At 30.8% G+C, this 112,574-nt stretch carries 130 protein-coding genes, 9 tRNA genes, 3 rRNA genes, 1 other RNA gene, 2 pseudogenes and 2 CRISPR repeat arrays (2 of these 147 running past the window's edge); of the genes and pseudogenes, 81 read left to right on the top strand and 64 right to left on the bottom strand.

The annotated features are described in order from the left end of the window. The 4 genes in view from KMP69_RS03585 to KMP69_RS03570 are tightly spaced (at most 1 nt apart) and all read right to left on the bottom strand, a layout consistent with a single transcriptional unit that may run on beyond the window. Nucleotides 1-110, bottom strand: partial view of an SPOUT family RNA methylase gene (locus KMP69_RS03585; protein WP_214400570.1) — the beginning only. 943 nt of this gene lie to the left of the window's left edge; only the first 110 of its 1,053 coding nucleotides appear in the window; its start codon is at nt 108-110; the stop codon falls past the left edge of the window. Next, nucleotides 73-1,245 (bottom strand): oligosaccharide repeat unit polymerase family protein, encoded by a 1,173-nt coding sequence (locus KMP69_RS03580; protein WP_214400569.1) that lies wholly within the window; start codon nt 1,243-1,245, stop codon nt 73-75. Before KMP69_RS03580 ends, KMP69_RS03585 begins: the two co-directional genes overlap by 38 nt. After that, nucleotides 1,206-2,264, bottom strand: a complete 1,059-nt coding sequence (locus tag KMP69_RS03575; RefSeq protein WP_214400568.1) for an oligosaccharide repeat unit polymerase family protein — start codon at nt 2,262-2,264, stop codon at nt 1,206-1,208. Before KMP69_RS03575 ends, KMP69_RS03580 begins: the two co-directional genes overlap by 40 nt. Nucleotide 2,265: 1 nt before the next feature. Then, nucleotides 2,266-3,027: a TrmB family transcriptional regulator sugar-binding domain-containing protein gene (locus tag KMP69_RS03570; protein WP_214400567.1), complete on the bottom strand. Its 762-nt coding sequence runs from the start codon at nt 3,025-3,027 to the stop codon at nt 2,266-2,268. A gap of 119 nt (nt 3,028-3,146) precedes the next feature. On the opposite strand from KMP69_RS03570, the gene KMP69_RS03565 reads away from it, so the two are divergent. Then, nucleotides 3,147-3,860, top strand: coding sequence for a PHP domain-containing protein (locus KMP69_RS03565; RefSeq protein ID WP_214400566.1), 714 nt, complete (start codon nt 3,147-3,149; stop codon nt 3,858-3,860). Between the two features lie 3 nt (nt 3,861-3,863). Here the strand turns inward: KMP69_RS03565 and KMP69_RS03560 are convergent, their stop codons facing one another. Both KMP69_RS03560 and KMP69_RS03555 read right to left on the bottom strand, forming a co-directional pair. Next, nucleotides 3,864-4,436, bottom strand: coding sequence for a zinc ribbon domain-containing protein (locus tag KMP69_RS03560; RefSeq protein WP_214400565.1), 573 nt, complete (start codon nt 4,434-4,436; stop codon nt 3,864-3,866). A 53-nt stretch (nt 4,437-4,489) separates the two neighbouring features. Then, a complete protein-coding gene (locus KMP69_RS03555) occupies nt 4,490-4,972 on the bottom strand; it encodes a hypothetical protein (RefSeq protein WP_214400564.1) in 483 nt (160 codons plus the stop codon). A 120-nt stretch (nt 4,973-5,092) separates the two neighbouring features. Here KMP69_RS03555 and KMP69_RS03550 point away from each other — a divergent pair, with 120 nt between their 5' ends. The 3 genes from KMP69_RS03550 to KMP69_RS03540 all read left to right on the top strand — a co-directional run bounded on the left by KMP69_RS03550 (nt 5,093) and on the right by KMP69_RS03540 (nt 7,946). Further along, entirely contained in the window at nt 5,093-6,265 is a 1,173-nt protein-coding gene (locus KMP69_RS03550; protein WP_214400563.1) for an RNA ligase, read from the top strand. A 114-nt stretch (nt 6,266-6,379) separates the two neighbouring features. Further along, a complete protein-coding gene (locus tag KMP69_RS03545) occupies nt 6,380-7,156 on the top strand; it encodes an ABC transporter permease (RefSeq protein ID WP_214400562.1) in 777 nt (258 codons plus the stop codon). Between the two features lie 10 nt (nt 7,157-7,166). Further along, nucleotides 7,167-7,946: an ABC transporter ATP-binding protein gene (locus KMP69_RS03540; protein WP_214400561.1), complete on the top strand. Its 780-nt coding sequence runs from the start codon at nt 7,167-7,169 to the stop codon at nt 7,944-7,946. A gap of 4 nt (nt 7,947-7,950) precedes the next feature. Here KMP69_RS03540 and hisF read toward each other — a convergent pair whose 3' ends face one another. From hisF to KMP69_RS03510, 6 genes are read right to left on the bottom strand one after another with little or no spacing between them, the layout of a single operon-like run. After that, the gene (gene hisF, locus KMP69_RS03535) at nt 7,951-8,769 is read right to left on the bottom strand and encodes an imidazole glycerol phosphate synthase subunit HisF (RefSeq protein ID WP_214400560.1); all 819 of its coding nucleotides are present in this window, start codon (nt 8,767-8,769) and stop codon (nt 7,951-7,953) included. Nucleotides 8,770-8,781: 12 nt separating this feature from the next. Beyond that, on the bottom strand, nt 8,782-9,567 hold the full coding sequence (locus KMP69_RS03530; protein WP_214400559.1) for a MinD/ParA family ATP-binding protein: 786 nt from the start codon (nt 9,565-9,567) through the stop codon (nt 8,782-8,784). 23 nt (nt 9,568-9,590) lie between these two features. Continuing rightward, nucleotides 9,591-11,720 carry a hypothetical protein gene (locus KMP69_RS03525; RefSeq protein ID WP_214400558.1) on the bottom strand — a complete coding sequence of 710 codons (2,130 nt, stop codon included), beginning with the start codon at nt 11,718-11,720 and terminating at the stop codon, nt 9,591-9,593. A 5-nt stretch (nt 11,721-11,725) separates the two neighbouring features. After that, a complete protein-coding gene (mptD, locus tag KMP69_RS03520; protein ID WP_214400557.1) occupies nt 11,726-12,103 on the bottom strand; it encodes a dihydroneopterin aldolase in 378 nt (125 codons plus the stop codon). A gap of 1 nt (nt 12,104) precedes the next feature. After that, nucleotides 12,105-13,040, bottom strand: coding sequence for a quinolinate synthase (gene nadA / locus KMP69_RS03515; RefSeq protein ID WP_214400556.1), 936 nt, complete (start codon nt 13,038-13,040; stop codon nt 12,105-12,107). Nucleotides 13,041-13,053: 13 nt separating this feature from the next. Continuing rightward, nucleotides 13,054-13,956, bottom strand: coding sequence for a carbohydrate kinase family protein (locus tag KMP69_RS03510; RefSeq protein WP_214400555.1), 903 nt, complete (start codon nt 13,954-13,956; stop codon nt 13,054-13,056). A 155-nt stretch (nt 13,957-14,111) separates the two neighbouring features. On the opposite strand from KMP69_RS03510, the gene KMP69_RS03505 reads away from it, so the two are divergent. Genes KMP69_RS03505 through KMP69_RS03495 form a run of 3 tightly spaced genes read left to right on the top strand, consistent with a single transcriptional unit; the run spans nt 14,112 to nt 15,237 of the window. Continuing rightward, on the top strand, nt 14,112-14,501 hold the full coding sequence (locus KMP69_RS03505; protein ID WP_214400554.1) for a DUF2111 domain-containing protein: 390 nt from the start codon (nt 14,112-14,114) through the stop codon (nt 14,499-14,501). Nucleotides 14,502-14,525: 24 nt separating this feature from the next. Then, a complete protein-coding gene (locus KMP69_RS03500; RefSeq protein ID WP_214400553.1) occupies nt 14,526-14,981 on the top strand; it encodes a methanogenesis marker 5 protein in 456 nt (151 codons plus the stop codon). A gap of 49 nt (nt 14,982-15,030) precedes the next feature. Next, nucleotides 15,031-15,237, top strand: a complete 207-nt coding sequence (locus KMP69_RS03495; protein ID WP_214400552.1) for a DUF6485 family protein — start codon at nt 15,031-15,033, stop codon at nt 15,235-15,237. 117 nt (nt 15,238-15,354) lie between these two features. On the opposite strand, the pseudogene KMP69_RS08115 reads toward KMP69_RS03495, so the two are convergent. After that, nucleotides 15,355-15,502: pseudogene (locus tag KMP69_RS08115) on the bottom strand (ATP-binding protein); the annotation flags it as partial. A gap of 370 nt (nt 15,503-15,872) precedes the next feature. Here KMP69_RS08115 and KMP69_RS03490 point away from each other — a divergent pair. Together KMP69_RS03490 and cas2 are read left to right on the top strand one after the other, a co-directional pair. Further along, nucleotides 15,873-17,483, top strand: coding sequence for a bifunctional N(6)-L-threonylcarbamoyladenine synthase/serine/threonine protein kinase (locus tag KMP69_RS03490; RefSeq protein ID WP_214400551.1), 1,611 nt, complete (start codon nt 15,873-15,875; stop codon nt 17,481-17,483). A 415-nt stretch (nt 17,484-17,898) separates the two neighbouring features. Beyond that, a CRISPR array of direct repeats spans nt 17,899-19,372; the repeat unit is 32 nt; unit sequence GTCTAAAATCAGACCCCTAAGGGGATGGAAAT. Nucleotides 19,373-19,723: 351 nt separating this feature from the next. Beyond that, nucleotides 19,724-19,981 (top strand): CRISPR-associated endonuclease Cas2, encoded by a 258-nt coding sequence (gene cas2, locus KMP69_RS03485; RefSeq protein ID WP_214400550.1) that lies wholly within the window; start codon nt 19,724-19,726, stop codon nt 19,979-19,981. Here the strand turns inward: cas2 and cas1b are convergent. Genes cas1b through KMP69_RS03455 form a run of 6 tightly spaced genes read right to left on the bottom strand, consistent with a single transcriptional unit; the run spans nt 19,978 to nt 27,767 of the window. Beyond that, on the bottom strand, nt 19,978-20,946 hold the full coding sequence (gene cas1b / locus KMP69_RS03480; protein ID WP_214400549.1) for a type I-B CRISPR-associated endonuclease Cas1b: 969 nt from the start codon (nt 20,944-20,946) through the stop codon (nt 19,978-19,980). The genes cas2 and cas1b overlap by 4 nt on opposite strands. A 12-nt stretch (nt 20,947-20,958) precedes the next feature. Then, complete coding sequence (gene cas4 / locus KMP69_RS03475; RefSeq protein ID WP_214400548.1) at nt 20,959-21,477, bottom strand: CRISPR-associated protein Cas4; 519 nt, start codon at nt 21,475-21,477, stop codon at nt 20,959-20,961. 22 nt (nt 21,478-21,499) lie between these two features. Further along, entirely contained in the window at nt 21,500-23,491 is a 1,992-nt protein-coding gene (gene cas3, locus KMP69_RS03470) for a type I-D CRISPR-associated helicase Cas3' (protein ID WP_214400547.1), read from the bottom strand. An 18-nt stretch (nt 23,492-23,509) separates the two neighbouring features. After that, the gene (locus tag KMP69_RS03465; RefSeq protein WP_214400546.1) at nt 23,510-24,142 is read right to left on the bottom strand and encodes a type I-D CRISPR-associated protein Cas5/Csc1; all 633 of its coding nucleotides are present in this window, start codon (nt 24,140-24,142) and stop codon (nt 23,510-23,512) included. 1 nt (nt 24,143) lies between these two features. Beyond that, nucleotides 24,144-25,187 (bottom strand): type I-D CRISPR-associated protein Cas7/Csc2, encoded by a 1,044-nt coding sequence (cas7d, locus tag KMP69_RS03460; protein ID WP_250543631.1) that lies wholly within the window; start codon nt 25,185-25,187, stop codon nt 24,144-24,146. 15 nt (nt 25,188-25,202) lie between these two features. Further along, nucleotides 25,203-27,767: a hypothetical protein gene (locus KMP69_RS03455; RefSeq protein ID WP_214400544.1), complete on the bottom strand. Its 2,565-nt coding sequence runs from the start codon at nt 27,765-27,767 to the stop codon at nt 25,203-25,205. 165 nt (nt 27,768-27,932) lie between these two features. Between KMP69_RS03455 and csa3 the strand changes: the two genes are divergently transcribed. Beyond that, complete coding sequence (csa3, locus tag KMP69_RS03450) at nt 27,933-28,538, top strand: CRISPR-associated CARF protein Csa3 (protein WP_214400543.1); 606 nt, start codon at nt 27,933-27,935, stop codon at nt 28,536-28,538. Here the strand turns inward: csa3 and cas6 are convergent, their stop codons facing one another. Then, on the bottom strand, nt 28,539-29,255 hold the full coding sequence (gene cas6, locus KMP69_RS03445) for a CRISPR-associated endoribonuclease Cas6 (protein ID WP_214400542.1): 717 nt from the start codon (nt 29,253-29,255) through the stop codon (nt 28,539-28,541). A 79-nt stretch (nt 29,256-29,334) separates the two neighbouring features. Between cas6 and KMP69_RS03440 the strand changes: the two genes are divergently transcribed. Then, nucleotides 29,335-30,357: a phosphatase PAP2 family protein gene (locus tag KMP69_RS03440; protein WP_214400541.1), complete on the top strand. Its 1,023-nt coding sequence runs from the start codon at nt 29,335-29,337 to the stop codon at nt 30,355-30,357. A gap of 8 nt (nt 30,358-30,365) precedes the next feature. On the opposite strand, the gene KMP69_RS03435 is transcribed toward KMP69_RS03440, so the two are convergent. From KMP69_RS03435 to ftsZ, 4 genes are all read right to left on the bottom strand, one after another. Further along, entirely contained in the window at nt 30,366-30,872 is a 507-nt protein-coding gene (locus tag KMP69_RS03435) for a 50S ribosomal protein L11 (protein ID WP_214400540.1), read from the bottom strand. Between the two features lie 97 nt (nt 30,873-30,969). Continuing rightward, nucleotides 30,970-31,413, bottom strand: a complete 444-nt coding sequence (locus KMP69_RS03430; protein ID WP_214400539.1) for a transcription elongation factor Spt5 — start codon at nt 31,411-31,413, stop codon at nt 30,970-30,972. A gap of 111 nt (nt 31,414-31,524) precedes the next feature. Then, a complete protein-coding gene (locus KMP69_RS03425) occupies nt 31,525-31,755 on the bottom strand; it encodes a protein translocase SEC61 complex subunit gamma (protein ID WP_214400538.1) in 231 nt (76 codons plus the stop codon). A 10-nt stretch (nt 31,756-31,765) separates the two neighbouring features. Next, nucleotides 31,766-32,860, bottom strand: coding sequence for a cell division protein FtsZ (ftsZ, locus tag KMP69_RS03420; protein WP_214400537.1), 1,095 nt, complete (start codon nt 32,858-32,860; stop codon nt 31,766-31,768). A 206-nt stretch (nt 32,861-33,066) separates the two neighbouring features. Here ftsZ and KMP69_RS03415 point away from each other — a divergent pair, with 206 nt between their 5' ends. Further along, on the top strand, nt 33,067-34,176 hold the full coding sequence (locus KMP69_RS03415) for a DNA topoisomerase IV subunit A (protein ID WP_214400536.1): 1,110 nt from the start codon (nt 33,067-33,069) through the stop codon (nt 34,174-34,176). 157 nt (nt 34,177-34,333) lie between these two features. Here KMP69_RS03415 and KMP69_RS03410 read toward each other — a convergent pair. Continuing rightward, a tRNA-Ser gene (locus KMP69_RS03410) sits at nt 34,334-34,423 on the bottom strand. Nucleotides 34,424-34,543: 120 nt separating this feature from the next. Here KMP69_RS03410 and KMP69_RS03405 point away from each other — a divergent pair. Both KMP69_RS03405 and KMP69_RS03400 read left to right on the top strand, forming a co-directional pair. Continuing rightward, nucleotides 34,544-35,542 carry a TIGR00341 family protein gene (locus KMP69_RS03405; protein ID WP_214400535.1) on the top strand — a complete coding sequence of 333 codons (999 nt, stop codon included), beginning with the start codon at nt 34,544-34,546 and terminating at the stop codon, nt 35,540-35,542. A 94-nt stretch (nt 35,543-35,636) separates the two neighbouring features. Further along, nucleotides 35,637-36,566: a selenocysteine-specific translation elongation factor gene (locus tag KMP69_RS03400; RefSeq protein ID WP_214400534.1), complete on the top strand. Its 930-nt coding sequence runs from the start codon at nt 35,637-35,639 to the stop codon at nt 36,564-36,566. 178 nt (nt 36,567-36,744) lie between these two features. On the opposite strand, the gene KMP69_RS03395 is transcribed toward KMP69_RS03400, so the two are convergent. Next, nucleotides 36,745-36,823, bottom strand: a tRNA-Met gene (locus KMP69_RS03395). Nucleotides 36,824-36,974: 151 nt separating this feature from the next. On the opposite strand from KMP69_RS03395, the gene KMP69_RS03390 reads away from it, so the two are divergent. Then, nucleotides 36,975-38,240, top strand: coding sequence for a UbiD family decarboxylase (locus KMP69_RS03390; protein WP_214400533.1), 1,266 nt, complete (start codon nt 36,975-36,977; stop codon nt 38,238-38,240). Here KMP69_RS03390 and KMP69_RS03385 read toward each other — a convergent pair. Further along, a complete protein-coding gene (locus KMP69_RS03385) occupies nt 38,224-38,913 on the bottom strand; it encodes a segregation and condensation protein A (protein WP_214400532.1) in 690 nt (229 codons plus the stop codon). The genes KMP69_RS03390 and KMP69_RS03385 overlap by 17 nt on opposite strands. Before the next feature lie 476 nt (nt 38,914-39,389). Beyond that, a CRISPR array of direct repeats spans nt 39,390-40,732; the repeat unit is 32 nt; unit sequence GTCTAAAATCAGACCCCTAAGGGGATGGAAAC. A 329-nt stretch (nt 40,733-41,061) separates the two neighbouring features. On the opposite strand from KMP69_RS03385, the gene lysS reads away from it, so the two are divergent. From lysS to KMP69_RS03340, 9 genes are all read left to right on the top strand, one after another. Continuing rightward, nucleotides 41,062-42,654: a lysine--tRNA ligase gene (gene lysS, locus KMP69_RS03380; RefSeq protein WP_214400531.1), complete on the top strand. Its 1,593-nt coding sequence runs from the start codon at nt 41,062-41,064 to the stop codon at nt 42,652-42,654. Nucleotides 42,655-42,724: 70 nt separating this feature from the next. After that, a complete protein-coding gene (locus tag KMP69_RS03375; protein ID WP_214400530.1) occupies nt 42,725-42,925 on the top strand; it encodes a hypothetical protein in 201 nt (66 codons plus the stop codon). Then, nucleotides 42,903-43,286 (top strand): type II toxin-antitoxin system VapC family toxin, encoded by a 384-nt coding sequence (locus KMP69_RS03370; protein WP_214400529.1) that lies wholly within the window; start codon nt 42,903-42,905, stop codon nt 43,284-43,286. Before KMP69_RS03375 ends, KMP69_RS03370 begins: the two co-directional genes overlap by 23 nt. A 25-nt stretch (nt 43,287-43,311) precedes the next feature. After that, complete coding sequence (locus KMP69_RS03365; protein ID WP_214400528.1) at nt 43,312-44,097, top strand: hypothetical protein; 786 nt, start codon at nt 43,312-43,314, stop codon at nt 44,095-44,097. Between the two features lie 23 nt (nt 44,098-44,120). Then, on the top strand, nt 44,121-44,942 hold the full coding sequence (locus KMP69_RS03360; protein WP_214400527.1) for a 2-oxoacid:ferredoxin oxidoreductase subunit beta: 822 nt from the start codon (nt 44,121-44,123) through the stop codon (nt 44,940-44,942). Between the two features lie 129 nt (nt 44,943-45,071). Beyond that, nucleotides 45,072-45,608 (top strand): 2-oxoacid:ferredoxin oxidoreductase subunit gamma, encoded by a 537-nt coding sequence (locus KMP69_RS03355; RefSeq protein WP_214400526.1) that lies wholly within the window; start codon nt 45,072-45,074, stop codon nt 45,606-45,608. 9 nt (nt 45,609-45,617) lie between these two features. Continuing rightward, the gene (locus KMP69_RS03350; RefSeq protein WP_214400525.1) at nt 45,618-46,628 is read left to right on the top strand and encodes a histone deacetylase family protein; all 1,011 of its coding nucleotides are present in this window, start codon (nt 45,618-45,620) and stop codon (nt 46,626-46,628) included. A 29-nt stretch (nt 46,629-46,657) separates the two neighbouring features. Further along, on the top strand, nt 46,658-46,828 hold the full coding sequence (locus KMP69_RS03345) for a 4Fe-4S binding protein (RefSeq protein ID WP_214400524.1): 171 nt from the start codon (nt 46,658-46,660) through the stop codon (nt 46,826-46,828). A 2-nt stretch (nt 46,829-46,830) separates the two neighbouring features. Beyond that, nucleotides 46,831-48,006 carry an NAD(P)/FAD-dependent oxidoreductase gene (locus tag KMP69_RS03340; protein WP_214400740.1) on the top strand — a complete coding sequence of 392 codons (1,176 nt, stop codon included), beginning with the start codon at nt 46,831-46,833 and terminating at the stop codon, nt 48,004-48,006. A gap of 3 nt (nt 48,007-48,009) precedes the next feature. Here KMP69_RS03340 and KMP69_RS03335 read toward each other — a convergent pair whose 3' ends face one another. After that, nucleotides 48,010-48,447 (bottom strand): universal stress protein, encoded by a 438-nt coding sequence (locus KMP69_RS03335; protein ID WP_214400523.1) that lies wholly within the window; start codon nt 48,445-48,447, stop codon nt 48,010-48,012. A 143-nt stretch (nt 48,448-48,590) separates the two neighbouring features. Then, nucleotides 48,591-49,190, bottom strand: coding sequence for a ZPR1 zinc finger domain-containing protein (locus KMP69_RS03330; RefSeq protein ID WP_214400522.1), 600 nt, complete (start codon nt 49,188-49,190; stop codon nt 48,591-48,593). A 170-nt stretch (nt 49,191-49,360) separates the two neighbouring features. On the opposite strand from KMP69_RS03330, the gene KMP69_RS03325 reads away from it, so the two are divergent. The 19 genes from KMP69_RS03325 to KMP69_RS03235 are packed head-to-tail and all read left to right on the top strand — an operon-like array spanning nt 49,361 to nt 59,586. Beyond that, nucleotides 49,361-49,999, top strand: coding sequence for a helix-turn-helix domain-containing protein (locus tag KMP69_RS03325; RefSeq protein WP_214400521.1), 639 nt, complete (start codon nt 49,361-49,363; stop codon nt 49,997-49,999). Nucleotides 50,000-50,003: 4 nt separating this feature from the next. Beyond that, on the top strand, nt 50,004-50,270 hold the full coding sequence (ehaA, locus tag KMP69_RS03320; RefSeq protein ID WP_250543630.1) for an energy-converting NiFe hydrogenase A subunit EhaA: 267 nt from the start codon (nt 50,004-50,006) through the stop codon (nt 50,268-50,270). After that, nucleotides 50,270-50,764, top strand: coding sequence for a hypothetical protein (locus KMP69_RS03315; RefSeq protein WP_214400520.1), 495 nt, complete (start codon nt 50,270-50,272; stop codon nt 50,762-50,764). Before ehaA ends, KMP69_RS03315 begins: the two co-directional genes overlap by 1 nt. Beyond that, entirely contained in the window at nt 50,764-51,009 is a 246-nt protein-coding gene (locus KMP69_RS03310; protein ID WP_214400519.1) for a DUF2109 domain-containing protein, read from the top strand. The genes KMP69_RS03315 and KMP69_RS03310 overlap by 1 nt, the downstream gene beginning before the upstream one ends. 16 nt (nt 51,010-51,025) lie before the next feature. After that, the gene (locus tag KMP69_RS03305; RefSeq protein WP_214400518.1) at nt 51,026-51,304 is read left to right on the top strand and encodes a DUF2108 domain-containing protein; all 279 of its coding nucleotides are present in this window, start codon (nt 51,026-51,028) and stop codon (nt 51,302-51,304) included. 12 nt (nt 51,305-51,316) lie between these two features. Then, a complete protein-coding gene (locus KMP69_RS03300; protein WP_214400517.1) occupies nt 51,317-51,586 on the top strand; it encodes an EhaE family protein in 270 nt (89 codons plus the stop codon). Nucleotides 51,587-51,605: 19 nt separating this feature from the next. Next, complete coding sequence (locus tag KMP69_RS03295; RefSeq protein WP_214400516.1) at nt 51,606-52,067, top strand: EhaF family protein; 462 nt, start codon at nt 51,606-51,608, stop codon at nt 52,065-52,067. A 9-nt stretch (nt 52,068-52,076) separates the two neighbouring features. Then, nucleotides 52,077-52,772 (top strand): EhaG family protein, encoded by a 696-nt coding sequence (locus tag KMP69_RS03290; protein WP_214400515.1) that lies wholly within the window; start codon nt 52,077-52,079, stop codon nt 52,770-52,772. After that, nucleotides 52,769-53,425 (top strand): proton-conducting transporter transmembrane domain-containing protein, encoded by a 657-nt coding sequence (locus tag KMP69_RS03285; protein ID WP_214400514.1) that lies wholly within the window; start codon nt 52,769-52,771, stop codon nt 53,423-53,425. Before KMP69_RS03290 ends, KMP69_RS03285 begins: the two co-directional genes overlap by 4 nt. 9 nt (nt 53,426-53,434) lie before the next feature. Then, nucleotides 53,435-53,635, top strand: coding sequence for a hypothetical protein (locus tag KMP69_RS03280; protein ID WP_214400513.1), 201 nt, complete (start codon nt 53,435-53,437; stop codon nt 53,633-53,635). 32 nt (nt 53,636-53,667) lie between these two features. Beyond that, entirely contained in the window at nt 53,668-54,546 is an 879-nt protein-coding gene (locus tag KMP69_RS03275; RefSeq protein ID WP_214400512.1) for a respiratory chain complex I subunit 1 family protein, read from the top strand. Nucleotide 54,547: 1 nt separating this feature from the next. Next, entirely contained in the window at nt 54,548-54,793 is a 246-nt protein-coding gene (locus KMP69_RS03270; protein WP_214400511.1) for a hypothetical protein, read from the top strand. A gap of 12 nt (nt 54,794-54,805) precedes the next feature. Beyond that, nucleotides 54,806-55,096 (top strand): energy-converting hydrogenase subunit EhaL family protein, encoded by a 291-nt coding sequence (locus KMP69_RS03265; RefSeq protein WP_214400510.1) that lies wholly within the window; start codon nt 54,806-54,808, stop codon nt 55,094-55,096. Between the two features lie 17 nt (nt 55,097-55,113). Beyond that, nucleotides 55,114-55,527, top strand: a complete 414-nt coding sequence (locus KMP69_RS03260) for a DUF1959 domain-containing protein (RefSeq protein WP_214400509.1) — start codon at nt 55,114-55,116, stop codon at nt 55,525-55,527. Nucleotides 55,528-55,529: 2 nt separating this feature from the next. Beyond that, nucleotides 55,530-55,976, top strand: coding sequence for an NADH-quinone oxidoreductase subunit B family protein (locus tag KMP69_RS03255; protein ID WP_214400508.1), 447 nt, complete (start codon nt 55,530-55,532; stop codon nt 55,974-55,976). A 22-nt stretch (nt 55,977-55,998) separates the two neighbouring features. Next, nucleotides 55,999-57,129, top strand: a complete 1,131-nt coding sequence (locus tag KMP69_RS03250; protein ID WP_214400507.1) for a hydrogenase large subunit — start codon at nt 55,999-56,001, stop codon at nt 57,127-57,129. Nucleotides 57,130-57,139: 10 nt separating this feature from the next. Next, on the top strand, nt 57,140-58,357 hold the full coding sequence (locus KMP69_RS03245) for a 4Fe-4S binding protein (RefSeq protein WP_214400506.1): 1,218 nt from the start codon (nt 57,140-57,142) through the stop codon (nt 58,355-58,357). Further along, nucleotides 58,335-58,826, top strand: coding sequence for a 4Fe-4S binding protein (locus KMP69_RS03240; RefSeq protein ID WP_214400505.1), 492 nt, complete (start codon nt 58,335-58,337; stop codon nt 58,824-58,826). Before KMP69_RS03245 ends, KMP69_RS03240 begins: the two co-directional genes overlap by 23 nt. A 58-nt stretch (nt 58,827-58,884) precedes the next feature. Continuing rightward, nucleotides 58,885-59,586: a 4Fe-4S binding protein gene (locus tag KMP69_RS03235; RefSeq protein ID WP_214400738.1), complete on the top strand. Its 702-nt coding sequence runs from the start codon at nt 58,885-58,887 to the stop codon at nt 59,584-59,586. A 9-nt stretch (nt 59,587-59,595) separates the two neighbouring features. On the opposite strand, the gene KMP69_RS08220 is transcribed toward KMP69_RS03235, so the two are convergent. Together KMP69_RS08220 and cfbD are read right to left on the bottom strand one after the other, a co-directional pair. Then, entirely contained in the window at nt 59,596-62,658 is a 3,063-nt protein-coding gene (locus KMP69_RS08220) for a replication factor C small subunit (protein ID WP_214400504.1), read from the bottom strand. Nucleotides 62,659-62,737: 79 nt separating this feature from the next. Then, entirely contained in the window at nt 62,738-63,799 is a 1,062-nt protein-coding gene (cfbD, locus tag KMP69_RS03225) for a Ni-sirohydrochlorin a,c-diamide reductive cyclase catalytic subunit (protein ID WP_214400503.1), read from the bottom strand. 100 nt (nt 63,800-63,899) lie between these two features. Here cfbD and endA point away from each other — a divergent pair, with 100 nt between their 5' ends. The 14 genes from endA to cobS all read left to right on the top strand — a co-directional run bounded on the left by endA (nt 63,900) and on the right by cobS (nt 75,411). Beyond that, nucleotides 63,900-64,424, top strand: a complete 525-nt coding sequence (gene endA, locus KMP69_RS03220; RefSeq protein WP_214400502.1) for a tRNA-intron lyase — start codon at nt 63,900-63,902, stop codon at nt 64,422-64,424. A 27-nt stretch (nt 64,425-64,451) separates the two neighbouring features. Next, nucleotides 64,452-65,489 (top strand): L-sulfolactate dehydrogenase, encoded by a 1,038-nt coding sequence (gene comC, locus KMP69_RS03215; RefSeq protein WP_214400501.1) that lies wholly within the window; start codon nt 64,452-64,454, stop codon nt 65,487-65,489. Nucleotides 65,490-65,509: 20 nt separating this feature from the next. Beyond that, nucleotides 65,510-65,974 carry a CBS domain-containing protein gene (locus KMP69_RS03210; protein WP_214400500.1) on the top strand — a complete coding sequence of 155 codons (465 nt, stop codon included), beginning with the start codon at nt 65,510-65,512 and terminating at the stop codon, nt 65,972-65,974. A gap of 109 nt (nt 65,975-66,083) precedes the next feature. Further along, nucleotides 66,084-67,082, top strand: a complete 999-nt coding sequence (locus KMP69_RS03205) for a beta-ribofuranosylaminobenzene 5'-phosphate synthase (protein ID WP_214400737.1) — start codon at nt 66,084-66,086, stop codon at nt 67,080-67,082. 4 nt (nt 67,083-67,086) lie between these two features. After that, entirely contained in the window at nt 67,087-68,808 is a 1,722-nt protein-coding gene (locus KMP69_RS03200) for a tetratricopeptide repeat protein (RefSeq protein ID WP_250543628.1), read from the top strand. Nucleotides 68,809-68,846: 38 nt separating this feature from the next. Beyond that, nucleotides 68,847-70,352 (top strand): ATP-binding protein, encoded by a 1,506-nt coding sequence (locus tag KMP69_RS03195; RefSeq protein ID WP_214400499.1) that lies wholly within the window; start codon nt 68,847-68,849, stop codon nt 70,350-70,352. 15 nt (nt 70,353-70,367) lie between these two features. After that, nucleotides 70,368-70,748: a phosphoribosyl-AMP cyclohydrolase gene (gene hisI, locus KMP69_RS03190; RefSeq protein WP_214400498.1), complete on the top strand. Its 381-nt coding sequence runs from the start codon at nt 70,368-70,370 to the stop codon at nt 70,746-70,748. Between the two features lie 20 nt (nt 70,749-70,768). Then, nucleotides 70,769-71,848, top strand: coding sequence for a 5-amino-6-(D-ribitylamino)uracil--L-tyrosine 4-hydroxyphenyl transferase CofH (gene cofH, locus KMP69_RS03185; protein ID WP_214400497.1), 1,080 nt, complete (start codon nt 70,769-70,771; stop codon nt 71,846-71,848). A gap of 14 nt (nt 71,849-71,862) precedes the next feature. Then, nucleotides 71,863-72,351, top strand: coding sequence for an RNA-binding protein (locus KMP69_RS03180; RefSeq protein WP_214400496.1), 489 nt, complete (start codon nt 71,863-71,865; stop codon nt 72,349-72,351). Nucleotide 72,352: 1 nt separating this feature from the next. After that, a complete protein-coding gene (locus KMP69_RS03175) occupies nt 72,353-73,093 on the top strand; it encodes a hypothetical protein (RefSeq protein ID WP_214400495.1) in 741 nt (246 codons plus the stop codon). A 112-nt stretch (nt 73,094-73,205) separates the two neighbouring features. Continuing rightward, on the top strand, nt 73,206-73,418 hold the full coding sequence (locus tag KMP69_RS03170) for an RNA chaperone Hfq (RefSeq protein ID WP_214400494.1): 213 nt from the start codon (nt 73,206-73,208) through the stop codon (nt 73,416-73,418). A 208-nt stretch (nt 73,419-73,626) separates the two neighbouring features. Then, on the top strand, nt 73,627-73,929 hold the full coding sequence (locus KMP69_RS03165) for an energy-converting hydrogenase B subunit P (protein ID WP_214400493.1): 303 nt from the start codon (nt 73,627-73,629) through the stop codon (nt 73,927-73,929). 3 nt (nt 73,930-73,932) lie between these two features. Then, nucleotides 73,933-74,631, top strand: coding sequence for a TIGR02253 family HAD-type hydrolase (locus KMP69_RS03160; protein WP_214400492.1), 699 nt, complete (start codon nt 73,933-73,935; stop codon nt 74,629-74,631). 24 nt (nt 74,632-74,655) lie between these two features. After that, nucleotides 74,656-75,411, top strand: a complete 756-nt coding sequence (gene cobS / locus KMP69_RS03155; protein ID WP_214400491.1) for an adenosylcobinamide-GDP ribazoletransferase — start codon at nt 74,656-74,658, stop codon at nt 75,409-75,411. A gap of 308 nt (nt 75,412-75,719) precedes the next feature. Here the strand turns inward: cobS and KMP69_RS03150 are convergent, their stop codons facing one another. Genes KMP69_RS03150 through KMP69_RS03130 form a run of 5 tightly spaced genes read right to left on the bottom strand, consistent with a single transcriptional unit; the run spans nt 75,720 to nt 80,757 of the window. Further along, complete coding sequence (locus KMP69_RS03150; RefSeq protein ID WP_214400490.1) at nt 75,720-76,724, bottom strand: sn-glycerol-1-phosphate dehydrogenase; 1,005 nt, start codon at nt 76,722-76,724, stop codon at nt 75,720-75,722. 22 nt (nt 76,725-76,746) lie between these two features. Further along, nucleotides 76,747-79,017, bottom strand: coding sequence for a carbamoyltransferase HypF (gene hypF, locus KMP69_RS03145; protein ID WP_214400489.1), 2,271 nt, complete (start codon nt 79,015-79,017; stop codon nt 76,747-76,749). 44 nt (nt 79,018-79,061) lie between these two features. Then, on the bottom strand, nt 79,062-79,421 hold the full coding sequence (locus KMP69_RS03140; protein WP_214400488.1) for a molybdenum cofactor biosynthesis protein MoaE: 360 nt from the start codon (nt 79,419-79,421) through the stop codon (nt 79,062-79,064). Nucleotides 79,422-79,441: 20 nt separating this feature from the next. Next, the gene (hisB, locus tag KMP69_RS03135; RefSeq protein ID WP_214400487.1) at nt 79,442-80,023 is read right to left on the bottom strand and encodes an imidazoleglycerol-phosphate dehydratase HisB; all 582 of its coding nucleotides are present in this window, start codon (nt 80,021-80,023) and stop codon (nt 79,442-79,444) included. A 47-nt stretch (nt 80,024-80,070) separates the two neighbouring features. Further along, the gene (locus tag KMP69_RS03130; RefSeq protein ID WP_214400486.1) at nt 80,071-80,757 is read right to left on the bottom strand and encodes a fibrillarin-like rRNA/tRNA 2'-O-methyltransferase; all 687 of its coding nucleotides are present in this window, start codon (nt 80,755-80,757) and stop codon (nt 80,071-80,073) included. Between the two features lie 82 nt (nt 80,758-80,839). Here KMP69_RS03130 and KMP69_RS03125 point away from each other — a divergent pair, with 82 nt between their 5' ends. Then, on the top strand, nt 80,840-81,376 hold the full coding sequence (locus KMP69_RS03125; RefSeq protein ID WP_214400485.1) for a hypothetical protein: 537 nt from the start codon (nt 80,840-80,842) through the stop codon (nt 81,374-81,376). A gap of 12 nt (nt 81,377-81,388) precedes the next feature. On the opposite strand, the gene rnpB is transcribed toward KMP69_RS03125, so the two are convergent. From rnpB to KMP69_RS03100, 5 genes are all read right to left on the bottom strand, one after another. Then, an RNA gene (gene rnpB / locus KMP69_RS03120) (RNase P RNA component) lies at nt 81,389-81,644 on the bottom strand. 61 nt (nt 81,645-81,705) lie between these two features. Beyond that, a 5S ribosomal RNA gene (gene rrf / locus KMP69_RS03115) occupies nt 81,706-81,820 on the bottom strand. 69 nt (nt 81,821-81,889) lie between these two features. Next, nucleotides 81,890-84,844 (bottom strand): 23S ribosomal RNA (locus KMP69_RS03110). A 97-nt stretch (nt 84,845-84,941) separates the two neighbouring features. Then, nucleotides 84,942-85,014 (bottom strand) — tRNA-Ala (locus KMP69_RS03105). A gap of 70 nt (nt 85,015-85,084) precedes the next feature. After that, nucleotides 85,085-86,541: ribosomal RNA gene (locus tag KMP69_RS03100) — 16S ribosomal RNA — on the bottom strand. Together the 16S, 23S and 5S rRNA genes with 1 tRNA gene alongside form the textbook arrangement of a ribosomal RNA operon. 274 nt (nt 86,542-86,815) lie before the next feature. On the opposite strand from KMP69_RS03100, the gene KMP69_RS03095 reads away from it, so the two are divergent. The 3 genes from KMP69_RS03095 (at nt 86,816) to KMP69_RS03085 (ending at nt 87,477) form a co-directional block, all read left to right on the top strand. Beyond that, nucleotides 86,816-86,986: a hypothetical protein gene (locus tag KMP69_RS03095; RefSeq protein ID WP_214400484.1), complete on the top strand. Its 171-nt coding sequence runs from the start codon at nt 86,816-86,818 to the stop codon at nt 86,984-86,986. A 48-nt stretch (nt 86,987-87,034) separates the two neighbouring features. Then, a complete protein-coding gene (locus tag KMP69_RS03090) occupies nt 87,035-87,208 on the top strand; it encodes a hypothetical protein (protein ID WP_214400483.1) in 174 nt (57 codons plus the stop codon). 113 nt (nt 87,209-87,321) lie between these two features. Further along, entirely contained in the window at nt 87,322-87,477 is a 156-nt protein-coding gene (locus KMP69_RS03085; RefSeq protein ID WP_250543627.1) for a hypothetical protein, read from the top strand. Here KMP69_RS03085 and KMP69_RS03080 read toward each other — a convergent pair. From KMP69_RS03080 to KMP69_RS03040, 10 genes are all read right to left on the bottom strand, one after another. Next, nucleotides 87,454-87,984 carry a hypothetical protein gene (locus KMP69_RS03080; protein ID WP_214400481.1) on the bottom strand — a complete coding sequence of 177 codons (531 nt, stop codon included), beginning with the start codon at nt 87,982-87,984 and terminating at the stop codon, nt 87,454-87,456. The two genes, KMP69_RS03085 and KMP69_RS03080, sit on opposite strands and share 24 nt — an antisense overlap. Nucleotides 87,985-87,986: 2 nt before the next feature. After that, nucleotides 87,987-88,436 carry a hypothetical protein gene (locus tag KMP69_RS03075; protein WP_250543626.1) on the bottom strand — a complete coding sequence of 150 codons (450 nt, stop codon included), beginning with the start codon at nt 88,434-88,436 and terminating at the stop codon, nt 87,987-87,989. 102 nt (nt 88,437-88,538) lie between these two features. Continuing rightward, nucleotides 88,539-88,997 (bottom strand): hypothetical protein, encoded by a 459-nt coding sequence (locus KMP69_RS03070; RefSeq protein ID WP_250543625.1) that lies wholly within the window; start codon nt 88,995-88,997, stop codon nt 88,539-88,541. Between the two features lie 4 nt (nt 88,998-89,001). Further along, nucleotides 89,002-90,426: a hypothetical protein gene (locus KMP69_RS03065; protein WP_214400480.1), complete on the bottom strand. Its 1,425-nt coding sequence runs from the start codon at nt 90,424-90,426 to the stop codon at nt 89,002-89,004. Continuing rightward, nucleotides 90,423-90,761, bottom strand: a complete 339-nt coding sequence (locus tag KMP69_RS03060) for a hypothetical protein (RefSeq protein ID WP_214400479.1) — start codon at nt 90,759-90,761, stop codon at nt 90,423-90,425. The genes KMP69_RS03065 and KMP69_RS03060 overlap by 4 nt, the downstream gene beginning before the upstream one ends. A 125-nt stretch (nt 90,762-90,886) precedes the next feature. Beyond that, complete coding sequence (locus KMP69_RS03055; protein WP_250543624.1) at nt 90,887-91,828, bottom strand: hypothetical protein; 942 nt, start codon at nt 91,826-91,828, stop codon at nt 90,887-90,889. Nucleotides 91,829-91,837: 9 nt separating this feature from the next. Then, a complete protein-coding gene (locus tag KMP69_RS03050; RefSeq protein WP_214400478.1) occupies nt 91,838-92,068 on the bottom strand; it encodes a hypothetical protein in 231 nt (76 codons plus the stop codon). A 23-nt stretch (nt 92,069-92,091) separates the two neighbouring features. After that, the gene (locus KMP69_RS03045) at nt 92,092-92,946 is read right to left on the bottom strand and encodes a hypothetical protein (protein WP_214400477.1); all 855 of its coding nucleotides are present in this window, start codon (nt 92,944-92,946) and stop codon (nt 92,092-92,094) included. Nucleotides 92,947-92,956: 10 nt separating this feature from the next. Further along, complete coding sequence (locus KMP69_RS08175) at nt 92,957-93,079, bottom strand: hypothetical protein (RefSeq protein WP_256441011.1); 123 nt, start codon at nt 93,077-93,079, stop codon at nt 92,957-92,959. Nucleotides 93,080-93,233: 154 nt separating this feature from the next. Beyond that, a complete protein-coding gene (locus tag KMP69_RS03040; protein ID WP_214400476.1) occupies nt 93,234-93,449 on the bottom strand; it encodes a hypothetical protein in 216 nt (71 codons plus the stop codon). A 226-nt stretch (nt 93,450-93,675) separates the two neighbouring features. On the opposite strand from KMP69_RS03040, the gene KMP69_RS03035 reads away from it, so the two are divergent. Genes KMP69_RS03035 through KMP69_RS03015 form a run of 5 tightly spaced genes read left to right on the top strand, consistent with a single transcriptional unit; the run spans nt 93,676 to nt 95,956 of the window. Continuing rightward, nucleotides 93,676-94,314: a hypothetical protein gene (locus tag KMP69_RS03035; protein ID WP_214400475.1), complete on the top strand. Its 639-nt coding sequence runs from the start codon at nt 93,676-93,678 to the stop codon at nt 94,312-94,314. 1 nt (nt 94,315) lies between these two features. Then, nucleotides 94,316-94,561 carry a hypothetical protein gene (locus tag KMP69_RS03030; RefSeq protein ID WP_214400474.1) on the top strand — a complete coding sequence of 82 codons (246 nt, stop codon included), beginning with the start codon at nt 94,316-94,318 and terminating at the stop codon, nt 94,559-94,561. Between the two features lie 6 nt (nt 94,562-94,567). After that, nucleotides 94,568-95,167: a type IV secretory system conjugative DNA transfer family protein gene (locus tag KMP69_RS03025; protein ID WP_214400473.1), complete on the top strand. Its 600-nt coding sequence runs from the start codon at nt 94,568-94,570 to the stop codon at nt 95,165-95,167. Nucleotide 95,168: 1 nt separating this feature from the next. Continuing rightward, on the top strand, nt 95,169-95,618 hold the full coding sequence (locus KMP69_RS03020) for a hypothetical protein (protein WP_214400472.1): 450 nt from the start codon (nt 95,169-95,171) through the stop codon (nt 95,616-95,618). 8 nt (nt 95,619-95,626) lie between these two features. Beyond that, nucleotides 95,627-95,956 (top strand): hypothetical protein, encoded by a 330-nt coding sequence (locus KMP69_RS03015; RefSeq protein WP_214400471.1) that lies wholly within the window; start codon nt 95,627-95,629, stop codon nt 95,954-95,956. Nucleotides 95,957-96,534: 578 nt separating this feature from the next. On the opposite strand, the gene KMP69_RS03010 is transcribed toward KMP69_RS03015, so the two are convergent. Continuing rightward, complete coding sequence (locus KMP69_RS03010) at nt 96,535-96,900, bottom strand: winged helix-turn-helix transcriptional regulator (RefSeq protein WP_250543623.1); 366 nt, start codon at nt 96,898-96,900, stop codon at nt 96,535-96,537. 175 nt (nt 96,901-97,075) lie between these two features. Here KMP69_RS03010 and KMP69_RS03005 point away from each other — a divergent pair, with 175 nt between their 5' ends. From KMP69_RS03005 to KMP69_RS02980, 6 genes are all read left to right on the top strand, one after another. Beyond that, entirely contained in the window at nt 97,076-97,228 is a 153-nt protein-coding gene (locus KMP69_RS03005; RefSeq protein WP_214400469.1) for a DUF2080 family transposase-associated protein, read from the top strand. Between the two features lie 2 nt (nt 97,229-97,230). Further along, nucleotides 97,231-97,533: a hypothetical protein gene (locus KMP69_RS03000; protein ID WP_214400468.1), complete on the top strand. Its 303-nt coding sequence runs from the start codon at nt 97,231-97,233 to the stop codon at nt 97,531-97,533. Continuing rightward, nucleotides 97,530-99,701: an ATP-binding protein gene (locus tag KMP69_RS02995; protein WP_214400467.1), complete on the top strand. Its 2,172-nt coding sequence runs from the start codon at nt 97,530-97,532 to the stop codon at nt 99,699-99,701. Before KMP69_RS03000 ends, KMP69_RS02995 begins: the two co-directional genes overlap by 4 nt. Nucleotides 99,702-99,717: 16 nt before the next feature. Continuing rightward, nucleotides 99,718-99,912 (top strand): hypothetical protein, encoded by a 195-nt coding sequence (locus tag KMP69_RS02990; protein ID WP_214400466.1) that lies wholly within the window; start codon nt 99,718-99,720, stop codon nt 99,910-99,912. Between the two features lie 70 nt (nt 99,913-99,982). Beyond that, entirely contained in the window at nt 99,983-100,261 is a 279-nt protein-coding gene (locus tag KMP69_RS02985; protein WP_214400465.1) for a hypothetical protein, read from the top strand. A 33-nt stretch (nt 100,262-100,294) separates the two neighbouring features. Continuing rightward, nucleotides 100,295-101,269: a tyrosine-type recombinase/integrase gene (locus tag KMP69_RS02980; protein ID WP_214400464.1), complete on the top strand. Its 975-nt coding sequence runs from the start codon at nt 100,295-100,297 to the stop codon at nt 101,267-101,269. 79 nt (nt 101,270-101,348) lie between these two features. Here KMP69_RS02980 and KMP69_RS02975 read toward each other — a convergent pair. The 7 genes from KMP69_RS02975 to KMP69_RS02945 form a co-directional block, all read right to left on the bottom strand. Then, nucleotides 101,349-101,420, bottom strand: a tRNA-His gene (locus tag KMP69_RS02975). Nucleotides 101,421-101,431: 11 nt separating this feature from the next. Further along, a tRNA-Leu gene (locus KMP69_RS02970) sits at nt 101,432-101,519 on the bottom strand. Nucleotides 101,520-101,566: 47 nt separating this feature from the next. After that, a tRNA-Glu gene (locus KMP69_RS02965) sits at nt 101,567-101,641 on the bottom strand. 8 nt (nt 101,642-101,649) lie between these two features. Then, nucleotides 101,650-101,724, bottom strand: a tRNA-Ile gene (locus tag KMP69_RS02960). A gap of 33 nt (nt 101,725-101,757) precedes the next feature. Beyond that, a tRNA-Asn gene (locus KMP69_RS02955) sits at nt 101,758-101,833 on the bottom strand. Between the two features lie 8 nt (nt 101,834-101,841). After that, nucleotides 101,842-101,918 (bottom strand) — tRNA-Phe (locus tag KMP69_RS02950). Between the two features lie 99 nt (nt 101,919-102,017). Further along, a complete protein-coding gene (locus KMP69_RS02945) occupies nt 102,018-102,401 on the bottom strand; it encodes a CBS domain-containing protein (protein ID WP_214400463.1) in 384 nt (127 codons plus the stop codon). A 221-nt stretch (nt 102,402-102,622) separates the two neighbouring features. On the opposite strand from KMP69_RS02945, the gene radA reads away from it, so the two are divergent. The 4 genes from radA to KMP69_RS02925 all read left to right on the top strand — a co-directional run bounded on the left by radA (nt 102,623) and on the right by KMP69_RS02925 (nt 105,475). Continuing rightward, nucleotides 102,623-103,585, top strand: coding sequence for a DNA repair and recombination protein RadA (gene radA / locus KMP69_RS02940; RefSeq protein WP_214400462.1), 963 nt, complete (start codon nt 102,623-102,625; stop codon nt 103,583-103,585). A gap of 543 nt (nt 103,586-104,128) precedes the next feature. Further along, nucleotides 104,129-104,782, top strand: a complete 654-nt coding sequence (locus tag KMP69_RS02935; RefSeq protein WP_214400461.1) for a metal-dependent hydrolase — start codon at nt 104,129-104,131, stop codon at nt 104,780-104,782. 163 nt (nt 104,783-104,945) lie between these two features. After that, nucleotides 104,946-105,263: a hypothetical protein gene (locus KMP69_RS02930; RefSeq protein WP_214400460.1), complete on the top strand. Its 318-nt coding sequence runs from the start codon at nt 104,946-104,948 to the stop codon at nt 105,261-105,263. An 8-nt stretch (nt 105,264-105,271) separates the two neighbouring features. Next, entirely contained in the window at nt 105,272-105,475 is a 204-nt protein-coding gene (locus KMP69_RS02925) for a hypothetical protein (RefSeq protein WP_214400459.1), read from the top strand. A 4-nt stretch (nt 105,476-105,479) separates the two neighbouring features. Here KMP69_RS02925 and KMP69_RS02920 read toward each other — a convergent pair. Next, nucleotides 105,480-106,116, bottom strand: a pseudogene (locus KMP69_RS02920) (NAAT family transporter). A gap of 35 nt (nt 106,117-106,151) precedes the next feature. Then, nucleotides 106,152-107,243 (bottom strand): site-2 protease family protein, encoded by a 1,092-nt coding sequence (locus KMP69_RS02915; RefSeq protein ID WP_214400458.1) that lies wholly within the window; start codon nt 107,241-107,243, stop codon nt 106,152-106,154. A gap of 136 nt (nt 107,244-107,379) precedes the next feature. On the opposite strand from KMP69_RS02915, the gene cfbA reads away from it, so the two are divergent. Together cfbA and KMP69_RS02905 are read left to right on the top strand one after the other, a co-directional pair. Then, nucleotides 107,380-107,814: a sirohydrochlorin nickelochelatase gene (gene cfbA / locus KMP69_RS02910; RefSeq protein WP_214400457.1), complete on the top strand. Its 435-nt coding sequence runs from the start codon at nt 107,380-107,382 to the stop codon at nt 107,812-107,814. A gap of 124 nt (nt 107,815-107,938) precedes the next feature. Beyond that, nucleotides 107,939-108,754: a pantoate kinase gene (locus tag KMP69_RS02905; RefSeq protein WP_214400456.1), complete on the top strand. Its 816-nt coding sequence runs from the start codon at nt 107,939-107,941 to the stop codon at nt 108,752-108,754. Here the strand turns inward: KMP69_RS02905 and KMP69_RS02900 are convergent. Together KMP69_RS02900 and KMP69_RS02895 are read right to left on the bottom strand one after the other, a co-directional pair. After that, a complete protein-coding gene (locus KMP69_RS02900; RefSeq protein WP_214400455.1) occupies nt 108,751-109,386 on the bottom strand; it encodes an METTL5 family protein in 636 nt (211 codons plus the stop codon). The genes KMP69_RS02905 and KMP69_RS02900 overlap by 4 nt on opposite strands. Before the next feature lie 68 nt (nt 109,387-109,454). Continuing rightward, nucleotides 109,455-109,898, bottom strand: a complete 444-nt coding sequence (locus tag KMP69_RS02895) for an Hsp20/alpha crystallin family protein (protein WP_214400454.1) — start codon at nt 109,896-109,898, stop codon at nt 109,455-109,457. A gap of 180 nt (nt 109,899-110,078) precedes the next feature. On the opposite strand from KMP69_RS02895, the gene ftsY reads away from it, so the two are divergent. Beyond that, on the top strand, nt 110,079-111,284 hold the full coding sequence (ftsY, locus tag KMP69_RS02890; RefSeq protein WP_214400453.1) for a signal recognition particle-docking protein FtsY: 1,206 nt from the start codon (nt 110,079-110,081) through the stop codon (nt 111,282-111,284). A 6-nt stretch (nt 111,285-111,290) separates the two neighbouring features. Here the strand turns inward: ftsY and KMP69_RS02885 are convergent, their stop codons facing one another. After that, nucleotides 111,291-111,569, bottom strand: a complete 279-nt coding sequence (locus tag KMP69_RS02885) for a cation:proton antiporter (protein ID WP_250543622.1) — start codon at nt 111,567-111,569, stop codon at nt 111,291-111,293. A 74-nt stretch (nt 111,570-111,643) separates the two neighbouring features. Between KMP69_RS02885 and tmk the strand changes: the two genes are divergently transcribed. Both tmk and KMP69_RS02875 read left to right on the top strand, forming a co-directional pair. Then, nucleotides 111,644-112,204 carry a dTMP kinase gene (gene tmk / locus KMP69_RS02880; protein WP_214400451.1) on the top strand — a complete coding sequence of 187 codons (561 nt, stop codon included), beginning with the start codon at nt 111,644-111,646 and terminating at the stop codon, nt 112,202-112,204. 137 nt (nt 112,205-112,341) lie between these two features. Continuing rightward, nucleotides 112,342-112,574: the 5' portion of a CBS domain-containing protein gene (locus KMP69_RS02875; protein ID WP_214400450.1), read on the top strand. 352 nt of this gene lie beyond the right edge of the window; only the first 233 of its 585 coding nucleotides appear in the window; it begins with the start codon at nt 112,342-112,344; its stop codon lies beyond the right edge, outside the window.

Raw genomic sequence — 112,574 nt, 5'->3', positions numbered from 1 at the left:
TGATAACCATCTGGTGACACAATATAGTTAAAGTTTTCAACATAATCTTTTAATCTATTTACAACAATATTTTCAAAGCCTCTCTGAGTTTTTATTATATACTTTACCATCAAAATCCACCTCTAATGAATTTAAATATATTAAGAAAAGTAAAACAATCAAAAAGCCATAGTTAATTCCTACTTCACAGTAAGTTAATAGTATCGAGGCATAAATGGCATAGAGTTTTTTATCTCCATTATATATATACTTTGAAACATAACCTAAAAATATAGCAAATAAAAAACTAAATATTCCAAAGTCTAAGAATACACTACCAAACATTAATGTTGTTATATTATGATTATAACCAAAAAGTATTTGTCCTATATACCTCTCTCCGTTAGGAGTTAATATTATATTATATCCTAAACCAAACAATGAACTAATATCCAAAATTTTATTAAATACAGTCAAATCAAAGTATGCTCTATAACATAATAAATTTAAAAAACCTATTTTCCAATGTTGATTTGAATTTAAAATTACAATAAAGCCAACGATATTTAAGATTAAAAATAGCCCTAAAAATATCAAAATAAGATGTTTTAAATTTATTTTATTTTTGTATTTGTAAATTATATATGAAACAGTGAGCATTAAAATTCCAGCTTTATATCCTAAGAGAGTTAATAAAATAAAACCTACTGCAAAATAAAAAATATTTTCAATGCCCGAATATATTAATAAGCCAGTTGATATTAATCTCAATGGCTCAGAGTTTATAGCCATCCTTATATTATAATTTAGTAATGGAATCCCTTTATATTTTAAAACAATTAAAATAAAAGATAAAATCCCTCCTAAGAATACTAAATTATTAAAAAACTTACTATTTTGATATTTTACAAATAACTTAACTATTAAGATTATAATCATTAAATAAATAAGTGTAAAAAGTATTGAGTGAGTTATAGCAAAAGAACCATAGCCAGATAATACTAAAAAAGACAATAAAGATAAATTTTTAATAATATTTTTATTTATATTTATATTTATTAATTTTATATCTACAAAAAATGGCAAAGAAAAGGATATTAAAAAAATCCCAACAACTAACAAAATTTTTAAAAAGTTGTAAATTCCTATTTTATTTAAATATGGTAATGCCAATAAAATTATTGCCAAATGCCCAAAAACTACTATAAAAACTGGATGAAATAAATCTATCTCTTTAAGAATCTTTTTAATGTTGCGTAAATACATAGTAATACACCAAAGACATAATAGATTATAACATCTAAATCTAAGATTCCACTCTCAACTGCTATCAATGTATATGCAAAGACTACTCCATAAATACCTAAATAAACTCCTCTTTTATGCTTTGCCAACATATATAAATATCCTAAATATATCCCTAAAAAACCAAAGTAAGGAATAATAGATAATGTTCCAAAATCTGCTACTACACTACCAACAATAGTTGGAGTTATACTCACTCCATAAATTCCTAATATATTGGCTATAACAGTCCTTGGACCATTACATAACCCAAAATATGAAAATATTGCCGCATAGTGTAAATATCCATCTAAAACTCCATTAAAATGATTAAATAATATATCATAAACGGACATAGTTAATTCAATTCTTGAAAGTATTGGATTTCCACCAGCATCAAGGAAATACATCCTTAAAATAGACATTATTACCAATAAAATGAATATAATTCCAAAGTATTTTATAATATCCTTAGTTTCTATTAAATTTTTGTAGTATAAGACAGCAATCGTTGATAAGAGTAGAACTAAAACATTTGTTCTATAACCTAACAAAGCAATAGGAATTGATAAAATTAAAGTATAGAGTATAACTTTTTTTACTCTCTTTTTTTCTATATTATAGTATGATAGAATCAAAGCCCAGCCAATAAATATTAAGTGAGATAAGGTTGTGAAATAAACATTTAAATGGTATCTAACTATTGGATTAAAAAGAGGAATATCATTAATCCAAATTATGTCAGCCAAAATCGATATTAAACCAATAAACACAAATAACAACCCTATATAAAGCCAAATATTTTTTTTGTTAAAATTATTTATTCCCTCATTTATATTATTTTCATTAAATATCCTAAAATATAATCTTTTGCCAACTATAAAGGACATATAAAAAAATATCGCAGAGAATAAAAACACTAAGGATGAATATAAAGAAATATCTGAAAAAATTAGATAAATACAACATAATATTAAAAATAAATGGTTCAATTCTATCATATTATCCCAAAGTAATTACTGGATATTTATTACTAATGTTATCTATATTTGAATTATTTATTACGATATAAACTACTAAGTTGGAAGTAGAGACATTTGAAGTGTTAATAATCTTATCAAGATTTTTTAGGGTTTTTAAATTAATTCCTTCACTTAATAAAACTCCATTATCTAAAAAATTTATGGATAAACCTTTATTTATATCAACAAATAGTTTATTTCTAATATTTACTATCTCAGTTGGTGTATATTCCTTAGTGTCTGCTCCAAACATACCATTTATATAAACATATGTTATATTCAAATCTTTAAAATTATTGTTTATCTGTTTTTGAATATAGTTGGCAATATCTTTGAACGATTTTCCATTTGTATGATTAACCTTATAAATAATTACAGCATTACCTAACGGTTTTAAAATTATCTTCTTTGCAGAAATATCCTCTTTATATGCATTAACTCCTCCAATAGTTATCGTTGTATTTTGATATATAGCGTATAATGTCCCACCAGATGCTTTATAAATTTCAATAGTTCCATTAAACGGTTTTCCATATCTCCATTTTCCTATAACTTCAGCATATAAAGGAATATTTTTATTTAATATGTTTTCACAAACCCACGCACATTTATACATCTGACTACCATCAAACACATATTTATTATTTTCATTACTTAAAGTAAAATATTTATATGCTAAAGCTCCTGCAGTTATTAATATTGACAATATTACTACAATTTCTAATATTCCTAATTTTCTCATAAGATTTCACCATTTATTATTAAAAAAGTTTATTAAAATGTAAATATTTTGCTTAGTATATTATAACTATAAATAAATAACCATTCACATTTACTTAAACAATAATTAAAGTGGTTTAAATGAAAGTAGATTTGCACATTCACAGTATAGAAAGTAAATGTTCTTTAAATCCTAAAAGATTACTACAAAAAGTGTGTATAAAGAAAAATATTCTTCCAGCGATTTGTGATCACAATAAACTAACTAAAACTAATTTTTCAATTCCTGGGGAAGAAATTGCTACAAATAGAGGGGAATTTATAGGCTTATTTCTAAATGAAGAAATTCCTTCAAATTTAGATTTATATGAGGCATTAGATAGAGTTAGAGAGCAGGGAGGCTTAATATATATCCCACATCCTTTTGATATTCATAGAAGTAAAAGTTTAGTTAAATTTAAAGTTTTAGAAGAAAAGGAATTTTTAAAGTATATTGACATTGTTGAGGTTTTTAATAGTAGATGCCGTAGTTTAGAGCCAAACATAAAGGCGTTAGAATTTGCTAAAAAACATAAGTTTTCAATAGGTTTTGGAAGTGATGCTCATTTTATTTGGGAAGTTGGCAACGCATACACGATATTTGATGAGATAAATATAGAGGATATAAGTAATATTTCTCCAAAAGAATTTCTAAATTTATTAAATAAAAAAACTAAAGACCTTTTGAAATCTAACTTTAATTTATATGCAAATCCTTGGAAAACAAAATATCACTTTGGAACGTTGGGAAGTAAATATAATATTACATTGTATAGCAAAATTCTAAAAAAGATTAGAAGGCGTTTAAATATATAATAATTATGGTTTTTTCTTTAATCTATAACCACAGTATGGACAAACGATCCAATCGGGTTGAATAGGTCTTTTACAATTAGGACATCTTAAAATTTCTTCTTCCTCTTCTTTTAATTTAGTTCCACAGTGCGCACAAAATTTCCATGAATCTGAAATGTAATTGTTACAGTTTTTACATCTTTCTATTTCTTCTTCAAATACCATACTTTTAATTTCAGCTCCGCAGTTAGTACAGTAATTCCAACCCAAATCTATTGGAGAGTTGCAAGAAGTACATAATGGAATAAATGTTGAAAATTTGGTACCTAATGCCTTTTTAATTTTTTCTAAAGTGATCATTGCTTCTCTTCTTAAAATCTCATCAGGATCGTATTCCATTATTTGATTTAATAGTGTAATTATTTCATTTAATGTTACTTTATCATAGACATCTAAATATACAATAGCCTCTGGTCGATTTTCAGCAATATCTTGTAATTTTCTTAAGGTAACTAACTTTGTTGCAGGAACTGTACTTCTTAATCCTGAAACTATACTCATTTTTTCTTCGTCAGTTAATGGGATTACTCTAACCATTCTCTTCACCACAAAATTTAATATATTACTGAGATTTTATTTATACCATTATATTACTTTTGTACATATAACTTGTCATTTACCCAAAGATCTCCTAATGATTTAAGTTTAGGATAACAATATAAAACCCCTGTATTTAGATCCTTTTCAGATAAATTTAAAAGTCCAGATAACTCAGCATCTTTTCTTTTTATTTTAAACTTATAGTAAGGTTGTAGTCGTCCCCTTCCAGCATAGTAACAAATAATTTGTACCTCATCAACATCTGTATTTTTAAAAACATAGTAAGTTATTATTCCAATGTCCCTTTTACTATCTGCGTCTAAATCATAGCCATTATATTTAATATTTGTTTTTATTTGATATACTATTGCCGTTTTAACTCCATTTATAGTTCTATTCTCAATCTTTATTACATTGTAATTTTTATACAAAACGTCTGGATATTTTAGTGGGAACAAGATTACACACCCACACATTACTAATAAACTAGTTAATATTAAAATTATTATAGTTAATATTCTATATACCTTCATTTTAACCCCACTTACTATCAATATTATTTAAAGTATAACTATTTATTAAATTTTGTAATTTCCAGTTATAAATAGATTTACCTATGATTATTAAAATAGTAATGTAGGGAGCTGATATCTATGCAAGTTACAACATACGACTTAAAAAAAATATCTGAAAAACTTGGATTATCTTTAAAAGATATAAATAAAGCATTTAAAAAGAAAATTTTAAGAGAAGGAGAATATAGAGATACAAGAACCCTATTATTTAAAAAGAACTTTAAACATATAGAAAAAGGGACTGTAATATTCTTAAACGAGAATCTTGATATAGTTAGAGGTTACCCTAAAACTTATAGAGCTTTAACTCTTTATCCTACGATAAAAAAGCATTTTATAGATAAAGTGGTTATTGAGGAAAAATTAAATGGATATAATACAAGAATTGTGAAAATAGACAATGAAATTTATGCATTAACAAGGAGTGGATACATTTGCCCATTCACTACAAAAAAGGCTAAAAAACTATTAAATTTAGAGATTTTAGATGATTATCCAAACTATATGTTATGTGGAGAGATGATTGGATTAAACAATCCCTACACTCCCTATTATTACGAAGAAGTTGATAAAGGTTATGAAAATTTAGGGTTTTACATTTTTGACATAAAAGAGAGAGAAACTAATAAATCCCTCCCAATAAGAGATAGAATAGAGCTTTGTGAAAAATATAATCTACCCTATGTTAAGCCATTAGCCATTGTAAATAAAGAAAAGGCAGATATTTACATAAAAGAGATTATTAAAGAGTTGGATAAAAAAGGGAGAGAAGGGGTAGTTTTAAAAGATCCAGATATGGATGTTCCTCCTTTAAAATATACAACTCACTATACGCAATGTGAAGATTTAAAGTCAGCATTTACATTTTTCTTTGACTTGGGAGTTGATTTTATATTTAGCAGAATTGTAAGAGAAGGTTTTATGAGTTTTGAATTTAGAGAATCTATTGAAGAGAGAAAACAAAGGGCTAAAGACTTAGGAGAATCTATATTGCTCCCAATGATTGAAACTATTGAGAAAGTAGCAAGAGGAGAAAGAGTTTCAGAGGACTTTGAACTCATATTTGATAGTGAAGAAGATTTGGAGGAATTTTTAGAGTTTATGAGGAAGATGAAGATGGTTATAAAGATAAAAAATGTTAAAAAAATAAATACTGATGAGGGTTTAAAAATCAAAGTATTAATTGGTAAGATATACAATAAAACTAATGATAAAATTATTAGTTATTTAAATGGAACACTCTGGGAATGATAACAATAATTAAAATCAAAAAAATAAAAAATCTTAAATACCCTAAGTTAAAGTTTAATTGTAATAATATTAAGTTTCTTTATATTATTGAGATAAAATAAAAAGGGGATATCTGTGAAGTTAAGCCTAAAGGATGTCTTATTAAAAATTGTTTCTCCAATATGTGCTATTATATTATGGGAAATATTGGCTATATATGTAAATAATCCTGTTATATTACCAAGAGTTGAAGATGTTGTTAATGTTTTACTACACCCTTTTAATGGTATTTTGGGTACTGGTAGCTTAATAGAAAATACTATTGTTAGTATAAAGAGAGTTTTAAGTGGTTTTTTGTTAGCGTCAATTATCTCAATACCTTTGGGAATTCTTATGGGATACTATTCTTTAGTAAATAATTTATTAGATACTTTAATAGAGCTGTTAAGACCTATTCCTCCATTGGCTTGGGTTCCACTATCTTTGGCGTGGTTTGGTCTTGGAGAGATGTCAATGATATTTATTATTTTTATAGGGGCATTCTTTCCAATATTAATAAATACCATATCTGGAGTGAAAAGTGTTCCTAAACCGTTGATTGAGGCAGCTTTAACCTTAGGGGCTAAAGAAAAGGATATTTTAATAAAAGTTGTTATTCCTGCATCTTCACCAAGTATTTTAACAGGTCTTAGAGTAGGGGCTGGAATTGCTTGGATGTGTGTTGTTGCCGCAGAGATGCTACCTTCAAGTAATGCTGGTTTAGGTTATCTAATTATGTATGCCTATTCTCTAAGTAGAATGGATGTAGTTATTGCTTGTATGATAATTATTGGATTAATTGGGCTTATCTTAGATAGAGGATTAAGATATATTGAAGATAAATACTTCATTTGGAGAAAAATGATGAAATAAAAGTGATAAAATGAAAGTAAAGTTGAAAGTAGAAAATTTATCAAAAATTTTTGAATTCAATGGAAACTATGTTAAAGCTTTAGATAATATAAACTTAGAAGTTTATGAAAATGAATTTTTAACAGTTATGGGTCCGAGTGGTTGTGGAAAAACTACCCTATTAAGGATTATTGCAGGATTGGATTATCCTACTGAGGGTAGAGTTTTATTAGATGGAAGAGAAGTAAAGGGGCCAGGAGCTGATAGAGGAGTTGTATTTCAGCAATATACATTAATGCCTTGGAGAACTGTATTAAAAAATGTTACATTTGGTTTAGAGTTGAAAGGTATTCCAAAAAAAGAAAGGATAGAAATTGCTAAAAAATATATAAAACTTGTAGGATTGGAAGGTTTTGAAAATGCATATCCCTATCAACTAAGTGGAGGTATGCAACAGAGAGTGGCTATAGCAAGAACTTTGGCAAATGACCCAGAAATCGTTTTGATGGACGAGCCATTTGCGGCGTTAGATGCACAAACAAGAAATATTTTGCAAAATGAGTTATTAAAAATATGGCAAAAACAGAAAAAGACTGTATTTTTTGTAACACATAGTATAGATGAAGCAGTGTATCTTTCAGATAGAGTTGTAGTTTTAACAGCGAGACCTGGAAGAATAAAAGAAATAATTAAAATTGACTTAGAAAGACCAAGAGATAGAACAAGTATTGAATTCCTCGAATATAGAAAAAAGATCTTAGAGATATTAAAAGATGAAGTTCTAAAAACATTAAAACTTAAAAATATTTAAAAAATTATAAAGTTCTTATTGGAATTCCTCGATCTATACAATATTTTTTTATTTCCTCTATTGTATATTCTCTATAGTGTAATATTCCAGCCATTAGTGCGGCATCTGCCATTCCATAAATAAAGGCCTCATAGATATGTTCTGGTTTTCCTGCTCCTCCTGAAGCTATAACTGGAATTTTAACGCTTTTAGATATTTCTCTCGTTAATATTAAATCATAGCCACTTTTTGTTCCATCCTTGTCAATACTCGTCAATAGTATTTCTCCTGCCCCTAATTTTTCAACTTTTTTAGCCCACTCAATTGCATCTATTCCTGTCTCTTTCTTGCCACCATATATATAAACTTCAAACCAGCAGTAGCCATCTTCAACTTTAACTACATTTTTATCAATAGAATTTATTTCATCTTCATTGACATAATGTCTTTTTGCATCAATTGCTACAACTACACACTGAGAGCCAAATATTTCACTTGCTTCTTTAATTAGATTAGGATTTTTTACTGCCGCTGTGTTTATTGAAACTTTATCTGCCCCAGCCCTTAAAATTTTTCTAAAATCATCAATTGATTTAATTCCACCCCCTACAGTTAAGGGAATAAATACTTTTTCAGCTGTTCTCTCTACAACATCAATAATTATATCTCTTTTCTCCGCTGATGCAGTAATATCTAAAAACACTAACTCATCAGCTCCCTCATTATCATAATATTGAGCTAATTCAACAGGATCCCCAGCGTCTTTTAAATTTAAAAATTTAGTTCCTTTAACTACTCTTCCATCTTTAATATCTAAACATGGAATTATTCTTTTTGTTAGCATTATTATCCCTTATTATAATTCTTCATTTTTTCTAAGTTCTTCTTCAGTAGTAATTCCAGAAAGTGTTTTTACTACCTTTAAAGCTCTTAATGAGGCTAAATCTTTCTCTAAATATATATTTGCTATATCGTGGGTAATATTTATTAACTCCTTTGAAAATTTTGTTTTAATTTTCGTAATTGGCATACTCTCTGACCACTGTCTTTCTACATTGGGGTCATAGGATAAAACTCCAATTATATCGTCAGATATTTCGCTAAGATCTGTAAGTCCTCTATACTTATTAATTAATATTCCAGTAAGTCCTATACCAAAGTCTTTTAAAAGGTCTATGGTTTTTAGTGAATTTACAATCGATGGAATACTATCTTCTCCAACCACAATTACTTTATTAACTAAGTTTTCTTCACTACCATAAGCTAAAAGAAGACTACCTTCAGGAATGTTTGGTGGAAAATCATAAACAATAACATCATATTCCTCAGCTAACACTTCAACTAATTTTATAAATTTTTCAATGTCTGTTTTGTATCCAAAAACATCAGAAGTCACTCCTGTTGGTATAATTGCTAAGTCTTCATAATTATAAATTATATCCTCTATGGCTGAATTTCCTGCCAAGTATGTATTTAAGTTGTGGTCTATATCTTCAAGACCAAATACTAAGGATATAGTCCCTCCATATAAATCGCAATCTATTAATATAGTTTTAACTGACTGACTGAGAATGTAAGCAAAATTAGCAGCAATCGTTGTTTTTCCTGTTCCTCCTTGAATATTATAAAATCCTACTTTCATTTTATCACCAAAATTAAAAATATTTAATTTAAAGGAATTTTCTTTGGAGGATTCACAATTACATACTTATTATGTTCCTTATCTAACTCTTCAAAAATATAACTGCCATTTATTGTGAAATCCCCTTTATAAATTGTAACTTTTATTTCTTTATTGTCTTTAATTATTAAATCTGTTCCATTATAGTATATGCTGTTATTTACATATTTACTTAACCATTTTGCTAAATCTTCAAACGAAACTATATCAGTTCCATTTTCTTTTAGATTTAAAAGTAAGTTAGTGTTATAGTTTCTAATATCTGCAACATAAACTCCAAAGTTTTCCTCTTTTGGAGGTATATATAGTGTTGAGACAACATTTATTCCATAAATCTCTTTTAGAGGTGTTGGAATCTTAATTATTGGAATTCCATTTTCTATATAAAACCCTTTTTCTCCAGGAATTACTAAGTATTTTACTTTGTCTTTTATGTCTAATTTCCAGTCAATATCCTCATTTTCTTTCCCTAAAATTGCATCTACTAAGTAATTATCTGAACTTTCTAAGAATAATCCATCACAACCACTTGCAAGAGCATAGGCGTAATTTTTTACAAACCAATGATTGAAATATTTATATTTTTCCCACATTTCACTATCTTCTTCAGGAGAAACAGGCTCTCCTTCATAATACCATTTTGATGTCTCTTTAGCATTACCATCCCAATATGGCTCGCCGTTGTCTAAATGATAGTAGTAGTTCTCACTTTTAGGGCTATTTTCCCAATAACCATAATCTTCTGTTCCTTTATAACTTATTACTTTTGGATAATAACCACCAATTGGGTCATTTTGGAAAGTTTCTGGGGCTTTATCAACATAAATTAAAGGATAATAACTTAAAGCCAATATATCAAATTTAAAGTCCTCTGTAGTTTTTAAAAAACTACTCAATTTTTCAGGATTAAAGTAGATATGAGTGTAGTTTGTATAAAACTTTTTAAACCAATAATCTTTATATAGATATTCCAATTCATCTTCACTAACATCAGATTTTTGAACGAGTTTTATTCCTTCATTACCCGTTACTATATAACTTACATTTATTCCTACGAGTCTTAAAGAATTTATATGATTTAATTTTTTGTAAATAATCTCATCGTCTAACATATCAACTTTAATCTTTCTTTTTGCGACATCTATTGCGTAATCTCCATTTTCATCTGGAATTATTTTATCTATAGCAACGCCTGTGGCAAGTATATGCTTATAGTATGGAGGAACTTTATTTATATATGCAAATACTCCCCCATTATTTGCTATATACTCTCCAATAATGTCAAGGGTTTTCTTATCATTTAATGTTGTAGGATATAGGAAGAGAAGTTTATTTTTCTTAAGTTCATAAACTCCATCATTTACTTTTTTATAGTTAATTTTGTAGATAGGTATTTCTTTAACATCAACTGGGGGATTAAATATAATTGCTCCATCCTTAGTAGTAACAACATACTTTTTTGGATAAATTATAAAATTACTGTTGTTGTCAATGAATACATAGCCATAATAATCTGGAATACACTTTTGTGGGTAAGTATATGTATATTCGTATCTATATTCATCTTCTGGTTCTTTTGGTGGGTTATAGTATACTCCATTCTTTCCTTCAACGATGTATTTTTTTGGATATAAGATAAAGGTAGCATTTTTTATTAAAACATAACCATCATAGTTAGGGATTTCTGAAATGTTTGGAACTTTTACTTTATAGGGTTTTACAAATTCATATTTGCTATAATTTTCTTCTTTTGGGGGATAATAAACTAAACTTCCATTTTCTCTATAAACACTGTATTTTGGATATACTATAATAACTCCATTGTTACTAACATATGTGTAATTTCCATAATCTGGGATTTTTGATGGAGTATATTTTTTTATTCCTAAATAATACAAAATATCTTTATTAATTGTATCATTGTCTAAACAAAATATGGTTAATGAATTATTATCATTTAAAAGATATTTAATCTCTTCAACACTTTTAATTTCTGATAAAGGAACAAAATTTATGGGAATAGAACTTGCATACTTATATTCAACCTCTGAAGGATAAACAGATGTAACTATTGGGAGAGCCATTAAAATTAAGATTATAGCAACTTTTTTCATACTATTCACCTGTCATATTCTTCTTTAAAATCTTTTACATACATTAAAGGATAGTCAATTTCTGGGATATATTCAAGTTTTAAGTGAGCAATAGTATTATTTACTTTAATTTTTAAATCTACATTTAACATTTTCCCATCTAATGAAACATATTTCTCTTCTACATTTTTAATCTTTACCTTTATGTCATATACAAAAGGTTGATTTTTCATAGATTCCTCTATAGCCCTCTCTAATAATTCTTTATTTTTTTTACTTACAGGAGTTCCAACAAATTGGTGAAATAACGCCCCAAGAGTAATACCTCCTTCAAATACTGCCCTCTCTCTATCTGATAAATTTTTAAAATATTTTTCAAATATTTCACTATTTTCAACTCTCATTTTATCCCTTAATATTAAGCATTCTCTCAATTGCTACTTTTGCCCTCTTTATAATATCTTTATCTAATTTTATTTCATATATTTCCTCTAATAAACTTTTTTCTATCTTTTGTAGAGTTATTTTTTTCATCTCATTACATATAGCATCCTCTCTTAAAGGAATTAACACTTTCTTTTCTCCAATTTTTTCAAGTTCGAGTTCAATTCTATCTATCATCCCTACCTCAGTTCCAATTATAAACTCTTTTTCGTTAGAATTTATAATGATTCTTAACATACCACTCGTGCTTGCTATATAATCTGCGTTATCTTGCAGTTCTGGATTACATTCTGGATGAATTAAAACAATAGCATTTGGATATTTTTCTTTAACTCTCTTTAAGTCTTCAAGAGTAAATTTTTTATGAACATAGCATCCCCCACCTATTGGGATAGGAATGATTTTTTTATCAGTTCTCTTTTGAACATAGTATGCTAAGTTGTTATCTGGACCAAATAAAACAGTCTCTGCATCTAAGGAATTAACTACTTTGTCTGCATTTGCTGAAGTACATGTAATATCTGCCAACGCCTTAGTTTCAGCGGTAGTATTTACATAAACAACCAATGGAGCATCTGGATACTTTTCTCTATACTCTTTTATGATGTCAGGAGGTAGTTGATGAGCCATTGGGCATTGAGTTCCTTCAATTTCTGGCATTAAAACTTTCTTATCAGGATTTAATATTTTTGCAGTTTCTGCCATAAAATCTACGCCACAAAAGACAATAATATCTGCATCAGTTTCCTTAGCTTTAATACATAACTCTAAAGAATCTCCTAAAAAATCTGCTATTTTTTGAATATCTTTTGGTTGATAATTGTGAGCCAATATTATGGCATTTTTTTCCTCTTTTAATTTATTTATGTTTTTTATAATCTCTTCTTTATCTTTCATAATCTCCCTCTTTTTATATTCTAAATCCATTTTTCTTTAATCTTTCGATAACCATATCCCAAGTTGGTAAATTCGTTTGGCAACCTTTTGCCTCAACTACAAAGGAGGCAGTTGCTGAAGCAATTAAACCACATTTTTCTAAATCGTATCCTTTAATGTATGCAGATAAAAATCCTGCTCTATAACTGTCTCCTGCTCCTGTAGGATCTATAACCTTCTCTGCCTTAATGCAAGGAATCTCTATTTTTTTATCTTTTGTATATATTACACTACCCTTAGAGCCTTTAGTAACTATGAGAATATCTACTCTTTCCAAATAATCTTCAATGTCAAAGTTTAATAACTTAGATGCTTTTTCAAATTCATACTTATTCATAAACAAAAAGTTTGTATGTTCAATAATTTCTAATAAACTTTCTTTTGAATATAGTGGTAGATCTTGACCAGGGTCAAAAGAAATTAAATTATTTCCATAAGCCTTTTTAGCACATCTTAAATTAAAATCAGGGTCTCCTGTAGCGATATGAACTATTTCTGTATTGAATTTAGGAGGATCTATCTCCTTATAATGCTTAGCCGCTCCCCATAAAAAGAAAGTAATTTGATTATTATCTTTATCTGTAAATATCCACGCTTTTGGAGTTTCTTCCTCATCAGAGTAGTAAAGTTTTGAAATATTTATCTTTAAATTCTTTAAATATCTTTCATACCCACTATTTTTAAAATCATACCCAACACAGGATAAAAGTTCAGAATCTACTCCAAGTTTTTTTATACCAACTGCTGTATTCGCTGCCGCTCCTCCATAGTATTTTCTCGCAGAGGGTATTTGAACTGATGTATTGGGCTCTGGAAATTTTTCTACATTAAATATATAGTCAAGGGCTGTATGACCAACACAAGTAATTTTTTCCATTTTATCACCAACTAAAAATTGACAAAAGTAAAATTATAAAAAGATTTATATATTTTAACTGGAAAATGTAAAAATGTAATAAAGTTAATTTAATATTTTAGTAGAAACATACTATTACTTAAATGTTTAACTTAAAATTATATAGGGGAGATATTATGATATGCATATCTGAAAATTCTGAAGCAAAGGATTTAATTCCAATAGCCAAATCTATTCATATGTTAGTAAATAAACTTCCAGTAGCTATGAGGAGTAAAAATAAACCAGGGGTTAGGTTAGAAAAAGGGGAAGTTGTAGATACAAACTATGAAGGATATGTTTTAAAGGTAGCAATTGAAAAAGGGGATGTTATTAAAGCTACACCTATTTTAGGACCTTATGCTGGCTTACCAGTTATAGTAACCCCTATAAAGGATAATGAAAATAATATAGTCGGTGCAATAGGAGTTGTAGATATAACAGCAGGAATATTTGAAGATATATTAACCATTGCAAGAAGACCCGAGCTATATAAATTCTTACCAGAAGATGCATTTCCAAAATAAATAATAAAATTTTAAGGTGATGTAATGAAGAAAATATTCATATATCCTCCAAATAGTTTAATATTAACTGATTTAGTTGAAAGATTTGGACACAAGCCATTGAATTTAAATATAGTTATAGGAAATTTAGTTAGAAATCCAGAGATAGATAGCCCACCTATGAACATAACTGATGAAGTTCCTAAGCAAGGTTTAAAGTATGCCGCTGTTGAAGTGCCTTCTGGTGTTAGAGGAAGGATGGCTTTAATTGGTCCTTTGATTGAAGAGGCTGAGGCAGCTATAATAATGGAAGATGCTCCAATTGCCTTTGGATGCATTGGATGTCAAAGAACTAATGAACTAACTCTTTATTTAGTTAGAAGAAAGAATATCCCTACCTTAAAAGTTAAATATCCTACAAATGAAGAAGAGGCAGAAATCTTAGTAAATAAAATAGCAAATTTCTTAAAAAGTTTAGAAGAAAATGAAGAAAAGAATTAAAGAATGTATTAATTTTTTCATATTCTATAATCAAAAATATGGTGGTATAATGGATTGTCCAAATAAAGAAATAAACTTAAAAAGATGTAATTGCAGTTATCCTTCATGCTCTAAAAAGGGAATGTGTTGTGAATGTTTGCATTATCATTTAAAAAATAGACAGTTACCTGCTTGCTGTTTCCCACCAGATATAGAAAAAACCTACGATAGAAGTTTTGAAACTTTTGCAAAACTTGTGTTAGATGGAAAAATTTAGATAATTAATTATAATTTTATTATTTGAAGTTGGTTTGATAAATTCTTCTTTGTAATTCTTTTTTCTCTTAGTATTATTTTCTCACTTTCTTTACTCACTATTTTTATTTAAAAAGACGTATTTTCTTAAATCGTAATAGAAAAACACTATATCGCTATTTTCTAAATCTTTAATTGCTCTTTACCACTAATTTTCTTGAAAATTTGGATTCATAAACAAACAATATAGAGTTCGGGGTCTGTCTAATATGGACAAATATAGACAAATGACCATATTGGACTTGGGCATCATCAACCTCCCCTCCTATAGGTTCGGTCTCTGCCCCTGTCGAGGTTTTTATTATCTTCCCACTGGTTAAATTTGATAATAACTATTAGGGACTTCATTTCTCTCCCACATCTGAGTCAAGTATAATCTCTATTTCTTATACATACTTATATCTAAATCTTTAGATAATGAAAATCTATTAATGTCTATATTTGTCTATGAAAAATTAAACAGTTTCAAACGGCTCTAATTGGCAGTAGGTTTTTAGACATCTGGGAACTTTTGGTCAATAATTTTTTATTAGCGAAGTTGGAAGATAAACTAAGTATAATAATTTAAGATTAATAATCCAATTCAGGAGTGATACCATGATTTGTTTAGGATTAGAAGGAACTGCAGAAAAAACAGGTGTGGGAATTGTTACATCTGATGGAGAAATATTATTTAACAAAACTATTATGTATAAACCTCCAAGACAGGGAATTAATCCAAGAGAAGCGGCTGATCATCACGCTGAAACATTTCCAAAGTTAATTGAGGAGGCTTTTGAAGTTGTAGATAAAAAAGATATTGACTTAATAGCCTTCTCTCAAGGCCCTGGATTAGGACCAAGTTTAAGAGTTACTGCAACAGTTGCAAGAACATTATCTTTAACTTTAAAAAAACCTATAATTGGTGTTAATCACTGCATAGGTCATATAGAAATTGGTAAATTAACTACAGATGCTGAGGATCCTCTAACACTATATGTTAGTGGTGGAAATACTCAAGTTATTGCATATGTTTCAAAAAGATATAGAGTTTTTGGAGAAACTTTAGATATTGCCGTAGGAAACTGTTTAGATCAATTTGCGAGATATGTAAATTTACCACATCCTGGAGGGCCATATATTGAAGAGTTAGCAAAAAAAGGAGAGAAACTTATAGATCTACCATATACTGTTAAAGGAATGGATATAGCATTTTCTGGTTTGTTAACTGCCGCAATGAGGGCTTATGATTCTGGAGAAAAATTGGAAGATATTTGTTATTCTTTGCAGGAATATGCATTTTCAATGCTTACTGAAATTACTGAAAGAGCTTTGGCTCATACAAATAAAGGAGAAGTTTTACTTGTTGGAGGAGTAGCGGCAAATAATAGATTGAGAGAAATGCTAAAAGAAATGTGTAAAGGGCAGAAGGTAGATTTTTATGTCCCAGAAATGCAATACTGTGGAGATAATGGAGCGATGATAGCGTGGCTCGGATTATTAATGTATATGAATGGAAAGAGAATGAGTTTAGAGGAAACAAAAATAATTCCGAATTATAGGGCTGATATGGTTGAAGTTAATTGGATAAAAGATATAAAAGGAAAAAAGAGAAAAATTCCAGAAGGTTTAATTGGGAAGGGGGCTGAGGCTGATATTAAAAAAGATAAATACTTAGATTTTGATGTTATTATAAAAGAAAGGATTAGAAAAAGTTATAGAGATTCAAAATTAGATGAGAAAATAAGAAAAGGGAGAACTTCAAAGGAGGCAAAATATCTATCAATGATTAAAGATTTTGGAATTCCCTCTCCATATATTTTTGATGTAGATTTAGACAATAAAAAGATTATGATGAGTTATATTGATGGAAAGTTATCTAAGGACATAATTGAAGATGATTTAAATATTGCCTATAAAATTGGAGAAATTGTAGGAAAACTACACAAAAATAATGTAATTCATAACGATTTAACGACATCTAACTTTTTATATGACGGAGAGATATTGTATATTATTGACTTTGGATTAGGTAAAATTTCTAATTTAGATGAAGATAAGGCAGTTGATTTACTTGTCTTTAAAAAAGCAATTTTATCAACACACCATGAAAAGTTTCAGGAAATTTGGGATAAATTCTTAGAAGGTTATAAAAGCGTATATGATAGATGGGAAATTATTTTATATTTGATAAAAGATGTTGAAAGGAGAGCAAGATATGTGGAATAAATTTTTGAATATATATTTGTCTTTATGAATGAATTACTTTATATAATTCCTTCTCTCGCTAAAAAATTTTATTTTTTGATTTAGAGGATTTTAATTTAATATTTTTAAATTTTAGGGGATTTTATTAAATTTTGGAGGGTCGTCTATTTTGATTAATTTGAATAATTAAGTTTATTAAATTATTGAGATTTTTAGGAGATTTTGGTAATTTATTTTTATCTTCAATTTTCCCAGATAAATAAGTTAATAATAAAAATTTAAAGGATTTTTAAGCAAATAAATAAAAATAGAAAAGTTTATATATAAGTTCGGAGGTATATAAATAACAAGGGTTATTGACCCTTCGAACTATAACCCCCCTACAAAGAAGCATAATAAAGTAATTTTAGTCCTTAATATCAAAAAATTATGCCCTGTCTAAAATCAGACCCCTAAGGGGATGGAAATCTTTTGTGTTGATAGCTTGTGATATGTATGCAGCTAAGTCTAAAATCAGACCCCTAAGGGGATGGAAATTATTTTCCACCCCAAATATTGCTATTATCATATTTCACGTCTAAAATCAGACCCCTAAGGGGATGGAAATATCTATTGTTATAATGCTGTTTGCAGGGATAATTTTCTTGTCTAAAATCAGACCCCTAAGGGGATGGAAATGCATCTGTCAGAGGGATGTTTTTTGAGCTTCCTGGAGGTCTAAAATCAGACCCCTAAGGGGATGGAAATTGTCGTTAAAATTTTCCAGCATAACTTTTCTATATTTTGTCTAAAATCAGACCCCTAAGGGGATGGAAATTTTTTTTTTCTTCCTCTTCAACAGTCTCTTTTTCTAAAGTCTAAAATCAGACCCCTAAGGGGATGGAAATATACCCACCCGCCAGCCAGCCCAAAACCCCAACCCGTCTAAAATCAGACCCCTAAGGGGATGGAAATTGGAACGTACATAGAGCTTTGAATGTTTTAGTCTCCTCAGTCTAAAATCAGACCCCTAAGGGGATGGAAATTCGAACTCTCTAATGACATACATTGAGGATGAACATTGTCTAAAATCAGACCCCTAAGGGGATGGAAATTAAATTCGTAAAGACTATATAACATTGCCCATCATCGTCTAAAATCAGACCCCTAAGGGGATGGAAATAACAAATTGATAATGATATGGATAAATTTCTAAAAGTTCAACGTCTAAAATCAGACCCCTAAGGGGATGGAAATAACGCATAAATGTGGATGTCTGAAACGGATGATTTTTGTCTAAAATCAGACCCCTAAGGGGATGGAAATCTAAATCCGTTTTAGAACAATTAGGACAACCAACCGAAATGTCTAAAATCAGACCCCTAAGGGGATGGAAATACAGTTGAAATAACAGGTGCTCCTGCAATTAATGTCCGTCTAAAATCAGACCCCTAAGGGGATGGAAATAGATTGAATATAATGAATTAAATTACATTCACATTCACAACAACAGTCTAAAATCAGACCCCTAAGGGGATGGAAAGCTGAAAGAATTAAAATTGGTAGTATCGAAAAAACAAAAGTCTAAAATCAGACCCCTAAGGGGATGGAAATGTTGCTCTCTCTTCTCCTATTTTTTATTGTCAAATCGTAGTCTAAAATCAGACCCCTAAGGGGATGGAAATTTTTCATTAGTGTCTATTACTCCCCAGCCGTTATTATCGTCTAAAATCAGACCCCTAAGGGGATGGAAATCTAATAACTCTATTTGTTCTCTTAACATCTTTTGTGTGTCTAAAATCAGACCCCTAAGGGGAAAATAACATTAAATTAAGAGGCATTGCTGAGCGTTAGCGAAGCAATGCATCCCGGGTATCCCAATAGGGCGGAGCCCTATGGGTTTAAAATCAGACCCCTAAGGGGATGGATATTTTTAAATTTTTAATTTTATTTTTTAATACCATAAAAATCCATAGGTTTGTATATTTATATTATTTTTAAAAGTAATAATGACCCTCAGGAAAATTTCAGTTAGGATAATAAAAAATAACGAAAATACTAAAAAATTATTATGACAATATTAAAATTTTTTAAAATCTTAATAAATAATAAAAAAATTAAAATTTTTTATTAATAATTATTACCTAAACTGAAAAAATCTCGAAATTATGTATTAATTATTATGAATAAATTTTAAAAATGTATTAAAAATATATAAGATAATTTTAAATATTTGAAAAAAGAAGTGTTATAATCATTAAAAAGGATAAAGGCGAAGGAGAATGTATATAATCATAGTTTATGATGTGAATGTTGCGAGAGTGAATAAAGTTAAAAAATTCCTCAGACAGCATTTAAACTGGGTTCAAAATAGTGTATTTGAAGGAGAGGTAACAGATGCAGAGTTTGAAAGAATAAAAGATGGGCTTTTAAATATAATTGACGAAGATGAAGATTCTATAATCATATACAAACTCAAATCAAAACCAAGTAGAGAAATTTATGGAGTAGAGAAAAATCCAATTGATGATATTATTTAAAACCAAGATATCAATGGCTCATAATCTTTTTGTCCAACTAAATGCTTAATTAACTTGTAAGATTCCAACCTTATCAATCTCTTTTTTGTAACGTTCTTTTTTAATGTTGGATGTTTAACACTCTTTTCCATCTCCTCATTAAATACCTTTAGAACTATCTTTTTACCATTATCATTTAGTAATATTCCATTTAAATCGTCTCTAAAATGCTTTTTCTGAATAATACCCTGCTTAACTAATCTGTTTGCTATTCTATCGGCAATTATTGGTTTAAAAATTTCGCTTAAATCTAACGCCAAAGAAAACCTTCTCTCTCTTGGCTCATGCAAATAGCTTATCGTTGGAGTTAGTTGAGTGTTGTAAAGTTCGCTTATTATTGTTGGATATAAACGAGAATTTAAAAAACTTATTAAAGCGTTCATCTCATTTTGAGGAGGTCTTCTTGTTCTTTTGATGATTTTAAATTCTTCTGGCAAAGTCTCATCCCATAGTTTATAGTATTCACTTCTAATTCTCCCTTCAATATTCATAACCTCAGTAATTTTATTTGCATAATTAAGTTCCTCTAAGAATTCATCAAATTTAACCTTAATACCAAATTTTGACAGATTTTTTTCCATATTTTTTGCCCCACCAATAACAAAGAGTTTTGCAAGATTTAATCTTTTTTCATAATTTAAATAATGCTCCGCCTGTTTTACAACTAAATCTCCAGAATGGAGAGACTCCCTCGGATAAAAACTCCCATCATAATATCCATAATGGTTAAAGAAATGCAAAGCAATGCCTTTTTGTGCTAAATAATGTAATGCTTGAGAACTTATGCTTACTTTTCCATAGATATAGATGTCATAAATTCCTTCAACTGCTAAAGGTTTCTTTCCATTAGCATTTTCAAAATATAGTGTATTTTCTCTCCTAAAAAGATAGCCATCAGATAGTAAGGTTAGAGATTTTTTCCTCATAATCTCCCCCACTTAAATCCAACATAACTCATAATATGCACATTTTTTGCAAATTTTGGATTTCTTTGGTTTTGGTGGATTTGGCATTGACTTTATTTTTTCAATGTCTTTTATAGCATCTTCAACCTCTTTTTCTCTTCCATCTAAAATTATTTCCTTTGTCTCTCTAAGTTTTGGATAGTTAAGAATTGCCTTTGCCTTAATACCATATCTTTTTAAATAGTAAATATAATATAATGCCTGCATTTCGTGGGCTTTCTCCATTGTCTTACTTTTTTTAACCTCGTGAATTTCAACAATGTCCTTTTTCTTAATGAAGTCAATATTTATGGTTCCTATTAAAACCTCCTTCTCCTCCCCAAAATAACATTTTTCGTGTAAAAATTTTCCCAAATCAACAATATCACTCTCGTGTTCCATTGTTATTCCTTTTGCAAAATACCATAACTTCGTTTTACAGACAAAGAGATAGTTTATTTCAATTCCTCTGATTAAGAGTTCTTTTTCAATATATTCATTTTCAGAAGACATTTAAAACACCAAAAAATTAATTTTAAAGAATCTCATCATCTAAGGATATGCCTCCATAATCTACGAGTAAATCATAAATTTCAATTCTCTTTTTTGAGTATATTGGAGAAAGTGATTCAATTTCCTTAACTAACTCTTCAAAGAAATTTTCGTCTTCAAAGTATTTTCCTTTTGAAATTTTCCAACTTTCTAATTTTTGTAGAAATAAATCTCCAATATAATCAGAATACAAAAATTTAAACCATTCCCCTATATCACTTCCGCCAATAGTTGAAGGAAAATCCCTATCAAGCAAAGAAAAAGTTAAAATTCCTCTAACAATACATTCTCTCTTTTCTCTAAAATCTTTAATAATAACAGTCCTATTTTCTTTATCAACTTCAACGAAGGCATTATCTAAAATCCACAATAAGTCATATTCTGTCTCTCTTCCATCTTCATATATAACCTTCCAAATAACGCTATCTCCCCTAAACCTTTTGAAAGAATTTTTAAAAGTATCCCACCATTTTAGTAATTCTTCTCTTACTTCTTCATCAACGATATTCTCATTTTCATCTTCTTCAATTTCCTTTATTTTTTCATTTAGATGATTTAAAACCCAATAATATGGAAACTTATCCCTTAAATTTTCAAGTATTTTTCTTCTTTGATAAGTCAATTTTTCATTATACTCTTTCATAGAGTTAAGAACACTCCAAAGGACTGCACCACAAAACTTAGGAACTTTGTCTTTTTTGAATTCTCTATCCTCAAATGCCTTTTTCATCAAATTTACAAATTCATAATAGCCTAATTCTTCTTTTTTAATTTCATTGAAATGTTTCTTTAAGTTATTGTAGGTTTTTGTTATTATTGTACAGTATATTTTACATTTCTCCATTCCCCTCCCAACTCTTCCAATTCTTTGCATAAAATTCCTAAAATATAACCCTGAATCCATAAAACATAGAGAAACCGGATAATTAACCCCCACTTCTGCCTTTGATGTTGTTATTATGATATCTGTTTTGTTTAAAATTTCATCCAAATTTTCATAGATTTTTTCTCTTGTTTGTAATCCTGTATTGACCCAAACCTCTGCATCAATCTCATTCTCAATAATATATTTCATTTTCATAGCATCTCTCAAAGAATTAAAAATAATCAAAATCTTCTCATTGTTAGATATTGCTTTCTCTATAATATCTTTAATATTTTCCTTTAATCTTCCATCTTCAACCAAATAACCAAATAAACTTCTTTCTATGCGTCTTGAGATTTTTATAAGCTCAATTTCCATCTCTCCTTGAATAACTCTTCCTTCATTACTCAATGGTTGTTCAATAATTTCTGGAGTAATATTATTTTCATTTAAGAATTCAATTAAATTCTCTTCTGGCGTTGCAGAAACAAAAAACCATTTTATCTGTTTAAATATCTCTTTTGTCATTAAAAACCAAAGTAAAATATTTGCTATTTGCTCCTCGTCATACAAATGATATTCGTCAAAAATAACATAATCCAATGCATTGAAAAACTCTAACCAATCAGAAAATCCTTTTAAATGTCTAAATTTTTCATTTTTTCTTGGTAAATGGTATCCACTATTTATCATATAATTTAGAATGTCTGGATTCGTTACAGCAATTTCGCAATTTTTTAATTTTTCTATTAATTCCTCTCCTCTTTCTTTTCCCTTTTTCGTTAAAGTTTTTCCAGTTATTACCTCAACCTTAATTTCTTGCTCTTTTAATGTTTTCTCAATATCTTCTGCCAATGCATTTGTTGGAACTACAATTAACCCTCTTTTAGAAGTTAAATAATTGTTGTCCTTTGCATATAAGATAGGAAAAGCAAAAGAAAATGTCTTTCCTGCACCAGTTGGGGCAACAATAAAATAAACATCGTTCTTTAATTCAGAAACATCTGAATAAAATATCTCTTGAAATTTATGCAACCTAAGTTTTCCTCTAACAACCTTATCTCCAAAAGGCAAACATTTTTTTGAAACCTTTAATTTCAAAGATTCCATAAAAATCCCCTAAAAAAATTAGTTAGAAAAGATATGTTCTAAATCTTCAACTTTAAACCCAGTTCCAATAATATAGTGAGAAAGAACAAATCTTATCATCTGAGATTCTCTCAATTTTACATCTTTTCCAAATATTTTCTTAATTGTGTAGAGATTTAGCCAAATTTCCTCTGGTTTTTCCTTTTTTTCTTCAAATAATAAAAGACATTCCCTACCAACCCCTATCCTCAAAGTAAATGTTTTCGGAAGTTTTATATCTTCAAATGTCAATAAAGATGCTTCAAAAATTGAGCCCTCTTTTATTCCTTGAATGTGGAAGTAATTTTTAAACAGCCCTTTTCCCATCTGTTCAATTATATCTCTTCTGACCATATAATCAGATATTTCTGATGTTTTTCTTGCAAATATTGGCGTTTTTTCATAATATATTGGTCTTCCAATAGTCCAAACAAATCCAAACTCTTTAATCTCATCATAATCTGGCTTATCTTTTATTTGGTAAGTATATTCTCTTTTCTTTGCCAATGCAAAATTTAATGCATAATCTAAAGAAATATCTCCAATAAATGGCTCTGTTGATGCAACCCCACCCTCTGTCTTGTTATAACAAAATAAAGGAGAGAGAAGAGTTATTTTATAATGCCTAAGCATATTAGACACCCATATCCTCTAATAACTTTTTAACATCTTTTTCTTTGATGATTTTACACTCAACTAAATAATTTATACAATCGTTTAAATGCCTCAAATAAAGTTGCTTTAATTTTTCTTCATCTTTTAAATACTCATCAATTAACTTTAAAAGTTCTTCTAATTTCTCATTTTCAATTAACATTGACGAATTTTCCCTCAATTTCCTTTTAACAAACTCTTTTACATTTTCAAAAGTTACTTCTCCATTAAACTCCTTTGAAATTAGATAGGATGACACTGGTGGTTCAAAGGTATCTAACGCTATACTTATAATTTCATTTTTCATATTTGCATCCATAACATTTGATTGTGCTCCATACCTGGTTGTTTTTAAATGAGATATTAAAGCGTGGATAAATCCTTCTGGCGTTATATCATAGAATGTTATAAACTGTGGGAAATAAACTCCTGGCTTGACATATTGAATTTCAAACAAACTTTGTCTTTGAGAACCTTCATTTTTATCCCACATTGTTCCCTCTTCACTTAAGGCATTGTGAGTAAGTTCCTCAGTTATCTCATCTTTATCCCTAATTGAATATGCCCATTCGTAAATAACTCTTGAAGGTAATCCAACGGCTTCATTTGATTGCGTTACGCTATCTCCAAACACTATGGAGTTTGGATTTGCTAAATATTCTGATTTTTTTATAAAGTTGTATTCAACCTCTGGATGAACTACTTTAAATTTTCTACACAAAATTAATCCTGTCAATTTTTCTTTTGATTTTAATTTTCTTGAAGGAATTACTACAACGTCTTTATTTCCTATTGTTGTGCTTATAACTTCATCTGGCTCTGTTGAACGATTAATTAAATAGCCAGTTGTAGTTCTTATTGTCGCTACCTTTATCACATTTGGAGTTCTTTTCCCATACTTATCTTGGAAATACTCTTTTGGAATTATTGAGTAGAGTTTTTCTCTAAACTCATTAACAACATTGTCATCAAAATCAAGATACTTTTTATATACATATTCAGATAATGTCTTTTGCTTTGCCATTGTCATCACCCCATTTTATTGATTTTCTTCTTGATTAGTTTTTGCATTTCTTTTTTCTTTAGATTTTAGATCATAATGATAAGCAAATGCATATATCCAATATCTAAGTTCTTTTTTTGAAGGAAGTTTTCCCTTCCACAAACCTTTAAACAATTCGTCATATAACACACCACAAAATTCCTCAATTTTTTCTTTCTTACTTGAATAAGGATATTTCCTATAAAGCATCCCAGCCATTAAGGATTTTATTTCCTCATCTCTGTAGCCCCTCTTTACTCCGATCTTCAACACCTCCAATGACTCTCTAATCATAGAGGTTTTTGAGGATGCACTACCCTTAGCCCACTCTATATCTGAGGCAATGTCAGCCAATTTTTCAATAATGTTCATTTTTTCCACCCCAATTCTTTGATTTATAATATTTAAGTCGTATTTTTCAGCAAATGATAGTGGATAGGATAATTTGAAGAGATAAAAATAAAATGCCATAGGATTGTCAGCATAATCATTGAATAACGAAACTATTATATTATCAGATTTTGAGCCTCCTTTTAAGGCATATCCTAATTTCCAAAGTAATTCAAATTCATTTCTAATTTTTTCAATTTCATCGAGTCTAACTTTATCCCATCCTAATTTTTTGAAAGATTTTATTGTATAATCAAAGATTATCGTCTCTTTTTTTACTTTATCTGGATTAAATGGATATGTTAAGTAAAACTTAAAGCCAGTTTCATAAACAAAATTTAAAATTTTTCTATAAAATCTTATAAAATCAATTTGTTTGGAAATATCAACGAAAGTCATTAAGAATGGAAATAATTCCTCTTCCACTTTTACATTAAATCCATAAATTGCCTTTATAAATGCCTTAGCATCTTTATCCCAAAGTCCTATATTCTCACTAACGCTTTCAATGTATTTTGTTAAATTTTCGTCCATTATTGGAATAAAGTAGTCGTAAGCATCTATATATACTGCTTGAACATTTTCTTTTTTTCCAAATATTAATTTTCTAAATGTTACCTCAGTTAAACACAATTGGCAAATATTCTTTTTTGTATTTGATAAAGAAACTACTGTTCTATTTGTAAATCCTCTCGGCTTAAATCCAAAGCATAAATTTTCTGTTGCTATTATAGATGATTTTCTCCCACATAATGAGCATATATTCTTTTTTGAACCAATGTCTTCAAATTTCATTTCTTTTATCTTCTTTCCATTTAAATGGGCGTATCCTAACAGTTCATTAATAATCTCTTTTAAATCAACTCTCTCAGAGCCACTGTAATTAGTTTTTAACAATGTTATTAAGTCAGATATTATCTCTTTTTCATTAAATCCTTTTTTTGTAGCAATGTAAAGTTTTAGATAGTTTTTTAACCCAGTATCTGCATTTTTAACTCTATCAACAAAGTCCTTATCTAAATCGAAATATTTATCTATTTTAAAATATTTTTCTTCAAACTTAGATTTTAGTTTTTTAATACTTTTTTCATTAGTTTCCGTTGGTGTTAATTGTAATAACAATTTTAAAAGTTTAAATTTTCTAAATTCCTCCTCACTAAAATCTTCAATCTTTTTTGTAAATACGTCTCTCGCCTTTTCATCCTTTTTGGATATGTCTTTATAAAATATAGAGTCATCTAATGAATCAATTAATCTTAATATTCTATCTTCTGAAATCTCAATAAATCTAAATATATCCAGTTGTGCCTTTTGCCTATCAATCTTAACCATCTTTTCAATATTTCTATACAAAAATTCTTCAAATGATTTTATTAAATAATTCTCATCTATTTCCAAATTACCCTCGTAAATAAAACCTCTTGGAGATATAACATAACAATCTACATTTTCTCTTAATCTCTCAACAATAAACCTTGATAGAACTTCATAAGGAATGTCGTCAAAGTAGAATACATTTACATCTACATACTCTTTCAATTTTTTCCAAATTTTTGCTATTTCAGTATAGTTTTCAATTGGTATGGAAATACTATCTGCTAAGTGTATAATCTCAATTAAATCATCTTTTATTAATCTATTTAACCCCCTCCATGTTGGTAATTTCTCATCTGGAATAACATATCTTGTCCTCTCCTCTGTTGCCAATATAAGATATTTCACAATATCTTTTTCTTCTTCACTTAGTTCAATTTTTAAATTTTTTAAATCATCTTCAAAATATTTTTCTATTGAAGATTTTAAATCAATCTCATTATGCAACTTATTTATATCGTGGAACGTATATGCAATTAAAAGGCACTTTAAAAGCATTCTTATGTCGTTATCATCATAATTTTCATCTATTAAACCTTTATTTAGCCATCTATTTTCTAAAACTTTTAAAGAAGGAATTATTCCATTTAGTATGTGCATAGGATAACTCATATCTGGAAGGTCTTTTGCTTCAATCTCTCCACTTTTAACTTTTTCCTCAAAAGATTTTCCCCCTTTTGCTGGCTTTAAGCGATATTTTTTAAATAGATTGATAAAAACTTTATTGAAGTAGTTTTTAGTTTCATCTTGGAATAACTTAGTTTTAAAGATTTTTTTGGGTTTTACTTTAATTTCCATGATTACACCTTAGGGTATAATTTACCAATAATATCAGTTGCTTCACTATATTCTTACATTTTTTGACATATAAATTTAACTATTAACCTTTTTGGTTAAGTATTTTGGAAATATTTATTAACCTTAACTAAACTTAAAAAAGGTAGTTATAAAATGAGGGAGAAAATGACAACGCACATAATAAACATAGGGTTTCACGCTGAGCATATTTATAAACCAATTGCAGAGTATGGGGCTAAAAAAGTAATTCTCGTATATTCAAAAGATAAAGAAGAATATGTAAAAGAAGATGATTTAAAAAAAGTTGATGAGGCCTTAAAAAAAGCAAAAGAGTTATGCAATATGCTTGGAATTGAATGTGAAGAGGTAAAGATAAATGGGATAGAGTTTGAGAAAAATGTTGAGATATTAAGGGATATTATAAAAAAAGAGGATAATAAAGTTATTGTAAATATAACTGGCGGAAGGAAGATAACCTCTTTATCTTTACTCTATGCCTCATTATATGAATTCCAAAAAGTAGACAAAATAGTTTATGTGCATAAAAAGAGAATTATAGAACTCCCAAAAATAGCACATCCATACAATTTAACAAAATTTGAAAGAAAAATTTTAGCATCATTAAATGAGGGTGAGAAGACAATAACTGAGTTGGCAAAAGAGTTTAATGTTTCTCTACCAGCAATTATAAAGTATGTAAATTCATTAGAAAGTAAAGGATTAATAAAAACTGAAAAAATAGGCAGAAAAAGAATAGTTAAATTAATTTAATTATTTATCAATATTCATAACCATTCCAAAACCCATACTATTTTTCTCTCCAAAACCACACTCATAACCAAATTTTATTAGTTCATAATCTCCCCAAACCTTAAACACCATTTCAGAGCATCTACAGTAAATATCTTTTATTCTCATTCTTTTAGGTTTATATTTCAAAACTTCAAATTCAAAATTTAAATCACACTTTTCGTTATAAAATGCTTCGTATTTTTTCTTTAAATTATTCTTTAAATTTTCATAGAATTTTGAATTATTAGGATGTAAATCATAAGTTTTTAACTTATTGTCCTCTGTTGGAATTATAGTTTTTAAATATATTGGAGATATTGTTTTTAGTATGTTAAACTTTTTAGGGATTGGTAAAATTTTCGCTCTTTTTACATAAAAGTTTATTTTTCCAACTCTTAACTCACCATCTTCCAATAAACCCTCAACAAAGTTCTCTATAAACTCATTTTTTGGTGAGGAAATATAAAGATATGCCTTTCCATCAATTGTTTCTATTCCCTCCTTTCTAATAACTCTCCTTCTAATTTGTAACAAAGAAAATGTAAAAAATTTAAATTTTTGATAATTATGTAGTCTTTCAGCATATTCTGGATTTGCAGAGTGAATTTTATTGTATATTGCTGACGCTAAATAATACTGGTGATTATAAGGAATAACTGTAAAATTATCTGTTTGTAATTCCAACTCCATTCTCATATTTTCCCTCATTATATTAAATTAATTACCAAAAGTTCTATATATAAATACGCAGTTATTATAAAGTTGGGTGATTTTTGTGGATTTATATGCAGTTGCCACAGAAATGGTAAAAAATTATGGATACATTGGAATATTTATAATATCATTTACAGAGGCATTTATTCAACCAATTCCTCCAGACATTTTTATAATAAGTGCTCCTTTTTTTGGATTAAATCCTATAATATCAGCAATTGTTGCTTCAATTGGAACTACTTTAGGAGGATTATTTGGCTATTACTTAGGATACAAATTAGGACATCCAATATTTGTAAAACTTTTTGGAGAGAAGTATTTACAGAAAGGGGAGGAGTTTTTTAATAAATATGGGGTTTATGGAATAGTTTTGGCAGGATTTACTCCTATTCCTTACAAAGTTGTTGCGTGGCTCTCTGGAATCTTTGAAATTAGAGCATTGATATTTACAATAGCAACAGTTGTTGGTAGAGCTCCAAGATTTTTAATTGAGGCATTTTTTGGGAATATACTAAGTAACTTTAGTATAAATAAGTTATACAACCTTAATATTTATCTCTTTTATTTAATAAATTCCCACTATAATCATATATTAGATATTATTATGCTACTTATCTCTAAGACAGTGTATCCCATAGTTTTTATAACTACGACTTTAATCTATTTAAAAAATAGAAAATTGGGATTAAAATTAGCGTTTAGTTTATTTTTAGCAGTTTTAATTATATTTTCATTGAAGTATTTGATAAATGAACCAAGACCTTATATAGTTTTAGAGAATGTCCATTTATTATGCTTTGAAGGTAATGAACCAAGTTTTCCAAGCGGACACACAACATATGCCTTTACATTGGCAACATCTTTACTATTAAATTACTCAAAAAAAATAGGATTATTGTTTCTAATTTGGGCTATCTTTGTAGGTTACAGTAGAGTTTATGTTGGCGTTCATTATTCTTTCGATGTTATTGGTGGTTTAATAATTGGAATATTTTGTGGATATTTAACAAAACTTAATATAGAAAAATTTATAGAAAGATTAAAATTAATTGATATATGGAGAAAAATAAAAAAGAAAAGTTAAAAATAAAATTATTCTTTTTGTTTAGCTTTTTCATCTTCTTTAAAGTATTCATCATATACTCCAGCATCAATTTCTTTTTGAACTTCTTTAGGATCTTTTCCTTCAACTGTTACTCCCATAGAGCCACAAGTTCCTAAAACTTCTTTTACAGCATTCTTTAAAGTGTATGATAACATTGAATCCATTTTCATTTTTGCAATTTTAATAACTTGCTCTAATGTTAAGTTACCAACAACTTCGTGTCTTGGTTCGTGAGCTGCTGTTTCTATACCTAACTCTTTTTTAATTAAAGCAGTTGTTGGAGGGATTCCAACTTCAATCTCGAATTTTCTTGTTTCAGTATCAACTATAACTTTAACTGGAACTTGCATTCCCTCATAGTCTTTAGTTTTTTCGTTAATCTCTTTAACAACCTGCATAACATTAACTCCTAAAGGACCTATTGCTGGTCCTAATGGTGGCCCTGCTGTAGCCTTACCTCCAGTAATTAAAACTTCTACGACTTCCTTAGCCATAATGTCTCACCTCAGTTAAAAAAATAAGGTATTATATTATGATGTGTAAATAAAATTAATATATGGAATATATAAAGTTATTCCTAATTAACTAATATTAATCTTTATGTTTTGAAACTATCTTAACACCTTCAACAGATAATGTTATTGGTATCGGAACCATAGCATTTTCAAGTTCTAAGGTAACTTCCTCTTTATTTTTATCTACTCTAATAACTTTAGCCCTTTCTCCTTTAAAAGGACCTGCAATAATTTCAACAACATCTCCTTTCTCAATATTTTCAATAATTTTCTTTGGAGTTAATAGTGGTTCAATTTCTTCAATTGCTATAGTTCCAGGAACTATTCCTCTAACTCTTGGCATTCTTTTTATTAATTCTTCTACATCCCCTTTTGTTTCTGCCTCAACTAAAACATACCCTTTTAAAGACTCAGTAGCCAATATTGAATAAACATTTAATTGCTCCTTTTCAGCCCTACTTGCCATTAATTCAGCAATATTTTTCTCCTGACCAACCATAGTTCTTACAGCAAAAATCATAATATCACCTTAAATAGTTTAATTCAAAAATATAAATCATTTAGTATTTAGTCAAAATTAAAGCATAAAAAATTAAATAAAAAATAATATAAAAAAGTCTTTAAATTATTTTTATACTTTTGGAGTGCTTGGAGGTTTTATTATATTTTTTATATATGTCGCAGGGACATGGATTATGTAACCAATTACACCTAATAATGTTATTCCCAATGCTGTAATTTTAGCAACATTTATATATTCTTCCATTGTAGGTTTTTTAATTACTAACCAAACTCTTTTACACTCTTCAAGAAACTCCTTTAGTTCATCTATTTTTTTATTAATGTCAATATCTATATTCATTATTATCCCCTTAAATTTTTGGGATATTCAATAACTCTGTCTTTTTTCTTTTTATTCCAGACTCTCCAAACTCAATTCTTGATTGAACCCCTGTAACTACTAATAAAACTTTAACTGTATTCTCTAATTTTTCGTCAATAGTAGCTCCCCAAATTATTGTAGCGTTAGGATCTAATCTTGAAGACACTGTTGCTACTACTTCTTTTGCCTCTTCCAATGTTAAGTCCTCTGGACCCATAACATGAATTAAAGCCCCTGTAGCTCCATCTATATCTACATCTAACAGTGGGGAGTTTAGTGCCATATTTATAGCTTCTTTAGCTCTCTTTTCACTATCACTTTCCCCGATTCCAATCATCGCTAAGCCTCCATCGCTCATAACTGCCTTTACATCAGCAAAGTCCACATTAATTAATCCCTCTTTGGTTATTAATTCTACTAACCCTTTTACAGCATTGATTAAAACTTCATCAGCCACTTTAAAAGCTACTTTTAGAGGCATATTTGGAACGATTTCAAATAACTTTTCGTTAGGTATTACAACTAATGTATCAGTATGTTGTTTTAATCTTTCTAATCCTTCCATAGCATTTTTCATTCTGATTTTACCCTCCATTTCAAAAGGTAGAGTAACTACTGCTACAGTTAATGCTCCAATTTTTTTGGCTATCTCTGCAACTACTGGAGCTGATCCTGTCCCAGTTCCTCCACCTAATCCACAGGTTATAAATACCATATCGGAATCTTGAATTGCCGCTTTAATTTCTTCAGCGCTTTCTTTTGCCGCTTCTTCACCAATCTTTGGATTACCTCCTGCTCCTAAACCTCTTGTTAATTTTTTCCCAATTAATATTTTTTTGTCTGCCTTAGTCCTTATTAACTGTTGGGCATCTGTGTTAATTGCTATAGTTTTAGCTCCCTCTATTCCCTCTAATTTTAATCTTGTAATTGTATTGTTTCCAGCTCCTCCACAACCTACCACAGTAATTTTAGCTTTAGTTTGTTGCAAATATTCTAACAACTCCTTATCTTCAGGAGATAGCTCTAACTCTTCAAACTCCTCAACTTTATTTTCTTCATCTAATATTTTTTTCAAAAATTTCACGGTATAACCTCCATAATTTTTATTCATTATTTTTATTCATAAGACCTAAATAATTATATATGAATAATTTTATATAGCCTACGAGTATGTTTACCATACTATAGCATTGTGCATCATAATTATTATTCAATTATAAAACTTAGTATAAAAATCTATTGGTTATATTAAATTCATATAGGTATAAATTGTAGTGTTTGGTGATTATTATGGTAAAACTTCCTGCTATTTCTAAAAAGCCAAGAGAAATTGCAAAACAGAAAATTATTGAATTAGCTAAAAAAATGTATGATGACTTAATGAAAGGTAAAAGGCCAAAAATAACAATGCCAATAAGAAGTTTATCTAATGCTGTATTTGATAAAAAAAAGGGTTCATTTACTTTAGTAGGTAAAGAAAAGGCAAGAACTTTAACTGTTAATCAGGCAAAAATCTTTGCTCAAACTGCAAAAATGTTAGAATTTGCTAAACAATTATTAGAATCTGATGATTTTTCTACTCTAAGAGAGGCATATTATGTTTCAAAAAACTGGGGTGAAGCGAGATTTGATGATCAGCAAGCATCAAACAATGTTATTGAAGACTTAGAGGCGGCTTTAGGGGTATTGAGAGAACATCTTGGATTTATTCCAGAGGAGGATGGTTCTGCAGTCGTAGGGCCTTTAAAAATTATTGAAGAAACTCCAGAGGGAGAATTGGTTGTAGATTGTACAAAATTAGGAACTGGGGCATATAATATTCCAAACGATGTAACTAAGTTGAATCTTGAAACCAATGCCGACTTTGTATTAGCTATTGAAACATCTGGTATGTTTGCGAGATTAAACGCTGAAAGATTTTGGGATAAACATAACTGTATATTGGTTTCTTTAAAAGGAGTTCCAGCAAGAGCCACAAGAAGATTTATAAAAAGGCTTAATGAAGAACACGATCTCCCAGTTTTAGTATTCACTGATGGAGACCCTTATGGATATTTAAACATATATAGAACTTTAAAAGTTGGTAGTGGTAAAGCAATACATTTGGCAGATAAACTTTCAATTCCTGCGGCAAGATTGATAGGTGTAACTCCTCAAGATATTATTGATTACGATTTGCCAACTCATCCTTTAAAGGAGCAAGATATTAAGAGAATAAAAGATGGTTTAAAGAATGATGATTTTGTAAGAAGTTTCCCAGAATGGCAGAAGGCATTAAAACAAATGCTTGATATGGGTGTAAGAGCAGAACAACAATCTTTAGCAAAATATGGTTTAAAGTATGTAGTAAATACTTACTTACCAGAAAAAATTAAAGATGAGAGTACTTGGCTACCTTAAAAAATAATATAAAATATAAAATATAAATGATGTTATTATTTTCGTTTCCTTCTACAATCTTCTGTTTTTATATTTTTTCATGTTTTAATGATAAAACTACTTCTTTCATTTTTATATAAATATTTAGATTAATTAATACAAATATCTAAAATAAAAATGGCGCAGGGGCTGGGATTTGAACCCAGGCGGGGCAAAGCCCCACTGGATCTCAAGTCCAGCGCCGTAGTCCTGGCTTGGCTACCCCTGCTCATAAACTGTTAAGCACTATTGAAGAATATACTGATTTAGTATATATATTTTACGGTTGCATTATTTAAATATATTATAGTGTCAAAAGTATTAATAATATTCTAAGTAGGGGATTTTTTTGAAATTAAGATATATAGAATGTTATGTTCCAAAACATCTTTTTAGTGGGATGGATAATATTTTAGAGAACTGTGAAGATATTATATGGTATAGTGTAGAAGAGACAAATAACTTTACAGTTATAAAGATATTAACAACACTGAAAAACACTGAAGTAATATTAGATAAACTTAATAAAGAATATGGAGGTTCTAAATTCAGAATTATTGTTTTTGAGCCAAAAACTACTATTCCCGAGATTATAGAAAAAGAAGAAAAAGAAACTAATGAAGAAGATTCAGAAAAAGTCCAAGAATTAGAAAGATTGAGTCGGCAAGAAATATACAATAAAGTGTCAGAGATAGTACATTCTCCAAAGGAATACTATTTGATGTTAATATTATCAACAATTGTTGCTGTAATAGGGATATGGAAAAATGATATAGCAATTATTATAGCATCTATGATTATCGCTCCTCTTTTAAGTCCAAATATGGCATTGTCTTTTTCTATGGCAATTGCCGATAGAGATTTAGCAAAAAAATCTTTAAAAGATTTAATTTTAGGTATTGGATTAGTAATAATATTATCAGTTTTTTTAGGGCATATTCTTCCAATATCTATAAAAAACCCACAAATAATATCAAGAATGAACTTAGGGATTGAGGATATTATAATAGCATTATGTGCTGGTATCGTTGGTGCGTTGTCTGTAGTTTCTGACATCCCTTCTGTCGTTGTAGGCGTGATGATTGCAGTAGCATTACTACCTCCATTAGTTGTTTTTGGATTAACCATAGGATCTGGATATTTTATTGAGTCTATTCCAATTTTAATGTTATTTCTAATAAATATAATCTGTATAAATTTATCTTCAAGTGTTATTTTTGCAATATATGGAATTTCTCCTTATAAGTTGTGGGATAAAGAAGAGGCAAAGAAATTAACGATTTTTTCTATATTGGTTTGGTGTATTCTTTTAATTGTTGCAGTTGTTATAATATACATCTATTTTTAATTTTTTTAACTTTGTTTGAAATTATTATATAGTTGGTAGAATCATATAAATAAGGTTGAATAAAAAGTTTAAAAAATAATTGAATGGTGGTTAAATGGAAGGTTTGACAGTAGGATTGTTTGGACACTTTGAAGGCGTTGGAAAAGAGTTGGGAAAAAAAGGAACATCAACAGATATAACTTTTTATAATTACAAACAGGGAGAAAAAGTAGTATGTTATGTAGAACCTACGAGATATTCAGATAGAATAAATCCCTTAATATATACAATAAATATGATGGACTACCCATTAGTTTTTATTGATGAAATTACTGGTGAGTTAGGAGAGACTCTCTTAGCCTTAGATATGTTTGAAATAGACAAAGGATTTTTTGTTTTAGGGGATTATGTCGATGTTGATATGCTAAAAAATATAATATCACAAACTTCAATGAAAAATTTTGAAATATTAGAGAAGAATTTTATAGACATTAGAGAGAAAATAGTTAATTTAAATGTAGAAAGAGATTATGATGGAAATGTAAAAATTCCTATAGACCACTACTTTACAGTTAGAAGTGTTGGAACTGTGATATTAGGTAAAGTAGAATCTGGAACAGTGAAAGTTCATGATAATTTAAATATATATCCAATCAACAAAACTGTTATGGTTAGAAGCATTCAAATTCACGACAATGATTTTAAAGAGGCAAAGGCAGGGAATAGAGTAGGTTTAGCGTTAAAAGGAATAACTACTGAGGAATTAGATAGAGGTTATATATTGTCTGATAAAGATCTAAAAGTAACTGATGAGATTGATATAAGAATAAATTGGAATCCTTTTAGACAGAAAGATGTAAAAGAAGGAGAGAATTATCAAATAATTGTAGGACTACAAAGTGTTCCTTGCTCTGTTGAAGAAGTTAGTAAAAATAATGTTAAATTAAAACTACAAAAAAATATTGCCTACGATGTTGGAGATAAAGTATGTTTAATAGATGGAAGTGCAAAAGTTAGAATAGTTGGAGTGGGAACCTTAGAATAATAAAATTTTTATTATAATTTAATATAATATAATTTGCCCCCCGAGGCCCACGCTCTCGACGAGGCTGTGCTATGGATGAGAGAGGGTAGGATACGGGGGGAACATTTATTTTTATTACTAAATAATATTTATATATTTAAATTTATAAATATAATTGTCCAAAATAAAAAAACAAAAATGGTAGCGGGGGGAGGATTTGAACCTCCGATCTCCGGGTTATGAGCCCGGCGGGATGGACCTGGCTACCCTACCCCGCTTCACCAACCTATGCAAAATTAATAAATAATGTAACCAATATATAAAAATTACGGTTTAGTGTATGATTATGACACTACCATAAATATATAAAAACAAAAGATTTATGATTTATAAAGATATTTTTATTAAGCATAATATTTTGGTGAAAGTATGATTAGAGAAATCATTGATAAATTAAATCCAATTGTAATAGAAAAGGCAAATAAAATTTTTGAAGTTTCAAGAATCTTAAAGGAGTATGATGGAAAGCCAGTTTATATAAAAGATGTGGATGGATTTGAAGTAGTTGGTAATATTTGTAGTAGAGAAACATTAGCAAAGATTTTCAATGTGAAAAAAGAAGACTTTATATTTTTTATGCTCGATGCAATGGAAAAAGAAAAAGATGGAAAATTAATTAAAAATAATAAATTAAGAGAGAGTTATATTGAAGAAGAGCCAGAATATATTAAAAAAATGCCAATTCCTACATACTATGAAAAAGATGCTGGTCCATATATAACGAGTGGTGTTGTTGTTGTAAATGATGAAGATTATGGCTATAATCTATCAATTCATAGAATTTTAGTTAAAGACAATCATTTAGTTATAAGAATGGTAGAACAAAGACATTTACATTTTTTATATAAAAAGGCATTGAAAGAAAAAGGTTATTTAGATGTGGCAATAATTATTGGAGTCCATCCAGCAGTTTTATTAGCTGGCTCTACATCAGCAGATATAACATTTGACGAACTTAAATTTTCAGCATCATTGTTAGGGGGAGCGTTAGAGGTTTTTGAGTTAGATAACGGTTTGTTAGTTCCTGAAGCAGAATTTATTATTGAGGGAGTTATCGTTGATAGGTTAGATGATGAAGGACCATTTGTGGATATAACTGGAACTTACGATATTGTTAGAAAACAACCAATTATTGAAATAAAAAAATTGTATAGTAAAGAAAAACCTATATTCCACGCATTATTACCTGGGGGAATAGAGCATAAGACATTAATGGGAATGCCTCAAGAACCAAGAATATTTAAGGGGGTTAGAAATACTGTTCCAACTGTAAAGAATGTTGTATTAACTGAAGGAGGTTGTTGCTGGCTCCATGCAGTAGTACAGATAGAAAAAAGAACAGAAGGAGATGGAAAAAATGCTATATTGGCGGCTTTTGCATCACATCCAAGTTTAAAACATGTGGTAGTTGTTGATGAAGATATAAATATATTTGATATAAATGATGTTGAGTATGCTATTGCCACAAGAGTTCAAGGTGATAAAGATATTATTATAATTCCTGGAGTAAAGGGCTCATCATTAGACCCCTCAAGTGACTTAAAAAATAGATTAACCACAAAGGTGGGAATTGATGCAACAATGAGTTTAATTAAAGGAAAGGAGCATTTTGAAAGGGCTAAGATTCCTGAATAAATTTTATTATTAATTTTTCAAATAATTTTTCCTGAATTAACTCAACCTTACCATCATTAGCCAAGTATAAAGAAGGCAAAAGATATTTAACTCTCTCATCCTTTGTTTTAAACTTTTCCTGATATATAATTATTTTTTCTTTCATTAAATCTTCTAAAAGTTTTTCTATTATATCAGAAATGTCTTCCTCTTCTAATAATTTCTCTACGATTTCTTCTACTTCTTTTATATCTTTTTCCTTTTTTCTTTTAGACTTTTTTACTTTTTTAAGTTCTTTTTCAATAGTTTTAATTAATTCATCTACAGTTATGGTTTTTTTACTTTTTTTATCTTTATTGTTTTCTTTATTTACACTTTTCTTATTGTTTTCTTTAATCTCGTTATCGTCAATATAAAAATCTTCATAATCATCTTCATTATCATAAAAATCTTCATCTTCCTCAATACTACATTCATTATATAAAGATTCAGACTTTAACCTTAAAAGTATTCCTCCTACTAAAATTACATCAGCCGATAATCTAATATCAAATTTTTTAAGTTCTTTAATTTTAGTTATATAGTAATCTGCAATTTCAGAAATATTCACATCCCAAGGATTTAAGTTTTTTTTCTCAATTCCTTCCTTAATCATTTTAACCCATAGAGATATGTCAAAATTAGAATCAACCATCTTATCCCTAATTCAGTAATTTATATTGTTTTTGTATTTTAAGTCATTTATATATATCTTTGGTTATATCTGTCTATATAATGTAAAATAATTTATGCTTTTTGACATATTCTCTCTCGCTAAAAATTTTTATTTTTTGATTTAGAGGATTTTAATTTAATATTTTTAAATTTTAGGGGATTTTATTAAATTTTGGAGGGTCGTCTATTTTGATTAATTTGAGTATTCGGTTTTATTAAATTATTGAGATTTTTAGGAGATTTTAGTTAATTGTCTTTATACCTAATTTTCTCCGACAATTAGGTTAATATTAAAAATTTAAAGAATTTTTAAACTAATAAATAAAAATAGAAAAGTTTATATATAAGTTCGGAGGTATATAAATAACAAGGGTTACTGACCCTCCGAACTATAACCCCCCAACAAAGAAGCATAATAAAGTAATTTTAGTCCTTAATCTCAAAAAATTATGCCCTGTCTAAAATCAGACCCCTAAGGGGATGGAAACAGTTTCGTAGTCATATCTCATAGCATAATGTGTGTCTAAAATCAGACCCCTAAGGGGATGGAAACAAAAATCTTCATCTTTTCTTGTATTGAGCCATTCTTCGTCTAAAATCAGACCCCTAAGGGGATGGAAACTTACTTCCATAACCTAAAATTTTCTTAAAATTGAAAAAGGTCTAAAATCAGACCCCTAAGGGGATGGAAACTCAAATTCAACTAACTTACCTTTATGAGTTTTCCTGTCTAAAATCAGACCCCTAAGGGGATGGAAACACAGTTAAATACTAACTTTTTTATTTTACAATTTTTTTGTCTAAAATCAGACCCCTAAGGGGATGGAAACAAATTTTTGAAATTTTTAAAAAAGAGGGATAAAATGGTCTAAAATCAGACCCCTAAGGGGATGGAAACCTTAGCTGCATACATAAGTCAAGCAATCAACACAAGTCTAAAATCAGACCCCTAAGGGGATGGAAACCCATTCTCTTGCAGCTGGTTTTCCTCCCAATCCAGGTCTAAAATCAGACCCCTAAGGGGATGGAAACCTTTTCCTTTTTTCCTTAACTTGTCTCCAACGAACCTGTCTAAAATCAGACCCCTAAGGGGATGGAAACATAGTTGTATCAAACCACAATACCAACCTATTATGTCTAAAATCAGACCCCTAAGGGGATGGAAACTTTTTTAAAATTTCAAAAATTTAGGTTATGGGAGTCTAAAATCAGACCCCTAAGGGGATGGAAACATTCTATGCCCACAAATCTCAAATGTATGCCACCTAACGTCTAAAATCAGACCCCTAAGGGGATGGAAACATTGTTGCTTCTTTGAATATTTCAATCATTTCATCATCTGGTCTAAAATCAGACCCCTAAGGGGATGGAAACGTTTCTAAAGCCCAAAACTTCTCTCCATTCTCATCAATATAGTCTAAAATCAGACCCCTAAGGGGATGGAAACCATATAATTTTTAAGAGTATTTAAATATATAACATCGTCTAAAATCAGACCCCTAAGGGGATGGAAACTCTATCCACTTTGGTTTGTTAGTTTTTGGTTGTGTATTGTTTTGGTCTAAAATCAGACCCCTAAGGGGATGGAAAAAATAGTAGAATGACTATAAGGAATGCGTTAATAATTGTCTAAAATCAGACCCCTAAGGGGATGGAAAGAAATTAATAAATCATTTTCCGTAATATCTTCAATACTTGTCTAAAATCAGACCCCTAAGGGGATGGAAACACTTGTGCTAAATCTTCCATATGAGAGATAGTAATAATGTCTAAAATCAGACCCCTAAGGGGATGGATATTCTGGAACATCTCTCTTATCTTCAACACTGCTATTATCTGTTTAAAATCAGACCCCAAAGGGAAAAATGATTTTAATTTAAGAGGCATTGCTGAGCGTTAGCGAAGCAATGCATCCCGGGTATCCCAATAGGGCGGAGCCCTATGGGTTTAAAACTCAGACCTCTAAGGAAATGAGAATATTTAAATTTTTTATTTTTAATAGCATAAAAAATTTATATATAGAAATATATAAATTATTAGAATATGTAATACAACATTAATTTTTATATAGTTCAATAAAATAAGTAATTCCATCCAGTTTTTTAAAACAAAATTATTGAGGGGAATTATGCATTGGGCTGATGTAATAGCTAAAAAATTAATTGAAGAGAAAAAAGTAGATAAGTATGTAGTGGCTACTGGAATAACTCCTTCGGGACATATTCATATAGGAAATGCAAGAGAAACACTGACAGCAGATGCAATTTATAAAAGTTTAAAAAATATGGATGTTAAAGCAGAATTAATATTTATAGCAGACACTTACGACCCTTTGAGAAAGTTGTATCCATTTTTACCAAAAGAGTTTGAACAATACATTGGAATGCCTCTAAGTGAAATCCCTTGTCCAGAAGGTTGCTGTGAAAGTTATGCTGAACACTTTTTAAAACCATACTTAGAGAGTTTAGATAACTTAGGAATTGAAATAACAACTTATAGGGCAGACAAACTTTATAAAGAAGGACTTTACGATGAGAAAATAAAAATTGCCTTAGAGAATAGAGAAAAAATAATGGAAATTTTAAATAAATTTAGATCTACTCCATTACCAGAAGATTGGTATCCTATTAATGTGGTTTGTGAAAATTGTGGAAAATTAAAGACAAAGGTTTTAAAATATTATAGTGAGAAAGAAGAAGTATATTATAAATGTGAGATTTGTGGAGTTGAGGGAGTTGTAAAACCTTACAAAGGTAGAGCAAAACTTCCATGGAGAGTAGATTGGCCAGCGAGATGGAGCATATTCAATGTAACAATCGAGCCAATGGGTAAAGACCACGCCGCCGCTGGAGGTAGTTATGATACAGGAGTTTTAATAGCAAGAGAAGTTTATAATTATGAACCTCCTAAAAAGGTTGTTTATGAATGGATTCAGTTAAAGGTTGGAAATAAAGCAATTCCAATGAGTTCCTCAAAAGGTGTAGTGTTTGCTGTAAAGGATTGGACTTACATAGCTCACCCAGAGATTTTAAGATATTTAATTATGAGAAGTAAGCCAACAAAACACATTGACTTTGATTTAAAGAAAATTCCTGACTTAGTTGATGAATATGATAGATTGGAAGAGTTTTACTTCAACAACAAAGATAAAGATGACTTAAATGAGGATGACTTAGAAAAAATAAGAATTTATGAATTATCAACTCCAAAAATCCCTGAAACTAAGCCTTTTGTAGTCCCATACAGATTTTGCTCAATTATTGCTCAACTAACATACAATGAAGAAAAAAATGATGTAGATATGGAGAGAGTATTTGAAATTTTGAAAAGGAATAATTACAATGTGGAAAATATTGATGAATTTAGCTTAAAAAAGTTAAAGGATAGATTACTAATGGCAAGAAACTGGGCTTTGAAGTATGGAGAAAAGTTGATTATAATTGATGAGAATGAAGCAAAAGAAATATATGAAAAATTGAAGGATAAACAAAAAGAATGGATTAAATACTTTGCTGAAAAATTAAAGACTGCTGAATTTGACGCTTTATCTTTGCATGAATTGATATACCAAACTGCAAAAGATATTGGTTTAAATCCAAGAGATGCTTTCCAAGCGTCATATATGATTTTATTGGGCAAAAAGTATGGTCCAAAGTTGGGTTCTTTCTTAGCTACCTTAGGAAGGGATTTTGTATTAAGAAGATATTCCTTATTTGATTAAAATTTTATATTTTGATTTTACAAAATTAATTTTATAGTGATTATTATTAGATTATGTTATGAGGGATACTATGGGAGTAGTAGAAATAAGGGTTAAAGTTCCAGATGGAATGGAAGAGAGATTTATAAAGATAGTTAAGGAAATTGCAAAATTTTACAATACTAAAAATCATTTATTTAAACTTTTGGAGGAATTAAAAGGATCTATTAAGACAGATAAATCTTGGAAGGATTTAAAGGTGGAAGCTCATGAGCAGAGTTTTTGTAGATAGTTCTGTAATAATTGAGAGTCTTAAAGGAAATAATGAAGCTATAAGTTTGTTACATAATATAGAAAATTATGAACTTGCAATAAACCCAATAGTTTTTAGTGAGGTAGTGTATATTTATATAAAATATGGAAAAGGTGACTTAAATAAGGTTTTTGATTTTTTAAACTCTTTTATTATGCTTGATTTAACTGAAGAAGTAGTTAAGATTGCAGAAAAGTATATTACTAAGTTTAAGCTCCTGCCTAATGATTCTTTAATTTTAGCTACTTGTAAATTTTATGGTTTTTCATTAGCATCTCTTGATAGCGATTTTAAGAAGTGTTGTGAATTTGAAGGAATTAATCTTATAGGAGTTAAATAATTATATTTTTACTTTGGTGGTATAAATGATAAAAATACATGCATTAGAAGAAGTTAAAGGAAATGTAAAAGATGTTGTTGAAAAAGAATTTGAAAAATTATCTAAGGAATTAAAAGAAAAGTATAACGCTAAACTTAGATATATTGATGAAGATTTAGAAGAAAATGAAAATTTAAAGTTTTATACAAAAATTGGAGAATTTGAAATAGAGTTTAATAGTTTTAAAGATTATATAGATTTCTGTTTAAAGTATGGTGCTGATATAGAAGTTATAAAGCCAGCAAAATTAAAGCTCAAATCTAATGAAATAAATGAAGTCTTAGCCTTAGTTATAAGTTTTTTTAAAACATTTGTAGAAACCTACAAGGTTGGATTTAACGTATATATAGATGAAGAAAAAAAGAAAGAGATTAATGTAGAAGAATACAAAAAAGGAAAATATGACGAAGATGAAATAATTGATTTTGAAGATGAAGGATTTATAAGGGTTAAGGCAGTTTTTGAAGGTGTTGGAAAAAGCGAGGAAGAGGTTATAAAGGATTTGATAGCCTCTTTAGATATGGAAAATGTAATTATCAATAAAATTAAAACTCAAAATTTCAGTGATAAAAACTTTGATGGATTGATTGGAATTGACTTATTATGCAAACCTTTTGAAATGTTTGAAATAGCCTATAAATATTTACCTGTTGCAATATCGGTTCAAAAAGATGAGATTGAGTTAGATTTGGCAGATATTCAAGATATTGGGAATGAGTTGTCTGGAGCCGTGTTTGAATTAAGCCACACTGTAACTATGAAAAAGAGATAAAATAAAAATTTTGAGGTGATATTTTGCATCCTTCTTTAAAGTATATGAGAAGGGACAGATTGCCACATATTTTCTGTTCTGGTTGTGGTAATGGAATAGTTATAAACTGTTTTTTAAAGGCTATTGAAGAATTAAACATTAAGCCTGAAGACTACATAGCTATCTCTGGAATAGGTTGTTCATCAAGAATTCCAGGCTATCTGTATTGTGATTCTTTACACACAACCCATGGAAGACCTATAGCATTTGCAACCGGTGTAAAAATTGCAAGGCCAGATAAATATGTTGTTGTATTTACAGGAGATGGAGATTTAGCAGCTATTGGAGGGAATCACTTTATTCATGGATGTAGGAGAAATATAGATTTAACAGTTATCTGTATAAATAACAACATATATGGAATGACTGGAGGGCAGGTTTCTCCAACAACTCCTTATGGAAAAAAAGCTACTACAGCCCCTTATGGCTTTATAGAGAATAGTATGGATTTATGTAAATTGGCTATGTCTGCTGGAGCCACTTATGTGGCAAGATGGACAACGGCTCATCCAATTCAACTTGTTAGAGCAATTAAAAAGGGTATTCAGAAAAAAGGATTTTCTTTTATTGAAGTAGTTTCTCAATGTCCAACATACTACGGTAGATTTAATATTTCAAGAAGACCAGCAGATATGATTAAATTTTTTAAAGAAAATTCCATTCATATAAACAGAGCTAAAAACCTAAGTGAAGAAGAACTAAATGGAAAAATAATAGTTGGAGAGTTTTTAGACATTGAAAAACCAGAATTTGTTGAAGAATTAAATAAATTAATAGAAAGACTAAAAGAAAAAAATAAAGAATAACAAAAACAATAAATCAACAATTATGCATGCAATTTATTTGAATAATTTATCGTATAAATAAACTTAAATAATCTTCTAAAATTTATTATTTCCAAATTAAAAAATTAAATTGAAAGGGAGAGGGTTAGAATGAGAAAAGAGATAAGACTGTCTGGATTTGGTGGTCAAGGGATAATTTTAGCAGGAGTTATCTTAGGTAGAGCCGCATCTTTATACGATAATAAGGAGGCAGTTCAAACTCAATCTTATGGACCAGAAGCAAGAGGAGGAGCAAGTAAATCTGAGGTAGTTATAAGTGATGAGCCTATAGATTATCCAAAAGTTATAAAGCCAGACATTTTAGTATGTATGTCACAACAGGCATATGATAAATATAAAGACGACATTAAAGAAGGAGGAATTTTATTAGTTGATGAGGATTTAGTTTCTACATCTGAAAAACCAGAAGTTGATGTAAAAATTTATAAAGTTCCATTTACGAGAATTGCCTCAGAGGAGATAAAACTTCCAATAGTTGCGAATATCGTTATGTTGGGAGCATTAACTAAATTAACAAAAATTGTCTCAAAGGAGAGTATGGAAAAAGCGATTTTAGATAGTGTTCCAAAAGGAACTGAAGAAAAAAACCTTATGGCATTCAATATTGGCTATGAAAAATTGATTTAGGGATGAATAATGCCAAAAATATTATTTAATCCAGAAGTTTTAAAGCATAAACCTAAATTTTATCATGTAGAGAATCCAGAAAGAGTTAAAATAATCTTAGAAAATTTGAAATCAAAAGGATACAACGATATAATTTTGATGACTGAAAAATCCACTATTGATGAGATTTTAAAAATTCACGATAAAGAGTATGTTGAAACTATAATTAATCTAAGTAATTTAAATTTTACATACTATGATACTGACACCTATATATGTAAAGACACATTAGACGCGGCATTATCAGCATTTAAAATGTCCAAAGATGCTGTAAAGTTATCTTTAAAAAATAAAGATTTATATTTTGTTTTAACAAGACCTCCTGGACATCATGCTGGAATCTCTGGGAGGGCTTTAGGAGCTCCATCAAATGGATTCTGTATTTTTAACAATATTTGTGGTTCTGCATATTTATTAAAAAAATTTATGAAAAAAGTTATAATAATTGACTTTGATGTTCATCATGGAAATGGCACACAAGAAATTTTTTGGAATGATGAAGATATTATTCATATAGACTTTCATCAAAAAGGAATATATCCTGGAACTGGAGACATATTTGATTTAGGAGGAGATAATGCAAGAGGGACTAAAATAAATCTTCCATTTAAATCACATTCTACTGATTCTGATTATATATATGCATGGATTGAGATTGTAGATCCTATATTAAAATACTTTAAGCCAAAAATTGTTTTAGTTTCTTCTGGTTTTGATGCCTATATGAATGATGGCTTAGCATCTATTGATTTAACTGAAACATTTTATAAGTTTGCTGGCTATAAATTAAGTAAATATAGCGTTGTAAGTGTTTTAGAAGGGGGTTATGGGATTGGCTTAAAATATGGTCCAGTATCTTTTTTAGAAGGATATGAGAAATTAAATATAGAAGAAGACAAATATATATTTCCTTCCGAAGATACTAAACTAATGGTTAATACAGTCAAAAATGTTATTAGTGAATATTTGGATATTTTTTAAACCAAAACTATATTTAAGTGAGGGAAATTATGGTAAAGATAAACTACAAAAAATGTGGCTACTGTGGAGCGTGTGTAGGAGTTTGCGAACAACTGGCTATTAATTTAATAGAGCATATTATAGAGATTGATATAGAGAAGTGTAATAACTGTAATATGTGTGTAATCGTATGTCCATTAAATGCATTAGAGGGAGAATAATGATGAGAGAATTAAACGATACTTATGATGTTGTTGTAGTTGGAGCAGGACCTGGAGGATGTATGGCAAGTTATGCTTCGGCAAAGAATGGGGCTAAAACTTTGTTAATAGAGAAATCTCAAGAAATTGGAGAACCAGTAAGATGTGCTGAGGCAATTCCATCAATAGAAGAATTTGGTATAAAGCCAAAACCAGAATTTGTAAGAAATATTATTAAAGGAGGTATTTTATTTTCTCCTTCAGGAAAAAAGGTTATAGTTACTCAAGATAAAGCACAAGGATATGTCGTAGAAAGGAAAATTTTTGACAAGTATTTGGCTATAAGAGCGGCTAAAGCAGGTTCAAAAGTATCTGTTAAAACAACAGCAATAGGATTAGAAAAAGATGGGGATTATTGGAATGTTATAGTTGAATTTTTGGGAGAGGAATACTGTATAAAAACTAAAATTGTTATAGCGGCGGATGGTGTAGAGAGCAATATAGCAGAGTATGCTGGACTGAAAGCAAAAAAGAAACCTTTGGAAGTTTGTTCTTGTGCAGAATATGAAATGGCTAATGTTAAATTATTAGACAAAAATATGATGGAATTTTATTTTGGAAATGAAATATCCCCAGGAGGTTATGTTTGGATATTCCCAAAAGGAGATACTGCCAATGTTGGTTTAGGTGTGAGAGATAGAAAAAAGAAGGCAATAGATTACTTAGAAGATTTTATAGAAAATGGTATGGCAAAGGATAGATTAAAAGAAGCAACACCTATAGAATTTAAGGTAGGAGGAGCGCCAGTTTCAGGACCTATAGAAAAAACATACACTGACGGAGTTTTAGTTGTTGGTGATGCTGCTGGGCAAATAAGTCCTCTAACTGGAGGGGGGATTTATTTAGCTATGGATTGTGGATTAATAGCTGGAGAAGTTGCAAGTAAGGCAATAAAAATGAATGATTGGAGCGAGAAAATTTTAAAGGAATATGAGGATAGATGGAAAGAGAAACATTACGAGTATTTAATGAACCACTTAAAATATAGAAAAATTTTAGAAAAAATGAGTGATGATGAATTAGATGCTTTAGCAGAAGCTTTAGGAGAGAGTTTAGATGGTATAGATTTGAAAAAATTTGTTAAAAGAATAATAACTAAAAAACCTTCCCTTTTAAAATACTTTAAGGATTTGTTATAAATATTATTTTTTTGGCTTTTTAACTACTAAAACAGGACAATGAGCATTTTTAATAACTCTTTCAGCAACACTACCCAATAATATTCTTTCTAATCCAGTCTTTCCAGTCGTTCCCATAACGATTAAATCTGCCTCTTTTTTTTCAGCATATTCAACAATTTCCTTTGCAGGAACTCCCTCTATCATTTCAGTATGAACCTCTACATCGTTATCTTCTGCCATTTTTTTAATCTTTTTTAATGCCTCTTCCCCTTCTTCTCTTAACACTTCACTTATTAACTCCCAAGTACCTTCAGCAGGAATTCCGACAAATGGAGAGACATCAACTACATATATTGCATAAATTTCAGCATCAAATTTTTTAGCTATTACAATTGCGTGCTTTGCTGCTTCAATTGAAACATCTGACCCATCTGTAGGAACAACTATTTTTTTATACAAGTTTTCACCATATATTGTTTTACTTAGATTTTGTTTATTAGTTATTTTGTAATTTATGGATATAAATCTTTTACCATATTATTAATGGCTATGATGAAAAGAGGGTTATCTGAACTGTGATGAGACTTACCCGAACTGAGCCATTATTTTTTCTCTTTTTCTTTATCTAAATCCATAATTACAATTCCTTCTTTTAATTTTTCAACTTCCTCTTCACTCAATATCTCCTCCTCAACGCCTTCTCCAATAATTGCACTATGACCTAATGGGTCAATTAGTATTAAAGTTGCCTCATCTTTTCCTTCTTTTAATTTTTTTATTCTCTCTCTAATTTCCTCTGCTTTCTTTTTTTGCTCTTCTGTTTCCGCCCATCTAATTAAAGTTTGTAAGATATTATCAACTCTATTTAAAACTCCCTCTACATTACTAACAAATCCCTCAGCCAATGGGCCAGGTTTTATTTCAACTCCTAATTCAGGAATTTGTATATAGGCAGAGGAACTTCTAACAACTCTTTTATTTAAATCTTTTTCACTTTTAATTTTTAATTTATATCTTTTTGGCTCCCTAACTTCTAATGGAAACACATCGCTCCTTCTAAAATTGCATTTTTCACATATCATTGTTGTCTCCAATACAGGACCAAAGTATGGAATGTCTATTTGATGAGTTGTAATTACAAAACTTCCCTTACTCCCACATACTGGACAGTCCAATCTCTGAACATTTTGAACATTCTCCATAACTATCACCTAAGGGAACTTTTAATCAATTTGTTATATAAAATTTTCTATATGGTTTTTAGTAGATAACTTTTATATATTTCTTATGGAATAAAACTATTCGATAGCGATAATGTAATGATTAATTATGAAAAATGTAGGAAAATAATTTCCTCTATGTTAGTGAGAATATGTATAAAAAATTAGAAATCATTGAAAGAGCTATATTGTTAAATCCTCAATATATTCAAACATTCAGGGAAAAATTAAAAATTACTCAATCAAAATTGGCAAAAGAAAGTGGTATTAGTCAATCTCATCTTAGTATGTTGGAAAAAGGAAAAAGACAATCTACTAAACTTATAGCAACTGCAATAACTCTTGGCTTATTAAAATGTTTTTCCTCAAAAAATATTGAAAATCCAATAATTGAACTTTTAGACACTCTATCCCTATTAAAATTTGAAGATACATTTATTGAATTTGTCTCCGAGATAATAAATAAAGGTGAAAAAAGATATTTGAGAATTATAGATAATTATCCAGTATTGATTATAAGTAGAGAAACCCTATTAAATGAAATGAGAAATAGATTAAAAGTTATGAGCATAGAAAGTATTGGATTATCAAGAGGAAAAATAAAAGTTTTTGGCTATCATATAGACAATAAAAATGTTGAAATTATTTTGGACTGTTCAGACATTAGAAGATTAGAAAAAAAATTTATGGAAAAAACTGGAAAAAAAGTAATTATTCAAGTGTTTCCAAAAGATGAAGTTCCTCCAATCTACTCAACTAATAAAGATTGTATAATAATCCACTACTGGTGAGAAGGTGATTAATATAGTTTTCTTATATTTAATATCTTTAATAACTTCAATTGTTGTGGCATTATTCTTAAAAGTTCCTATATTACCTAAAAAAAAGCCTATTAGATTTAGTTTTGAGACATCTATAATATTCCCAACGCCTATATTGGCATTAGGAATTGAGGCAATTCTTAGGAATTTGTTTGGAAATTATATATATTTAGCTTTTATTGCTGGCTTATTTGGGGCTTTGTTGTCAAAGTATGCTCATAAGTTATTTGGTGAGGTATAATGGAAATTTTAGATATTATAAAACTTATAATTGCTGGAATTATCTGCTGGATTAACTTCGTTCTCATTGATACTTACTTTGGACTACCAGAAAAGCCTGGAGTTTTAGGGGCTAAAACAATTGGAGAAAAAATTAAAGATATTGGTGGAAATCTGAATGGAGGATACTTTATGGGTAATATTGTATGTTCTCCAGATGCTTCGGCAGGAACTTTGTTGGCTTCAATTATGAACTATCTAATGGGAGTTGAAGGTGGGTTAATAGCTGCCTTATTAGTTTGGATAGGAAATAGACTATGTGCTGACCCAGGATACGCTGGAACTACTGGTGCTTTAACTATAACTTTAATTATCTATCTTCTAAATCCTATAATTGAGGCAAAATATTTTGTTGGGGGAATGATTTTGGCAATATTTTCAATTCAAGGATTTGAGCATAAATATGCCTCTATATTACTTGGAAAAATTGCTAAAAAGATGAATAGAGGGGAATAATGGACATAATAGAAGGAGTTATTGGATTTATAGCATTGTTAATGGTTTTCAGAATATTTTTAACAAGAAGTAGAGCCAGAAAATTGTTATATTTATGCTGTTTGAGTTTCTGCATCTCTGCATTAATTGCTCTTTATGTAAAATCTCCCATGGGGGGAATAGTGGCAATAATATACTTTATATGTTCAACATTGACATCTAATGCCATAGCATACACAATAGAGCAAGTAAAAGATATAGAATAAAAATAAAGGTGAAAATTTGGAAATTTTATTAATTGTTTCAGGAGTTTGTTGTATTCTTGGAGGTTTAGGAGTTATATTGCACACAAACCCAATAAACAAGATAATAATGTTAGGCCTGTTAAATGTTGGCTTAATTGGAATGATTGTCTCATCTTACTATTTGGATATAGCGATAATATCCTCAATCTGTGAACCAATATCAACCATAATACTACTCCTTGGTTATATGAAATACTTAACAACATTAAAGAAAAAGAAAAAATATGGAAGAGAGTTGCCAATATTGTCTAAATAAAAGGGGATAGTTATGGAATATATTGAATATTTACTGTATCTTGGTTATGTATTGTTGATTATTGGAACCATTGGAGCAATTGTTGGACCTAAATCTAACGATAGATTAATCAGATTACTAAATACAGAAGTAGCCACTTTTGGAGTTTGTTTTATATTTTTGGCTTATGATGAGGCATTGGCATTAATGACATTCATAGCAGTTAATGCAATTTTAAGTTTAATCTTAGTTAGGGCAATAATTCAAAATGAGGAATATGAAAAAGAATCTGATATTGAATAATTAATTTTTAGGTGGAATAATGAAAAAACTTGGTAAAATTTGGAATTATCTCTCAAAGCCAGAAGTAGTTCCAAGGATTTTCTCTATATTTTTGGCATTAATATTTATATTTGGATTATTAACTCCTCACTACCTAAATAATAACCAACTCTATCCTAAACCAATTCCACACTCCCAAACATTAAAAACTCCTTTAGCTCCTTACGACAGAGGAGGTATTCCTTTGAAAAAACCAGCATTGATAAAGGCACAGTATCCTGAATATGCTCCAAACATTGGAAAGATAACTGCCTACTTAACGCCAATAGCGGAGTGGATAAAAAGTAAAACTTACTACTTTGGAACAACAATAGTTTCAACGCCTGGAGGAATATTGGATGAGATTCTTTACTATACGAGAGGAATGGATACAGTTCTTGAGAGTACTATACTGTTAGTATCATTTATTATATTCAGTTGGCTCTTATTCCATAAGGATTAGGTGATATTTATGGAGAATCCAGTTATTTATTTTTATAATCCAACGATATTAGTTGGATTTACCATTGGTATTTTATCATTATTTGCAATTGGTTCACAAAAAGATGACTTACATGCTTTAATATTGACAGATATAGTTGAGTGTGCTATGTTAGTAGTTATAGCAGGAGTTGGGTCTGATTTATGTGAGGCATTAATTCTGCCAGGGTTAGTTGTTAGTTTGGCTGAACTTTTAGCAGTTTCAGAAGTTTTAATAAATAGAAAATTTATAAAATCAAAAAAACCTAAGCCAAAGGTTTATAAATTGTTTGAAGAGTTCAAACTTCCAATACATACAGGAGATTTGAAATATAATATTCATATGGAAGTTTTAAAAACATCTCCTAAGTTTTTTGCATTAGTTCTTATAATTTATGGAGCAATACTAAGTGGATTTACTGGAGGGGCGGTTATAGCTACTGGACTGTTATTTTATGCTTTATCTTTAAGAGTCAGAGGATTGGAATTATCTGAAGAGTTAAAAACTCTCTGGGAGGGAATGGCTGGACTTTCAGGAATTGCGTGGAGCTTATGGATTATAGGATTTTTAGGATTCTTTCTATTTCCAAAAAAATGGCTTTTATTCTTATTAATGGCTGGTTTAGGTTTAGTTTTAAAGGTTGGCTCAAAACTTGGACTTATTGGATTCATAGGTGAGGCAAAATGATTGAAAATATTAATGGCATTTTGTTAGGAATTGTTCCATTTGGTGATATTGTCTTTAACTTCACAGAATTTTCATTTATTGGATTTATAATTGCCATAATATTTACAGTTATTGCTTATCTAACAAAACCAGAAAAGCAGTTAGAAGCACAAAAATTTAGAGTTGAGGATAAATTGGAAATTGTTACTCTTAAAGAGTTAAAGATTAGGAGGATGATGGCTATATTTTGTGGATTGGCTACTGCTGGGGCTATGGTAACCTATGATCTATTTGATTATGCATTATTCTTAACATTGGTAGGAATTGCAAACATTGGAATTATTTCTGCTGTAAAAAAAGAGCATGTTTTGAATGCAGGTTATCAGTATGGTTTAATAGCGATGATTTCTACACTTCCATTGTTTGGCTCAGCAGGGTTAATACTGGCAAAAACTGGAACTTTATCTATATTTGAGTTATCAAAGACTTCAATATCTTTATTGTTTGAAAAAATTATATTTGCCTCTGGAATGGCTGGTGAGACAGGAGTTGCTCCATTCTATGCCGCTAAGGCAGAGATGTTTAGAGCCCCTGGCTCTCCATACATTTTAATGATACACTTATCTTCACTACTGTTAATTGTAAGGACTGTCGAAATTTTATTAACAATTTAAGGTGAGAATATGGATGAGGAGAGAAAATTGGGGCTTTATTTATTGATAATAGGAATCTTATGCGTTATAGGTATGATAATTTACAATGGATTGATAGTATATATTTTGTATGTTATTGCTATTCCTTCACTACTTTATGGAATTGGCTCATTCCTAATTCCAAAAACTCGTAGAAAAGGAGCAGGAAAATTACCATTTAGAGGTTATTAAAAATAAATTAAAAATAAAAATGGTGGTGTAAAATGAGTTCCTCACTATTGGGAACATTAAACTTAACATTATTTGCATACTTAGTTGGTTCATTGTTGTTAGGATTACATAGAAAAATAATGGCGAGAATTCAAGGAAGACCAGGACCACCAATTATTCAATATCTCCTACATACCTTAAAATTCTATGTAAAGGAGATAACTTTCCCAGTCACTGCTGGAAATCCTCTATACATATTTGTAGTTTTGTTAGATGTCGCTGTATGGTTATCAGCATTAATTATAGGAATTGACCTCAAATCTTCATTATTGATTATAATAGGAATTTATGTTTTACAAAAAATAGTTGAGCATGGATGTGGTTTGTCCTCTGGATCTCCTTATGGAAAATTAGGAGGGGTAAGAAGTGTATTCTCAGCCGCGGCAGAGGTTCCCTTATTTGCAGTAGTTGCGGCTATATATTTAACAACTCACTCAGTATTAATTTCAGATATTTTAAGATATCAAGAATTACACGGCAGTTTAATCTTCCAAATGCCAATTTGTGCATTTGCCTTCTTTATATTACTTGTATCAAAATCTCCATATAGTCCATTTGGAATAGTTAAAGGTAAAGATATAGTTAGTGGATACATGACAGAGCATTATGGTTTGTTAGCATCATTGATATACATTGCTGAGTCTATTGCATATTTCGTATTATTATGGCTGTTTATAGCAATATTCATTGGGCCAGTAGTTATAAGTAATCCATTATTAACTTTGGCTGTTATGATTTTACTAACAGTAATATTGGCATTTATAAATGGTTTAACTCCTTTATTAGCCCCTCATCACTCAGTTATGCTTCAAATGACTATTGCAGGTTTGGTTTTGTGCGATGTCCTTTATAGATTATTCATAGGGGGATAAAATGAGAGGATATATTTACTTCTTTACAATTGCATGCATTATAACCATTATTTATTGCATTCTAATAACTATATTCCAGTTAAATGTTAGTTTAGATCTATTCGTATTCTTATTACTCTTAATATTAACTATATCAATCACAAATAGAAAAATAGCCCGCAAAATGGAAAATTTAGAAGTATTATTTATGCTTATAATTTTAATATTCTTTGCCTATGCGTTGTATAAACTTTACATTCCCGCATAAAGTGGTGAAATTATGGATTTATTCTATTTAAATTTAGCGATAATTTCCTTTATAATTGGCAATATTATTGGGTTAGAATACAGTTATAGAAAATACCCTAATCCCTATGTAGAAAAAAGTATTGATAAATTAGCGTTATCTTTGGCTATAATTGGAGGAATTTTGATAAACACCCCTTTATATATAATTGGAACTTTATTAATTGGCTTTCCATTAGGAATGAGACCAGGATATGGAAGAGTTGAATTAGTTGTTGGAATAATTACTGCCTTAGTAGTGAGAGGCATAATTTCATTAGTTTAATTTATTTGGTGGTAATTATGGAAGAAACATTGAATATTGACAAAAAGTATGTTGAAAATTCGTTAAAGCAGAAGATAAATGTTCTTAAAGATAATAGATTTTTAATGGATGAAGTTTTTATTCCAATATCTAAGGCGTTAAAAATTGATGTTGATGAGGTAATTGAAATATTTCTAAAAAAATTGGACTTTACTTCATGTTATGAACTACACGCCTATGCAGAACAGGCAAGAATGGGTTGTTTAGGTAGAAAGGTTGATATTGACTTAGGTTTATGTTGGCTATGTGATTTCTTTGGGTTAATTAAAAAAGAAGAGGCAGATTTAATTAGAAAAAAAGTTGTAGAACTTCATGTATTGCATAAAAAACCTTACGAAGAAGCGTTAGAAGAGGGTAGAAAATTAATTATTAAGTTGCTAAGGGAGGAATAAATATGGTAAAAAAGTTGTTTAGAAAGAGGTCAATCAATGTCTGTATTGTCAATACTGGGGGATGTAATGGATGCGACATAGAAATAGTTTCCTGTCTATCTGCGAGATATGACATAGAGCAGTATGGAATTTATGTTCATAACAATCCAAAAGAGGCAGATGTTTTGTTAGTTACTGGCCCTGTAACATTACAATGGGCTGAAAGATTGAAAGAAATTTATGAAAAAACTCCTGAACCTAAGATTGTTGTCGCAGTTGGAGCATGTGCATTGAGTGGAGGAATCTTTAAAGAGGGGCATGTAGTTGGAGGAGTTCATAAAGTTATTCCAGTAGATGCTAAAATTCCGGGATGCCCTCCAAGACCCTCTGAAATAATTGAGGCAATATTGAAAGTAGCTCCAAAGGCGTTGGGAATGAGAGAAGAGAAGTTAAAAGAGAAAAATAAATGAAAAATTATAAAAGAGTGAAATTATGGCAACAGTTCCTATTGGTCCTATTCATCCAATATTAAAAGAACCTTTAAGAATTAAATTAATATTAGAGGGAGAAAAGCCAGTTGATGCTGAAATTGAAATGGGTTATGTTCATAGAGGAATAGAAAAAATTATGGAAGGGAAACACTGTCATAAAGGAATTTATTTGGCTGAGAGAGTTTGTGGAATCTGTTCATTTATTCACACTATGACATTTGCAGAATGTATTGAGCATATTTCAAAAATAGAGATTCCTGACAAAGCAAAATATTTGAGAGTAATAGCGTGTGAATTGGAAAGAATTCATAGCCATTTAATTGCTTCAGCAGTTTATAACTTATCAATAGAGCATGAAACTCTTGGAATATGGCTTTTAAATGTCAGAGAAATAATTATGGATTTAATAGAGATGATTACTGGAAATAGAATTAATATGGGTTATATTGTAATAGGAGGAGTTAGAAGAGACATAAATAGAGAGATGATTGATGAAATAAATAAAAAACTCGACATTTTGCTTGAAGAACTTAAAAATATTATTGAAGTGTTTGAAACTGGTCCATTAATAGCTTTAAGGAGCAAAGGGATTGCTATCCTACCTTATCACGAAATTATGAGAACGAGGGCTGTTGGACCAGTATGTAGAGGCTCTGGGCTTCCAGAGAGTGATTGGAGATTGAGACATTCAACATACCAAGAACTTAAATTTAAGCCAGTTTGGAGAAAAGAGGGAGATAACTTTGCAAGAATGATGGTTAGGCATGAGGAAATCTTAGAGAGTGTTAGATTAATTAGAAAATGTTTAGAATTGTATGAAGAGAGTCAAGGAGATATTAGAGTTAAGGTAGATATAAAAGGAGGTAAGGGTGAGTGGAGAAACGAAGCTCCAAGAGGAGAGCTATTATATAAAATGGAAATTTCTGATGGAGGGATTATAAAAAGAATAATGATCAGAACTCCAACTGTAATGAACTTAGAGGCATATAAGTATATGTTAAAAACCTGCCCAACAGTCTCTGATGCAATATCTGCCTATGCCAGTATAGATCCCTGCATCTCATGTACTGAAAGAACTATAATTGCTGTAAAAGATGGTAAGGAAGTTCCTATAAAATTTGGGCATATTTAGGGTGGTATTTATGGCATCCTCTTTATGGTATCTTTATGAATTTGTTAAAAAAAGATGGATTAAAAATTTTATTAATGCCAAGGCAAATAAAAGTTCTTATATTCCACCAGAAAGGTATAGAAAAGTTCCTCCTATTGTTAAATTTCCTGAGAGATGTATATCTTGCGAAGGATGTAAAGAAAGTTGTCCTGCCTTTGCAATTGAATTAATTTACAATGAAAATTATAACAAAAAAATTCCAAAAATTGATGAAAACTCATGTATTGCCTGTGCCAACTGTGTCGAAGTTTGTCCTACTGGTGTCTTAGAGATAGATAAGCATAGAGTTGAAACTGAGGGATTGTTTTATAGCAAGCCAAAGTATCACAATCTTATTATAGATGAGGAAACCTGCGTAAGATGTGGAAACTGTAAGAGAGTTTGCCCAATAAATATTATTGACATTAAGGATGGAAAGTATGTAATTGATATTGACTTATGTATTTCCTGTAAAGAGTGTATAAAAGCGTGTCCAATAGAAAATGCCATAATAGTCGTTGATGAGAAAAAACTAAAAGAAAAGATTGAAAAGGCATTTGAACTAAAAAATAAAAAGATTACTAATAGATTGGAAGTAGAGGAAAATAAAATTGAGGATATTCCTCACATAGTTAATAGTTTGTGTATAACCTGCGGAATTTGTAAGGATGTGTGTGTGGGGGAGATTGATTTAGTAGAAAAAAAAGTAGTCAATTGTGTAAAATGTGGTTTATGTATTGAAGTTTGTCCAACAACAGCAATAAGATTAAAAGTTCCAATAATTCCAAAGAGGAGAGATATTTGCTATATTATTGATGAAGATTTATGTATTGGTTGTAGAATTTGTCAGAAAGTTTGTAAGGTTGATGCAATTAAAATCAGTAAAGAGACAAAACTTCCATACATTGTTCCAGAATTGTGCGTTAGTTGTGGAGTTTGTGAGAGAGAGTGTCCAGTCAATGCTATAAAACCAGTTAAACCTGAGGAAGCTAAGGAAGCTGTTAAAGTTAGAATAATAGAGGATGAAATAATTGAGAAAATTGAAAATGATTTAATTAACTACACTAAGAAGTATGGAAAGGTTTTAGAAGAGATTGAAAAATTAGCAATTAATAAACTGAAAGAGGAATTAAGAAAGAAAGTTTATGAAGAAAATAAGAGGATAAAGGAACTTAAGAGGGAGTTTTATGATAAAAGGAATAATATCTAAACACTTAGAATTAGAAGATAAAAATATTAAAATACTCCCAAAATTTAATTTAATTTTTAACAAGAGGGAAATTATCGTTAAAGAGGATAGATGTATAAATTGTGGGAAATGTATAGAGGTTTGCCCAGTTAATGCCATATCTTATGATAAAAGTGGCCTATTTATAAAAATTGATAGGGAAAAATGTATTTTCTGTGGAAAGTGTAAAAAAGTTTGCCCAACTGATGCCATTGTAATAATAAAATTAAGATGCGAAATTAACGAAACTGCAAAAATTGTTGAAATAAACAAATATGAATTTATTGAGTATATTAAAGAAAGATGCGCCTCCTGTTTAGTATGCCTAAGAAATTGCCCATACAATGCTATTGAAGAGTATGGACCCAAAATAAGGATTGATATAAATAAATGTGAGCTATGTGGAAGATGTGAAGAACTGTGTCCTCTTAATGCTATTATATTGAGATAATTTATAGGTGGTTAGATTGATTGAAATAAAAAAATCTTTAAATGAAATTTTATCAAAGATGGATGGAGATAAAGAGTATATTAGTGAAGTGGCTCACAAAATAAAGCCAATATCTTACAAATCACTATATGTCAATGAAAGTAAATGCGTTAGATGTAATCTATGCTATAAAGAGTGTCCAGTAAATGCAATAGAAAAGGCTAAAATTAGAAAGTCTGTAAAAATTATTGATGAGAAATGTGTTAAATGTGAAATCTGTGCTCAAACATGTCCAGTTGGGGCTATATATGTAATAGATGGAAAAGCTGAGATTAAAGATAGAGAAATACATTATGTAATAAAAGAAAAAACCATTCCCCATAGAAAAATTAGACTAAAAAATTATTACATAGATAAAGATAAATGTGTAAAATGTGGAATTTGTGCAAGATACTGTCCAACTGGGGCTATAAAGGTTGAGATAAGGAAGAGTATAGAGATTAATTTAGATTTATGTATGGGTTGTGGAGCTTGTATGGAAGTGTGTCCAAAAAAATGTATAAAGGTAGAAAATGAGATAGGGGAAGTTATAAAAACAAAAGACATTGAAGTTAATAAAAACTTATGTGTGGGTTGTTTTGTCTGTGTTGAAGAGTGTCCAGTCAATGCTATTGAAGAAGAAGGAGGTAAAGTTAAGATCATTAAGGATAAATGCATATTATGTGGAAAATGTGTAAAGGTTTGTCCAGTCAATGCTATAAAGATGGAAGAGAAAAAATAAATAAAAAAATTATTTTTTACCCAATAAAGCCATTTTTGCAAGTAAAGAACTTAGCTGAATTCGTTCATTAGCTCCTTCTACTATTCTAAAGTCAGTTTCTCCAATGTAATCTGCCAATTCAACCTTTTTTCTTTCATCAATGTTTAAATTATTTATCTCTCTAAACATCTGATTTAATATATCTTCCCCACTCATTCCCCACTCAACCATAAGTTTATATAATAAATCTCTCGCCTCCATAAATTTGCCTTCTAACGCCAATTCCATCATTTTTTTAACTTCCTCAGGTCTTGCTCTTGAAGATACTTTATAGATAATTTCATCATCTATAACATTGCTTAACGCAGCAGCAGTTTGTAATACATTTATAGCCTTTCTTAAATCTCCTTCACTAACATAGATTATTGCGTCTAATCCACTCTCAGTTAATTTTAAATTCTCCTTTTCAGCAATCTCCTTTAATTTTTTTGCAATATCTTCTTTTTTAAGTGGAGAGAACCTGAAAACTGCACACCTTGATTGAATTGGAGGAATAATTTTACTTGGATAATTACAGGATAGTATAAACCTACAAACATTTGAGTATTTCTCCATAATTCTTCTTAAAGCGTTTTGAGCATCTGCTGTTAAAGCATCACTTTCATCTAAGAATATTATCTTAAATGGTATGTCTCCGATTGGCTTAGTTCTTGCAAATTCTTTTACTTTTGTCCTGATAACATCTATCCCTCTCTCATCAGAGTTATGTAATAAAATTGGGACATTTCCAGCAAAGAACATTTCATTATTTGGGACACTAACATCATATACATAGTCGTTATAATCAATAATTTCAATTTTTTTAACTTTTAATGCATGTAAATCAGTATAAGCCAATTTATGTAATAGATAGTATATGTTTAATTCTTCTTCGCTTAATTCTTCCTTATTTATCATTTTTAGGATTTCTCTAATTAATATCTTAGAAACTCTCTCTTTTTTCTCATAAAGTTGATGCCTTAAAACATATCTCCAATTTCCATTTATTTTATCTTCAATTTTTTTCAGCAATTTTATAATTATATTTGCTGGCAATAAATCACTTTTCTTCAAATTGTTCTTTAATATAATCTTATTCATATAGCTTTCAAATCCAGAAATTCTTGATAACCAAACTATATCAATACTCAAATCTTTTGAAATTGTAGGAACTTTAATTATATCTAATTTTCCCTTACAGTCAAATAACTCTTTTAAGTATTTTATTCTTTTATCAATTGGCATTTGATAAATAATGTCTGAAATTCTTTTATTTTTAGTTATTAGAGTTGAAATATTACTATTTATATTTTCCAAATCTCCCTCAATATTTGCAGTAAAACTCAATAAAAAGTCACCTACTTTGATATCACTTGCTTTTTTAGTTATTAATCCATTTTCACTAAGCATCATTATAGCATGGTTTCCAGTTAATTCTAAAACTGCTCCTCCTTCGAGATAAACTTTCAATATTTTTTCCACTTTATGCCTTATTATCTTTGAGACCTTTGCCCATCTTACTTTATAATTATCATCAACGGTTAAAACTTCTAAGTTATTCACATCTTTATATTCCTCATCTTCCTCTTTGAAATAAATTTTATCCAACTCTGCAAAGGTTGTTCTTTTAGTTACTCCATTAATTTTTACCAATATTGGAGTATCCTTAGAAACAGATGCATTGAGCTCTAAAAAGTTCTCCCTCCAATTTTCTCCAAATAAATCTCTTGCTAAACATAAAGCCGCGGTTGTATTATGCAATATAGTTGGTAAATTACCTCCAACAAAGTTGTGATATTTTGGAACATGTAAATCATAGATTATAAAGTCTCCATATAATTGCTCAATTTCAACAATTTCATCCCAATAGATTTCATTAGATACTAAGAATAATAAATATCCTATACAATCTAACAATTTGTTATCTCTAATTTTATCTAAATCTCTAATTTTATCTAACTGGTTATATATCCTATTTAAAATAGCATTACACAATTTTCTACATTCATTATAGCCTAAAATATTGCTTTTTAATTTAACATTTTTAATTCCCAACTTTTCACAGATATAATTTATTTTTTCTACATCTACAATTATTTTATCAGAAATTTCTTCGGAAATTATTATTTTATAAATATTATTTACTTTTTCCAATTTAACGATAACACCATATTTTAATAGTGCATAACTTAATTCTTCTGCAAAATCTTTATTTGTTGTAGGTAATATTATTTTATTATCCTTTTTGATTCCGTCACATTCAATATAAGCATCTAAAAATACTTTTAAAGCATCACTATTCATAACATTATTTGGAATCCTTTTATTGGCTAAATTATATTTTTTAATTACTTCTAATGCCTCTTTTGAAATTATTGTTATACAATTATCTTCCTCTATTATCTTAGCATCCTTAAATAAACTTTTTGTAAGTTCTAAGAACTTATTTATAATTTTTTTATCATTGTGGGTGAAGATAATCTTATCATCTTTAATATATCCTTCTGCTACATAATAGGCAATCCATCTAACTAAATCAATGTTTTCATTATCTTTATTATTATCAAAAACTACATATCTTGGTGTTGCTAACTTATCTCCAACCTTTAAATTTTCTGCCTTTTCCCATTTTATTTCTCCATTTTTGTTGTTTATTAGTAGAGGATGGTAGGTTGTTACTTTTAATTCTCTACCCATCTTAGTTTTTATTTTTATTAAAGCATTGGTTTTATCTTTATACACATACTGCACATTAAATTCTCTAACTTTTCCTTCTTCATCAACTCCTAAAACTTTTATATTATTAGATAAAGTTGCTCCAAATTTTCCATTGCTTATTTCATCAACAACTTCTCCAATCTCTCTAATCTCCCCATTTACAATAACTTTTGTATCTCCTGTTAAGCACTTTCCAACTCCTGGTGGTCCGCTAAACAAAAGATGGGGCATGCTCTTTTTTTCAACATATTTTTTTAATCTCTTTACTATTTCCTCTTGTCCAACAATCTCATCCAAAGTTTTTGGTCTATACTTTTCTACCCATGGCTCGTCCATAGTTTCACCATTTAAATTTATTTTAATTATTAGTTAAATGTTGATTCTATAATTTATATTTATTGTTGTTATTTTTATCTTATTTTAATTCATGCTCTAAAATTTCTCCAAATCTTGATTTAACAATATCCCTTTTACCTAAAACTTTAGCATGAGCGTCAAATTCAACGATTGCATAGTCATAAAGTTCTTTTATAGGATAGTATGTCCTCGGACCATCACTTATAGCTATTTTAATAATATCCTTTTTTAAATTTTCAATTGGTAAGGCATGAGGAACTCCAGAAACTACTATTAAATCAATATCATCTAAGTTATTTAATATCTCAACAACTTTTTCTCCAGTTATTGGATACTCATCTAATCCACCAGTAATATAATCTGGAGTGAATCTTTTTAATATATTTTTTGCATCATTTCTAATTTTTTTAAGCCCCTTATTTTCATCTAAGTTTGCAATATTTACGCAGTTAAAATATTTATTTAACACAATTAGAGGATGGACAAATAAATAGGCAGTCTCTTTTTTAGCATTTAATACACAAGCTATTTTTGTATCTTTATTTTTCATAGATTTTAATAAATTAATAACTTCCTCAGTATCATCTTCATACGTTGGTTTTATATACTCTCTCTTAGCCATTCCTCTACTTTTTTCAATTTCTGTTGCTTTTTTTAATAAATATTTCTGCCTTTTAAATTCATCCTCATCGATTATTCCTAATTTTAGGGCAGATTCCATTGCCTTTATAGCCCCAACAGTATTATCTCCAAAACCACTATGAACTTCTACAGGAATTACTGTTGCCTTTTCATAGTTGGCAAATTCCTCCAAGTTTTCTCCAATAATCATACTAACACAAGTCCCCACAATACCAATTAAAGGCTTTTCTTTATTTAACTTATTTTTTAAGTATTCTACTGCATAATCTAAAACCTCTTTTAAATTTTCAGAAGCACCAAAAACAATGGCATTTTCATCTATGTTACTTGTAAATACTCTAACGCCATCTAACTCTAACAGCCTCGCAGTTCTAAAACAACATCCACTTGGTCCGTGTATAATTATAGCATCAACTCCAATGTCTCTAAGTTGATACATAGCCGCAGCAATAGGAGAAGGTCTCGGATGTATTATCATGCATTCACCTCAATATACAGTATTATATAAATATCGTTTTTAATATAAATTAGGTTGTATTATTAAATAATTTTTCAAATAATTTTAATTGGTGGGATTCGTGGGAAAAAAAATTGTAGGAATTTTAGATGGAGATAGAGTATTAATTTTTGATAAAAATGGCATATCTAAACTATCATCGAGGCAGTATGGAAATGTTGAGGGAAATTTTTTAATACTGTCATTAGTTGAGGCATTATATTTAATAAATTTGGGATGGTTAGTAGTTAAAGATAGGGATAAAAATATAATGAGTTTTGAAGAACTGTATGAATATGCAAAAAACATTGAAGAGAGATTATGCCTAAAATATTTAGTTTATAAGGATTTAAGAATAAGGGGTTATATTGTAAAAACTGGCTTAAAGTATGGAGCAGATTTTAGACTCTATGAAAAGGGAGCAAATATTGAAAAAGAGCATTCAGTTTATTTAGTTAAAGTTTTTACTGAAGATTCTTCCATACTATTAAATGAACTAACTGGATTTGTTAGAGTTGCCCATTCAGTTAGAAAAAAACTTCTCATAGCAATAGTAGATGCAGATGGGGATATTGTCTATTACAAGATGGATTTTGTAAAACCATAAAAATTATAAAAATTTTGAGGGATAAAAATGGTAATCTTAAAACCAGAAAATGAAAGAAAACTAATAATTGATATTTTAAAAAAATTTGGAGTTCCAGAAGAAGATGCTAAAATAACTGCAGATGTTTTTGTTGATGCAGATTTAAAAGGATTTACATCTCACGGAATTGGGAGGTTTCCACAGTATATAACTGCTTTAAAGTTGGGAAACATAAATCCAAAGCCTAATATTAAAATAATTAAAGAAAGTCCATCTACGGCAGTTGTAGATGGAGATTTTGGATTAGGACAAGTAGTAGGTAAAAAAGCTATGGAATTAGCTATAGAAAAAGCAAAAAATGTTGGAGTTGGAGTAGTAGCAACAAAAAATGCTAATCATTTTGGAATTGCTGGCTATTATTCAGAGTTAGCTATGAATCAAGATATGATTGGGATAACTATAACAAATACAGAACCAGCAATGGCTCCTTTTGGTGGAAAAGAGAAAATTTTAGGAACAAATCCTATAGCAATTGCATTTAAAGGAAATAAATATAAATTTTCATTAGATATGGCTACTGCATCAATAGCAAGAGGTAAAATTTTAGAGGCATTAAGAAAAAATATAAAGATTCCAGAAGGTTGTGCAGTAGATAAAGATGGAAAGATAACAACAGATCCAGCCAAAGCATTAGAAGGATGTATATTACCATTTGGAGGTCCTAAAGGTTTTGGTTTAGCATTAGCTATTGAGATGTTGTCAGCTATTGGTGGGGCAGAGGTTGGAACTAAAGTTAGAGGAACGGCAAATCCTTATGAAAAATGCAGTAAAGGAGATCTATTTATAGTCATTAATCCAGAGTTTTTTGTTGGAAAGGAGGAGTTTAAGAAAAAAGTAGATGAGTTGTTAGAAGAGATTAAAACATCAGAGCCAGCAGAAGGTTTTGAAATATTAATTCCTGGGGAGATAGAGGAGAGAAATAAAATGAAAAGAAAGAATGGATTTGAGATTGATGAAAACTTATACAATCAACTAAAAGAAATTTGCGATGAGTTAGGATTGAATATTAAAGATTATATTGAATAAAAGATTAAATGGTGGAAAAAATGTTAATAAAAGAGGTTATGAAAAAACCCATTGTAGTTTATGATGACGACGATTTAAGTAATGTAATAAAATTATTTAGAGAGAAAAAAATTAGTGGGGCTCCAGTATTAAACAAAAATGGAGAGTTAGTTGGAATAATCTCTGAAAGTGATATTGTAAAAACCATTGTTACACATAATGAGGATTTAAACCTTATTTTACCTTCACCATTGGATTTAATAGAGTTGCCATTAAAAACAGCATTGAAGATTGAGGAGTTTAAGGAAGATTTAAAAAAGGCATTAAAAACAAAGGTTAAAGATGTGATGACGAAGAATGTTATAGTTGTAAAACCTGAGATGACAATTAACGATGCGGCAAAATTAATGGTTGAGCATAAAATTAAAAGATTACCTGTTGTAGATGATGAAGGTAATTTAGTTGGAATAATTACAAGAGGAGATTTAATAGAAGCGTTAATTTAATTTTTATATTATTTTTTAATTATTTTAACATACTTATTTATATATACTATTTTAATTTAGTTAAAAATAATAAAAAACCAAATAAAAATAAAACAAGGTGAAAATTTTGATTACTATTCAAACTCCATCAAGGATTCATATGGGACTTATTGATTTAAATGGGTCTATTGGGAGAGTAGATGGTGGAATAGGGTTAGCGTTGGAAGAACCAAACATAAAAATTAAAGGAAAAGAATGCGATGAAATAATCATAGAGTTTGATAGAAAATTATTTAAAAAATTTAATTGTGAGTATATAAAAAATATTGAGGATAGAATTTATAATATATCAAATAAAGTTTTAAAAACTATCAATGAAGAGGGAATATATTTAAAAATTTTATCTTTATTTCCTTCTCACTCTGGTTTGGGCAGTGGAACACAGATATCTTTAGCAGTAGGTAAGTTAATAACTGAAATATATGGGAAAGATTTAAATGCTTATGAATTGGCTAAGATTACTGGAAGAGGAGGGACTTCTGGAATAGGTATAGGGGCATTTGAATATGGTGGATTTTTAATTGATGGAGGGCATAGCTTTGGTAAAGGTAAAGATAAGGAAGAATTTAAGCCTTCTTCAGCTTCAAAAGGAGTTAAGCCAGCACCAATAATATTTAGACACGATTTTGATTGGGAAGTTGTATTAATAATACCAAAGGGAGAACACATCTATGGAAAAAAAGAAGTAGATATATTTAAAAAATACTGCCCAGTACCTTTAAATGAAGTTGAAAAAATCTGCCATTTAGTTTTAATGAAGATGATGCCAGCGGTTGTTGAAAAAAACTTGGAAGATTTTGGAGATGTTGTTAATAAACTACAATATTTAGGATTCAAAAAAATTGAAGTAAATTTACAATCAGATATTGTTAAAGATTTAATTTTTGAATTACATAAAGAAAAAGATAATAATGTATATTCTGGTTTATCAAGTTTTGGACCTACTGTCTATACTCTTGGAGATAAAAAATTAATAGTTGAAAAAGCTAACGAAATTTTTGATAAGTATGGAATTTGTGGGGATATTATTATAACTAAGGCAAATAACAATGGATATAAAATTCAGTGATATTATGGTGTTTAAAAAATTTCTAAGTAAATTAATTTCTAAAGACAATTTAGATAAATGGATATTAAAAGCTGAAAAATATTTAGATGAAAGTAATTACCAAAAGGCAGTAGAATGTTACTTAAAGGCTATATCTGAAAATTATATGAGAGCAATAGATTGGGCTAATCTTGCCTATGCATACTTTAATTTAGAAGAATATGAAAAGGCTCTTGATGCAATAAATAAAGCTATTTCTTTGTCTCCTAAAAATTTAGAATTTATATATTTAAAAGGAATGATATTATATAAACTTAAAGATTATGATGGAGCATATAAATGTTTTATTGAAGCTTCAAGAAAAATTAAAAATAGTGATTTGTATGAACTATTGGGAGAACTTTCCTTAAAACTTAAGAAATATGAAGATGCTTTAAATTATTATTTAAAATCTTACAAACTAAATGAAAAGAAAATTGACGCATTGTACAATGCGGGAAAGTTATATTTGCTCTTTGGAGATATTGATAACGCATACGAATCTTTTAAAAAGATCTTAGAAAAAGAGCCAAATCACGAATGTAAAAGAATAGTGAAATTTATAGACGAACTTTTTGAAATTATAGATAAAAACATTTATGAAGATCTTATTAAGGCAGTTAATTTAATTGAAATTGGAAATTATATAAACGCATTGAAATTCTTAAATAAAATTATTTCAATAGATGAATCTAATGACTTTGCATATTACTATAAAAGTGTTATATCTGAAATTTTTGAAGAATATCATAAAGCCCTTGAGTATATAAAAAAGTCAATATCCTTATTTGAAAGAAGTATATTTTATGCTAAGTATGGAGACATTTTGAATAAAATCAATAGTTCAGAATCTGTAAATGCCTATAATAAATCCATAGAAATATATCCAAATCCTTATGCATACTTTGGTTTAAGTATTTACTACTATAAAAAAGGGGATTTCGAAAAATCAGCAGAATATTTTGATAAACTCTTAGAAATAACGACTTATGATGTTTCAGGAGATTGTGATAAGTTAATACTCTACTCCCTAATTGGAAAGGCAGAGACATCTAATAATTTAAAGTATTATGAAGAAGCTTTATCATACTTAGATAACTTAATTAACAAAAACTTGGACGATATTGAGTTATGGAAAATTAGAGGATATATCTATTTCAAGTTAAAAAATTACAAAATAGCCTATGACTCTTTTATGAATGTATTGAAAATAAATCCTAACGATATTGATGCAATAAAATCTATAATAGTTGTCTATGAAAAAGCAGGAAAATATGATGAGGCTATATCAATGGCTATGAAGCTAAAAAAATTATTAGATAACAAGGAAGAAGTTGATAAAATTATTAAAAAGTTGATGAATAAAGAGCCAACGAATTTAGACATATTTTCTCCTCTGTTAAATGTTCCAGTTATTTATTGTAAAATAGATAAGGTTCAATATCACTTTGCCACTCTCCATAAGTATATTAATATCAATCCTATATTAGCATACATTTATCTCTTTTTAATTGAAAACTTAAATATAATTGAAGAAATTTATGATGAAGATAAGTCAAAATCTATTAATAATCTTATTGAATATCTAAAAGAAAAATTGCCTGTTGAAATGTATAAGTATTGTGAATCTCCCGAAAATTATAAGCCAAATGATGAAATTATTAATACTTGCAAGAGAGAATTGGCAAAATTTGGTTTCATTTTTTAAATTAATTAATAAAAATTAAAATTTTAAAGGAGAGGGATATGAAGGTTATTGGGAAAACATCAACAAATTATTTTAAATTTGAGTCTTTAGAGAATGTAAGATTATGGGAGTATGTAATTACAAAAAATACTGATAATAAAGAGGTTTTAGGTATTGTAAAAAATGTTACTGCTGAAAACGGAAAGTATATTTGTGAAGCAAAAGTTATAGGAGTTTTGAGCGATAATAAAATACTTATGAATAGGTATCCAATTAAACCTGATGAAAATGTAAAATTTTGTGAAGATACGATTTTAAACAATATTTTTTATGTTAAAAATGGAATTAGTATTGGACATTTATTAACAAGGGAAAATGTTAGGGTTTATTTAGATACAAATTCTCTTGTTTCTCGTCATTTCGCTATTTTATCAGTTACTGGTGGAGGGAAATCTAATACAGTGTCAGTTTTATGTAGAGAGTTAGGAAAAAAGAATGCAAGTATAATTATCTTTGATACTCATGGAGAATACACTACCTTATATCACGAAGATTTAGAAGGAAAAGTTAAAGTGATTGTTCCTAAAATGAATCCCTCAATGTTATCTCCTGATGAACTTTCTGATTTGATAGGAATAGATAAAAATGATTTTGAAAAAAGAATTTATCTCGAATATGCTTACTACACAATAAAAAATGATTTTCCAAATATTGAGGGTTTAGAATTTATTGAAAAGTTAGAAAATTTATTGTATGAGTGGAGTAAGTCAGCAGAGGTAGGTTGGGATATAAAATATTACAATCCATTAATGAGAAAATATGAACGAAGAAAAGTGGGTGAGCAAGATTTTATTAATATTATTTCTTTATATAACATCGTCGGAAAATTTATGATAGATTTTTCATTGTATATTGGAGATAGAGATATTATAGAAGAATTTGATATTGGTAAAATAAATGTTGTTAATTTAAGTGGATTGGAAATACATCAAATGAGAACAATTGTAGGATACATAGCTAAACATATATTATCAAAGAGAACCCTTTATTTAAAATCATTAAAAGAGCGTAATATTCCAAATGAAAGAATTAGAATGACAGCTTTATCTAATTTAGAAATTATAGATAAACACTACAAAATTGTTAAAAAACCTGTATTGATTATCTTAGAGGAAGCTCACGTTTTTATACCAATCAATGAAAAAACAGAATCAAGTTTATGGTTAGGAAAAATAGCAAAAGAGGGTAGAAAGTTTGGAGTAGGGTTGGGATTAATTAGTCAAAGACCTAAAGAATTAGATCCAAATATTTTATCACAAACAAACACTAAAATAATTTTAAGAATAATTGAGCCAGAAGACCAAAAATACATTCAGAGAGCTTCTGAAGAATTAGGGGAAGATTTAGCAAAAGATTTAGCATCTTTGTGTATTGGTGAGGCACTTATAGTAGGAACCGCAATAAATTTGCCATCAGTTGTTAAAATAGATAAATTTGATGGTATATATGGAGGAAAGGATATAGATATAGTTGGGGAGTGGATGAATATAAGTGATGAGTGGTAAGTAGAGGGGATAATTATGGAAAATATTGAGAAAATAATTAAAAATTTAAATTTAAAGTTTAGAAATATAGATGGAGAGAAGTTAATTATTGCAATTACATGTGATGAAAATAAGAATGTATTGATGACTGCATTTATGAATGAGGAGGCATTAAAAGAGACATTAAAAACTGGTTATATGCACTACTACTCAACGAGTAGAAAAAAATTATGGAAAAAAGGTGAGGAAAGTGGAAATGTTCAAAAATTAAAGGAATTTTATAGAGATTGTGACGGAGATGCTTTGTTATTCATAGTAGAACAAAAAGGAGTGGCATGTCACGAAGGTTACTATTCATGCTTTCACTACAAATTAAAAGATGGCAAATTAACAATTTCTGAGGATTATTATAAATAATACTCTCAATGAGTGAAACTATGGACTTTGAAAAATTTAAAGAGAAAGAAATATCAAAAAAAGAGGCATTAGAATTATTTGAAGATAATGAAAACATTTTTGAATTATTTAAATTTGCTGATTCTTTGAGAAAAGAGGAAGTTGGAGATATAGTGACTTATGTAGTAAATAGGAATATAAATTTCACAAACATCTGCATTGGTAACTGTAAATTTTGTGCTTTTAGAGCCAATGAGAATGATAAACATGCTTATTTTTTAGACATAGATGAAATTGCTAAGAGATCTGTTGAAGCAAAAAAATTTGGATGCACTGAAGTTTGTATTCAAGGTGGCTTACATCCTAAGATAGATACTTATTATCAGGCAGAGATTTTAAAGGCAGTTCATGAGGCGACAAAACCTTATGGAGATATACATATACACGCATTTTCTCCCATGGAGGTTTATTTTGGAGCAGAAAATGCTGGATTAACTATTAAAGAGGCTTTAAAAATATTAAAAGAAAGTGGATTAAATTCAATGCCCGGAACTGCGGCAGAGATTTTAGATGATGAGATTAGGGAAGAACTGTGTCCTAACAAAATAAAGACAAGGGAATGGATATATATAATTAAGGAAGCTCATAAATTAGGAATTCCTACGACTTCTACAATTATGTATGGGCATATTGAAGAGTATAGACATATAGTTAATCATCTTTTTATAATTAAAGAGATTCAGGAAGAGACTAATGGTTTTACTGAATTTGTTCCACTTTCATTTATGTATAAAAATGCTCCAATTTATAGAGAGGGAAGAGCAAGAGCAGGAGCTACTGGAATTGAAGATTTAAAGATGTTTGCTATTAGTAGAATTGTTTTTAGAGGACTAATAAAAAATATTCAGGCATCTTGGGTTAAATTAGGAAAAAAAATGGTTCAAGTATCTTTAAGATGTGGGGCTAACGATGTAGGAGGAACACTTATTGAGGAGAATATATCAAGAAGTGCTGGGGCAGAGCATGGAGTTTATATGAGCGTTGAGGAAATTAAAGATATGATTAAAAGGGTTGGATTAACTCCTAAAGAAAGAACGACACTCTATAAATTATTGGAATAATTAAGGTGATGGAATTGAATGTAAAGAGGAGGTATTTTTTAAGTAAAAAGGATATAAAAAACTTAAAAAAAGAGTTAAATGAATTTTTTGAAAATTTGGATGATATTATTCCAAAAAAAAGTAAAGTGGAGGTAGTTATAACAGACAATTTTGACATTATATTGGTAGATAGAGAACCAATCGCCTTTAAAAAAGATAATAAGATTATTCCTACAATTAAGTTGTTGTTAAAATTTCTACCTAACAAAAATTTAGTTGTAGTTGATAAAGGGGCAATAAGATTTTTAATAAAAGGGGCAGATGTAATGGCTCCAGGAATTGTTGATTCTGATGAAAATATTAAAGAAGGAGATTTTGTATTTGTTGTTGATGAAGAACACAAAAAGCCAATATGTGTAGGTATTGCTCTAATGGATGGAAAAACAATGAAAGAATCTAAGGAAGGAAGAGCTGTTAAGAATCTTCACTATGTAGGAGATAAGATATGGAAATTTATGGGATAAAATGGATGATAAAAAGTATATATTGATACTATCAATTATTTTAATTATTACATCTATGTTAATTTATTTTTTGCATTTTTTAATATTTAGGGATATTGAACATTTATTGAGTTATTTTATACTTCATTTAGCCTTTGTGCCTATTGAAGTATTACTCGTAACAATAGTTATTGAGAGAATTTTAGAGCATAGAGACAAAATGAAAAAATTAAAAAAACTTAATATGCTTATAGGTGCATTTTTTAATACTGTTGGCGAAGATTTATTAAAAATTATCTTAAAAGCAGATAAAGGAAATATAAAAAGTTTTTTAAAAATAACAAATGAATGGGATAACAAATGGTATGAAAAAATGAAAAAACTCTTAAAAAATTATAAATACGAAATAGACATTGAAAAAATCAACTTATACGAACTAAAAAATCTATTAGATAAAAATAAAGAGTTCCTTTTAAGATTAATGGAAAATCCTCTATTGTTAGAACATGATGAGTTTTCAGAATTGTTATTAGCAGTTTTTCATTTAGCAGATGAATTGCATAAAAGAGAGGATTTAAACAACTTACCAAAAAGTGATTTAAACCACTTAAAAAATGATATTATTAGAGTTTATAAATTTTTAGTGATACAGTGGCTAAATTATGTGAAACATTTAAAAGATAATTATCCATATCTATACTCAATATATTTAAGGTCAAATCCTTTTAACGAAGGTTCAGTAATTGTAACAGAAAAGAATTAAATATTCATATTTATATATTTATTATCTACTATTTACTATTTAAAAAAGTATATATAGGTGTTTGAAAATTATTATGGGTTAATTAATTTAATTAATTAAAAAGGTGGCGGCAATGAATAAACCTGCAAAAAAGAAAGCAAATAAAATAATTCCAAACTTTGAATATGCAAGAAAATTAAGAGGGAAAAAAGTCAAGATATTCTTGAGAAACGGGGAAGTTTTAGATGCAAATGTTACAGGTATTTCGAACTATGAGATTATTGTAAAAGTAGGAGACAGAAACTTATTAATATTTAAGCACGCAATTGACTACATAGAATACTAAATTCCTACTTTTCACTATTTTATTTTTTACTTCTTTATTATTTTAGATTATATAAAATCAAAACACGAAAACTATTTTAGTAAGGTTATTTTATATTCATTTAATGATAAATTTTAATTGTCTTAATGTTATATCCTGCTACAACTTTATAATTATAGATTATAATTTAAGTAAAATATTTAAGTAAAATAAATAATAGGGGATAATAATGCCAAAAATGGTTTTACTTCCAAAAATGACAATGGCTTTGGGAGGATATATTAGAGAAACTACATTTCCTTATGATGACGAAGATATAAAGCCATTTCCATATAGAAATGTTATAGTAGGAAATCCTACCGATGAACCTATAAAAATAGAAGTTCCCGCTTACGATGAAGATTGGATTGAAAGGCATAGAAAGTTAGGATTAATTGTAGTTCCTGTTACAGAAAATGATGATTTTGTTGGATTATTCAAATTAGTTAAAGAGAAAGTAAAAAATTCAAATAAAAATACAAAAAGGGAATAAATTATGATAAAAGGTATATTATTTGATTTAGATGATACTCTATATAATTCTTCAGAATTTGTAGAAATTGCAAGAAGGGAGGCAGTTAAATCAATGATAGATGCTGGTTTAAATGTAAGTTTTGATGAGGCTATGAATATACTAAACAAAATTATTGAAGATAAGGGTTCAAACTATGGAAAGCACTTTGACGATTTAGTTAAGTCAATATTAGGAAGATATGACCCAAAAATAATAACTACTGGAATAATAACTTACCACAATGTTAAAGTGGCATTATTAAGACCTTATCCACATACTATAAAAACCTTGATAGAGCTTAAATCTATGGGTTTAAAGTTGGGGGTTATAACTGATGGACTAACTATAAAGCAGTGGGAAAAACTTATTAGATTAGGAATTCATATGTTTTTTGATGATGTTATTACATCAGAAGAGTTTGGCTTAGGAAAACCTCACTTAGAGTTTTTTAAATATGGTTTAAATAGGATGGGTTTAAAGCCTGAAGAAACAATATATGTTGGAGACAGAGTTGATAAAGATATAAAACCAGCAAAAGAGTTAGGAATGATAACAGTTAGGATATTAAAAGGTAAATATAAAGATATGAAAGATGAACATAGCGATTATAGAATAAACTCACTTCAAGAACTTGTAGATATTGTTAAAAAATTAAAAGTTAAAGATGTTAAAAAGAATTAGAATTTTAAAATTTTGGGGATAACAATGTTTAAGGAGTTTAAGGCATTGTTGTCATTTTTTACAAGGTTTCCTATTTATGTGGAAGATTTTGATTTTGAGAAAGTTGCGAGTTATTTTTACTTTATAGTTTTAATTGGATACATATTTGGAATTTTTAGTTTGTTTGTTGGTTACATTTTTAGTTTTTTCCTACCTAATCTTTTAACAGCTATTTTAATTTTGTTTTTTATAGAATATTTAAATGGTTTTCATCACATGGATGGTTTAATTGATTTTGGAGACGGATATATGGCTGTTGGAGATAAAAAAAAGAAGTTAATGGCTATGAAAGATAGATATATTGGATGTGGAGGAGTAGTTTTTGCAATATTTATCAATTTGATGGCTATATTTTCTATATCTTACATTTTAGAAATTAATATATTGTATTTACTTGTTGGAGAGGTTTGTGCAAAATTGGGAATGCTCAGTTGTTCAACTTTTGGAAATCCTTTAATTGAAGGAACTGGAAGATACTTTGTAAAAAAAAGTGATGAAAAATTTTTAACAGTTGGAATTATTTTATCCTTACCTTTAATACTTCTATTTGATGGAATTCATAGAAAAGTTGTTATAATTGCTATATTAGTTTCTATAATTACTGGCTTGTGTATGGCTAAAATAGCTAAAAAGCATTTTGGAGGAGTAAATGGAGATGTATTAGGAGCTTCAAATGAAATAACAAGGGTTGTTGTATTACTAATAATAATAGCATCAATTAAGGCTGTTTCCAACCCATAGTTTCATCGAGAATACCATTCTCTCTGCCATAGGCTCATTGGACTTCGGGCTGAACAGAGACAGCCCCATAAAAGGAATTTATAAGCATTTATAATAACAGCATTTATAATAACCTCGAAGGCTATGCCTCCTCATCAGATAATTAATAAATAATGGCTCTTGGGATTGTTATTGGAATAATATTAGAAATCGATTGTCTATATCTATTAATAAATAAAGTAATAAATAAAGTTAAGTTAATGTTTGATTTTTCAAATAGTAGTTATTGAGATTGTTATAATTTTATTATCTAATGCGTTATAATATTATTATATAACTCCTGTTTCTTCAGCCAATTTTTTTGCCTCTTCTCTATTTAATCCATCTCTTAATATAGTCCATCTATTTCTAATCTTGTGAGCTATAGTTAACGCCTCAATAATAATATCTTCATCAAAGCCCAACTCTTTAGATGTAGTGGGAGCATTAACTTTCTTTAGGGATTCTTTTATTTTTGTAGATAAACCAGATAATTTTTTATTCTCTTTTTCGTGTAAATAACTCATCATAATTGTTCCTACACCACACTGCTCTCCATGCAATGAATTTACATTTAAATTATATTTTTCCTTCAACATATCTAATGCATGTGAAAAGAGATGCTCACTACCAGACGCTGGACGAGAAGAGTTTGCTATAGCAATAGCTATCCCACTACCAACTAAGGCCTTTACAAGTTTATTTGTATACTCTGACAAATCAGAATTTAGAACATAGTTAATTAGTTCTTTTGCAATGGTTTTTGAAAATATAGCAGAACTTTCACTATATCTTTCTCCCTTTTCTTTATACGCTAATTTCCAATCTAAAACTGCAGTAATATTTGAAACTATATCCCCCATACCAGCACTTAATAATCTTTTTGGAGATTTTTTTATTATTTCAGTGTCGGCAATAATAGCAATTGGAGCTTCTACCATAAATGACGGCTTTTTTATAGATACTATAGGAGAGGCTATTCCATCATTTGAGGCAGTTGTTGGCACACTGATAAAGGGTACTCCTAATTTGTATGCTAAATATTTCCCAGTATCTATTGCCCTCCCTCCACCAACTCCTACTATGCAGTCATATTGAATATAATCTTGTTTTTTTATTGTTTGTGATAAAATTTTATCGTAGTATTCAATGTCATATGGAAATTTACAGTATTTTTTCGTATGTTTTCCAGTAATTACTAAAGGATTTTTTAAGTTAAGTTTTTTTAAAACATCTTTTAGTTTATTAATTGCTCCATCCTCAATAATTGTAAATCTTGGCGTTGTAATTATCATCGTTTCCCTCGTTTTTGAATATCTATGGCTCATTTATTATATATCCGATACCTTGCCCAAAACTAATTCCTCCATCTCCATTAGGAACTCTTTTGTGATATATGAAGTTGAGATTTTCTTTATTAGCATTATTTAATATTCTCTCAGTTATTATTTTATTATATGAAACTCCTCCAGTAATTCCTATTGTTTCTATTCCATACTTATCTGCTATTTTTTTTACTATATTGAACAAACCATCAGCTATATAGATATGGGCGTAGTGTGCTATTTTACTTAAAGAATCTCCATATATAAACATCTCATAGGCGTTATAGATTAGTTCTGTTGTATTAAGTATATTATTTTTTATTTTTGGCTCTACCTCAATATTACCTTTAAATTTATTAGCAATGGGCTCTAATCTTATACTTGGTTCTCCATCATATGTTTTAACAAAACAAACTCCTAACAATGAAGAAACTGCATCTAAAACTCTTCCAGTGGATGTTGTTAAAGGGCAGTTTATTTTTTTCTCAAGTTGAAATTTTAAAATATTTAGTTCTTTTTCTGAAAAGAAATTATATCTCTTTATAAAATTAAATGCTTCATCTCCTATTGCCTTATACAATATTGATAAGAGCATTCTCAATGGATACTTTGTTGCTAAGTCTCCTCCCAACTGATATTGCTCTTCCAAATGCCCAACTCTTTTTAATTTACCATCTTTAAATAGTAATATTTCTCCTCCCCAGATATTTCCATCTAATCCATATCCTACTCCATCCAAAGATAAGATAACGGCATCATCAAAATAGTTGTTATCTCCTAATAAACTATATGCGTGTGCAAAGTGATGTTGAACTCTAAAAATTTCAACTCCAAATTTTTCAGATAATTCTTCAGCCAATTTTGTAGAGTTATACTGAGGATGTAAATCACATACAATAACATCAATTTTCTTTGTGTTAGTTAATTTTAAAATGTTGTCTATTGCATCTTTTAAATAGCAAAATGTTTCATATTTAGAAGTGTTTCCTATATATTGAGTTAAATAAAACTTATTTCTTTTAACTATGCAGGCAGTTGAATTTAACTCAGGTCCAACGCATAGAATATTTTTATCATTATTTACATTAACCTCTATAGGTTCAGGAGCATATCCTCTTGACCTTCTTAAAAAGACAAATCTATTAGCTACTTTTTTGATAACACTGTCGTCACATCTATTAACTATCCTTCTATTGTGTAATAAAAAATAATCAGCAATGCCATCAAGTTTCTCTAAAATTTCATCATTATCTTTAACCATTGGTAATCCGGGCAGATTGGCAGAGGTCATAACATAAGCAATTTCTTTGTCAAATAAAAGATAATGCAATCCACTATATGGAAGCATAACACCAATTGTATCTAAGTTAGAAACATACTCTGAAAAATATTTATCATAATTCTGATTTTTTCTTAAAACCACTATAGGTCTACTTGGAGATAATAAAACTTCTTTCTCAGTCTCATCAACCTCAGCAAATAAATTTATGTATTCTATTTTACTCATAACAGCAAATGGTTGAGTTGGTCTATTCAACCTTTTTCTTAAATTTAGAACTGGTTCATCTTCGCTAACTTTACAGCATAGATGAGTTCCTCCAATTCCTTTTATAGCCAATATATTTCCTTCTTCCAATAACTTTACTGCCTCTTTAATAGCATCATCTTTTTCAGCTATAATATTTTTACCATCACTCAAAAAAACTTTTGGCCCACAAATTGGACAACAGGTAGCTTGAGCGTGAAATCTTCTATCTAATGGATTTTTATATTCTTTTAAACATCCTTCACATAGAGGAAAATCTCTCATTGAAGTATTTTCTCTATCATAAGGTAGTTTTTCAACAATAGTAAATCTTGGCCCACAATTTGTGCAGGCAATGAATGGATATCTGTATCTTCTATCATTTTTATCAAACAGTTCCTTTAAACATTCTTCACATATTGATACATCAGCAGGGATAGTTCCTTCTTCCTCAAAATTAGAGTTTTCACTTTCAATAATGTAAAAATCATTAAAATTTATAATATCATTACACTCTATAATTTCCAATGAATCAATTCTTGATAATGGGGGCTTTTTATTTTTTAAATCTTTAATAAAGTTATCAATATCCTCTTTTTTACCATCTAAATATATTTCTACATAGTTACCCATGTTTTTTACATAGCCTTTTAGATTATTTTTTTTAGCAATTCTATAAACAAAAGGTCTAAAACCTACACCCTGAACTATACCTTTAACTTTAATTTTTATTTTCATAATAAACACCGCATAAAATAAAAATAATTTAAAACAGAAATAATTTAGTGATATTTTTTTGCTTCCTTTATAATATATTCCAAGGCTTTAAAACCTTCATCTCTATGCCTTGCAAAAACAGCTATTGACATAACTCTATCTCCAATATTTAAAAATCCAGTATTGTGATATAACACAATGTCTATAACATCAAACTTATTTTTTGCCTCATTTACTATAACTTCTAATTTTTCAAAAATATTATTATCTATCTTCATACCTTTTGATGGAATTTTTTTACCATCTATTACATCATATTCTCTAACAAATCCATTAAATGATACAATACATCCAAATTTTCCTTTATACTTTTCAATATATTCTTCAACCATATTATTAAATTCTTCAAAGTAGTTAGTAATCATTTATAACACCAAAATTTATATTATGGCAGTTTAATCTCTCCTTTAGTACTTATTATCCCTTTTCTCTCATCAAACTTTGTGGCTAAATCTAAAGCAACACCAAACGCTTTAAATAATGCTTCAACTTTGTGATGCTCATTTTTTCCAATAACTTCATAGTGTATATTTAGCATTCCATAACTTGCAACTGACTCAAAGAAGTGATTTATATTCTCTAATGATAAATCTCCAATTTTTTCTCTTTCTGGTTTGTAACTTCCCACGCAATAACTTCTACCACTTAAATCAATAGAAACCATCGCTCTTGCATCATCCATAGGAATTATTGCCCATCCGAATCTGAAAATATTTTTCTTTTCAATTTGATTTAAAGCCAAACCTAAGCAAATTCCAACATCCTCAACTGTGTGATGGTCATCAATGTCTAAATCACCTCTTGCCTTAACAATTAAGTCAAAACATCCATGTTTTGCAAATGAGGAAAGTAGATGGTCAAAAAAAGGAATTCCAGTGTCTATTTTGTATTTTCCTACACCATCAATGTTTATTTTCAAATATACATTTGTCTCCTTTGTCTCTCTCATAACTTCAAAAACTCTCATACTTTCACCACATAATTTAAAAAATTGATGTTAAAAATAATTAAGTTTTATCCTAACCACTTACCTACAAACATTATGTGATCTTTTTCAAATGGCTCTATATCTACTTCATCGACTATTTTAAATCCATTACTTTCTAAAATTTCTTTTTGTTCTTTAAATATTTCCTTAGGGTCTTTTGTAACATCTATACTTCTGGCTTTTATTGCTATCATTCCATATCCTCCCTTCTTTAAAAACCATTTGGCGTTTTTTATTAAAATCTCTGCTTGGTTTGGTTGAGCAACATCCTCATAGATGACATCAACTTTCTCAACGATATTTGAATACTCCTGTGGCTTATTTGCATCTCCTAAAATTGGAATTAAGTTTATTCTATCTTTACATGAATCTAAAAATTCTCTCATAATTCTTGGAGCATACTCAACAGCGTAAATTATTCCTCTATCTGCAATGTCAGAGACATGAGAAGGAGTTGTTCCAGCAGATGCCCCTAAGTATAAAACCTTTGAATTCCTCTTAATAGGCATGACTTTTAAACCTTTAATTATCGCCGCACCTAACTTACTCTTATGAGGATTCCAAATTCTATACTCTTCATCATCAACTTTTACAATTTTTTCATCATAAACTTTTTTTCCTTTAACAATAGATTTTGTTCCAATTCTTTTTACACCATCTTCCAAATCAATTTCATAAACATTTTCAAAGATTTCTTTTATCTTAATGTCCATTTTATTCACCACAGTAAAAATTATATCATTAAAATAATCTATTATTTAATATATTAAGTTATTTGTTAAAATGAGGGAAAGTATGGATTTCTTATTATTATTTAGTTTTATGATTCTTATAGATAGTTTAGTAATTTATAGAATAACAAAGTATTCAAAAGATAAAACCTATAATGATGTAATTAAAAATATAAAAATGAATTATCTCTATCTAATTTATGGAGATAAAGCAAAGTATGATAAAAAATTTTTCCCAATTTTGATAGGAATCTTAATATTATTTGTAGTTTTATTAAATATTTTTATGTATAATTCAAATATGGACATTTATAAATTAATTGTAGAAATAGTCTCTGAAATTTTAATAATCTTATCGTTAGTGATTTTTTGGAAAAATCTAAATATAGAAATAGATGTTTATATCTGCAAAAAGGGAATAGGTTTCAAAAATGTATTCGTAAAATGGGGTGAATTTGAGGGCTATTCTAAAAAAGATAACTTTATTATTTTAAAAAGAAAGTTAAAACCAAAGTTTATTCAAAAACTATCAACATCAAAAAATATTTATTTAAATAAAGATGTTGAAGATATTATAAAAAATTTTCTACCTAAAAAATAAAATGTAAGATAGGTATGGGAGCTATAGCCCGCCTTCTGTAATTTCGGTGACATTCGGCTAAGCGCCTTTCGGCTTGCACCCCGGGCAGGGGAGATGCCCGTTTCACCGGTTCTCCGGAAGTCCTCAACTTTCACTATCATCGTCATCTCTTCCGGAGCCGTGTCGTTTCTGTTGCATCTCCCGCCCCCTCTCGGGGGCATCTGCCCATATACGGGGTGGGCGGAACTTCCTCCCCTCATAAAGAGGGGATAGTCACCAGCTCCCTTACCTATCTATATATAATACATAAAAATTTAAATTAATCAATAAATAGTAGTATAATAAAAAGAGGCCGGCGGCGTCGCCCCTTTCCCGCCAGATGGCAGTACTCGGGGCATCGCTGGGGGGCTTAACTTCCGAGTTCGGTATGGGTTCGGGTGTATCCCCCCCGCTATGACCGCCGTACCTCCCTCAATAAATAGTGCCTTTTTTAGGCCATGCATAGACCCCCACATCCATTTAGTGTCCGAATACCCCGCCGAGCCCTCGGGCTCTTAGTACCGGCGGGCTGAACGCCTCGGGCAGAGCCCTCGGCGCTTACACCCCCGGCCTATCTACCCCGTCTTCTACGGGTGCCCTCGTCCCCAAAGGGACTGGCCGCCTATTTTCGGGGAGGGTTTCGGGCTTAGATGCCTTCAGCCCTTATCCCTTGGCGCGTAGCTGCCCGGCAATGCCCTGTCGGACAACCGGTAAACCAGAGGCGCCGGCGGCTCGTTCCTCTCGTACTAGAGCCACCTTCCCTCAGGCGGCCAACACCCCCAGCAGATAGCAACCAACCTGTCTCACGACGGTCTAAACCCAGCTCACGATCCCCTTTAATGGGCGAACAGCCCCACCCTTGGCCCTGCTGCAACCCAGGATGGGAAGAACCGACATCGATGTAGCAAGCCGCGGGGTCGATATGGGCTCTTGCCCGCGACAACTCTGTTATCCCCGGGTGGCTTTCTGTTATCCCTGACCCCCATCGGTGAGGCACAGGGGTTCGCTGGCCCGGCTTTCGCCTCTTGGTCGGCCTCTGTTACCGACCAAGTCAGGCCGGCTTTTGCCCTTGCACTCCACGGCGGAGTTCTGACCCGCCTGAGCCGACCTTTGGGCCCCCTGATGCCTTTTCAGGGGGTGCCGCCCAGCCAAACTGCCCACCTGCCGGTGTCCCCTTCACGGGGTTAGGGACATACCATGGGTGGGTGGTGTCCCATGGTCGCCTCCACCACCCCCGGAGGGGTGGCTTCGACGGCTCCCACCTACGCTGTGCACCCACGGCCATGCCCCAACGACAGGCTGCAGTAAGCTCCACGGGTCTTCGCTTCCCGCTGGGGTCTCCGGCCTTTGCACCGGAATGGTAGGTTCACCGGGTTCCGGCCGGGACAGTGGGGGTCTCGTTACGCCATTCATGCAGGTCGGAACTTACCCGACAAGGAATTTCGCTACCTTAAGAGGGTTATAGTTACCCCCGCCGTTTACCGGCGCTTCGCCCGGTTGTACCCGGGTTTCACGTACCGGCACTGGGCAGGCGTCGGCCTTGGTACTCACCCTTACGGGCAGCCAAGACCTGTGTTTTTATTAAACAGTCGGACCCCCTGGTCACTGCGACCTGCGGTCCCCTCATTTAGAGAAGACCGCAGGCACCCTTCTCCCGAAGTTACGGGGCCAATTTGCCGACTTCCCTGGCTGGATTCCCCGACACGCCTTAGGATATTCGCCTAGGGGCACCTGTGTCGGTTCTGGGTACGGTCACCGGGGATCCTTGCCAGCTCCCTTTTCACGGGCTCCAGGGCTCAGCCGAACCCTCCTAACGGAGGGCCCATCACGCTTTCGCCCGGTTCTCGCCATTACGGCACTCCCCGGGCTTATGCGCTTGGCCACCCCGACAGGGGTGGTCGGCCTACCCGAAGCGTCAGGAGCTGGCCTTGCGTTGCCGCACGTACCCCGGTGGCGCGGGAATATTAACCCGCTTCCCTTTCCCCAAGGGAATTACCCCGGGGTTAGGACCGGCTAACTCACAGCTGACGACCGTTGCTGTGAAAACCTTGCCCTTCGGCGGTGGGGATTCTCACCCCACTTTGCTGTTACTACTGCCGGGATTCTCGTTCCCACGGGGTCCACTCGACCTCACGGCCGAGCTTCTACCCCCGCAGGACGCCCCCTACCGGATCGCCTTTCGGCGCCCCGGGTCTCGGCGGCCGGCTTAGCCCCCGTTATCTTCGGGGCCCCTGACCTCGACGGGTGAGCTGTTACGCACTCTTTAAAGGATGGCTGCTTCTAAGCCAACCTCCCCGCTGTCTTAGTAGGGACTCCCTTCTCATTTACACTTAGCCGGCACTTAGGGGCCTTAACCCGGGTCCGGGTTGTTCTCTCGGACATACGGCTTACCCGTATGCCCTCACTCAGGGCTACGGCGATGACGGGTTCGGAGTTGGACAGGGTGCCGAGGGCTCTCGCCCCTAAACACCCTATCCGTGGCTCTACCCCGCCATCTACCTAACCCCCGGCTAACCTGCGGGTTATTTCGGGGGAACCAGCCATCTCCGGGCTCGATTGGCTTTTCACCCCTGACCGGGGTCATAGGAGCACTTTGCACGGTAACACCCCTGCGAGCCTCCACCCCTCTGATGAGGGCTTCACCCTGCCCCGGCCTCGATCGCCCGGTTTCGGGTCGTACGGGTGTGACTCCAGGCCCTTAAGACCCCGCCCTCGCCCATAAGGGCTGCGGGCTTGTTGGTTTCCCTACGCCTTCGGGGTTGATCCCCTTAGGCTCGCCACACCCGTACACTCCCGGCCCGTTTTCGAAACGGACGGCACGACTCGCATGCCACCCCTCGTACTCCTCCCTCACGGGAGTTTCCTTCGGGGTGGTTACCTTTCGGCCGTGCCATTCCGTGCCCACCTGGTTTCAGGCTCTTTTCACCCCCCGCAAGGGGTGCTTTCAGCTTTCCCTCACGGTACTAGTTCGCTATCGGTCTCGGGACGTATTTAGGGTTGGAAGCCTAATGTCTCCCGAGCTTCCCGCGCGATATCCAACGCGCGGTACTCAGGGACACCCCAAGACCCATACTGGTTACGCCTACGGGGCTTTCACCCTATGGCGCCCCATTCCAGGGGACTTCGGCTTCCCAGTATGGGTCTATACTGGGGACCCTGCAACTCCACATCTCCCCGTCCTTACGGGCAGGGATTCGGTTTGCCCTGTGCCGGTTTCGGTCGCCCCTACTCCCGGCATCCCTGTTGGTTTCTTTTCCTGCGGGTACTCGGATGTTTCTTTTCCCCGCGTTCCCGCTCCTAACGGGAGCGCCCCAAATGGGGCAGGAAGTCCCATTCGGGGATCCTGGGTTCCACGGCTGCTTGCGCCTCCCGGGCTTATCGCGAGCTGCCACGCCCTTCTTCGGCGCCCCGAGCCGAGCCATCCACCAGGTGGGCTTACGGCCCGGCGGAGTATTCGGATTTCACCAGGATGTGGGAGCCTATGCATACTCATGTTTTCGGATCCTTCACCTACAACCTTTTAAGGTTGCAGGCTGCACATAAAAAGTGGACCCGGTGGGATTTGAACCCACGGCCTCCGGCTTGCAAGGCCGGCGCTCTCCCAGCTGGCTTACGGGCCCACTTATTCTTATGAGGCAAGCCCACGACTGGGGATTTAGCGCCCCACAGCAACCAGCGAGATGATTTCTCAGGAGGTGATCCAGCCGCAGGTTCCCCTACGGCTACCTTGTTACGACTTCGCCCTCGCTGGACCCAGTTCGACCCTGCCCTTTCGGACAGGGCTCACTTGCCCAACTCGGGTGGCGTGACGGGCGGTGTGTGCAAGGAGCAGGGACGCATTCACCGCGCCATGGTGAGGCGCGATTACTACGGATTCCGGCTTCACGAGGGCGAGTTACAGCCCTCGATCCGGACTACGACCGGGTTTAGGGATTTGCTCCCCTTTCGGGGTCGCATCCCATTGTCCCGGCCATTGTAGCCCGCGTGTAGCCCAGGGATTCGGGGCATGCGGACCTGTCGTTGCCCGCACCTTCCTCCGGCTTTCGCCGGCGGTCCCCCATGAGTGCCCCCTCCCGGAGGAGGGATAGCAACATGGGGCACGGGTCTCGCTCGTTACCTGACTTAACAGGACGCCTCACGGTACGAGCTGACGACGGCCATGCACCACCTCTCGGCGCGTCTGGCAAGGTCGTCAACCTGGCTTCATCCTGCCGTCGCCCCTGGTAAGATGCCCGGCGTTGAATCCAATTAAACCGCAGGCTCCACCCGTTGTAGTGCTCCCCGCCAATTCCTTTAAGTTTCAGTCTTGCGACCGTACTCCCCAGGCGGCGGACTTAACGGCTTCCCTTCGGCACCGCGCCGGCCCGAAGCCGACGCGACACCCAGTCCGCAGAGTTTACAGCCGGGACTACCCGGGTATCTAATCCGGTTTGCTCCCCGGCCTTCGTCCCTCACCGTCGGACCCGTTCCAGCCGGGCGCCTTCGCCACAGGTGGTCCCCAGGGATCAACGCATTTCACCGCTACCCCTGGGGTACCCCCGGCCTCTCCCGGTCCCAAGCCCGGCAGTATCTCTGCCAGCCCTGCGGTTGAGCCGCAGGATTTAAGCAGAGACTTACCGGGCCGGCTACGGACGCTTTGAAACCCAATAACAGTGGCCACCACTCGGGCCGCCGGTATTACCGCGGCTGCTGGCACCGGTCTTGCCCAGCCCTTATTCCCGGGCTGTTTACACTCCGGAAAAGCCCACGCGGAGCGTGGGCACTCGAGGTCCCCGTCGCGCTTTCGCGCATTGCGGAGGTTTCGCGCCTGCTGCGCCCCGTAGGGCCTGGACCCGTGTCTCAGTGTCCATCTCCGGCTCCTCTCAGGGCCCGTACGGATCGTAGGCTTGGTGGGCCGTTACCCCACCAACTACCTAATCCGCCGCAGCCCCATCCTCGGGCGGCCGCAAGGCCTTCGGGGAGGGATCATTCCAGACCTCCTCCCCTATGGGGGATTAGCCTCAGTTTCCCGAGGTTATCCCCCACCCGAGGGTAGGTTAGCCACGTGTTACTGAGCCGTGCGCCGGTGCTCCCCGAAGGGAGCCCCATGACTCGCATGGCTTAGTCGGACCCCGATAGCAGTGGCCTCCGGCAGGATCAACCGGAATTAAGTTAGGAGTACGGTCGCAAGAAAGGATAAACCTTTCTTGCGGCTGGTTGCTGTGGGGTTTCACCACCCCAGTCGTGGGCTTGCCTCAGCCCCGACCCTCCCAGATCGGGGACGCATCTCCTATCGCACCTAATACCCTAACATCGTCATATGTATCGTTTTTAGGTTCAAAACAATTAGAGAAAATAAAAAATAAGGGCCGGGACCGGGAATTGAACCCGGGTCAGGGGATCCACAGCAGAGACTGAAATAACGCTGTTTTTGGTGATATTATGAAAAAAGAATTAAAAGACATCAAAATAAATAAAAAAACAAGAGATATGCTCAAAATATTATGCACAACAAAAGGATATAGTTCATACGATGAATTAATTAATGATATGTTAAAAGTATATTGCAAAGTAAAAAATATAAAAATCTCAATAATGGTTGGAAAAGAATAAATATAAATTACATACAAAATTATACTGAACTAATATACTGGTGAAACTATGCCAAAAAAAACTATTAAAAAATCTAAAAAAGAGAAATATAAAAAACCTGCATGGCTTATTAAAGCAAAAAATGAAATTGAAAAATTAAGTGATGAGGAGTTAGATGAATTATTTGAAACTACTCTTAAAAAATTAAAAAAAGGAGGATTAAGAGAGGCTCTTGGAATTTAAAAACATCAAACTATTTAGTCTCTACTTTAATATAAGGTGGAATTATGAAATATAAAAAAGTCATTAGAGCTATGTTACTTAAAAAACAGAATAGGATAAGAAGAACAAAATATATGGATTATGACGAGCTTCCAGCATGGATTAGAAAAGTAGAAGATAAGTTAAATAAAATGAGTCATGAAGAATTTTGCGATGAGATGGTAAAATTTGGAACAGAAGCAAAAAAAGTAGGTGGAGTAATAAATTTAGTGTTTGGGGATATACAGTAAGTTTAAAAATTCATCAGGGGATAATATCTCTGGCGGAGTGATTTTTAATTTCTTTTTGAATTCTGACTTTATCAATTTTTTATTTTTTTCTTTTCTTAAATCAGTTCTGTTAAATGTAATTAAATATTGACAACCTAATTTTGATGATTCATATACTATTTTTAGGTCAGATTGTTTTAAGTGGCTCAAAGTTGGAGGCAGTTTTAAACTTTTTGTTCTTTTGTATATTGTGATATTATTAGACCAATGAAAACAATCAGCCCATTTTTCAAAAACTCTTTTTTTTACATATTGTGGTGCATGTCTAAATTCATAAGCCACCATTAATGGAATAATACCTTTGATTCGAGTATTGCTACATATTAATTTTGCAAATGCACATGCACATTCCATCTTATTTATTTCTTCGTTTAGTTTTTTAGTTGATTTTATAGATTTTTTCAAAGTCGTTTCAGTCTCTCCTAAATATCCTAAAACATTTGTATCAATTGCAACCTTAATAACCAATATTACCCCCTCAATACTTTCTTCAAAGGTTTGGAAAAATCAGGTATAAAGTCAATGCCAAGAATATCAAATCTTCCAGGATTTTTAATCCATTTTCCAAAATCTTTATCAGGATTTTTCGAATTTTCTAAGTCAATAACATTTTTTGCTTTAAGTTTTTCATCACGTTCTTTAGCTTTTTCATCTCTTGATTCGTGTATATCTCTGGCAATGTTTATTAAATGGTCAATGTATTCTTTTTTGTATTTATCTTCGTTTAAAATGTCATCATCGATATTATTTTTTAATTTTTTAATATGTTCCATTACTATTTCCTTATTTTCTTGGTATGTTAGATTTGGGTCAATTAGAGCATCCAAGTCAATTAAATCCTCATCAATCCCATATTTTTTTAACAATCTTTTTAAATTATACTTCTGAAAAGCTAATGGCATCTTTTTTCTCTTTTTCATTCTTTCACCACTTCCATTAACTTGTTAGTAGCATAAGATAGAGCAATTGTGAATACTATAACCAATATCCCCCAAAACACTGCCTTATTTATGTTCATAATCTCACGCATTTATAGGAATTCTAAAGTATTTGCACAATTCTAAAACTTCATCTTTTGATGAAATATCCCCTATTTGTTTGTCATCACGGTCATAAATAAGAAATCTAAAATTATCACTATCAAATACTAAGTAATTATTTTTGAAAATCTCCTCATTAACTTTGACAGTAGTTAGTATTTTTTTAACTTCAACAAGACGCATATTTCGGAAAGCTTCAAGAATTTTATGAGACATTGTAAATAATGCATAAATGAAATTCCTTTTTTCATCCTCACTTAAAGAAGAATAAACTTTCCAACCGTAATTGCATATTGCATCTATGTTTTTTGGTGGTTTTGTGTTAAACTCTCTAACATCCTCTTTTATAAAATTTTTAAGATGATAGTAGAAATTTTCCCTCTTTTTAAATCTCATCATGTAGTAATTACATAGTTCGATATGGAAATAGTATTTTTTCATTATTTCAACCCAGTTTGATTTTTGGGATACCATATAGTTGCATCTGGATATAGGATGGAAATGTCGAACAAATATAGAGCGTAACATTATCATTATTTAAGATAACCTCAGTTAATAGATTGGAATCATTTTCCCAAGTTTTTAAAACTATTAAATCAGTAAATGGCTGGTTAAACAGTTTATCAACATCAAAATCTAATGGTAAAAGTAAATAATCCTCCCCACCATTAATAGGAATTAACCGTCTTAATTCATATTTTGGGTCTTTAAAATTATAGGCACTATAAATATGGTATTTAGGAAATAACCAACCATCGTATGATGTCACTCTATAAGAGCAGTCCCTAACCATAAATGCTATTTCATTTACATCCTCACATACTATGGAATTATATGCATACTTTGACAATTCGTTATACAAATCCTCCCAAGACATATTATCTGGATTTAATCCCAAAGCATTCTTTAACCAATCTACTAATGAAGATATACCACTTATGACATTATCCCACCAATCTCTCCAGAGATTTTCTTTATTCCATGGATTAACATAATGTGCAACAAACTGTGCCATACTATACAAACTATCTCCATGTTTCTTTTTCCATTCATCCCATCTATCTACAAGTTTTTCTCCTGGAAATGTAGAAGCTATTATTAATACAGCAACAAAAATTAACGCTTCAGGTAATCCTAATAAACCTAATATATACCCAGATGTTTCCTCAACTGCGTATGCTATTGCTAAACCAATTAAAGTTTTTTTATGATTTTTTATGTAGTCATATGCCTCTCCTATTTTTTGTTTTAGTAAATTAAGCATATCTTTTGCTGACATATTAGATAAAGTGTTTAATAATTTCCTTGCGTATTCTATCATCCTTGCAACATTTAGGGTTTTTGGGTCATCAAATAAATGTTCTGCCCATTCATCCCCAAATTTTTTCATCATGTTCATCCATTCCAACGCACAATCTCTTAGTATATGAATGTATTGTGCATCATAATACCCCCATTCAGCTAATAAATCTCGATTTGTAGAACCAAAAAAACCAATCCAACTATTTGTAACATTTGCAAAGTTTGGCTGAATATCAGTTCCCCAATATGTTAAACCATTATTCATTTTCCAAGCAGCTGGGAATACCATAATATAATTAGGAACTGTACAAAGAGTTGAACCTCTCCATAATCCATATCCAAATGTTTCAATTGTTAAGTTAAAATAGAGATAACCTGTATAAACATTAAAGTTTGGTAAATCAGGGAAATCTTCTGGATTTGGAATGTCATAAATATCGTCTAAATAATAATCAATAATATCAGGAAGATTATCGAAATCAAAAAGATAGTCATAATCAAAATCTAAATCTGAATCGGTATTATCTATAATTTCATCACCTACATTGGTTATAGTAAATGTTTTCATAACTGGTCCCTATCCACCAATTCATATATTATTGTATAGTAAATTGGTGCTTCTACTGTCCCAGCAGTTTCAACTATTATCTTTTGATTGAATGTTGGACTTTTTAAATTTGTAGCTCCTGATACTCCTTTAAACACGTATAAATTTAAAAAATCATAATCATCTGGTTTTACACTAACAACAACAGGATTTTCAGATTGAAAACCTGAAAAAACTACCCCTAATATTTTAAATTGGTTGTTTATGTTATGCACTTTTTTTCCCGATGCAGTTATGACATCCGTTATATAGCTAATGTTGCTCGCATCACTTATTATTGCGTTTATAAAGCCCATAACACAACACCAGCAATAAAATTATTATAATAAGGAGATAGGATTTTTGACTTGGGTTGGTTTCCTTTTTCATTAACAGCATAGGTTGTTGCTCTTCTTCAATATATCCTGTTAGAACATACATGTTATCCCTTTTTCTTTTTCTTCTTGTATATCCATAATCCAACTGCCAATAGTAAAATTAATAAAATACCAATAAGTGCATATTTAGTTTTTTTAGGAATGTATGGCTCTCCTGTCTCTGGATTTATAAGTTCTCCTGTTTCAGGATCTGGAACATAGTAATTTCCATTATCATCTACATAACCACCGTCATCAGTTGGAGTAAGTGTTCCATCTTCTATATCTTCGGAGGGATCTAACATACTGTCTGGAAGATAGTCAGATGCCGCACTACCTAAAGTGTCTCCCAAACTATCAAGATAACCTCCTCCACTTCCATACCCTATATCACTATATCCGCCATCATAACCCACATCTCCATACTCTCCTCCACCATATCCCATATCTCCATAACCATAGTCTCCATAGTCACTACCCATATCATAACCTAAGTAATCCTCTGGAGAACCGCCATAATTATTAGTATTTCCAGAGTTCATCCACTTTGACATCATATACAATTCTGCCGCTGTTGTAGCAACTCCGAGACCACCAATTATAGCATTTGCTTTATCCCAGACGGAAGTTTTGGGTTCATTTTTTAAAATATTATTTCTTCTTAGTTTGATATTTGGTTTAGGTATCTTTATCTCCTTAATTCTTGGGATTTTAGGTTTAGGGATATGAATTTCAGGACTTCTTATTTCGTGTATTGTTGGAAATTTAGGTCGTCTGATATTAATAATATGAGGACGAGGAATTTTCCTTACTATTGGTTTAGGAAAGTGTATTTTAGGAGTTCTTATGGGTGGTCTTACAATATGTGGTCTTATATGCGGTCTTATTGTTATCTTTGGATGGGGAATATGGAGAATATGTGGAAGTTTAGGTCTCGGCGGTCTTATAATGTGCGGTCTTGGTCTGAATTTTGGTTTGGGTAATCTTCTCAACATACTTAATATCATATTACCCCTTCACTGTTTTTTTAGGAAGTAAATAATCCCCAAAATCAGAATTAAAACTAAAATTAAACTCGATAATGATTTCTTTTTATTAGGTTGTAAGGTATCTTCAATATCCCTCTTAGTGTTTGCACCAATCCATCCAATTCCAAAACCACCAATACCTGCTACTGCTGTAGCAGTTCTTGGATTTTTGATAATAAACTCTCTTGTATTGCTAATAATTCTCCTGGGAAAAATCATAATAATCCCTTAAAAAAGTTAATTTAAACTACTCTCTCTGTCAATATCCTAAATTTAGTTCCGCTATCTCCACTAACAGTTAAATTCAAATTGTAATTTGCGGGAATGTTTTCAATTATTGCTATTTGCTTAGCAATAAGTTTAGTAGGGTCCCTATCGTTTCTTAAAAATGCTATATCAGATAATGTTTCCATATCATTCTTCTCAACAACTGTTTGTAATGCTTGCAGTTCTAACTCATTGATATTTCCATTTATTGTATAGACGATAATTCTATCATACCAACCAGATGCTTTTGATACTGTGAATGTCTGCTCTGATGCTGTAAGTGTTTCTCCTCTCCCTGTGAATATCCTTTTATTTATTGATGCGTTCAATTGTGCCTTTATTTGCTCCTCTGTTAATTTTCCTCCATACTGTGCCTTTATGTATTGAATATAGTCAGTCGTATCAAACCCTAAATATCCTATTTTTACACCAATCTGGTCATTTAATTTGTTATTTATTTCAATTGTGCAATCTGGCAATAAATATGGGAATATTGCAGTATTTACGGTATCGTTGTCATAATCATAAGTTAATAAGGATTTGATTTTCTTGTTAGCAACATCAATTATATTCCTACCATTTTGGACATAGGAGAGTATAGCAATATCGAGTAATGTCCCTAAGAAAAATGATTTGTCCTTTGTCCCTGCGTATATGCCAACATCTACACTATTTAAAACATCTGCAGTGATATTCTCGCTATCATCAAAATCTACATTAAAGTAAAATGCATTGTAAATATAACTCTCTTTTAAACCAATTTGGATTTTTTCTTTCGCATCAACTGTTTTTATTGTTGAACTGAGTATTTTTTCTATAACTCCAACCATTATATCACCATTACATTAAATCTTGGTCTCCTGGAAGCACTGCCTTGATTACTGCACTCAATGCAACAAATACTGCAAAAAATATAACCGCTGAAACAACCGCTTTTTTTACATCTACTCCCATAACTTTCATATTTCCACCCTAAAAGAATGATAAAAAATACCAAAAAAGGTGTTTAAATATGAATGAAGTTATCTATGAAGGAGTTGTAAATATGTAGGATTATTTCGTTTTAAGCATTTCAATAACTCCTTCGAGATATGCAATTCTTTCTCTTAATTCTTGATTACTTTGTTTGAATTTTATCAATTTCTCTTTCTAATCTTCTGATTTCTTTTGTTTGTTCTTTATCTAATAATTCTCCTCTTATCTCATTCTTAATATGCTTGCCAAACAGGTATTGATTAAATTTTGAATATGCTACAAATCCCAAAATACTACCTCCTAACAACAATAAAAAGAGCAATACTCCAACATCAATTCCTACAACCGCATCTGCCATATTATACACCCCTGACTTTTAATAAATTAGAGATTTACATATTAATACATCGATTTTTCACTTTTTAACGGTTATTTTTTTATGAAATTGTTAAATTTTCGAACATATCAGAAATTTTTGGAAATTCAGTAATTTTCTAAAATTTCTGAGAGGTCTGAAAATGATTAACATCAAATAGTTTTGGATTGATATTGATTTTATGTAAAAGCTGTCCAATGTGGTAAGTATGATTGAAATAGTTGAAAATAGTTCTCCTAATGCAAATGATTTTACTAAAAATGAAGATAATACTGAAAATAAAGAAGAAATTAACGAAGAAAATCAATCAAATGTAGAGGATATAGAAAAATCAATAATTGAAGAGGATTTAAAGAATTTTGAAATCCTTAATGAAAATGAAAAAAAAGATGAATCTTCTGAGACATCTGAAAAAGAGATTACAGAAGAAACTACAAAGATAATGGACTTATTGGAGAGTTTAATTTTAGTTATGCTTTTCATTATGGCAATGAGACACAAGGGGATAGAGAACAAGCAAAAGGTTGTAATGGATTTCGTGAATGAAAGAAAAGAGTTGATTAAAAAAATCTGTATAAATATGGAAAAATCTATCGCAAGAAATGTAGAACTGTATAAAAAACTTCAAAAATTTAATGACATTAGTTTTGTCATTCAATTGGTTATTTTAACATTAGAATTTGAGGGCATATTAAACGATATGGAGAAAAAAGGAAAAAGTGAGAAAAAGGAGACAAAAATCGAAAAAAAATCGCAAAAAAACAATAATGAAGTAAATAAAACAAATAAGATTGAAGTTAATGAATCTAAAATAACAACAAACGGGGCATATTCGGAGGTGTGGTAATATGATGAAGATAAAAATTATTGACATTGAAACTAAAAAAGAATTAAAAACCATTGAATTGGATATTAAAAAGGAGATTGAGGAAAATAAAGACATCATAAAATTAGCTAAAACTGTGTTAGGATTCACAAATGCTAAATTGTTTGATTTCTTTTTAGATGCAATTGAAAAATCAGAGTATATTACAGTCATATCTTATGTGAAAAAAGAGAAGTTTAAGGATATTCTCGAAAAAATAGAAGAGTGAGGGGATATGACAGGAGCAAATATTAAGCATGTATTAATAACAGGAGCATCTGGAACGGGAAAATCTGAATACTTTAAAAGAAATATCTTAAATCCTGCACTTAAGAAAGGGATAAGAGTGGTTATAATTGACCCAGAAAATGAATACGATAGAATTCCAAAAACTAATCTCAAAAGTATATTGAAGGATTTGAAAACTAAAACTGCTGTAAGGTATGTTCCCAATCTTCGTGATAGCAATTACTTAGACCAGTTGGATAAACTATACCAAAAAATATTCGATAATGTTAGGGGTTGCATCATTGCCATTGATGAGGCAAGATTTTGTGGTGGTGAGCAACATAGATTATTACCAGGGTTGTTGGAGTTGATAACAAGAGGTAGAAAAAGAGGGTTAAAACTCGTTGTAATCACTCAAAGAATAGCATTAATAGATAAAACAATTACGGGGAATTGTCAAATAAAAGTATTATTCAAATGTGCCGAAGATGTAGATTGGGATAGATACAGAAAAATAAATAAAGAATTAACAGAGAAATTAAAAATGTCTAAAAATGACCACGCCTATATCTATATAAATGGACTAACTGCAAAGTTGGTGGAGTAATATGATAGACATTGGTTTATTGATATTAGGTCTTATAATAATTATAATAATAAATGCATTTGGATTAAAAATAAGTTGTAGAATATTCGAAATAGATATTTCATTTCTTGAAGCGATATTTGCGTTAATTTGGGCATTAGGTATATCAATATTCTATATTTTAATTATTTTTATACCAGGTGTTTTCATCCTCATATTTCTTTCTTTAACTTCATTTTATTTGCCTTTTGTTATTATAGTGTATATCGTTGGACTTTATAAGTTCATTAAAACTATAAAAGATTACTTTAGAGTTAATTGGACTACTGCGATATTAATAGTGATTATACAAAATATAATTGTTATGCTAATTTTCTTTGGAATAGTCTTACTTCTATTTATTTTAGGTTGGTGGTTTAGTGGAACTGAATATGTAGCTGGTAATTCCATCTCTAATACATTTACAATTTAGGTGAAACTATGGAAACTGAAAAAAAGAAAATCTTCCTATATATGTTCGTTGTATTTATATTAAATTCATTCTTTTTATTAGTCATAAATCAGATTTTTCTATTGGCATTTATTACCTTATCATTAGTTATTGCATACTTCTCAATATATCCTAATGAGTTTTTTCTTATACTCCAAGATGCAAAGAAGCATACACAAAACTACCTACGAAATTATCAAACTAAGCATGCTATTAAAGATAATAGCAGTGTTGAAGATAAGAGATACGAAGAAAAAAGAGATATTGAAAAAATTAATGAAAATCGCAGTAAAAGAGATAACATTCCACTTATTGGTTAAATATATCGTTATCCCTCCAATTGTAATTGTTGTTTTAAAATATTTATTAGAACTCTTTTTTTAAATTAACTACTATTTTGATTTTTAAGGTAATCAAAGGTTACTAATTTTTGGACACTCAACTCATTAGGCCCATAGGACCATATCACACAACACCATTCAAGTTTTCCTTATTATGTAAATGCACCCATTCACGTGAATGGGTGTTTATTCACTTACACAGAATAAAGAATATTCACAGAGATTTTATCCAATACTCAATGATACTTGCTTATTCACTCATTCACATAATTTTTACTTAGGGGGGTAAATTTTGGTTCAGTCGGGAAAATTGTCGTAATCACATACGACAATTGTTGTATGGCATATCCAAAAATGACCCCTATGAAATTTTCACGTGAATATGTGAATAAGCATTTTTAGGTTTTATTTTTGTCTATACTCTTCTGAAATTGTTCCTTTTGTGTGAATGAACAGATGACCATTCACGTGAATGCATACATCTAAATTTAATTTAACTTTAATTGGATAATTTTATGTTTTCTTATAAGAAAACACTATTGTAATAGGAATGATGATTATTTTTTAAAATAGATTTTCGAATTTTCGATGTTGTTGGCAATAACATTATTGTCTCCAACATTGCCATTGATGACTATTGACTGTTTGCTTTCCAGTTCCTTCTCCAACTGCTCAGCATAATCATATATTTTTACTGCCTTCTTTCCCAACTCTGTAAGTGAATAATATACTTTTGATGTCCTTTTTTCTGGTTCTTCTATCTCTTTTTTGACTAATCCATAATCTATAAGTTCATTTAGTGCATCAGTAAGTGTTCTTCCATCTATTTTTAAAATCCTTTTAATATTTGCAAAATGCAATTTTCCCTTACTGCGTAATAAGTTCAATACTAAAAAATTATTTTTTTTAGATAATGTCTTCAAAAATTTCCATTTTTTATCTGTCATAACTATCCTTTTTTTTATTACAATTTCAAAAAATAATGGTATATTAATCTTCTATGAGTTTTAACTCAATATTGGTATTACCACCACAATCTTTATATAGATGGTTATCCACAAAATACCTTGTGGTAAAAATATCACTATTGGTGAAACTATGACAGAGATTTTTGTTAGGACTGTGAAACCAGTAGGGAACACTGGGCATGTTATTGTTCCCAAGAGGCATATTGGGAAGAGAGTAACGGTAATTGTCCATGAAGAGGATGAAAAAGAAAGAAAAACTGAAAAACAGAATTTTAGGTGGTGAGTGTGGTAGAAGAAAAAACCATAGTAAAAATTCAAAATCCTAAAGTTTTGTTGTCTTTATCGTTGATAGACAAAGATAGGCACATCTACAATTTAATATATGCTGGAGAAATCGTTAAAGAAGAAAATCCAACCGTTAAAGGAATTTTTAATATAACCTCAGATTTGGATGAAATTCCAGAAGAAAAGATTTGTGACTTTTATTTAGTTATTTGCACGATTAAAAACGCCATTGAGAAGGGTTTTGATGTTGAAAAATATGAACCTCTTAGTTTAGAAATGGAATGTGTGGGGGATGACGAATGAGTATATCAGATGAAATACTTGAACTTATTCGAAATGGTGTAAATGAATGGAGCAAGATATATGCGGAGTTGATAAAACATTATCCAAAAAGTTCAGTTTCAATGGCAAAAAGTAGATTATTGAAATCAGGAAAAATAAGAGAGGAAATAATTAACGGTAAAAAAATATTATCAATACAAGATAAGTTTGATATTGATATTGATACAACATCCGATATTAATGAATTCATATCACTACATAGTGGAGAAATTAAGAATTATTTCAAACACATTCTCTCAAAAAACCACAATAATAAAACTTTCCGAATTAAGGAGTTTATAACATTTTATCCACATTTGGCAGAAATAGCAGAGATTATAACAAATAACCCATTTGAGGCAAGGGACTTATTAACAGAACTCTATAAAGAAACATACGAAGAATTATTTGGAGAAGAACCAGAATGTGTATATATAAACATCTTAGACACTTTTTCAAAAAAGAAACTTTCTGAAATAGGAGCAAATGACATAGGAAAACTCGTAGAATTTGAATGCTTAATTGTGCAGGCATCAAAGAATAAATCAAGAACAATAGAAGCGGAATATTTATGTTTTAACTGTGGTGCAGTAAGAAAAGTAAAGTTTGATTTATGGGAAGATGTGGAGAAAAAGAAAGTAAGTTGTCCAGAATGTTCAAATCCAATGACTATAGACACGAAAAAAAGAGTAAAGTTCCAAGAATTAATTGTCCAACAATTAGAGATTTCAACAGACGGAAAGCAACATACTGCATCCCTATTTGTAGAGGACATGGAACCAATATACTCTGGGAAACTTAGAGTAACTGCCGTGCCAATTGAAAAATACAAAAAAGGAACATCAGTTGCAGATATACATCTGTATGCTTTTGGTTATGAAGTATTAGATAAAATAAACATTGAAATAACTGAGGAAGACATTGAAAAAATACACAGAATAGCAAAAGACCCAAATGTAATTGAAAAATTAGCAGATTTTTTATTTAGGGACATAAAAGGACTAAAAGAAGTTAAAAAAGCTATATTCCTACAACAGGTTAAAGGAGTTGAAAAAGAAGGCAAAAGAAGAAATATAAACATTCTTTTAATAACCGACCCAGGAGTTGGGAAATCATCAATAATGCAACAACTTAGGAAACTTCCAAATGTGCAATATGCTACAATGTCTGGAGCATCAGGAGCAGGATTGATAGGTGGGGTAACGAAAGAAAAAACAGAGTTTGGAGAATCATGGGTAGTGAAACCGGGTATCTATGCATTAGCAGATGGTGGGACTGTATGTTTAGATGAATTCACACATAACAAAGAAGTAATCCCGTATGTCCATGAAGCAATGGAAAGTCAGAAGGTAAAAATTACAAAGATTCAGAACAACATTGAACTGCCTGCAAGATGTGCAACATTGGCGGCATGCAATCCAAAGTTTGGAAGATTTGACCCAAATCTATCAGTTATGGAACAGGTTCCTATAAAACCAGAAACACTTTCAAGATTTGATTTGATATTTCCATTGAGAGATATTCCAGACAAGAAAAATGACAGAGAAATTTTAAAATTCATAATAAAAAATGGAAATGACAAAATAAAGGGAATTGAAAGGAAGTTTGTAATAAATGGTGTTGAACTTACCGATGAACTGTTAATAAAGTATCTCTATTATGTTGATGAAAACTTCAAACCAACAATATCAGAGGAAGCAGAAGAGGTAATAATAAACTATTACTTAAAAATGAGGGAATTGTCAAAAGATGGAGTTATAACAATCACAATTAGACAAGCAGAGTCATTAATAAGATTATCTGAGGCAATTGCAAAGGCAAAATTAAAGAATGAAGTTGATGCCGAAGATGCAAAAGAGGCAATAGAGCTTATGCATTACTGCTTGGAACAAATATCCTACGACCCAGAAAATGGGTTTGATATTGATAAAATCTACGGTATACCTAAAACAAAGAGAGAGAAAACAGAAGTAGTTTTAAAGATAATCGAGGAAGAATGTAAAGATAAAGAAATGGTCAGTGAAGATGTAATTTACGAAAGGGCAAAAGAGAAAGGAATATCGGAAGAGGAAGTAGAGCGGATATTGGAAATTCTATCAATTCGGGGCGAAATATACAGTCCAAGATTTAGGTATTGGCGGATTTTATAATTAATAGAGGGATAATATGAGATATTTTGTTTATTTAACATATTCAGAGTTTTTTGAATGTTTCAGATTAAAAAATTGGAAGAAATTCTTTGAGATATTGAGAAAGCATGAACTTGATATAAAAGATGAAGATAGTGTTCATATTTGGGATGTTTATAAATCTGGGGACATGTTTTGTGTAGAATTTACAGTTTGGAAGAATGCACATTGAAAAAAGACAAAGACGGGGCTAGGGTTATAGGCCTTGTAGAGTTTTCAGTTTAACTCTTTTGGGGGTAAATATGAAATGTCCAATGTGTGGCGGAGATATGAAGTTTGTAGGATGGGATATTGTGGTTAGGGATGTTTATTACGAATATGATGAATTTGAGGACGAGTATGAACAAGTAGAAGTTTATGGAATTGCAGGAGTTTATCTCTGCGATAATTGTAGAATAGGAATTTTAGATGTAATGGATGATGATGAATTTGTTTCTGAATATTATGCGGAGTTGGAGGAAAAAATAGAACAAATGGGAGGTTTTGCTAAGATTCCAGAAGGATATACTTTGCTACCATAAGTTACCTAAATTTGAAGTGGTATTTGTGAGAGCATGGAAGACATTGAGGAACTCCTACTAATCAAAGAGGTGGATAAAACAAAACCATGGATAGACAAATTCACTGAAATTAGGAAATTTGCAAATATTAAGGAAAGCACTTTGAGACAGGACATACAACGATTAAGAGTGTTCCTCAATTACTGCTATAACACTTTGGAAAAGGAACCAGATGAACTACAATTTGATGACTTTATAAAGTTCTTCAAGTATTTGGAAGATGAACGGAAAATTAGTGTTAGCACTCAGGACCATTATTACAAACTGCTATCTGTGTTTTATAGAATATTGTTTCTACCAAATAGAGATGAATATGAGAAGTTCAAAGAATACTGCAAAGAGTTGGGAAAGTTCAAAAGGAAGGAAGTGGAACATTTTGACGAACTTACACCAGAAGAAGTAAATGAAATTATAAAACATATACTCCGGTCCAACAGTGCAACAAAGGTAAGGGATGCGTTGATAATAAGATTAACCTACGACACAGGAGCAAGAATTGGAGAAATATTAAACTTAAAACTCAAAGATTGCGACTTTAAAAAGGGAATATTCAAATTTAGAGACACAAAAGGTAGAGAGGTGAGATTAACTGTCTGTGCCATTGATACCTTAAAGGCATTAAAACATTATATGGATTATTACATGAAATCAAAAAAGAGCGAGGACTATTTATTCCAAAATAAAAATGGTGGCAAGGTTGGATACTATTGGATTAGGAAGGTGTTCAATAGGACTGTAAATGAGTTAGTAGGTAAGGGGATTATCCCAAAAAATAAACGGATTACACTACATTCACTCCGACATGGAAGGGTTGTAGATTTGCTAAATAAGGGTTATGGTGTGGATATAGTAGGAGATTATGTTGGACATAAGGATATAAAGACAACTATGGTTTATGCACACTCTAATAGTCGAAAAATGAAATTATTAAAACAGATACAGAAGGACTTAGACAAGGGGACTAAGTGAGGTTAGGGGACTAATTTTTGATAAAAAATAAATATAAAAAAGACCAAATAATCCTTAAAATTGTTAAAAAATAAAAAAGGGCCGGGACCGGGAATTGAACCCGGGTCAGGGGATCCACAGTCCCCCAGGATGGCCACTACCCCACCCCGGCCACTCTACCTATGGTGCAGGGGCAGGGATTTGAACCCTGGAACCCCTACGGGACTGGGTCCTAGGCCCAGCGCCTTTGGCCAGGCTTGGCGACCCCTGCACATTAATACATTATATAAATGATTGGTATTAAAATAGGATAAATAATGCTCCGGCCGGGATTTGAACCCGGGTCGCGGGCTCGAAAGGCCCGCATGATTGACCGGACTACACCACCGGAGCACATATAGTGGGCCCGAAGGGATTTGAACCCTTGACCACTCGGTTATGAGCCGAGCGCTCTAACCAGGCTGAGCTACGGGCCCAATAAAAAAATAAAAAAACTGATTAAAAATTAATGGCGCCCCCAGCAGGACTCGAACCTGCGACCTACGGATTAACAGTCCGTCGCTCTACCAACTGAGCTATGGGGGCACATAAAATGGTGCCGCGGGGGTGATTTGAACACCCGACAACTGGATCTTCAGTCCAGCGTTCTCCCAGGCTGAACTACCGCGGCACCGAATGTTTGCATTATTATCCATTATACTTCACATATATAAACTTTTCGGTTTAGTATAGTAAAATATATAAATATTATAAATAAGTGAGATTAATATTAATCTATTAACATAGAAAATAACTTTATAATATCTTTTGAACTTAAAACTCCAACTATTTTTTCTTCACAAGGTGACTTAACATACAAATGGTGAATATTATGCTCTACCATAATATCAATTGCTTTTTCTAATGGAGCTTCAGGACTAATTGTTATTGGATTTACAGACATAATTTCTTCAGCTGTTTTATCTAATTCATGATAATGCTTTAATATATCAGTATCAGTTATTATTCCCCAAAACCTTTCCCCATCAGAAACTACAACAGATGATATATCATATTTTGCCATAGTTTTAATTACATCACATAACTTTGTATCTAAAGATACTTCTACAACTCCCTTTTTCATAATATCTCTAACCAAATATTTAGATATCATATACCTCACCGTAACTTTACTTTTATCATTAAATTTTCAATTAAAAAATTTTCAATCACTAAGTATAAAAGATTTTTCAATATAATTAATTATTTCAAGTAATTAAATATTAAAATACATATCTTAATAACAACATTCATATAGTCCTTTGACAATAACACTCTATTACTTATCTTATATCATAATATTGACAATTATAAATTTATGCTAATGGTGATAATATGGACGATTTAACTCAATTACCTGGTGTAGGCCCATCAACTGCAGAGAAGTTAAAAGAAGCTGGTTATACTGACTTTATGAAAATTGCAACTGCAACTATTGGAGAACTTACAGAAATTGATGGAATTAGTGAGAAAGCAGCTGTAAAAATTATAGAAGCCGCAAGAGAACTATGTAATTTAGGATTTAAAAGCGGAAGTGAAATTTTAAATCAAAGAAAATATATTTGGAAATTATCTACAGGAAGCAAAAATTTAGATGAAATTTTAGGTGGAGGCTTAGAGAGTCAGTCAGTTACAGAATTTGCTGGAATGTATGGTTCTGGAAAAACGCAGATAGCTCATCAAGCATGTGTTAATTTACAATGTCCTGAGAGAATTTTAGCAGATGACTCAATAAGAGATGAGTTTTTAAATGAACCAAAGGCAGTTTATATTGACACAGAAGGAACATTTAGACCTGAAAGAATTATCCAAATGGCAGAAGCCTTAGGATTAGACGGAAAGGATGTTTTAAACAATATTTTAGTCGCAAGGGCTTATAACTCAGATATGCAAATGCTTTATGCAGAAAATGTTGAAAAGTTAATTAGAGATGGACTCAATATAAAATTAGTAATCGTAGATTCATTAACATCAACATTTAGGACTGAATATACAGGTAGAGGTAAATTAGCAGAGAGACAACAAAAATTAGGTAGGCATATGGCTACGCTCAATAAATTGGCAGATTTATACAACTGTGTTGTTATAGTAACTAACCAAGTAGCTGCCAGACCTGATGCAATATTTGGAGCCTCAGAGCAAGCAATTGGAGGACATATAGTGGGACACGCAGCAACATTTAGAATATTTTTAAGAAAAGCAAAAGGAGATAAAAGAGTTGCTAAGCTATATGATTCTCCACATCTACCAGACGCAGAAGCTATGTTTAGAATAACTGAAAAAGGAATTCACGATTAAAAATTTGATTTTTTAGTTTATTTTTTATTTTTCTTTTCAAAGAATCGGAAGAATACCATTTAATTACATTTATATCCTCTACTACCTTACTAATAGCGGTTTGGAACTGTTTAATTTTCTATATACAAATATTTATATTTGTAGATTTCCATTACCGAAAGATTTGGATATAAGTATATACTAAGAAATAAAAATTATAACTGCCGTTCTGGTTCTCCGCTACAAATGGAACAAATCGTAGCAGAGAACCTTCCAGCCTCCTAACTTCATTGGCTGGAAATCGGGGTTTAAAAGAAACCACATCTTCAGCTTAATAGTAGTCCCATTCAGGCTTAGTTTCCCCCACATATCGGGACTGCCATGTTATAATATAACCTTATTTAAATTTTTGGATAGTGTTTTATAGAAACAAAAGTATAGATTTGTTTTGTTATGTTCTATTTAATTTAAGGAAACTGCCCATTTATTATACCCAACCTTTTAACACACAATAAAATTTTAATAGTGTAATATTAAAGTATAATATATAGTGAGGTGATAAAGATGATTACATGGTATGGTCACGCGTGCTTTAAAGTAGATAATGTTTTAATAGACCCATTTGTTCCAAATCCATTGTGTAACTTACCTTACGATGTAATAATGGAAGGGGTAGATGTAATAGCAGTTACTCATGGACATGCAGATCATTTAGGAAAGGCCGAAGAGTTATCTAAGACATACAATGTTCCAGTAGTAACAAATCATGAAATTAGTGTTTATCTATGTGAAAGAGGAGTTAATGCTGAAGGAATGAACATTGGAGGAACTATTGAAATTAATGGGGCTAAATTAACAATGGTTAAGGCAGAGCATTCATCTGATATATCTCCAACAATCAGCGGGGGTGTGGCTGCTGGTTACATTATAAACGATAGGGTATATCACGCAGGAGATACTGGAGTATTTGGTGATATGGAACTAATTGGAGAAATATATGCTCCAAAAATTGCATTACTTCCAATAGGTGGAAGATACACAATGGGAATTGATGAGGCATTAGTGGCTATTGAATTGCTATATCCTGAAATAGTTATTCCAATGCATTACAACACATTTCCATTAATTGAAGTTGATGTCAATGAGTTTGTTAAAAAGGCAGAGGCTTTGGGGGTAGAGGTTATAGTTCCAATGATTGGAGAGCCAATTGACTTATAAATTATTCCTTTAAAACTCTTTTATTTTTGTTATATTTTCTTTGTTTATTTTTTAATTATATTTTTGGTTGTTTATAATTATGTCACAAATATAAATAAAACCAAAAATTTTATATATTATTACGCATATGTGATATATTAGAAAATAAAAAAGGGTGATAACTATGTTTGGATTCGGAAGAGGATTTGGAAGAAGATTCTTCTGGAGATACTTCCCAGCAACTGTTGGAAGATACAGATACATAGGACCATGCAGATGTGGATTTGGACCACATGCATTTTATGTTGATGACAGTGGAAGAATAGTTCATGCGTGGGATTTATATAGAATGCCATACAAAGATACACCTGTAACTACCACTACAGACAGAAATTACTTATTAGACAGATTAAAAGAATTAGAAGAAGAAAAAGCATTAATAGAGGAAGAAATTGCAGAACTAAAGAGAAGATTAAAAGATTTAGAAAATCAAAATAAATAAGGGATATAATGGAAATGAAAAGATTTATTTGTGCTAAATGTAATAATATTATAGAAGTTCCTTATGGTGTTCCAAAACCTGACTTTTGTCCTTATTGCAACGCTCCAAGTATTTATATTCATAGAATAGATTCTGGAGGGAGGGGGTTAGGTAGAGGAAGAGGTAGAAGATGTGGTATGAGATTTATCAATAATAACCATCCAACAGAATAATATTTTATAGCATATAATTTTTATATAAACCTAACACGCCAATAAATATTATCTGAACAGATATAGCCACTAATAAAAGTCCCATAATCCTTACAAATGCATTTATTCCATAAATATTGACTCTTCTTATAATATAATCAGTTAATGACAAAATAATTCCAGAAATTAGCATAGCAGATAATATTGATAAAATAACGATAATTTTATCTAAGATACTCTGTGCCTTACTAACTAATATCATAGTTGTCGTTATAGCCCCCTGGGCCAGATATTAAAGGAATAGCCAAAGGGACATAAACTATGCTGTCAATATCTTCTAATTCTATTTTTTCATCAGGTTTGTGTTTTGTTTTAGGCATTTCTGCGTGAAGCATGTCCCACGCTATTTTAAACAACAATATTCCTCCCGCAACTCTAAATGCATCTATTGTAATTCCAAAGTAACTAAATATGTAGTTTCCAAATAATGCAAATAGTAATAAAACTACTGTTGAAGTTATTATAGCCTTTTTAACAATTTTTACTCTTTGCTCCTTTGGATAAGGATAGGTTATAGAATGGAATATTGGAATTAAGCCAATAGGGTCTATTGTAATAAAAAGAGAGACCAATCCATAAATATAAAAATTAAATAAATCCATACTCACCACCAGAAAATTTTAAAATAAAAGGATTTTCAAAACATTGAATATAAAATACTTCCTAAGACAATCCACCAAACTAAAAAAGTTATTGAATTTAATGTTCTTTCATTTATAATTAGCTCTAAATATCTCCCCATCATTGAAATAAATTTATTTTTTCTTTCCTTTAATAATTCTGGCAGAGCGTTCCAAACATGGAAGCCATCTAATGGCATTGCTGGGAGTAAATTAAATAAAGCCAGTAAAAAGTTAAACCAGTAAGTCCAGTATATTGTATTTATAAATAATGCCATATCTTCAGTTGGCTCTACTATAACTCCAATTTTTCCCTCTTTTGAACTAACAATTTTATAGGTTAATATTTTATTGTCTCTAATAACTTTTATTACATATTCAGTATTTGGCTTTATAGTGTTTGCAAATTCTTTAAAATCTTTCAATGATTCTATTTTTTTACCGTTAATTTCATAAATTACATCTCCTTTCTTTAAAAACTCTGATGCTGGTTCTTTAACCTCAATAACTTTTAACTCTGTTGGTAATGTATAAGCAAAAGACAATAAAGGAATTGAAATTAAAAATATAATTAAATTAGCCAATGGACCCGCTGAGGCAATAGCCCCCCTAATTTTTTTCTCTGCATTCTTAAACTCATCTCCCAACTCAACAAAAGCTCCCAATGGAATTCCTAATAATAAAAGTATTCCAGAACTTTTTACTTTAATTCCAAAAGATTTTGCAAATATTCCATGTGCCAATTCATGAACTGATACTGCTATCAATAATGCAATAATTCCAGGAATCCATGGAATAACATTTCCAAATAAAAATACTACTGGCTTAGCCGCCTCTTTTGGTAGCGTTCCAGAAGCGAGTTTTATACTCATAATTATTAAATTTAAGAGCATAAATCCTCCAAGTATAACACATATAGGAATAGAAATAATTCCAATTTTTTGCCAAATTTTATATTTACCTAATTTTTCAATAGTCTTTAATCCCAACTTAGTTCTTAAAATTCCAAAAATTCCCATATATGTCTTTAAATTTATTGAATCTCTAATAGTATATAATATTATCCAAATGATAATTGCGAAAAATAAGATAAGTTTAGATGTATCCATATTAAATCTCCTCCAAGGTATTTATAAGATTATAAGGATTTCTTTTTAAATAAATGAAAAATATTATATAATAGTTAGTATGAACTCTATCCCATAAAATAATATTATAAATATAAATTTTATAAAGGGTGAAAGTTTGGAAGCATTAATTTTAGTAGGTCACGGTAGCAGATTACCATATAGTAAAGAGTTGTTAGTAAAATTATCTGAAAAAGTTAAAGAAAAAAATCTATTTCCAATTGTCGAAATTGGTTTAATGGAGTTTAACGAGCCAACAATACCCCAAGCTGTTAAAAAGGCAATTGAAAGAGGTGCTAAAAAAATTATAGTTGTTCCTGTCTTTTTAGCTCATGGAATTCATACGACAAGAGATATTCCAAAAATGTTGGGATTAATTGATGAAGAAGATAATGATCATAATCACGATGAACATCATCATCACCATCACCACCATCATCATGAACACGAAAAATTAGAAATCCCGGAAGATGTTGAAATAATATATAGAGAACCTATAGGAGCAGATGACAGAATTGTGGATATAATTATAGATAGAGCTTTTGGAAGATAATTTAATTTTTTCATTTGTTTCTACTTATTTTATACTTATTTTAATTTGGGAATACTTTTTATTTTTAATTATGGATTATTCCATTATTTACTTTATTATTATATATATTAATGGAGGTTATTGTATGTTTGCTCCGGGGCACATAACTGGATTTTTTGCAGTGCATAAATCAAAAGATATTTTAAAAACTGGCTCTATAGGGGCTGGAATTACTGTAAATAGAGGAATAAATCTTAATATAGAAGAAGGTAGTGGGAAAATATTCTATAACAAAAAAAAAGTAAATATATGTCCAGTAAATAAAGTATTAACATACTATGAAAACTTTGGATTTGATAAAAATAGCTATGATATAATTTTTACATCTGACTTTCCATTAGGCAGTGGTTTAGGGATGTCTGGTGGCTGTGCTTTAACACTATCTAAAAAATTAAATGAAATGTTGGATTTAAAAATTAATTATGTTAAAATAGCACATATTAGTGAAGTAGAATGTGGAACTGGTTTGGGAGATGTTATTGGCCAATATGTGAAAGGGTTTGTTATAAGAAAATCTCCCGGATTTCCTATAAATGTTGAAAAATTTGAAGTTAATGATGATTATTATATAATTATTGAGATATTTGGAGAAAAGGAGACAAAAGAGATAATAACAGATAAAAAATGGATTGAAAAAATAAATAATTATGGTAAAAAATATTTAAATGAACTATTAAAAAATCCAACATTAGAAAACTTTATAAATCTCTCATATAAATTTGCAGTTAATACAGGATTAATTGATGAGAAGATTTTAGAACTCTGTAATGATTTAAAATTTACAGTTGGAGCATCTCAATCTATGCTTGGGAATACTTTATTCTGTATTTCAAAGAAAGATACTCTAAATGATGCTATTTCTATTTTAAAAAATCCAATTATTTGCAAAATTTATTATTAAATTTTATTTTCTATTCTGAAAACAACTACTGGAATATTTACAACTTTCTTTTTATGAAATTCATATATTGCAGGAATTCTAAAATATGCCTCATAAATGTGAGTTATTTCTCCTCCTTTATCTTTTACATAGTTTATAACAAAATCTTTCGTTGGATAGTTGTGTATAGTATATATTACATCTCCAATCTCTAATGCTTTATCTAAGAATATTCTATCTGCATACTTTTTTTGAGCACCAAATGGAGGATTTTGAATAACTACTTTCTTTAAATTGTAATCATCATTAAGAACATTTTTAAGAACTTCTTTATTTAAATCTCTAATATCCATACAGTAAAAATCTACATCAACATTTAAATTTTTAGCATTTTCCTCTGCTATTTTAATACTTTCTTTATCAATATCAACCCCTATAACCCTTTTAGCTCCTAATATCTTACTACCTATTGCCAATCTACCAGTTCCACAACCTAAATCAATAACTACATTATTATAAAAATCATTCATTGCAAAAAATAAAATATCACTTGCTAATTTACCATCAATAGTATATTGTTCTAAATCAACCTTTGGATTAGGATGTCTTTTTAATGAATCTAATATCATCTCTAAATGTTTTTTCTTTATCATTTCTTCACCATTTGTATATATAACTATATAGATTTATTATCCAATAAAAAATAAAAACTGAAAGTTTTTTATTCAATGTTTATTCCTTTCTTAATTGATGTTTCTGCCTTTGGTAATGTAACTACTAAGACACCATTTTCAAACTTAGCAGATGCATTTTCCTCTTTAACATGAGCAGGAAGTTTTATTGTTCTATAAACTTCTTCATCCTCAGGAATTTCTGAGTAAATAATTCTTTCACTTTCAGTAATCATCAATGGACTTCTTTTTGCTCTAATTTCTAATGTGTCTCCAACGGCATTTAAGACGATGTCTTCTTTATTAACTCCTGGTAACCATGCAATAACCTTTATATGGTCGTCTCCTTCAATAATTGATATTGGCATAAACCCTTTACCAGATATTTGTATTCCAAAGGAACTTTGAACAACTGTAGAACCACTTATTGGTGTAGCAAAAAACTCTTTGAACATTCTTTCAAATAATGAGTCAAATGGATCTCTTCCAAACATTACTCTCACCTCTTTTTCTCCTTCTATGTATAAAATGTTTTTAAAGTTCTATATAAACTTTTCTATTTTATGAATTTATATGGTTAGATATACAACAATAACAAAAGAATTTATAATAAAAACAAAACCTTAGAAATATTTTAAGAAAATTCTAATAATAACAAAATTGAGGGATTACTGATGTTTGGAAAATTAAAAGAAAAACTTTTAAAAACTGCATCAAAAATTACTGAAAAAATCTACAATAAAGGAGAGGCAGAAGAAGTAAAAGAAGAAAAACCAAAAATTCCATTAACAAGTTTATTTAGAACAGAAACTAAAAAAGAAGAAATAAGAGAACCAGAAATTAAAAAAATTGAAAGTGAAAAAACAGAAATCTCTAAAAAAGTAGAAGAAGTTAAAGAAATTAAAAAAGAAACTACATCAGAAGATGAGAAAAAAATAAGTTTCTTTGATAGATTTATTTTAACGAGGACTATTAAAAAGGCTCTCAAAAAAGAAATTGTAATTTTAGAGGAAGATATTGAAGATATATTAGAAGAGTTAGAAATAGAGCTTTTAGAATCTGATGTAGCCTTAGAAGTTGTAGAAAAGTTAATTGAGAATATTAAAAAAGAGTTAGTTGGGAGAAAAATATCTCCTAATGACAATGTTGAAGAAATTACAATTAACGCTGTAAAAAATGCTATAAAAAATATATTATCCCAAGAAAAGATTGATATTGAAGAGATTATTAAAAAGAATAAAGCAAAAGGAAAGCCAACAGTTATTGTATTCGTTGGAATAAATGGAACTGGAAAAACCACGACAATAGCTAAATTAGCATATAAATTAAAACAAAAAGGATATAGTGTTGTTATAGCGGCAGGAGATACATTTAGGGCTGGAGCGATAGAGCAGTTAGAACAGCATGCAAAAAATGTAGGTGTTAGAGTTATTAAGCATAAACAAGGGGCTGATTCAGCAGCAGTTATATACGATGCGATACAACACGCTAAGGCGAGAGGAATTGATGTCGTTTTGGCAGACACAGCAGGAAGGCAGGCAACAAATACAAACTTAATGGAAGAAATCAAAAAGGTTGTTAGAGTTACAAAGCCAGATTTAGTTATATTCGTTGGAGATGCTTTAACGGGAAACGATGCAGTTTATCAGGCAGAGGAGTTTAATAAGGCAGTGAATATAGATGGGATTATATTGACAAAAATAGATGCAGATGCAAAAGGAGGGGCGGCATTGTCAATTGGCTATGCAATTGGAAAACCTATTTTGTATTTAGGAGTTGGGCAGAGATATGAAGATTTAATTGAGTTCGATGCTGATTGGATGGTTAAAAAATTATTTGGTGAGGAAGAGTTTAAGTTTTCAACTGAAAGACAGTTTTAAAGATTTTTACTTAGACAACTTATCTAATTTGTCATTGTATGCCGCATTTGCAATTGCATGAGCCAAAAATGGGGCTAAAATTAAATAAACAAATGCTAATAATGGTTCTCCTAACGCTATAAAAATTAAAAAACATGCACAATCTATAACACCTAAGATATGTATTCTCGCATAAATAATATTTTTTCTATCTTTTTCAACCCACAATCTATATGAAGCCAATAGTATTCCCAAAGAAGATATAAAAATAAGTATATCCTTAACAATGTCAATATATACCTCCATAAGATTCACCATTTTAGTTATAATTTATAATGATTAATAATGATAAATCTTATATATAAATTTTGGTGATAAAAATGTTCATAGTGTTTGAAGGTATTGATGGTAGTGGTAAAACGACACTATCAAAACTATTATCTAAATCTCTCAATGCTTTTTGGACTTGCGAACCTACAAATAGCCCAATAGGGAAGTTAATTAGAGAATTTTTACAAAAAAAAGTTAAATTAGATGATAGAACATTAGCATTGCTATTTGCCGCAGATAGAGTAGAGCACACAAAGATAATAAAAGATATTTTAAAAAGTAGAGATGTAGTTTGTGATAGATATTTGTATTCCTCAATAGCCTATCAAAGCGTTGCAGGCGTTGATGAAGATTTTATAAAATCAATAAATAGATACGCTTTAAAGCCAGATATAGTTTTTTTACTAACTATTGATGTAGATGTTGCTTTAAAAAGAGTTAAAGGTAAAGATATATTTGAAAATAAAAGTTTTCTACAAAAAGTTCAAGAAAAATATTTAGAATTGGCAGAAGAATATAAATTTATCGTAATTGACACAACTAACAAGACAATAGATGAAGTTTATAAGGAAATTTTAGAACATTATAAAAAGTATAGCAACAAATTATAACACAAAAAATAATAAACAAGATAAAAACTAAATCTATCTCAAATATTACTAAAAAATTGCTATTTAATAATTAAGGTATAAAGTATATAAATGACTACATCCAGTTATTTTTGTATAGAAGTTTATGAGGGATATTTATGGATATAGCTTATGACATTCCTGTCTCAGAAGTAATGAGTTTTCCAGTAATTACAGCTACAAAAGATATGACAGTTTATGACATCGCCAACATAATGAAGGATAAAGATATTGGGGCTGTTGTTATTGTAGAAGGCAAGGAGCCTATAGGAATAGTTACAGAGAGAGATATTATAAAAAGAGTTGTTGCAAAAAACCTAAAACCAAAAGACATATTAGCTGAGGAAGTTAT

It is taken from the genome of Methanocaldococcus lauensis, from assembly GCF_902827225.1.
GTDB lineage: Archaea > AGJL01 > Methanococci > Methanococcales > Methanocaldococcaceae > Methanocaldococcus > Methanocaldococcus lauensis.
This window is presented reverse-complemented; position numbering and strand designations above follow the sequence as displayed.

Excerpts from the sequence above, each read along its gene's own strand:
- KMP69_RS03580 (WP_214400569.1), bottom strand. The coding sequence starts at position 1,245 with ATGTATTTACGCAACATTAAAAAGATTCTTAAAGAGATAGATTTATTT.
- KMP69_RS03575 (WP_214400568.1), bottom strand. The coding sequence starts at position 2,264 with ATGATAGAATTGAACCATTTATTTTTAATATTATGTTGTATTTATCTA.
- KMP69_RS03570 (WP_214400567.1), bottom strand. The coding sequence starts at position 3,027 with ATGAGAAAATTAGGAATATTAGAAATTGTAGTAATATTGTCAATATTA.
- KMP69_RS03565 (WP_214400566.1), top strand. The coding sequence starts at position 3,147 with ATGAAAGTAGATTTGCACATTCACAGTATAGAAAGTAAATGTTCTTTA.
- KMP69_RS03560 (WP_214400565.1), bottom strand. The coding sequence starts at position 4,436 with ATGGTTAGAGTAATCCCATTAACTGACGAAGAAAAAATGAGTATAGTT.
- KMP69_RS03555 (WP_214400564.1), bottom strand. The coding sequence starts at position 4,972 with ATGAAGGTATATAGAATATTAACTATAATAATTTTAATATTAACTAGT.
- KMP69_RS03550 (WP_214400563.1), top strand. The coding sequence starts at position 5,093 with ATGCAAGTTACAACATACGACTTAAAAAAAATATCTGAAAAACTTGGA.
- KMP69_RS03540 (WP_214400561.1), top strand. The coding sequence starts at position 7,167 with ATGAAAGTAAAGTTGAAAGTAGAAAATTTATCAAAAATTTTTGAATTC.
- hisF (WP_214400560.1), bottom strand. The coding sequence starts at position 8,769 with ATGCTAACAAAAAGAATAATTCCATGTTTAGATATTAAAGATGGAAGA.
- KMP69_RS03530 (WP_214400559.1), bottom strand. The coding sequence starts at position 9,567 with ATGAAAGTAGGATTTTATAATATTCAAGGAGGAACAGGAAAAACAACG.
- KMP69_RS03525 (WP_214400558.1), bottom strand. The coding sequence starts at position 11,720 with ATGAAAAAAGTTGCTATAATCTTAATTTTAATGGCTCTCCCAATAGTT.
- mptD (WP_214400557.1), bottom strand. The coding sequence starts at position 12,103 with ATGAGAGTTGAAAATAGTGAAATATTTGAAAAATATTTTAAAAATTTA.
- nadA (WP_214400556.1), bottom strand. The coding sequence starts at position 13,040 with ATGAAAGATAAAGAAGAGATTATAAAAAACATAAATAAATTAAAAGAG.
- KMP69_RS03510 (WP_214400555.1), bottom strand. The coding sequence starts at position 13,956 with ATGGAAAAAATTACTTGTGTTGGTCATACAGCCCTTGACTATATATTT.
- KMP69_RS03505 (WP_214400554.1), top strand. The coding sequence starts at position 14,112 with ATGATATGCATATCTGAAAATTCTGAAGCAAAGGATTTAATTCCAATA.
- KMP69_RS03500 (WP_214400553.1), top strand. The coding sequence starts at position 14,526 with ATGAAGAAAATATTCATATATCCTCCAAATAGTTTAATATTAACTGAT.
- KMP69_RS03495 (WP_214400552.1), top strand. The coding sequence starts at position 15,031 with ATGGATTGTCCAAATAAAGAAATAAACTTAAAAAGATGTAATTGCAGT.
- KMP69_RS03490 (WP_214400551.1), top strand. The coding sequence starts at position 15,873 with ATGATTTGTTTAGGATTAGAAGGAACTGCAGAAAAAACAGGTGTGGGA.
- cas2 (WP_214400550.1), top strand. The coding sequence starts at position 19,724 with ATGTATATAATCATAGTTTATGATGTGAATGTTGCGAGAGTGAATAAA.
- cas1b (WP_214400549.1), bottom strand. The coding sequence starts at position 20,946 with ATGAGGAAAAAATCTCTAACCTTACTATCTGATGGCTATCTTTTTAGG.
- cas4 (WP_214400548.1), bottom strand. The coding sequence starts at position 21,477 with ATGTCTTCTGAAAATGAATATATTGAAAAAGAACTCTTAATCAGAGGA.
- cas3 (WP_214400547.1), bottom strand. The coding sequence starts at position 23,491 with ATGGAATCTTTGAAATTAAAGGTTTCAAAAAAATGTTTGCCTTTTGGA.
- KMP69_RS03465 (WP_214400546.1), bottom strand. The coding sequence starts at position 24,142 with ATGCTTAGGCATTATAAAATAACTCTTCTCTCTCCTTTATTTTGTTAT.
- cas7d (WP_250543631.1), bottom strand. The coding sequence starts at position 25,187 with ATGGCAAAGCAAAAGACATTATCTGAATATGTATATAAAAAGTATCTT.
- KMP69_RS03455 (WP_214400544.1), bottom strand. The coding sequence starts at position 27,767 with ATGGAAATTAAAGTAAAACCCAAAAAAATCTTTAAAACTAAGTTATTC.
- csa3 (WP_214400543.1), top strand. The coding sequence starts at position 27,933 with ATGACAACGCACATAATAAACATAGGGTTTCACGCTGAGCATATTTAT.
- cas6 (WP_214400542.1), bottom strand. The coding sequence starts at position 29,255 with ATGAGAATGGAGTTGGAATTACAAACAGATAATTTTACAGTTATTCCT.
- KMP69_RS03435 (WP_214400540.1), bottom strand. The coding sequence starts at position 30,872 with ATGGCTAAGGAAGTCGTAGAAGTTTTAATTACTGGAGGTAAGGCTACA.
- KMP69_RS03430 (WP_214400539.1), bottom strand. The coding sequence starts at position 31,413 with ATGATTTTTGCTGTAAGAACTATGGTTGGTCAGGAGAAAAATATTGCT.
- KMP69_RS03425 (WP_214400538.1), bottom strand. The coding sequence starts at position 31,755 with ATGAATATAGATATTGACATTAATAAAAAAATAGATGAACTAAAGGAG.
- KMP69_RS03415 (WP_214400536.1), top strand. The coding sequence starts at position 33,067 with ATGGTAAAACTTCCTGCTATTTCTAAAAAGCCAAGAGAAATTGCAAAA.
- KMP69_RS03400 (WP_214400534.1), top strand. The coding sequence starts at position 35,637 with ATGGAAGGTTTGACAGTAGGATTGTTTGGACACTTTGAAGGCGTTGGA.
- KMP69_RS03390 (WP_214400533.1), top strand. The coding sequence starts at position 36,975 with ATGATTAGAGAAATCATTGATAAATTAAATCCAATTGTAATAGAAAAG.
- KMP69_RS03385 (WP_214400532.1), bottom strand. The coding sequence starts at position 38,913 with ATGGTTGATTCTAATTTTGACATATCTCTATGGGTTAAAATGATTAAG.
- lysS (WP_214400531.1), top strand. The coding sequence starts at position 41,062 with ATGCATTGGGCTGATGTAATAGCTAAAAAATTAATTGAAGAGAAAAAA.
- KMP69_RS03375 (WP_214400530.1), top strand. The coding sequence starts at position 42,725 with ATGGGAGTAGTAGAAATAAGGGTTAAAGTTCCAGATGGAATGGAAGAG.
- KMP69_RS03370 (WP_214400529.1), top strand. The coding sequence starts at position 42,903 with ATGAGCAGAGTTTTTGTAGATAGTTCTGTAATAATTGAGAGTCTTAAA.
- KMP69_RS03365 (WP_214400528.1), top strand. The coding sequence starts at position 43,312 with ATGATAAAAATACATGCATTAGAAGAAGTTAAAGGAAATGTAAAAGAT.
- KMP69_RS03355 (WP_214400526.1), top strand. The coding sequence starts at position 45,072 with ATGAGAAAAGAGATAAGACTGTCTGGATTTGGTGGTCAAGGGATAATT.
- KMP69_RS03350 (WP_214400525.1), top strand. The coding sequence starts at position 45,618 with ATGCCAAAAATATTATTTAATCCAGAAGTTTTAAAGCATAAACCTAAA.
- KMP69_RS03345 (WP_214400524.1), top strand. The coding sequence starts at position 46,658 with ATGGTAAAGATAAACTACAAAAAATGTGGCTACTGTGGAGCGTGTGTA.
- KMP69_RS03340 (WP_214400740.1), top strand. The coding sequence starts at position 46,831 with ATGAGAGAATTAAACGATACTTATGATGTTGTTGTAGTTGGAGCAGGA.
- KMP69_RS03330 (WP_214400522.1), bottom strand. The coding sequence starts at position 49,190 with ATGGAGAATGTTCAAAATGTTCAGAGATTGGACTGTCCAGTATGTGGG.
- KMP69_RS03325 (WP_214400521.1), top strand. The coding sequence starts at position 49,361 with ATGTATAAAAAATTAGAAATCATTGAAAGAGCTATATTGTTAAATCCT.
- KMP69_RS03315 (WP_214400520.1), top strand. The coding sequence starts at position 50,270 with ATGGAAATTTTAGATATTATAAAACTTATAATTGCTGGAATTATCTGC.
- KMP69_RS03310 (WP_214400519.1), top strand. The coding sequence starts at position 50,764 with ATGGACATAATAGAAGGAGTTATTGGATTTATAGCATTGTTAATGGTT.
- KMP69_RS03300 (WP_214400517.1), top strand. The coding sequence starts at position 51,317 with ATGGAATATATTGAATATTTACTGTATCTTGGTTATGTATTGTTGATT.
- KMP69_RS03295 (WP_214400516.1), top strand. The coding sequence starts at position 51,606 with ATGAAAAAACTTGGTAAAATTTGGAATTATCTCTCAAAGCCAGAAGTA.
- KMP69_RS03290 (WP_214400515.1), top strand. The coding sequence starts at position 52,077 with ATGGAGAATCCAGTTATTTATTTTTATAATCCAACGATATTAGTTGGA.
- KMP69_RS03285 (WP_214400514.1), top strand. The coding sequence starts at position 52,769 with ATGATTGAAAATATTAATGGCATTTTGTTAGGAATTGTTCCATTTGGT.
- KMP69_RS03280 (WP_214400513.1), top strand. The coding sequence starts at position 53,435 with ATGGATGAGGAGAGAAAATTGGGGCTTTATTTATTGATAATAGGAATC.
- KMP69_RS03275 (WP_214400512.1), top strand. The coding sequence starts at position 53,668 with ATGAGTTCCTCACTATTGGGAACATTAAACTTAACATTATTTGCATAC.
- KMP69_RS03270 (WP_214400511.1), top strand. The coding sequence starts at position 54,548 with ATGAGAGGATATATTTACTTCTTTACAATTGCATGCATTATAACCATT.
- KMP69_RS03265 (WP_214400510.1), top strand. The coding sequence starts at position 54,806 with ATGGATTTATTCTATTTAAATTTAGCGATAATTTCCTTTATAATTGGC.
- KMP69_RS03260 (WP_214400509.1), top strand. The coding sequence starts at position 55,114 with ATGGAAGAAACATTGAATATTGACAAAAAGTATGTTGAAAATTCGTTA.
- KMP69_RS03255 (WP_214400508.1), top strand. The coding sequence starts at position 55,530 with ATGGTAAAAAAGTTGTTTAGAAAGAGGTCAATCAATGTCTGTATTGTC.
- KMP69_RS03250 (WP_214400507.1), top strand. The coding sequence starts at position 55,999 with ATGGCAACAGTTCCTATTGGTCCTATTCATCCAATATTAAAAGAACCT.
- KMP69_RS03245 (WP_214400506.1), top strand. The coding sequence starts at position 57,140 with ATGGCATCCTCTTTATGGTATCTTTATGAATTTGTTAAAAAAAGATGG.
- KMP69_RS03240 (WP_214400505.1), top strand. The coding sequence starts at position 58,335 with ATGATAAAAGGAATAATATCTAAACACTTAGAATTAGAAGATAAAAAT.
- KMP69_RS03235 (WP_214400738.1), top strand. The coding sequence starts at position 58,885 with ATGGATGGAGATAAAGAGTATATTAGTGAAGTGGCTCACAAAATAAAG.
- KMP69_RS08220 (WP_214400504.1), bottom strand. The coding sequence starts at position 62,658 with ATGGACGAGCCATGGGTAGAAAAGTATAGACCAAAAACTTTGGATGAG.
- cfbD (WP_214400503.1), bottom strand. The coding sequence starts at position 63,799 with ATGATAATACATCCGAGACCTTCTCCTATTGCTGCGGCTATGTATCAA.
- comC (WP_214400501.1), top strand. The coding sequence starts at position 64,452 with ATGGTAATCTTAAAACCAGAAAATGAAAGAAAACTAATAATTGATATT.
- KMP69_RS03210 (WP_214400500.1), top strand. The coding sequence starts at position 65,510 with ATGTTAATAAAAGAGGTTATGAAAAAACCCATTGTAGTTTATGATGAC.
- KMP69_RS03200 (WP_250543628.1), top strand. The coding sequence starts at position 67,087 with ATGGTGTTTAAAAAATTTCTAAGTAAATTAATTTCTAAAGACAATTTA.
- KMP69_RS03195 (WP_214400499.1), top strand. The coding sequence starts at position 68,847 with ATGAAGGTTATTGGGAAAACATCAACAAATTATTTTAAATTTGAGTCT.
- hisI (WP_214400498.1), top strand. The coding sequence starts at position 70,368 with ATGGAAAATATTGAGAAAATAATTAAAAATTTAAATTTAAAGTTTAGA.
- cofH (WP_214400497.1), top strand. The coding sequence starts at position 70,769 with ATGGACTTTGAAAAATTTAAAGAGAAAGAAATATCAAAAAAAGAGGCA.
- KMP69_RS03175 (WP_214400495.1), top strand. The coding sequence starts at position 72,353 with ATGGATGATAAAAAGTATATATTGATACTATCAATTATTTTAATTATT.
- KMP69_RS03170 (WP_214400494.1), top strand. The coding sequence starts at position 73,206 with ATGAATAAACCTGCAAAAAAGAAAGCAAATAAAATAATTCCAAACTTT.
- KMP69_RS03165 (WP_214400493.1), top strand. The coding sequence starts at position 73,627 with ATGCCAAAAATGGTTTTACTTCCAAAAATGACAATGGCTTTGGGAGGA.
- KMP69_RS03160 (WP_214400492.1), top strand. The coding sequence starts at position 73,933 with ATGATAAAAGGTATATTATTTGATTTAGATGATACTCTATATAATTCT.
- cobS (WP_214400491.1), top strand. The coding sequence starts at position 74,656 with ATGTTTAAGGAGTTTAAGGCATTGTTGTCATTTTTTACAAGGTTTCCT.
- KMP69_RS03150 (WP_214400490.1), bottom strand. The coding sequence starts at position 76,724 with ATGATAATTACAACGCCAAGATTTACAATTATTGAGGATGGAGCAATT.
- hypF (WP_214400489.1), bottom strand. The coding sequence starts at position 79,017 with ATGAAAATAAAAATTAAAGTTAAAGGTATAGTTCAGGGTGTAGGTTTT.
- KMP69_RS03140 (WP_214400488.1), bottom strand. The coding sequence starts at position 79,421 with ATGATTACTAACTACTTTGAAGAATTTAATAATATGGTTGAAGAATAT.
- hisB (WP_214400487.1), bottom strand. The coding sequence starts at position 80,023 with ATGAGAGTTTTTGAAGTTATGAGAGAGACAAAGGAGACAAATGTATAT.
- KMP69_RS03130 (WP_214400486.1), bottom strand. The coding sequence starts at position 80,757 with ATGGACATTAAGATAAAAGAAATCTTTGAAAATGTTTATGAAATTGAT.
- KMP69_RS03125 (WP_214400485.1), top strand. The coding sequence starts at position 80,840 with ATGGATTTCTTATTATTATTTAGTTTTATGATTCTTATAGATAGTTTA.
- KMP69_RS03095 (WP_214400484.1), top strand. The coding sequence starts at position 86,816 with ATGAAAAAAGAATTAAAAGACATCAAAATAAATAAAAAAACAAGAGAT.
- KMP69_RS03090 (WP_214400483.1), top strand. The coding sequence starts at position 87,035 with ATGCCAAAAAAAACTATTAAAAAATCTAAAAAAGAGAAATATAAAAAA.
- KMP69_RS03085 (WP_250543627.1), top strand. The coding sequence starts at position 87,322 with ATGGATTATGACGAGCTTCCAGCATGGATTAGAAAAGTAGAAGATAAG.
- KMP69_RS03075 (WP_250543626.1), bottom strand. The coding sequence starts at position 88,436 with ATGAAAAAGAGAAAAAAGATGCCATTAGCTTTTCAGAAGTATAATTTA.
- KMP69_RS03070 (WP_250543625.1), bottom strand. The coding sequence starts at position 88,997 with ATGAAAAAATACTATTTCCATATCGAACTATGTAATTACTACATGATG.
- KMP69_RS03065 (WP_214400480.1), bottom strand. The coding sequence starts at position 90,426 with ATGAAAACATTTACTATAACCAATGTAGGTGATGAAATTATAGATAAT.
- KMP69_RS03060 (WP_214400479.1), bottom strand. The coding sequence starts at position 90,761 with ATGGGCTTTATAAACGCAATAATAAGTGATGCGAGCAACATTAGCTAT.
- KMP69_RS03055 (WP_250543624.1), bottom strand. The coding sequence starts at position 91,828 with ATGATATTAAGTATGTTGAGAAGATTACCCAAACCAAAATTCAGACCA.
- KMP69_RS03050 (WP_214400478.1), bottom strand. The coding sequence starts at position 92,068 with ATGATTTTTCCCAGGAGAATTATTAGCAATACAAGAGAGTTTATTATC.
- KMP69_RS03045 (WP_214400477.1), bottom strand. The coding sequence starts at position 92,946 with ATGGTTGGAGTTATAGAAAAAATACTCAGTTCAACAATAAAAACAGTT.
- KMP69_RS08175 (WP_256441011.1), bottom strand. The coding sequence starts at position 93,079 with ATGAAAGTTATGGGAGTAGATGTAAAAAAAGCGGTTGTTTCAGCGGTT.
- KMP69_RS03040 (WP_214400476.1), bottom strand. The coding sequence starts at position 93,449 with ATGGCAGATGCGGTTGTAGGAATTGATGTTGGAGTATTGCTCTTTTTA.
- KMP69_RS03035 (WP_214400475.1), top strand. The coding sequence starts at position 93,676 with ATGATTGAAATAGTTGAAAATAGTTCTCCTAATGCAAATGATTTTACT.
- KMP69_RS03030 (WP_214400474.1), top strand. The coding sequence starts at position 94,316 with ATGATGAAGATAAAAATTATTGACATTGAAACTAAAAAAGAATTAAAA.
- KMP69_RS03025 (WP_214400473.1), top strand. The coding sequence starts at position 94,568 with ATGACAGGAGCAAATATTAAGCATGTATTAATAACAGGAGCATCTGGA.
- KMP69_RS03020 (WP_214400472.1), top strand. The coding sequence starts at position 95,169 with ATGATAGACATTGGTTTATTGATATTAGGTCTTATAATAATTATAATA.
- KMP69_RS03015 (WP_214400471.1), top strand. The coding sequence starts at position 95,627 with ATGGAAACTGAAAAAAAGAAAATCTTCCTATATATGTTCGTTGTATTT.
- KMP69_RS03005 (WP_214400469.1), top strand. The coding sequence starts at position 97,076 with ATGACAGAGATTTTTGTTAGGACTGTGAAACCAGTAGGGAACACTGGG.
- KMP69_RS02995 (WP_214400467.1), top strand. The coding sequence starts at position 97,530 with ATGAGTATATCAGATGAAATACTTGAACTTATTCGAAATGGTGTAAAT.
- KMP69_RS02990 (WP_214400466.1), top strand. The coding sequence starts at position 99,718 with ATGAGATATTTTGTTTATTTAACATATTCAGAGTTTTTTGAATGTTTC.
- KMP69_RS02985 (WP_214400465.1), top strand. The coding sequence starts at position 99,983 with ATGAAATGTCCAATGTGTGGCGGAGATATGAAGTTTGTAGGATGGGAT.
- KMP69_RS02980 (WP_214400464.1), top strand. The coding sequence starts at position 100,295 with ATGGAAGACATTGAGGAACTCCTACTAATCAAAGAGGTGGATAAAACA.
- KMP69_RS02945 (WP_214400463.1), bottom strand. The coding sequence starts at position 102,401 with ATGATATCTAAATATTTGGTTAGAGATATTATGAAAAAGGGAGTTGTA.
- radA (WP_214400462.1), top strand. The coding sequence starts at position 102,623 with ATGGACGATTTAACTCAATTACCTGGTGTAGGCCCATCAACTGCAGAG.
- KMP69_RS02935 (WP_214400461.1), top strand. The coding sequence starts at position 104,129 with ATGATTACATGGTATGGTCACGCGTGCTTTAAAGTAGATAATGTTTTA.
- KMP69_RS02930 (WP_214400460.1), top strand. The coding sequence starts at position 104,946 with ATGTTTGGATTCGGAAGAGGATTTGGAAGAAGATTCTTCTGGAGATAC.
- KMP69_RS02925 (WP_214400459.1), top strand. The coding sequence starts at position 105,272 with ATGGAAATGAAAAGATTTATTTGTGCTAAATGTAATAATATTATAGAA.
- KMP69_RS02915 (WP_214400458.1), bottom strand. The coding sequence starts at position 107,243 with ATGGATACATCTAAACTTATCTTATTTTTCGCAATTATCATTTGGATA.
- KMP69_RS02905 (WP_214400456.1), top strand. The coding sequence starts at position 107,939 with ATGTTTGCTCCGGGGCACATAACTGGATTTTTTGCAGTGCATAAATCA.
- KMP69_RS02900 (WP_214400455.1), bottom strand. The coding sequence starts at position 109,386 with ATGATAAAGAAAAAACATTTAGAGATGATATTAGATTCATTAAAAAGA.
- KMP69_RS02895 (WP_214400454.1), bottom strand. The coding sequence starts at position 109,898 with ATGTTTGGAAGAGATCCATTTGACTCATTATTTGAAAGAATGTTCAAA.
- ftsY (WP_214400453.1), top strand. The coding sequence starts at position 110,079 with ATGTTTGGAAAATTAAAAGAAAAACTTTTAAAAACTGCATCAAAAATT.
- KMP69_RS02885 (WP_250543622.1), bottom strand. The coding sequence starts at position 111,569 with ATGGAGGTATATATTGACATTGTTAAGGATATACTTATTTTTATATCT.
- tmk (WP_214400451.1), top strand. The coding sequence starts at position 111,644 with ATGTTCATAGTGTTTGAAGGTATTGATGGTAGTGGTAAAACGACACTA.